This is a genomic window from Bradyrhizobium sp. 191 (genome assembly GCF_023100985.1).
Taxonomy (GTDB): Bacteria; Pseudomonadota; Alphaproteobacteria; order Rhizobiales; family Xanthobacteraceae; genus Bradyrhizobium; species Bradyrhizobium diversitatis.
This window is the reverse complement of sequence record NZ_CP064692.1, coordinates 5,624,242-5,735,571: the sequence shown is the minus strand read 5'-3', so window position 1 is coordinate 5,735,571 and position 111,330 is coordinate 5,624,242. Positions and strand designations below refer to the sequence as shown.

The window sequence follows — 111,330 nt, the reverse complement described above, 5'->3', positions numbered from 1 at the left end:
CGCCCGCATGGAGGAGTGTCCGTCGATTGGGAGTCATGGCGCAGTCCTTCTCGCGGGGCGAAAGTGCCCTTGCGCTTCAAGCTGCGATGGCCCCTGCGCCGGGACAACGGGCGTGGCGCGAGATAGACATTCCCGCCAGCCGGTAGAATGAGTTCTCGAAACGTCGCTCAAAGCCGCTCGAGCTTCAGCCTCTCCGCCAGGAGATCGACGAAGAGGTGCGTCTTGGCCGGCGGTATCGCGCTGGGTGGAAACACTGCACGCACGGGCGTTCGCGGTGCCTCGAAATGCTCGAGCACGATCTCGAGAGCCTGCTGGTCGACGAGATCGCGGATCTGCCAGAACGGACCATATCCGACGCCGATGCCATGACGAGCGGCAGCATGCGCCGCCGTCGTGCTGTCGGTGCGAAAACGGCCATTCACCTGCACGGTGGTCAAGCGGCCGTCGATCCGAAACCGCCATGCATCGGCTTCGCCGTGGGCCGTCCTGCGCAGGATGCATTGGTGATCGGCGAGATCACTGGGCTGACGCGGGCGGCCGTGGCGCTTGAAATAATCGGGCGCACCGTAGACGACGGTGCGCAGCTCTCCCAGCCGCCGAGTCTTGAGTGAAGAGTCCGGCAATTCCCTGATCCGGACTGCGAGATCGAAGCCGTCTCCGACGACGTCGACGGGCCGGTCGGACATGTTGACGTCGGCCTCGATCTGCGGAAAGCGCGCCATGAACTCGGCAATGGCCGGCACGACATGGGTGGCCCCGAACAGGATTGGCGCGGCGACCCTGAGCAGCCCGGAGGGCTCGACGCGCCGGTTTGCCGCCTCGAGGCGCGCTTCACTGATTTCGGCAAAGGCTGGCTTGACGCGACGATAGAACGCAAGCCCCGCCTCCGTCGCCACCGACTGCCGCGTGGTCCGCCGCACCAACTCGACCCCGACGCTACGTTCCAGCGCAGACAGCGCCCGGTTGACCGACTGGAGCGAGCGCCCCAACCGCCGCGCAGCCGCGGTCTGGCTGCCGGCTTCGACGACAGCCAGAAAGACTTCGATCTCCTCCATCGAGCCTCCTCCTCTCTCGCAAATTTGCGGCAATGCCCGTTCGCGACGGCCCATCCGGCGGGGCGTTCCTAGCGCCGCCCACGTTCCGAGCCTGTTTCGGCGGAAGTGGGACGTCGCGCCGGGCCAAGGGTCAGACGGACTCGATCTTCAATTGCTTGATCTTCCGATACAGCGTCGCGCGGCTGAGCTTCAGGGCGCGAGCCGCTTCGGCGACGCGGCCGCCATGCGCGCGCAGGGCGCCGACGATCGTCCCGCGTTCGGCGGCCGCGAGATCGGCCTCCGCCTCCCGTCCACCGAACGGCGGCAGATCGAGATCGGCATCCGTGATGACACCGTCTTCCGCGGTGCAGCCGGCGAGCCGCAGCGCGTGGCGGAGCTGGCGCATGTTGCCGGGGAACGGATAGGCCGCGAGCTGCGACCAGGCCTCGTCCGACAGACGACAATTCGGCGCCTCCTCGCGCGCGATCTGGCGAATGACATCGTCGCGGTCGGCGCGCTCGCGCAGCGCCGGCAGCCGCACCTCGATGCCGCGCAGGCGGAAATAGAGATCGGCGCGGAAGGCGCCCTGCTCCGCCATGCGGCCGAGGTCGCGATGTGTGGCGCTGATCAGGCGGATGTCGACGGCGACGGGCTTGAGCGCGCCGAGCGGCCAGACCTCGCGGTTTTCCAACACACGGAGCAGGCGGGTCTGCAAGCCGATGGGCATGTCGCCGATCTCGTCGAGGAACAGCGTGCCGCCGTCCGCCTGCACGATCAGGCCCTTCGAGCCGTCGCGGCGCGCACCGGTGAAGGCGCCGGCCTCGTAGCCGAACAGTTCGGCGTCGATCAGGCTCTCCGGCATCGCCGCGCAATTGAGCGCGACATAGTTGTGACGCGCCCGGTTGCTGGCGGCGTGAATGGCGCGCGCGAACACGTCCTTGCCGACACCGGTCTCGCCATGCAGCAGCACCGGCAGATTGTGATCCCCGATGCGCCTGAGCCGGTTCACGCTCTTGATCAGGCCGGGATCGCGGCCGGCGAGCCGATGCAGCGCATCGAAGCGATCGACTGGCGCATCGCGGCGCGGCGCGAGCGGACGCACCCTCCTGCGCAGTGGCGGCGCGACATGGCCCTGACCCAGGGCGCTGCCGTCGGCACGGCGCAGCCGAACGACATCCTCCGCGCCACCCTCGGCCTGATGGTCGAACTCGATGTAGCGCGACAGATCAATGCCGGAGGCGATCATGCCGTCGGTGAGGCCCAGCAGTGCACGCGCGGAACGGCAGGCGCCGATGATGCGACGGTCGTCATCATAGGCGATGAGGCCACTGCCGCCGTCGCCGGGCACGGTGGCGATCCAGGCGTTGTGGAAATGGCCACGGAAGATCGCGCCCTCCATCCGCCGCGTCGCCTCCATGGTCACAGCCAGCGCAAGCTGGTGCGCGGCACGTTCGAGATCCTCCCGGCAGGAAGTGATGTTCACCGCACCTGCGAGACGTCCGGCCTGGTCGAACAGCGGCGCCACGGCACAGGAGAACATGTGCCACTGCGCGCGAAAATGCTCGTCGCGATGCACCAGGATCGGCTTCTCCTCCGCGAGCGCGGTCCCCAGCCCATTGGTGCCCTCGAAGGTCTCGGCGAAGTTCGAGCCGGTGTAGATCTTCCAGTCCAGAAACATCTTGGCATCGGCTTCGCCCGGCAGGCGGCTGAACAGCATGGTCGCGTTCGCATCCGCGAGATTGACGCAGTAACCGGCATCGCGCAGCACACGGGCGAGATCGTCGAGCTCGGGCATTGCGAGCCTGATCATCTGCTCCATCGGCTCGGCGGCGTGCCGGATCTCGGCTTCGGTCAGCGTCTGTGGCGGCCCTTGGCGGGCCGGATCGAGCTTGTGATTGACCAGGCAGCGCCGCCAGGAACTGGCGATCCGCGAAGAGGCATCGACGTCGGCCAAGCGGTCCGTGACCTGATTGGCGACGGACAAGACACGGGCGACATGGTTCGAGGCCGAAAGGCTGGCCATCGCGGACGTCTCCACCCTGTATTATTGTGCAAAGTTTGGCACCACGGGGCGGGATGTCAATTGGGAACCGGGAACGGGGACTCGGTGTGCTGTCTCTTCTCGTCATTCCGGGGCGATGCGAAGCATCGAACCCGGAATCTCGAGATTCCGGGTTCGGCTCTTCGAGCCGCCCCGGAATGACGGGGAGTGAATCATCAAAATTGCTGCACCGCCCTCACCACGTGTCGATGCACGGCCGCTTCTTCGCCGTCCTCGGCTCGGGCTTCGGCACCGATCGCAGGCCCGCCATGATCCATCGCCGGGTCTCGGCGGGGTCGATGACGTTGTCGATCTCGAACACGGAGGCGATCGAGACCGCCTTGCCGTTGGCGTAGAGCTCGGTGACCTTGTTGCGGTAGTAAGTCTCGCGCTCCGCGGGATCGGCGATCGCCTCCATCTCCTTGCGGAAGCCGAGGCGGACATAGCCTTCCAGACCCATGCCACCGAACTCGCCGGTCGGCCAGGCCGCGGTGAAGAACGAGGCGTGGAAGCCACCGCCGATCATGGACTGCGCCCCGAGCCCATAGCCCTTGCGCAGCACGATGCCGAACAGCGGCACGGTGAGGCTCGCGCCCGTGACGAACATGCGCGAGACGTGGCGCACGATCGCGGTCTTCTCGGCCTCCGGGCCGACCATGAAGCCCGGCGTGTCGCATAGCGAGACGATCGGCAGATCGAAGGCATCGCAGAGCTGGAGGAAGCGCGCGGCCTTATCGCCGGCATCGGCATCGATCGCGCCGCCGAGATGCCGCGGATTGTTGGCGATCAGGCCGAACGGCTTGCCCTCGATGCGGATCAGCGCGGTGATCATGCCGACGCCGTAGTCGCGGCGCAGCTCCAGCACGGAGTCCTTGTCGGCGACGAGGTCGATCACGCTGCGGATATCGTAGACGCGCAGCCGGTTCTCCGGGATGGCGCGGCGGAGCAGGCGCTGGTCGGCGGCTTCCCAAGCCGTAACCGCGCCCTGGAAATAGGACAGGTATTTCTGCGCGACGAACGTCGCTTCCTCCTCGTCCTCGACCAGGATGTCGATGACGCCGTTCGGCGCCTGGAACGAGACGGGGCCGACCTCGGCCGGGTGATAGACGCCGAGCCCGCCGCCCTCGATCATGGCCGGACCGCCCATGCCGATCGAGGCGTTCTTGGTGGCGATGATGACGTCGCAGCAGCCGAGCATCGCGGCGTTGCCGGCGAAGCAATAGCCGGAGACCACGCCAACCACCGGCACGAGGCCCGAGAGCCTCGCGAACTGCACGAAGGACGGACCGTCGAGCCCGGTCATGCCGAGCCGGTCGGTGTCTCCGGGCCGGCCGCCGCCGCCCTCGGCGTAGAACACCAGCGGCACGCGCCAATCCTCCGCGAGCGTCAGCATGCGGTCGATCTTCTTGTGGTTCATGTGGCCCTGCGTGCCCGCGAGCACGGTGTAATCATAGGCCACGACGATGCAGCGCGCGCCCTCGGGGCCGAATTTCCCGGCATTCACGGTGGCGACACCCATGACGAGGCCGTCGGCCGGCGTGTTCTTGATGAGATCGTCGAGCTTGCGCCGGCGGCGCTGCGCGGCGATCGCGAGACTGCCGTACTCCATGAACGAGCCGTCGTCGACGAGCTGGGCAACGTTCTCGCGCGCGGTGCGCTGGTTGGTGTTGCGGCGGCGCTCGACCGAGGCCGGACGGTTCTCGTCGAGCCTATTGGCCTGGCGCGCGATCAGCTCGGCGAGCTCGGGGCGGATGTGATCGAGATCGATGTCGGCTTCCGCCGCCGTGCTGTCAGCCGCAACATCAAGCGGTTCGAGATAGAGGATCGGCTCGCCATGCATCAGCGTGGCCCCGTCACCGGCAAGGAGCTTCATGACCCGGCCGCCCTGCTCGGCCATGACCAGATGCTCCATCTTCATGGACTCGATCACGGCAAGCTGCTGGCCGGGGCGCACGATCTCACCTTCCTTCACCTGGATGGTGACGATGGTTCCTTGCAGGGGCGCGGCCACCATCACCGCCCCTTCGGGCACGGCCTGTGCGACGTGCGACTCCACGCCGTGAACGCCGCTTCGCTCGCTCGCCGCGAAGTAGAGCGGCTTTGCCGCGCCTTCGGCCGCCCCGACGAGCTTGCCGATATTGCGGTCGATGAAATCGGTCGCGATGCGGTTAATCCTGAAATCGGGATGCGCGAGCACCCCCTGGAGGAAAGTGATGTTGGTGACGACGCCGTCGATCCGGAATTCGCGCAGGGCCCGCGAGGCCTTCGCGACCACGTCATGCCAGGCCTCGCCCGGCGTATGCACGATGACCTTTGCCAGCAGCGAGTCGAAGGCCGCACTGGTCTTGTAGCCGGCATAGCCAAAGCTATCGACGCGCACGCCCGGCCCCGACGGCGGCTCGAACACGGCAAGCACGCCGCCGGTCGGATGGGTCGCGCCCGTCTCGTCTAGCGTTTCCATGTTGACGCGAAGCTGCATGGCATGGCCGCGCGGCTTCGGGATCGATCCCTGCGCAAGGCCAAGCGCGGCCAGCGTGCTGCCCGCAGCGACCGCGAGCTGGGCGCGGACGAGGTCGAGCCCGAGCACCTCTTCGGTCACGGTGTGCTCGACCTGGAGCCGCGGGTTGGCCTCGATGAAGGCAAAGCTGTCCTCTGCCATGCCGTCGACCAGAAACTCGAAGGTGCCGAGATTGTCGTAAGAGGCCGCCGCCGCAAGCTGCTTCGCCGCCTCGATGATGCGGCCGCGCAAGGCATCGCTCAGCGAGGGGCTCGGCGCCACCTCGATCAGCTTCTGGTGACGGCGCTGGATGGTGCATTCGCGCTCCCAAAGATGGGAAATCGCGCCATGGCGGTCGCCGATGATCTGCACCTCGATGTGGCGCGCCTGCCGGATCAGCTGCTCGGCATAGACGCCGTCGAAACCAAACGCCGCCCTGGCCTCGGACTGGCAGCGCGCATAGGCTTCCGCGAGATCGGGCGCGTTCTCCACCACGCGCATGCCGCGCCCGCCGCCGCCGGCCATCGCCTTGATGACGATCGCCGCGTTGCTGCCCAGCGACGCGAAGAAGGCCGTGATCTCCTCGAGGCTCGACGGGCCGCTGGTGCCGGCGATGATCGGCACGCCGCAGCGCTTGGCCAGTTGCCGCGCCGCGACCTTGTCGCCGAACAGTTCGAGCGCGGTCGCCTTGGGGCCGACGAAAGTGATCCCTGCGTCGGAGCAGGCCTTTGCGAAGGCCGCGTTCTCGCTGAGAAAGCCATAGCCGGGATGCACGGCGTCACAGCCCACCGCCTTGGCCGCCTTCACCACGGCGTCGATGTCGAGATAGGCCCGCGCGCCGCGGCCGGGGATCTCGACCGCCTCGTCCGCAACGCGCACATGCAGCGACAGCGCATCGTCCGCAGGATGGATCGCGACCGTCGCGATGCCGGCATCGGCTGCCGCGCGCGCGATGCGAATGGCGATCTCGCCGCGATTGGCGATCAGGAGCTTCTTGAACGACATGATCTCTCTCACTCAGACAGCAGCAGGCAGGCTTGGATTAAGGTCCTGCTTTTTCACTTTGCCCGTGGCCGTCAGCGGCAGGGCTTCGATGATGCGGATCTCCGGGATCTTGTAGACGGCCATGCGCTCGGCGCACCAGCTGCGCAGGTCTTCCGCAGAGACGGTGCCGGCCGCGTCCGGCTTGAGCTGGACAAAGGCAACCGGCACCTGCCCCTTGTCGGGATCGTCGCGCCCGACCACGCCCGAGCCCAGCACCTTCGGATGCTGCCCGAGCAGCGCCTCGATCTCCGGCGGAAAGACGCTCATGCCCTTGACCTTCAGCATTTCCTTGCGGCGGCCGAGGAAGTGCAGGAAACCATCCTTGTCGATGGTGCCGATGTCGCCGGTGCGCAGCCAACCATCGATCAGAGACTCCGCGGTCGCCTCCGGCTTGTTCCAGTAGCTCTTGAGCAGCGACGGCGTGCGTACGCGGATCTCACCTTCCGCACCCAGAGGCAACAGCGCACCGGTCTCGAAATCGGTGATCTCGAACTCGGCACCGGGGACCGGCAGCCCGACGAAGATCGGCTGGTTGTTGAGATCGAAATCATCGTCTTGGAAGCCGGCCGTGAAGGTGTTGGAGGTATGGGTCTCCGTCATGCCCCAAGCCGCCTCCATCAGGATCGTGCCGGTCAGATCCTTCCAGCGCTTGCGATAGTCGGCATTGAGCTTCTTGACGAAGGAGACCACGCGCACCTGCTTCAAGGACGACAGGTCGAACTCACTCCAGCGCGGATGATCCATCAACTCGACCGCGCCGTCGACCGGCATCGCGATAATCGAGACCTTGTATTTGTCGATCGCGGCCATCGCGCCGACGGCATCCCACCGGGCGAGCAGGACCAGCGTCGCGCCGGAGAACAGCGGAAAGATCAGGCCGAAATTCTCGCCCGCGATCCAGAATTCCGGAAAGAACGACAGGAACACGCTGCTCTCGTCCGACAGGACCGAGATGCCGTAATTGGCGGCGGCCGTGTAGACCATGTCGCGATGGGTGTGGACGCAGCCCTTGGGCATGCCGGTCGTGCCGCCCGTGTAGTTGAGAGCTGCGACATCATCGAGCCCGGGCGGCGGCAGCGGCACAGGTGTCTGCAGCGCAGCGAGCGCCGGCAACAGATCGGTCGCGCCCGGGACGGCGACGCGCGGCGCACGGATCGAGTCTGGCGCTGGAAATGCCGGCCGTGCAGGCACGACATCGGCGAAGCTGGTGACGATGATCTCGCGCAGCCGTACCTCGCCCCTGACCTGCCCGACGACCGGCATGAGCTGGTCCAGCGCGACGATCACCTCGGCCTGGGTATCGTTCAGCTCGTAGGACAGCTCGAACGCGCGCGAGAGCGGGCTGACGGGAACGTGGATCGCGCCGAGCTTCAGGATACCGAAAAACACGATGTGGAATTGCGGGCAGTTCGGCAGGAAGACGGCGACGCGGTCGCCCTTGCGCACACCCTTGGCCAGCAACAACGCCGCAAAGCGGTCGCTCTGCCGGTCGAGCTCCGCGTAGGTGGTGACGTGACCGTAGAAGATCACCGCTGGACGCTCCGGACTCCGCTTCGCCCAGGCGCGCAGATATTCCGTCAGGGGAACTTCACCGTGCAGATAGTTCGGCGAGCGCGGCATGCCCTTCGGCCAGGCCTTGTCCCACAACCCGTGCAAGGCGGCGAGGTAGTCCTTTTCGTCGAGGCCTGCACTCATGGCGTCTTTCCCGTGCTGCTTTTTCTTGTCGCGAGAGACGCAACGTGCCGTCACGCGACCGCGTTACACGTCGAGCACGGCAGAGTTCATGTCAAGGAAAACAGTTTTCCGCAGCACGGCCGATGCCGCGGCGCGGAAAAACCAGACGTTACGCCCCGACGAGGCGAATGATCCGCCGCACGGCGGACGGGATCGGCGCGATGACGGGCACGGTGAAGATCGGCTGAAGCGCGCCTGCCGCTTCACCCAGCGGACCGCCGCCGATGATCACCGCCTCCGCGCCGTCCTGCGCAATGCAAGCCTCGACTGCGCCGGCCAGAGCGATGCGCAACAGCGATGGATCACGCATCAACTCATGCGGATCGCCTTCGGCAAAGCGTGTGCCGGTGTAGTACGACCGTAATCCCAGCGCGTCCGGCAGTGCATCGATCTTCGCTTTCAGCAGCGGCGTCGTGGTCGCCACGCCGAAGCGTCGGCCGTTCTCCGCGGCCTCCAGCATCGAGGACTCGCCGATGCCGACGGCGGGCAATTTCGTCGTGACCTTGATCCCGGCGAGACCGGGATCGCCGAATGCCGCGACGATCATGCCGTCGCACTCGCCGCTGCGGGCGCGCGCGATCTCCTCGACCTCCGGCGCTGCTGCCTCCAGTTCATCCGCCGAGACGATCATCGTGGGCGCACGCGTTGCCGTGGCACCGGCAATGTCGAAGCCGTCCGCGGCTGCAGACCTGGCAATCGCCACCATCATCGCGGTGGTCGCCTCATTGCTGTTCGGATTGATCAGGAGGATGCGGCGGCCGGCCATGCTATCCGCCCGCCCGCGCCCGCGCGCCGATCTCCTGGAAGATCGCGGTGAGTTCGTCGACCTCGTCCTCGCCTTCCTTCGGCCGGATCCGCTGCTCCATCTCCTCGATGTGGTGACGCATGGCATGGACCGCGCCGGCCTTCTCGCGCGCGAGGATCAACGCGCCGATGTCGGGGTGAGCGTCGGGCGAGCAATCCGGCTCGCCCGGCTGCTCGAAGGTCGCGATCGCCAGCGATGTCCGCAGCATCAGCTCGCGCGACATTTCCAGCAACACGCGGTTGCCGGCGAGCTTGGCGACCAGGATGTGGAACTCGGCCGTCAGCGACAACGAGGCCCAGCGGTCATTGCGATCGTGACGCGCCTCCCGCTCCATATGCGCCTTCAGCTCCGCCTTGCCGGCTTTGTCCAGCCGGTCCACCGCGGCGCTGACAGCTGCGGTCTCGATGATCCGGCGCGCGGCAAAGATGTCCTGCGCCTCCGCCCAGCTCGGCCGGTACACGAAGGCGCCGCGGTTGGGGATCTGCATCACCACCTTGCGCGAGGCGAGATGGGACAACGCCTGGCGGATGTGAATCCGCGTTGTACCGAAGGCCGCGGCGAGCTTGTCCTCGCCGAGCTTGGCACCCGGCTTGAGCCGCTTCTGGCTGATCGCGGTCAGGATGCCCTGGACCACCGGATCGTCGTCGATGCTGCGCGGATCCGCGGCCTCCGGCTCCCTGAGCTTCGGCTCGGTGCGCTTCGGCCTGCGCTTGAGGGGACGGGTTCGCTTCATGCGTCGCTTTTACAGGATTCTGGAGTGCCGCCAGAGCCCATTTTTTATACAAACTGACGGCCATACTGTTTACAATATAGCCAATAAATTGGCGCCAATATTTGGCGCCGAAAAACTATCGCAACGCTGGCAAGGCCTTAGCGAACGAGGCGCGCTGGCACGGCGATTGCTAACTCCCCTCGCGCAGGACAACGCGAAGGATGGAGTTGGCGTTGAGCGATGTACGCGGACTCTCGCTGGATCTGAAGGGCATCGGCCACGCCTTCGGTGCGACCGTTGCGCTGGACGAGATCGATCTCACCGTTGCAGCCGGTGAGTTGATCGCCCTCCTCGGTCCGTCCGGCTGCGGCAAGACCACGATGCTCCAGATCATCGCGGGCTTCCTGCGTCCGTCCCGGGGCGAGGTGCGCTTCGACGGCGCGCGGGTCGAGCATATTCCGGCCAATCGACGCCGCATCGGGATGGTGTTTCAGAACTATGCGCTGTTTCCGCATCTGACCGTGTTCGAAAACGTCGCCTACGGCCTGCGGGCGCGCAAGACGGCGAAGGACGTGGTGGCGGCGAAGGTCGAACAGATGCTCGGCCTCGCCCAGATGGCGTCGTTCGCGCGAAGGCTGCCCGGAGAGCTCTCCGGCGGACAGCAGCAGCGCGTCGCGCTGGCGCGGGCGCTTGCGATCGATCCGGGCCTCGTCCTGCTCGACGAACCGTTCTCGGCCCTCGACAAGAATCTGCGCCTCGACATGCAGATCGAGATCAAGTGCCTGCTGAAGACTTTTGGCGTCACCTCCATCATCGTCACGCACGATCAGGAGGAGGCGCTGTCGATGGCCGACCGCATCGTCGTGCTGAACAAGGGGCGCATCGAGCAGATCGACAGCCCAGACGCGCTCTACGACCGCCCGGCGAGCCTGTTCATCTCGAGCTTCATCGGCCATACCAATCTCCTGCGCGGCACCGTCACCGACGCCGACCGCGTGCAGCTGGACGCCGGGCCCGAGATCGATCTCGGCCGTTCGGCTCAGCGCAGGCGCGGCACGCCGGTGACGATCTCGGTCCGGCCTGAAAACATCACGTTCGACGCCGAGCGGCCCGGCGCCATCCCCGTCACGATCCGCGCCACCGTGCCGCTCGGCGCCGTCAGCGTCACGGAGGGCGTCACCGCGAGCGGCGAAGCCGTGAAGGTCAGCCAGGCCCGCGCCGCCGGCCTCGCGAAAGCGCAGACCGGGGAGACGGCCTGGCTCGCGATCTCAGATGTCTCGCGCGTCAGCATCTTCAGCACGCCAGTCGACGACGTTTCCAAGCATCAGCAAAGGAGTGTTTGACATGAGCCTATCCCGGAGATCGCTGCTCACCACAGGTTCGGCCGCGCTTGCGGCAGCCAGTCTCGGATGGCCGACATCATCACGCGCTGCGCCCTCGATCGTGGCAACGACCTATCCCGGCAGTTTCGACGAAGCCTTCCGCGCGGTGGTCGGGCCGGCCTTCAAGAAGTCCAGCGACGGCGGTGTCACCTTTACGCCCCTGCTCGGCGTCGACCAGATCGGCAAGATCCAGGCATCGCGCAACACGCCCCCCTTCGACGTCGTGCTGTTCGACGAGGGGCCGCTGATCCCGGCGATCGCGAGCGGCGTGCTGGAGAAATTTCCGGTCGAGCAGTCGAAGTCATATGCCGACATCCCCAGCGCATTCCGCCATCCCGACGGCTACGCTCCTGTCATCACCGCGCAATTGATCGGCATCGCCTACAATCCGAAGAAGATCACGACGCCGCCGACCTCGTGGGAGGATCTGTGGAGACCGGAATACAAGGGCCGCGTCGGCATCACCGGTCTGGGGTCGAGCCTCGGCACCGCCTTCATGGTCGAGATCGCGAAGCTCAACGGCGGTTCCGAGACCAATATCGAGCCGGCCTTCGAGGCCATGAAGAAGCTGCTGCCCAACGTCGGTGCGATCGCGGCGTCGCCCGGCGCGCTGGCTGCGCTGTTCCAGCAGGGCGAGATCGATATCGCCTTCAATTTCTGGAACAACGTGGCGCTGCTCGCCGCCAAGGGCGTCGACATCGCCTTCGCCAAGCCGAAATCCGGAGCCGTCGTGATCCGCACCAGCGCCCAGATCGTCAAGAACAACCAGGATCCGAAGGCGGTGCTGGACTATCTCGACACGGTGATGTCGGCCGAAACCCAGAAAGGCCTCGAGGCGGCGCCCTGGATGATGATGCCGACCAACGGCAAGGTGGCGCTGACCGGCGCCAATCTCACCGTCGCCAAGAGCCTCGACGACCTCATTGCCAACAATGTGCTGCTCGACTGGACCAAGTTCCAGCCGCTGCGCGGCGAATGGATCACCCGCTTCAGCAAGGAGGTGAAGATCTAAATGACGCCGGCAAGCACGACTACATCACGACAAATGCTGCCGGTGATCCCACTAGCGGCGTTGTTCCTGGCCGCCTTCGTTCTGCCACTCATTGCGCTTGTCGCGATCAGTCTGTTCCGCACACCGCAATTCGCAGAACTGTCGCTGGCGCAATATCTGCGCTTCTTCTCGGACCCGTTCAGCATCAAGGTTCTGACGGACACGCTTTGGCTGGGGGCGGAGGTCGCACTGGCGACACTGATCCTCGCGTACCCTCTCGCACTTGTTTACGCCGCGAGCGGCCAGCTCATGCGTACCTTGATCACGTTCCTGATCATGCTGCCGCTCCTGACCAGCACGGTGGTGCGCACCTTCGCCTGGATCGTCCTCCTCGGCCGCGACGGCATCGTCAACACGGCGATGCTGTCGCTCGGGCTCTGGCAGGCCCCGGCTCGCTTGCTCTACACCTGGGAGGGCATGGTTCTGGCGCTGACCCAGATCCAGCTCCCTCTGATGGCGTTGCCTGTGATCAACAGCCTGCTGCGGCTCGACGGCAATCTGACGCGTGCGGCTGAAGGTTTGGGCGCAAGCCGCGCCCGCAGCTTCATCACCATCATCCTGCCGCTGACGCTGCCGGGCGCCATCGCCGGCTGGCTGCTCGTCTTCGCTGCCGCTGCGACCGCCTTCATCACCCAGACGCTGGTCGGCGGCGGGCGCATTATCCTGATGCCATCCTATATTTACCAACAGGCGGTCGGCGTGCAGGACTGGCCGTTCTCGGCGGCACTGTCGCTGATTTTCACGCTGGCCGTGACCGGCATCGTCTTTGCCGTCGGCGCGCTGTCGCGCCGCTATGTGCGAGGCGTCGATGCAGCTTAGCCTCATTGATCGCGTCTATTCCGGCATCATTGGTGCCATCACCGGCTTCGGGATGCTGCTGCTGCTGGCACCGACGCTGGTCGTGCTGATCATTTCCTTCACCGGCGGCATCACGCTGAAATTCCCGCCGCCGAGCTGGTCACTGCGCTGGTATGCCGAGCTGATGCAATCGCAGGAAATCGTCGAGCCCGCGTTGACGAGTCTCAAGGTCGCAGCGGCGGCGACAGTCCTCTCCGCAGTGCTGGGCGGCGCGGCGGCACTCGGACTGGCACGAAGCCGGTTGAAGATCGCGCGCGTCCTTGACGCCTTGTTCATGTCACCGATGGTGCTGCCGGCGATGGCCCTCGGCCTGTCGCTGCTGCTGGTCTTCAACCTGCTCGGCATCCGCCTGTCGGCGGCGACGCTGGTGCTCGGCCACACGATCATCTGCGTGCCTTTCGTCATCCGGATGGTCGGCGCCTCGATGCAGCAGCTCAATCCGGTGCTGATCACCTGCTCGCTCAGCCTGGGTGCCAGCCGCTGGTACACCTTCCGGCGCGTCACGCTGCCGCTGATCCGTCGCGGCATCGTCGCGAGCTGCTTCGTCGCGTTCCTCACCTCCTTCGACAATGTTCCGGTGTCGCTGTTCCTCGCCGATGCCCGCACCGAAGTCCTTCCGATCAAGCTGTGGGCGATCCTCGAAGGCAGCCTGGACGTGCGCGTCGCCGCCGTCTCCGGGGTGATCGTGCTGCTGACCCTTGCCGGCCTCGTCTGCGCCGAGATCTTCGGCGGCGTCAGCCGCCAGATCGGGAGCCGCTGATCATGCCGATCGAACGCGATCTTCGCGGGTATGGAAGGGCCCGTCCCGATATCGTCTGGCCGAACGGCGCCCGCGTCGCGGTGTCGCTGGTGGTGAATTTCGAGGAGGGCGCCGAGCTCGCTGTCGAGCAAGGCGATGCGGAGACGGAGCACTATGGCGAGGTCGCCTCGACATCGCCGCCGGGCGTGCGCGATCTCGTGCAGGAACAGGTGTTCGACTATGGCATGCGCGCCGGCCTGTGGCGATTCCTCGACGCCTTTACCGAGGCCGGAATCCGTTCCACCTTCATGATGTGCGGCCGCGCCGTCGAGCGTGTGCCGGACCTTGCCCGCGCCGTGGTCGAGGCCGGCCACGAACCGGCGGTGCATGGCTGGCGCTGGCTGCCGCACGCGCTTTATCGGCATGCCGAGACGGAACGCCGTGACATTGAGAAGACGCGCGACGTCATCGCCCGCGCGACCGGTCTCACGCCGGTCGGCTTCATGTCGCGCGGCGGCCAGAGCGCATGGACGCGCGATATCCTGATCGGGCTCGGCTTCGCATACGATTCCAACGCACTCGACGACGATTTGCCCTATTGGAGCCCGTCGCCACAGGGAGCGATGCTGATCCTGCCCTATGGCTTCGACACCAACGACATGAAGTTCTTCCATCCGAACGGCTTTGTGCAGCCGGAGGATTTTTCAAACTATGTCAGCGCCGCACTCGCCACATTGGTCGAGGAGGCGGAGCGTGGCCGCTCCGCGATGCTGTCGATCGGATTTCATCTGCGCATTTGCGGTCGGCCCGCGCGCTTCCGCGCGGTGAAGGCCATTCTGGCCGAGCTGGCGCGGCTGGAGGGCCGGGTCTGGGTCGCAACACGCGCCGACATCGCGGCGCATTTTCGCAAAGTCGCGCGCTAGGCCGCCCGCACGCCCGCAGCGAGGGTGCTGACCTCGTCCTGCAGCGATCGCTCCTTCCGAGATACGAGTGCTTCCAATCTAGAACACCTCGACATCGCCTCTCCGAGCGTTGACTTGGAAGGGTCTCTGGCGGAACCATCGGCGCAGATCATCCGCGCCAGCTCTGCCGCGCGCGCAGTCAAAGGCCAGAGGCTCAATGCATCAATCGACACATACCAGGCCGCTCGATCTTCCTGCGCTGAGCGCAGCGGAGCGGCTCTTCATCTGGGGTTTCAGGGCGAAGGCACGCCGCGGAGGTGCCGTTCCGACCGCGGCCGACATCAAGGAGGTGTACGACCATTTCCGCGTGGGCGACGCCGTGCCCTCGCTGGAGTCCATCATCGAGATCTTCGCCTGCACGGCCCACACGGCCATCGAAGTGCATTGCCCGACGTGTCCGCGCATGTCGGACAGCGAGCACGGACTTCTGCGTGCCATCGCCGCTGCGCAGCAGGAACGTATCGAGGTCGCCCGCGAGCAGTTCGAGTGCTGGCTGCCGCCCGTCGGCGCCGATTGGGCGCTTGCGCCGGTTCAGGGGCTTGCAACGATCTTCCGCATGGCCGGTCTCATCCTGCCCGACCGGCAGGTGCGGTCTTTCGACCAAGACCGGATGATGGCGATGAAGACCTGGCTGGTCGGTAGCCCGACGCTGCACTGACGGGAACATTCATGATGCAGGATGCGTGCGAGTCCCTTGCAGTACCGGACGCCGGCCGGTCGCAGCTCTGTCCGCTTCAGGCTGCGCTTGCGGCGCCACGAAGCGTCGAAGGCTACGATGACTTCTGCCGTATCGCGCTGTCGCTGTGCCGGTTCATCGGAGCGGCCTACACCACCGGCGCTTCCGATTGCTGGGAAGCAGCCTATCGCTTCGCGGACGAGACCCCCGGCGTTGCCGACAGCCCGCTGCTGGTCGCACGGGCTGCCGCACTCGTCAGGATCCTCCGCAGCGGCCGGCCGTGCGAGCTGTGCTTCATGCCGCCGTCCTGCCGGCGCCTGTCGAAGGACGAAACCGAGTTGATGCGGCTGCTGGCGGCGGCCCGCCGCAAGCAGCCGGGCGAACTCGAATCCGTCGTCTGCCAGTTCGTCGGCAATGAGAACGAGATTGCGACCACGCGGGCGGTCAACGCGCTGGCGTTCTGCTGACGTTTGGACGGGTTCCAGTCGCATCTGGAGCGGCCTTGCGCTATCATGTCGCGATGGAGGCGCAGTGCTCGATGCCCTCCATGAAACCTCCAGACGATCCCAGCGCAACCACCGCTGGGATCGTCGTTCTGGATGGCACCGCACGATCGGGGCGGTCCCCTCTTGAGAATTGACCGCCGGAAAGGTCTGATGGGGTGGTGCGGGAGAGGACTCCCGCCAATGCAACCCAGGACCTGAGCGGCATGACTATGTCGGTCGAGCAATTGTGGAGCCTGCCGGAGACCGCGCTGATCGGCGCCTATGCCGAGGCGCGGCGCCGCTACGCCGAGAAGAAGTTCGAGCGCGACACCCAGCGGGCGCGGCTGGAATGGATGCGTGCCAATGTTCGTCAACACGCAGGGAAACGTGACCGAGCGCAAGATGGCGGTCGACGTGTCGGAAGAACTGGCGCGCAAGGGGCAGGAGGTACGCGAGATGACGCGCGATCTCGACATGCTGAAGATCGACGTCGACGTGATCGACACCATGATCCGGCTGCGCGGCGCGCACGGTGCTCCGCCGGTCCACGAAGAGGCCGCCGAGAAGCCGGTCGAGCCGGAGGGGGAGTGACATGGCCGCATTCCGCGGGAGCCGGTATGCGCATGGGGATGCGCTGCCGGTCGAGGATTGAGGCGGCGCCCGATTTGAGCTGATGCGCGTGCGATCGGTGCGGATCGCGCTACCCGCCCGCAACGCACGCCTCCATGATGCCGTCGAGCTCCCCCTTCGAGAGCACCCCAAGCTCGGCGATGAAGACGATCCGCGTCCGTGCCGCGCCCGCTGCCGGCGCATCGCCCGGTGCGAGCGTGGCGCGACCGCCGGCGAACTGGAAGACCATCGGGCGTCCGGGCTGCTCGATCGTCTCGAACAAGCCTTTTGCGCGCGCGAGCTTCGGCGCCAAGCGGTTGATGGCCTGCTGCAGGCGGGGCAGCGAGATCGGCTTGTCCGAGGTCCAGCTCAACGTCTCGAAGCGCTCCTCTGCCGGTCGCCGCGAGCCCACGTCACGCGGCGCGGCCGGGCGATCGATTTCCGCGGGAAACAGCAGCGTGGCAGGAATCTCGCCATGCTGCGCATCGACTACGACGGCGGGAACACGCAGCGCGCGGATCGCCGCGCGCATGCGTGTTCCCGCGCCCGCGTCGGCCAGATCCAGCTTGCTGAGCGCCACGATATCGGCGACGCGCAGCTGTGATCGATGCAGCGCATCTTCAAGTGCGGCGGGCGGCGCCGTCGCGTCCATCACGCAGAGCACCGTCTCCAGCCGCGCCTCGCGCAGGATCACCGGATCCATCAGATTGCGGACGATGTCGGCGGGATCGGCGACGCCGCTGGTCTCGATGACGATATACTCAGGTTTGGGATCACGCCGCAGCAGCGTCGAGAGCGTGCGCAACAGATCGCCTTCGAGCGAGCAACAGATGCAGCCATTGGCAAGGCTGACCACGCCGTCGCTAGCGCCCGCGATCAGCTCAGCATCGATGTTGATCGCGCCGAAATCGTTGACCACGGCGGCGATGCGCCGCCCCTCCGCATGCGCCAGCAGATGGTTGACGACCGTGGTCTTACCCGCCCCCAAAAAGCCCGTCACCAGGAGAATGGGGACCGGCATGGGTCAGCCCTCGACGACGGGGCGGCGCACCGGCTTACCGGGCCGCGCCGCCACGTCCAGCACGCCGTCGGAGATCAGCGGTTGGCCGCTAACGACCAAGTGCCGCACGCCCTCCGAGGGACGGTTCATCGCAGTGAAGGTCGCCCGATCCGAGAGCTTCTCATAGTCGAACACGACGATGTCGGCATCCGCATCTTTCGCGAGCCGGCCCTTGGCGCGCATCGCGGGCGTGCTCCGCGACAGGATCTCCGCCGGGATCAGCGCGCATTTGCGCACGCCTTCCAGCAGCGACACGGTCTTGCGCTCGCGCACCCATTCGCGGATGAATTTCGTGAAGCAGCCGGCCGAGCGCGGATGCGAGGTGGCATCATCCGGCAGCGGCCAGGCTTCGCCGGTATAGGTGCTGCCGTCGGACAGTGTCCACGGCATCGCGTCGGAGGCGATGGCGCCGCCGGGATACAGCACCGACATGTCGAGCAGGTCGCGGTGATGCGCATTGTTCTCGGTGTCGAGGATGTGCCAGAGCACCAGCGACGACGGCTCCTCGGCCTGCGCCTTGAGCAGCTCCTCGCGGTCGTGGAAGCGATAGCCGTCGGTGACGCGCTGCACGGAATCATAACCGGTGCCGTTGCGCTCGACAAACTCGGGATCGCTGAAGAAGGCGGCGGCCAGCACGGTGGAGCCGGTGCCGTAGGGATAGGCCTCGACCGTGATCGGCAGACCCTGCGCCTGCGCCTTCTCGATCAGCACGCGGCAGCGCTCGACATCGGTCTTGCTCGACGAGTTGAAATGGCAGATGTGCATGTGCGCACCGGTGGCGCCGGCATAGCCGATCAGGCGGATATAGGCTTCCGCCGCGCTCTCGGGGTCGATACGCGACATGAAGGCGACGTGGGTGAAGGTCGGCACGTCCTTGGCCGCAGCCAGCTGGCAGACCGCCGTCAGCTCCTGAACGCCAGCGCCCGGCGCATAGGCGTTCAGGATGCCGATACCGATGCCGCCCTCGTTCAGGCCGCGGGTGAGGCGATCGAGAATGCCTGATACCTCCGCATCGGTCGCGACGTTGTCCATCCAGCGCCGATCGCGCATGGCATTGCCGAACGCTTCCAGCGAGCTCTCCGCGTTGGATCCCGTCATCGCGCCGATGCGGGCGAAGGCCCAGTTGGTGGCCGCGCCATAGTTCAGCACGCGGCCTTTTTGCGCCTGGCGCTCGTACCAGGATGCGACCGGCAGCACGCCGGCCTCGAGATCCAGCGTCGTCGTGATGCCGTCGAACGCCTGCATCCGGTCGGCCGGGATTGACTGGCCATGCGCGTGCAGGTCGATGAAACCTGGCGCCACCACAAGCCCGGTCGCGTCGATCACCCGCTCGGCGCCGCCGAGACCCGTGCCGACAGCGGCGATCTTGCCATCCACCACCGCCACATCACCAACGGCATCCATCCCGCTCGCGGGATCCACCACCCGGCCGCCGCTGATCACCAAACCGCTCATATCACCACTCCGAAAAGCTATTGCCAGAACCTCCAAAGGCCCGGCGGCCGCTTCGGAGGCGAAAGACCGGCCGCGTCGCGCACCGTGCCGGCGCGCATAGATGCAGATTTTTGCGGAGACGACCACCGCCGCGGATGCCGATCCTGCATGCTTTCATGTGAGGCCGATCAATGTCGAGAATTATTGGGACCGGAGCGCGACAACGCCGTTGCGTCAATTCGTCGGTCCAATCGACACGCGCTCGCGTCCTCGCGGCATGATCTGCCCGAGTTGTGCTTCGCTTCGCTCCCTTTCAAGGAAAGGGCGCAGGGAAGGCCGGGCGCCGGCTGGCACCCATAAGACCCCTGCGCTGAACGAATGCACACGCAATTGCACAGGGGAGACACAGGGCAGCCGAAACCCGGCCTTCCCTGCGCGATGGTCTGACGGCCTATGCCGCGCTCTCCCCGGAGCCGAATTCCTTCTGGCCTCCGTCACCTCCGCGAAATTCACGCGACCCACGCCGGTTGACGCGAGTGACGCCTTCGCCGAGGCTTGACCGTAGCAACGACGGCCAGGACCACACGGTTTCGCCGTACGCAGGCGATCCTGCGTCGCCAAGAGGCTTCGCAAGACATTGAGCGCCGTTCGTCTTCGCAGGAAGCGACATGCTCACGAGGTTCATCTCGCCCTGCACGCGCAATCTCCGCCTTAACGCCGCCCGCGTCCACCGCAACTCCCAGCCCGCGCTCGAAACGACGTACGACCGCCCCTTAGGTGGGCTGGGATGCCCGACACATACGTCAAATCCGAATTTCGGTAAAGCGAAATATTTTTACAGGAAGGGGTTGACAGCGGATTGGGGTGTTTCGCTGAAATGGGCAATGAACCTGTTTGCGTGGAGGTGTTCATCATGTCGCGAGCAGAACGCAAGGAGCATCCGCTTTCGATGCGGATGCCGGAAACCGACATTGCCATCATCGACCGGGCCGCGGCGCTGCGCGGGCGCTCGCGTACGGACTTCGTGCGGGACGCAGCCGTGCGCGCCGCCGAGGACGTGCTGATGGAGACGGCTCCCATTCGCATGAGTCCGGCCGGCTTCAAGACGTTCATGGCGACACTATCAGGACCGGCCGCCCCGGTGCCGGAAATGGTCGCGCTCTTCAAGCGCGCTGCGCCATGGGAGAGCAATGCATCTCTGGGTGAGGTTGACGCCGGTCCGCCTGCAGGAGCTGCGTCCAAACGAAAGACCCGTGCAGGCAAGAGGCGCTGAAGCTTGGCGATTTCAGCCCCAGAACCCGCTGACGCCGGTTCACGATCTCGACGAGTTCTCCTGCGGCAAGCCATCGCTCGACCGCTGGCTGAAAACGCGGGCGCTGTCCAAGCAGGAGAAGGGTTTTACCGCCGTCATGGTGGTGCACGAGATGAACCGTGTCGTCGGCTATTACGGTCTTGCGCCGACGGCGATCATCCCCTCCTCCCTGCCGCGTTCCATCCAGACCGGCCAGCCGCCTGATCCTGTGCCCTGTCTGCTGCTGGGGCAGCTTGCGACCGACCAGAGTTGGATTGGCAAAGGTATCGGCACTGGCTTGGTCAAGCATGCGCTCCAGCGCTGCGTCACGGCAGCGGGCCTGATTGGAGGCCGCGCGCTGATCGTCAATGCGGTCGATGCCGAGGCTGCTGCCTTCTGGACGCGGCGAGGGTTCATTGCCTCGAAGGATGATCCTCTTGTACTCTTCAGGTCGATCGCAGACATTGCGGCGTCGTTTCGCTAGCGGGGTATCCAATGCCCGTAAAATTCGGAGACATTCTCCAGGCTTTCGAGTTCGCCGACGTCAGCGGCGGCATGGGGGAGTGCCACACCTTCGTCTGCAGGCAGAAAGATCTACTACTAGTTCGACGATGACACCCTGCAGGAGCTCGAGGACGACCAACTGCCTGACGATATCGACGACGAGACCAAATACCTGCGGATCCCGAATACACGAGACCTCGACCTCGGCAAGCCTCTTGTGATCGCCTTTGTCCGCGAGTTCCTGCCTGATGATTTGGACGAGGTTCGCTATTTCTTCAGCAAGCGAGGCGCCTATCAGAAGTTCAAGGCCCTGCTCTCCCGACGGGGAGCGATCGATGCTTGGCATGACTACCGGAACCAGGCGACAGAGCGGGCATCGCGCGATTGGTGCGAGGTCCATACCATCGAGATCGTCGACTGACCTTGGCATTCACTGAATGCCACGAGGTCCGCGACGCGGCTCCGCCGCTATCTCGCCCCCATTGTCATTCAGAGAGCAGATGGGGCGGCGCCGTCGGGGGCAAAGTTCCCATGGGTTCCTTGTGATACGTCGTCGTCCTCTACAAACAAATCATTCCATTTCGCGCCGCGCTTTCCTCGGCGGATTCATGTCGGCAGGCAGTGCCCTCGCGCTCGGGGGATGCGCCGGCCTGGGCGCGACCGGCGCGCGCTTCGATGCCTCGTCGCTCTCGGTCGACTCCACATTGCTTGTCGCCACCACGCGCAAGCCCGTGAATGGGGTTCGCGCCAAGCCGTGGTTCGGTCCGGAGCGCGCGACGAGCATGACGGTCGCGCGGGCCAAGCTGGTGGCGCCCGACGAGAGCCGCCTGTCGCTCGCCTCGGTCGGGCTTGGCGGTTGGCGCCTTGATCGGATCGAACCGGTGCCGGCCGACGCCGGCGACCTCGCCGCGCAGGCCGGCGGAGGCGACGTGCTGATCTATGTGCACGGCTTCAAGCAGACGTTCGAGACGGCGGTGCTGGATGGCGCCTATCTCTCCGATGCGATCAAGTTCCGCGGCCGCACCATGGTATTCGCCTGGCCCTCCAAGGCCGGGCTGTTCGACTACGCCTATGACCGCGACAGCGCGATGTGGTCGCGCGACGATTTCGAGCGCGTGCTCTCTGCGCTGGTGTCGGCGCCGGGGACGGGCCGCGTGCACATCGTTGCGCACAGCATGGGAACCATGCTGACGCTCGAAAGCCTGCGCCAGCTCCATGCGCGATACGGCGAGACGGTCACGAGCAAAATCGGCGCGGTGGTGTTTGCCGCGCCCGACATCGACATGGACGTGTTCTCGTCGGCGATCCAGCGCATCGGCCCGCTGGCCGGCAAGATCACCGTCATTGCCTCGACGAACGATCGCGCGCTGGCGCTGTCCGGACAGATCGCAGGTGGAATGACCAGGGTCGGCGCCGCCGAGAAAGCCGCCATCGCGCGGCTCGGCGTGCGCGTGATCGATGCGTCAGCGGAAGGCTGGGGCATCGTCAACCACGATCTGTTCCTGTCGAATGGGGAGGTGCAGCAGGTGATCCGCCGCTCGATCGACGGCACGACGGCGTGAGTAGCGCACGATACTGATCTTCGCCATCACGGCGTTCGTGTCGTTCGGTCCCCAGAAGTACGAAATTGTGCACACACATCTTTTCGGACCGAGAGAAAGACTTCCTTGGTCTCTCCGCCTACGGACCTGAGATATCGCTCGGGCGTCAAACGGTCGCTATCCGCGACGAGACGCGAAATGGCCATGCGGCTCGTGCCCTGCGTCAAATCAACGAGCGCGGCCGATGACGACGTATTTCGCAGTACGAGAACGAGCAGGCAGGTGATCCGAAATGCGGCCCTGCGAAGAAGCCGTCCCCTCGTGGCGTCGCCATCATCGTTCCCGACCGTTGAGCCTCTCGGGATTGCCCGAACTGCTCCGTGAGAAACGGCGTCCATCGCGCACATGCAGCGCTCCTGCTCGGTTGAACATGCGCACGATGGAATCCGGTTGTCGCAGAACTTTGCCGACGGCTACCGGGAATTGTCGCGATCTGTCTCAGGCATGTTGCATTGCATAGTTCGCGACAATTTGGCCCTCTTGACCTCCCGGCTCCCCTCATCTGTCCTTCGTCGATCACGTTGCTTTCAGTGCGGCTTTTCGAGATCGCATCGGAACCTGATGGACATGCGAGCTTGCGACAATTTGCGACAGAAACGGGCTGCCGGGACAAAGTTTTGCGACAGCTTGTGGCCAAGATGCTTCGGCCAACGCTTGGAAATCGTTGCAGATGAGGGCAGTTCCCCGGAACAAGCCGGCCCCTCGCGATCGCGATTTGACGCCACGTTCCTTTCAGGGATGCCATCCCGCAAGGATGTGATTTCAGCCGATCGTACCCGGCCGGTACATTCTTTTGTGCTCTTCCGATGGGCTGGCTACTGGAATTCATTTTGATGCGGAACGGAGCAATCGGATGGACTCGGCACCGCACATCGCCGTCGTGGACGACCACCGTGACATCCGCGATCTGGTCGGCAAATACTTGATGCAGCATGGCTACCGGATCAGCCTCGCGGAGAGCGCTATCGCACTGCGCCGCTTGCTCGAACGAAGTGCTCCGGACCTGATCGTTCTCGACATCATGATGCCGGGCGAGGACGGATTGTCCCTCTGTCGCCATCTGCGCAGCACCACCGAGCTTCCCGTTATCCTGTTGACCGCCATGGCGGAGGAGACCGACCGCATCGTCGGCCTGGAAGTGGGCGCCGACGACTATCTGTCCAAGCCATTCAATCCCCGCGAGCTGCTCGCCCGCATCAAGGCGGTGCTTCGGCGAGTGCAAAGCCTGCCGCCGCAAAGAGGCCGTCTAGCGAGCAAGATCGTACGCTTCGACCGGTGGACCTTCGACGTCAACCGGCGCGAATTGCTGGGAAACGACGGTGTTGCCGTGCCGCTCAGCACGGCCGAGTTTCGTCTCCTGTGCGCATTTCTCGATCATCCGGGCCTGGTGCTCAGCCGCAACCAGCTCCTCGACCTGACAGTCGGCCGAGATGCTGATCCGTTCGACCGGAGCATCGACAATCAGGTCAGCCGCTTGCGGAAGAAGATCGAGGCCGACCCGAAAGTACCAGCCTTGATCAAGACTCACTGGGGTGGCGGATACAGCCTCGTCGCGGAGATCGGGCAACCATGACGAGCTTGTGGACGCGCAGCCTTGCGGCCCGTTTCATCTGCTTCACGCTGCTGTCTCTCGTGCTGTCGCAGGCAATCGTATTCTTCATTTCCTGGGACGAGCACGGACAATCGATCCGGAAGGCCGCCAAGGGCGAGATACTCAGCAGGTGTGCCTCGCTGGCCCGGGTCCTGGAAGCGACGCCTCAATCGCTGCAGACCGACATCCTCAATGCCAGCAACACGAGCTCGGCGAGATATTGGATATCGACCAACGGCCTGAAGGATGCTTCGGAGTGGCGAGAGGAGGCATGGGAGCGCCTGGCGCAGCCATTGCCGCGCGTCTCCTTTCCCGGTCACAACGTGCCCGCCGAGGTGAGACCGGACTTCACCCGAAACACAGCCGAGAGCAGCGGCGCCACTTCCTCCCAGTGGGTCGACCTGAGACCGGAAGCCTGGCCGCTCTCGCGGCCGGCGAAATTCCTTTATCTCGATGACACCACCGGCATGGGGCTGGCCGTTCAGTTGGCGAATGGGACATGGCTGAACACTGCCTTTGCCAAGCCCGCACAAGACGGCTTCTGGACCTCCAAATCCACCCTGGCGCTCGGCCTTTCGGCGTTGTCGTTGTCCATTATCGCTGTGTTTGCCGCACGCGGCATTGCACAACCCTTGCGCCGCCTCGCCGTAGCGGCCGAGGCGCTCGGCCGTGGCCAAGAGGTCGTGCCGCTGCCGGAAACCGGCCCCGACGACATCCGACGCACCGCCGAGGCATTCAATCGCATGCAGGCGCGCCTGCATCGTTTCGTCGACGACCGCACCAAAATGCTGGCCGCCATCGGTCATGACCTGCGCACACCTCTGACCTCGCTCCGTTTGCGTGCGGAATTCGTCCGCGACGAGGAGGTCCGCGAGAAGATGCTGTCCACCATCGCCGAAATACAGACGATGACAGAGGCGACCCTCGCATTCGCCCGCGAAGACGCAACCGCGGAGAATACGCGAACCCTGGATCTCTCGGCTCTCGTGGAAAGTCTCTGCGACGATCTCGCAGAACTCGGTCATGACGTTTCCTTCTCGAACGGACAGAAGTTCGGCTACAGCTGCCGGCCAGACGCACTCCGCCGCGCGTGCCGTAACCTCATTGAGAATGCCATCCGTTATGGCGAGCGGGCGCGCGTTACCATGGAGCGAGGCGCAGACAATATCGAAATCATCGTCTCGGATGATGGACCCGGCATTCCCGACAGCGCCCGCGAGCAGGTTTTTGCACCGTTCTTCCGGATCGAGAATTCGCGAAATCGCGAAACAGGAGGCGTGGGCCTCGGTCTTTCCATTGCCCGGACCATTGTCCGCCACCACGGCGGAGACATCGTCCTGACCAACGGGCCGAAGGGACTGCACGCGGTCATCAGCCTGCCGGCGCAGGAGGGCGCGCCGCCTCTCGACAGCCGCCCGATCACGGCCGCTGCAGCGAAGGACGTCATCAACGATCTCGAACCGGCATCGCGCGGCATGTCTGTTTGAAACCCGGCCCGCGCCGCTCTCGCCACCGGTAACGCGCCATGCTTTTGCCGGAGCGCGCGACATCGGAGAACTCACCCTCGAAGGTCGCGGCGAGCGAGAGGCGCATGGCAAAAACCAGGCGGAATCGCTGGCGACCGCGATGGATCAAGCTGCAACAAAGGCGAGCCAAGTGCACAAGCCTCGATCCTATCCCCGGAAATTACATCAGGGCTTCAACCGCATGCGCGGTCGCCGGCGTAAGAATGGTGCGCCACTCAGCACAAAACTGCGAACTCGTATGTGATTGACGTTCCAGTGGTATTCGACAAAGCGCATCGATCGAGATTCGATCACCGCGCGTCCGCAAGGGCCCGCGGCTCGACGAGCAGGCCCTGTCGTTCGTAACGGCGGCGCGTTCTCCTGAAGCGTACGACGACGGCATATCGGGTGTTGTTCGCCTTCACGCGCCGCGTGAGCAGGGCATCGCCTGCCGGCAGAAATTCGAGATCATCGAGGCCAACGCATTGCAGACACGCCGGGCCGGGAGGCTCCATCATCAGGAGACCGCCGGTGCCGCCACAGCGATGGCATGTCCACTCCATGTTCAACGGCTGGCGAACAACGCCTTCACCGAAACGATGCGGCCATCGAGCGGGCCGCGGGGCGTTCCAGCTGCGGCGCGCCGATCCGCGGCCTCGGCCTCCCACCGGGCGCTGTCTGCGAACACCACCGTGAAGACGTTCTTCGCTTCGTCTGAATGGATCTGCGCAAGTGCCGCTTCCAGCCGATTAGCGGCGGAAGGGCGCGAACGATCACGTGTTGCTGTCATGAGCAGACCTGTAAGGAGGATCAGGCCACGACAGGCAGGACTTCGACGTCGTAACTATGGGTCAAGGACCGGTTGAGGACCGGATCCTTCAGCTCCATTTCGAAGCGTGTCCCGGGCCGAATACCGCCGATCGCGCCCGGCGTTCCACAGAACATCAGTGTGCCCGCCGGCAGCATGTCCGTCCCGGTGTAACGACGAATGAGATCGCGCGGCGTCCTGAGCGAGGAGACGGGGCTCTCCTGGTACAGAACCCGCTTCCCGTCGATCGTCGCCCACGAGCGAAGGACCAGCTCGTCCCAATGTCCCTCGACATCAGCATATGACCAGAACTGGGCGCCGACCGGCTTGCCGCACAGCTGCTTCGAAAGAGCGATGCCCGACGCTTCCGCCTTGCGGTCGGTATGGTCGGATCCGATCCCGACCCAGAGCCCGTCCGCCATGGCGACGACGACAGGCTCGACCTCGCCGGAACTGTCGGGCCCAAGGACGGTCAGGCGGCTGTCCTGCGTCAATGTTTGTGCCGCGACGCGGTAGTAGAGCGGCGTCGTCGAGGGACGCGGAATGCCGAGCGCGGCGAGCTCCTCGATATGGTGCTCGATCGCTGCCGCGTCCCTGCCCGCCCAGCCCGCAATGACAAGGGACCCGATCTCGACAGCAATGCGGTCGGTCCGATCATTGGCGAGGCGTTCAAACTGCAGGAACATGAGTTTCCCTATCCTTGGTCGATGTGGTCAGGATTTCGCCGCGCTCGATCTGCAGCGTCCTGTCGGCGATCCGGTCGAGCAGCGCGGGCGAGGATTCGGTGATCAGCATGGCCAGCTCCGGCCGATGCTTGCGTAGCTCGCCGAGTGTCCGCGCATAGTCGAGCGCGAGGGCAGGCGCCAGACCCTGGAAGGGCTCGTCGAGCAGCAGGACCTTACGTGCGACCATCAGCGCGCGCCCCAGCGCGACCATCTTCCCCTGCCCTCCGGAAACGCCGCCTGCGAGCCTGGAGCGCATCACGTGCAATTCGGGCAGCAGCTGATAGATTTCGTCGAGCCTGCGTGCGATCTCGGCACGGTCGAGCTTCAGCGCCAGCGCCGGAAGGCGGATGTTCTCCTCCACGCTCAACTCCGGAATCAGGCGACGGTCCTCCGGTGCGTAACCGATGCCGGCACGGGCGCGCGTGTGGGCAGGCCTGCGGCCGAGATCGTCGGCATCAAGCCGGATCGAACCCTCGTCGTGCGCGATGAGTCCCATGATCGCGCGCAGCGTTGTGGTCTTGCCGGCACCGTTGCGGCCGATCAACACGGTCGTCTTGCGCGCGACGATCTCGCAACTGACCGCGCGCAGCACGCGGACGCCCTCGATTGAGACGCTGACCTTGTCGAGACTGAGCATCAGGCGACTCCCAGGACACGTTGGCGGACTTGCGCGTTGCTGAACACTTCGTCCGGCCGCCCCTCGGCCATGATGTTGCCGGCGCTCCACACCAGGACCCGGCTCGCGTAACGCGCGACGACGTCCATGTCGTGCTCGACAAACAGTGCGGTGATGCGGCGCTGGCGCAGGGCCCCCATCAGGGCCTCCATCAGCGGGAAGCGTTCGAGAGCGCTTACGCCACTGGTCGGCTCGTCGAGTAGCAGGAGGCGCGGCCTCAGCGCCAGCGCAACGGCAATGTCCAGCAGCTTGCGGTGCCCTTCGGGAAGCGTACTGCTGATCCGGTCGGCATCGCCAGCGAGACCGACGAGGTCGAGCAACGCCGTGGCCTCGTCGCGTCGCTTCGCGGTCTCGAGCGGGCGGACCGCGCCCCACAGGCCGTCCGTTGCCGCCAGCGCCAGCATCATGTTGTCGATCACGCGCTGCGCCGAGAAGAGCTGCGGGATCTGGAATGCGCGGGCGACACCACGGCGCGCGATAGCGCGTGGCGACAGACGGGTGATGTCGTGACCGTCAAGCACCACGCTGCCCGAACTCGGACGGATATAGCCCGTGCAGATGTTGAGCAGCGTCGTCTTGCCCGACCCGTTCGGGCCGATGATCGCGAGGAACTCGCCGTCATGAACCGCGATGCTGACGTCGTCGGCGGCCCTGACGCCGTTGAATGAGACGTGGAGACCCTTGGCTTCCAGGATGGGACGCGTCATAAACTCGCCGCCTCCTTGCGCGCGAACAGTCCATAGACTCCTTGCGGCATGAACATGATCACGATGATCAGCGTCACACCGACGATCAAGTTCCAGGAATCGGTGACGGTGACCGCCGCGCTGTGCAGCAATTCCAGGAACAAGGCACCGATGAACGCGCCAGGAACGCCACCGATGCCGCCGAGCACGGCGATCAGCACGAGATGACCCGATGCGGTCCAGAACGCGAAATCCGGGACCACGCGACCGATCGCAAAACCGGCGATGGCGCCGCCAAGGCCGGCGAGCGCCGCCGAGATGACATAGGCGATCAGCAGCACCGCCCAGACCGGAATGCCCAGATATTCGAGCCGGATCTCGTTGGTATGGACGGCCGCGAGCGCATGACCGAGCGGGCTGTTCAGGTAGCGCTGCACGGCGAGGCCAATGAGCACCATCAGGCCCAGACTGAGATAGAACAGCACGCTCTTGAAGGCCGGTTCGCCAAGCACGACGCCGAACACAGCCGGGACCGGCACAGGCATGCCGTCAGTCCCGCCGGTGACGCCGTACAGTTTTGCGCACAGCGCGTAAAACACCATGGAAACCGCAAGATTCAACATCGCGAAAAAGATGGCGCGATAGCGGACGAGAAACGATCCGGCGACGGCGCCCACGAGCGCACCGCCCAGCACCGACAGAATCAGCAGCAGCCCAAGATCGTTGACGCCGGCGCGCGTCAGGAACGCAACTCCGTAGGCACTCGCGGCAAAGAACATCGCATGACCGATCGAGATCAGCCCGGCGCGGAGCAGCACGGCGACGCCGAGGGCCGCAAACCCCTTGGCGATCGCCAGAGTCAGGACGAATTGAAGCCAGGGCGCGGCCACAGGCAACAGCGCGAGGACGAGGACCGCCGCGGCGGCAGTGACCGTTCGCATCATATCCTCCGCGCCGCCACCGACCCGAACAGCCCGTAGGGACGGATCAGGAGAACGACAAGCATCGCTGCATAGGGTGCGACGGCATCCAGCGACGGCGCCAGATATATCGCGAGCACGCGCGCCAGGCCGACGATCAGCGAGGCCAAGGCCGCCCCCTCGATTTGCCCAAGACCTCCGATCGCAGCCACGGCAAAGGCAAGCACCATCGTATCCGCCCCGAGCCCCGGGGCGATGCCCGACGTCGGTGTCGCCAGCGCGCCGCCCAATGCGGCCAGGAACACGCCGAGTGAGAACGCCAGAATGAAGATACGGTTGGTGTCGATGCCGATCGACTGCGCCATCTCGCGATCAGTAACCACGGCCGTGATCAGGCGCCCCAGCCGGGTGTGATTGATCAGAAGCCGCAGGCCGATGACGATGAGGAACGCCATCCCGATCAGGAGGATCTGGTAGTTGAGATAGACGACGCCACCGATAGAGGTGGTCCCGAGCAATCGCATCGGCGCGTCTTCGTAGAAGGACTGCACGCCAAAGATCATGCGCTGGAGATCCTCCAGGATGAGGAACAGCCCGAACGTGATCAGGATCTGCACGGCCTCCGATTTGCCATAGGTCCAGCGGATGAGGCCCCGTTCGATCAACGGACCGAATATCGCCGCGACGCACACGGCACTGAACAGGAGCGCCAGGAACGACCAATACGGGTTGAGCTGCCGGCTGGCGATGAACAGGCAGATCGAGGCCGCGACATAGCCGCCGATCGAATAGAGGCTGCCATGGGCAACATTGAGGACTCTCAGCACGCTGAAGACGAGCGTCAGGCCGACCGCCGCGAAGAAGATCAACGCGGCGGTCGCCAGGCTGTCCAGCAGCAAGGGAATGACTGCATTCAACATCGGCCCATCCTTCCGTCATCGAAATCAGGTGAACCTCATCCCGGTCTATTTGTAGCTTCCCGGCTTCGGCAGGCCTTTGGCGAACTCGGGCTTGAGCGTCGCGATCCAGGCCAAAGGATCTTGCCCCGCCTGCGGCATCAGGCTGTCGCCCTTGTAGCGGACCATGTCGCCAATGACGGGAAACTGCTGCGCCGACGTCCTTACGGTCACGCCGACGATCTGGTCGACCAGCCCGTCATTGTCGGTGCGCGTCTGCGCGATGCCGGTCAGGGTCTCGACCTTGCTGCCGTTCATGGCGTCGGCGAGCTCGACACGCGTTGGCCATTTGCCGCCGTTCTTCCGCATCGCGGCATCGTAGGCGGCTTTAACGTAGATCAGCGCGTTGGCCATCTTGATCGATGGGAACACCGGATACTCTCCGAAGCGCGCCTTATAGGCTTCGGCAAACTTCACGGTCTCCGGCTTGGCCCTGGCGTCCGGTGACATCCACCAGCCGTCGCCGAGAACACCGACGATCACGCCGTCGGGCAGCGGTACGCGCTGCAGCACCGTCTCGCCGAGCGCCAGGATCACCTGACTGGAGGTGAAGATCCCACGCGGCGCGGCCTGGCGAACGAAGTTCTCGAGATCGGCGCCCCAAAGGTTGGAGAAGACGACATCGGGACGCGCGGTGGTGAGACGCGAGATTTCGGTCTGGTAATTCGGCGAACCCAGCTTCGGATAGAGTTCGGCGACGATCTCTACGTCCGGCTTCAGGGCTTTCAGCGCCGCGGTGAATATCTTCGCAGCGTCGTGGCCGAACGCATAGTCCGGGTTGATGATCGCAACCGTCTTCACGTCAGGCTTGCGATCCAGCAGGTAGATCGCGTAGGCGATGAATTCGGGTACGGTGTTTCCGTTGGGGCGGAACACATACTTGCTCTTGCCGTCCATGAGCAACTGATGGGTATCGCAGTTCCAGCCCACGGTGGGAACCTCGAGCTGCTCCGCGAGTGGCGCAAGCGCCAGGCAATTGGCGCTCGACAAGGCGGCGACCATGACTTGGTTCTTCGCATCCCCAGCGAGCCGCCGATACTCCGCGATCACACCCTGCGCGCCCTGCGCCTCGTCGACATAGGTCGCGCTGACCGGCACGCCTCCGATGCCGCCCTTTGCATTGATCTCGCCGATCATGAGGTCAGCCGCGTTCTTACCCGGCATGCCGTAGGCCGCGGCAGGACCAGATGTGAACGTGAAGATGCCCAGCCCCAATGCGCTCGGCTTCTCCTGCGCAGCGGCCGGCGTCGCCGCGACCACACCGAGCGCGAGCGCCCCGGCAAGCCCATCCACCACCCATCGGACTTTGCCCTGCGGCACGCCCCGATCAAGCCTGAAGAGCCATTCAAGTGACGACAGGCAACGCGCAACTACGATAGAGATACCTCTAGACGTCATGACTTCTCTTCCCCCTGGTCGGTCGAATGATGTTGGGCAGCAGCGATCCGGATCACACCGGATCGAAATAGTGCATTTCCAAAAGCAGGCAGCCGTTCACGGACTTGAACGGGCCATGTGGCGCGTGCGGTGGCCGGCAGGCATAGGTGTTCGGGGGGAAGCTCTTGCCGCCCTCGCCGTTCGCATCGTTGCCGACGATCAAATCGCCCGAGACCAGATAAACCTCTTCCCAATATTCGTGGGAGAACGGCGCGGTCGTGTAGACGCCGGGCGCAAAGCGCAGCAGCCGAGTCCGCGTCCCGCGCCGGTTCTCCTCGTCCAATCCGCCAGAGATGATCTTCTGCTGGATGCCGGCCGGATATCCCGCCGGCACTTCCCAGCCGGTGGTCATGTCGAGCGTATGGAATTCGTCGTGCTTCTTGTTGACGGGCATGCATTGTCTCCTTCGGATCAGGCGGCTTTGCTGGCGGTCGAGACGCCGTTGAGGTCGTAGGAATCGAGCATGGTCTGGACCAGCCGGTCGGCGCCGGCCCAGTCGTACGTGCGGTACGAGTGGCCCTTGGTGACGAAGGTCGCGCCGGCGTAGAACATCTCGTATTGCTGATGGCGAGAGCCGAACTCCGAGCCGACGGCATCCCAGGCGAGCTTGTAGAACTTCACACGATCATGAGAATTGGCCTTCGGCGACTGCTGGGTCTTGCCGATCAAGGCCGCGATCTCGGGGTTGTCGAAGTCCGCGACTGACGAAGGCAACATGATCATGCCGCCGCCGGCGAGCTCGCGAAGCGTATTGATGACGTGCGCGTAGAGCTGCTGTGTCAGCACCTGCGCCGAATAGAGCGTATGCCGGTCCGGGATGAAATAGGGACCGACCTGCCTGCCCTTGGCCTCCATCGCAGCCACCAGAGCGTCGACCATGCCGGTCTCGGCCGCAAGCTGGCCGAGCATTTCGCGTACCTGCGGGAATTGGGTGACTCCGTTCATGTCGGCGACCCGATGCGCAAGGCCGGTCAGGAACTTGAGCTTGACGCTCAAACGCACCATCGCCTGGTAGTTCTGATAGACGTGGCAAGGCGTAGCGTGAAACTGCTTCTGGCACATTTCGACGTTGCCTTCGATGAAGACGCGCTCCCACGGCACCTTCACGTCGTCGAAATAGAGGACCGAGTCGTTCTCGTCGAAGCGGCTCGACAACGGATTGTCGAACACGGCGCCGGCGGCGTCCTCGTAAGATTTGCGCGACAGCATCTTGAGGCCCTTCGTATTCATCGGGATCGCAAAGGACATCGCGTAGCGCTCTTCGCCCGGCCGCATCGGCTGGATAGTCGTGACGAAGACCTCGTCGGCAACCACGCCGCCGGTGGCGAGCATCTTGGCGCCGCGGATCGTGATCCCTTCGGCGTCGCGATCGACGACACCGGCGGTGAGGAACGGATCGGCCTGCTCGACCGCACCCTTCGAACGATCGGCCTGCGGATTGATGATGACGTAGGTGAGGTAGAGATCCTTGTCGCGGGCGTAGCGGTAGTAGCTCTCGAGCGCGCCGGCGCGCGCGGGATCATGGGCCCGGAAGACGTCAAGCCCCATGTAGAGCCCCGAGATGCAGGAGGCGACATGGTCCGGAGCCCGGCCCATGAAGCCGGCATGCAGCGAGGCCCACGCCTCGAGCGCCTTTCGCCGCGTCACGAGCTCGGCGTAGGAGGCCGGAAGCTGCCAGATGCGGTTGGCAAGACCTTCGCCCGTATCGAAGGTCATCAGCTCCGCATTCTCGGGCGCGCTCGCGAAGTCGAACAGGCCGGCCATGGAGCCGGCGAGATTGCGAAAGGCGCGGTGCGTCGTGACATCGCCAACCGAGGCGCCGTTGATGTAGATGGTGCGGCCATCCTTCAGGCCCGACAGATATTCCTTTGCGCTGCGCATGGCAGTTTCTCCGGTTCGAAACTAGTAGTGAATGGGAAGCGGCCAGCTCGGCTCGCGCTCGGTTTCATCGACGAGATCGCGGTATCGACCACGAAAGAAGATCAAGGGAGCAGCAGACTCGGAGCGGCTTGCGTGGCGGACGACCTGGACGACGAAGATGACATGGTCGCCGCCGTCATAATTGGCGTAGGGTGCACACTCGAAATGCGCCATCGCGCCCGAGATCAGCGGCGCCTCGGCATGGCCGACCGACGTCTTCACCTGGTCCCATTTGCTCGAGAGAGCCCGCGCGAACTGGTTGGAGATGGCTTCCTGGTCGCGCGCCAGGATGTTCACGGCAAAGCCCTTGGCTTCCAGCATCGCGGGCAGGCTGCGCGCCCTGCGATCGACACTGAAGAGAACGAGCGGCGGATCGAGCGAGACCGAGTTGAACGAGCTCATGGTCATGCCGATCAGCTCTTCGCCCTTGCCGCGCGCGGTCACCACCGCCACGCCAGTGGCAAATTCGCCGAGAGCACGTCTGAATGCACGATCCTCCATGGACACCCGTCCCGTCGCCTGGCACCTGATTTATAATTCTCAGATAGCTTCCTGACAAAGCTATTTGGAGATGTCAAGCCTACTTGCTGGGCGGGCGCATGCGTGCTTTTTAAGCAAGCTCGCAATGCCATGATTTGGCCAGGAGATTGACCGCGTGACCGATGCACTCTTGACGGCGTCGAAACCCGAGTTGCTCGACAAGGAGGGAGACCGCACGCTTCGCGGCCTGCTCCACGACTATTTCGCGTTTGGACGCAGTCTGGAAGCCTGCCGTGAAATATTCGCAGGCTTCGTCGACCTGTCGCCTACCCAGTATCTGATCCTGATCGCGATCAAGAATTCGACTGCGGAAGAACCGATGGGCGTGAACCAGGTCGCCGAACGGCTGTATCTGAGCGGCGCCTTCGTCACCAACGAGATCAACAAACTTGTTTCCGACGGCCTGCTCGAGAAAACCCCCCATCCCGAAGACGGACGGCGGGTGCAACTTGCCCTCACCCAGCGCGGAATGAGTCTATTGATCCGCCTTGCCGCCTTACAGCGACCGGTCAACGACGCGCTGTTTGGAATGCTGACGCGCGAGGAGTTCAAGATAATGGCCCAGCTGCTGTCCCGGCTTGCGTCAAACGCTGATAGCGCGCTGAAGCTGGCTGTACATGTGCAGGCTACGCTCAAGTCGCAGGAGGGGCAGCGGGCCTCCGCAGCGAGCCCGCCGCACTCCCGCAAAAAGCGGCGCGCACCGCGCCGCAACGGTCGATAACGCCAGGGCAGGCAGACGTCTGATCTATGTCCACTCCTGACTGATAAGGTTTCGTATGAGAGCTTATCAGGCCGAACTGCCGTCGTTTGCCACCAGCCTTATCGGTCGCCGGCGACTGTTGACCGGCAATGTCAGCTTGAACAGCAAGGTCCGACGTCTGGGCCTGGCATGGGATTCATTTGAAATGTGGTGCGTTTTGGATTGACGCTCTCACCGCGAGACGTCAGTCGGTCTAGTCCATCATTGGGGCGCAAGAGAATTTCCAGCGCAAAGGATCCATTTGATTGATCTATTCTGCCTCCACCAGCGGCGTTCATTCGGTCGCCTCAGAAAATTGGCCGCTTTGTCGCCGGGGCCATTTCTTTCTCCATTCTCATTGCAACGTGAGCGACACAAAGAAAACGCCAAGAACGACGCACGTTTCAACCGAAACCAAGAATCGGCTTCGGCAAGGAAGTCAACGTTCATTCAACGCAGCGAGCGTCACATGCACCCCAACGTGCACGCAATTCAGGGAAAGCCTCAAACAAAGCGTGAGGGACATGATGAACTTGGATCACACATCCGGCCAATCCGACGGCGTCACATAATGGGCTCGTTGGACCCCGCGCCTGGGATGGACAGGGAAAGAGCTGTCTACCGCCCCAAAAAGAAGCCGTGTCCAAGGGACACGGCAAGTTTCAGGGAGGGTGAACCGGGAAAATTCCCGATGCATACGTGAGGCGTGGCCCCGGCCGGTCATCCGCCGGAGCGCGATCGAAAGAATCAGCAGCCGTTCGCAGCCGCCGTCACCATTTCAACGCGGCCGTTCGCACGGGATGGTCCCACAGCGCCCGGGTCTCGGTATCGAGCAGGCTCACGGTGAGCGAGCACCCCGCCATGTCCAGCGAGGTGACATAGCTGCCGACCAGCGAGCGGGCGATACGCAAGCCGCGCTTTTCGAGCATTCGCCGCGCCGCGTTGTACATCAGATAGAGCTCGATCGCGGGCGTTCCGCCAAATCCATTGACGAGCAGCAGGGCTTCATTGCCTTCGCGGGCGTCGAGATCCTCGGCAATGGCAGTGGTCATCTCAAAAGCGATCGCATCGGCGCGCTCCAGCTTGACGCGGCGGCGTCCCGGTTCGCCATGGATGCCGACACCCACTTCCATCTCGTCCTCGGCGAGCACAAAGGTCGGCGTTCCTGCAGCCGGAACCGTGCAACTCGTCAGTGCCACCCCCATCGACCGCATCCGAGCGTTGACGCGCTCGCCGAGTGCAACGCAAGCTTGGAGGTCGGCCCCCTTCTCGGCCGCCGCGCCGACGATCTTCTCGACGATCAGAGTGCCGGCCACACCCCGGCGGCCGATGCTGTGGGTGGAATTCTCGACCGCGACGTCGTCGTCGGTGACGATGGTGGCCGTGCGACCCTCGGAAATCTCGGCCGCCATCTCGAAATTCATGCGATCGCCCGCATAGTTCTTCACGATGAAGAGCACGCCGGCGTCGCCCGAAACGGCCTGCGCCGCCTCGACGATCTGGTCTGGTGTCGGCGAGGTGAAGACCTGTCCCGGACAAGCCGCATCGAGCATGCCATAGCCGACGAAGCCCGCATGCAGCGGCTCGTGCCCGCTACCGCCGCCGGATACGAGCGCGACCTTCCGCGAATTGAGCTCGCGGCGCCGCACGAATTTCCGCTCGGGCCCGAGCGTCACGAGATCGGCATGCGCCGCAGCCAACCCGTCGAGGCTCTCCGCGAGCACGCCATCAACCGAATTGATGAACTTTTTCATGTTCTCCTCCCCTCTTCGTCCCGCTGAGCTTGGCGCTCATTTTTCGCGTATGATCGCACTCAAACGCCGCGCGAATTCCTGCAGCAGCCCATCGAGCTCGGCATTGCGCTTCGAGCTGCCGAGGTCCGGCAGGTGCAGCGTCAGCGTCCGTTCATGCGCCCCCTCCGTCAGGCGGCCGATCCGGCGCGGGTGCGCACGGGTGTAGGCACGAAGGAACGCCGCCTTCGCTTGCGGCGGGAAGTGGCAGACGTCGAAGATCGTGTTCAGGTGCTGCACGGGAATCGGCACCGGATAGGCCGGGTTGCTGATCTGGCTGACGAAGCTGCGGTTCTTGCCCATGGCATGGGCCAGGCGCAGCCGCATGCCTGACGGGCGGCTCTCAAGCACCTCCTTGAAGATGCGCTTGTAAACCGCAACGGCGCCGGCCTCGGCCGGTTCATCGATCGCCATATCAGCCAAGCCCGCCTCCGCTGCTCAAGCGGTCGATGGTCTGCTTGATCTGCGCGAGCGCCGACGCATTTACCGACAATTCGCGCAGGCCGCAATTCAGGAGCGCGGGCAGACAGCGCGGGTCGCCCGCCATGTCGCCGCACAGGCTGACGCTGGTTCCGGCGCGACGTCCATGCTCCGCGGTTCGCGCGATCAGTTCGAGGAGGGCCGGATTCAAGGGATCCATCAAGGGGGCGAGAGCTCCATTGGAACGGTCGCACGCAAGGACATATTGCGCGAGATCGTTCGAGCCGATCGAGAAGAAGGAGGCCTTGAAGGTCGCGATCGCCAGGGCCGCCGCCGGGACCTCGACCATGATTCCCAGCTCCGGGAGCATCGCGGCAATGCCCTCGGCCTGCAAGCGCTGCACGACTTCGGCGAACAGCTTCCGTCCGGACTCGAACTCGTGCGGCGCCGTGACCATCGGAAACATGACCCTGAGATTTCCTTGCACGGCCGCGCGCGCCAGCGCGCGGAGCTGCACGCTGAATATCTCGGGGCGGGCGAGGCAAAGCCGCAGGCCACGCACGCCCAGGAAGGGATTGGCCTCACCGTCGATGGTGAATCCAGGTACCGGCTTGTCGCCGCCGGCATCAAAGGTGCGAATGGTAACCTGGCGTCGATCGGCCCAGTGCATAACGGCGTCGTAGGCGCGATACTGCGTCTCCTCGTCGGGCAGGCCGCCGCGCTCGGCGAGCAGAAACTCGGTGCGCATCAACCCGATGCCGTCGGCATATTGTGCGTCGGCATGATCGAGGTCCTCAACGCGCTGGATGTTGATGAGCAGCTTGATCCGCTCCCCGCGCCATGATGCGGTCGGCCGTCTCAGGATCGCCCGCGCGGACGCCCGGCTCTTGCGATGAATTTCGCGTCTCTTCTCGAACAGCCGGAGCTGCTCGGCACTGGGATCGAGCTCGAGCGTAGCGCCCTCGCCATCGAGCAGCGCCGTCGCGCCGATTTCCGGAATGGCGCCGAGCTGCACGACCATCGGGATGCCCCGCGCGCGCGCCAGCATCGCGACATGACTCGTTGGGCTACCGCGCAGGAGCGCAAGACCACCGCCCGCCGACCAGTCGATTTCAAGGAAACGCGAGGGCGGCAAATCATCGGCGCAAACAACGGCACCGCTCGGTATCTTGGGGGCCTCGCCCCCGCCTCCGCGCAAGATGCTGATGATGCGGTCGCGCAGATCCGCAAGATCGGAGCAGCGCGCCTTCAGATACTCGTCCTCGGCCGAATTATAGTCCGCAATCTGCTCGTCGAGGGCGGAACGCCACGCGACGTCGGCGGCATCCCCCTCGCTTATCGCCGTGAAGATCGCTTCGATGAAATCCTCATCCTCCAGCAGCGCGACCTGGAACTCGAGAATCTGCGCGGCCTCACCTCCCGCGATCGCGGCGAGCTCGGCGATCTGCCCACTCGCCGCGTCGATCGCCTTGCGAAGATCGAGCGCCTCCTCGACCAGCGAGCCTGCGATCCGCTCGCCATTCGTGCCCGCATCGACACGGACGAGCGGGCCGTAGGCAAAGCCGATCGAGGCGGTCCTGCCGCGATAAGCCAGTCCGGCAGCGTCCCCCTGCATGCTACGACGCCTCGTCCGGAAAGTCGGTTGCGATCAGGTTGACCAGGGCGGCGACGGCAGCCTCTGCGTCGCTGCCCGACGCCTTGATCTCGATCGTGCTGCCGTGAGCCGCGCGCATGGCCATGATCTTGGCCACGCTCTTGGCATTGATCCACTCGGCCGCGCCCGCGACCCGGACGGAAATCTGGGCTTGGAACTTCTTGGCCAGCTTGGTCAGCTTGACCGCCGGGCGTGCATGCATGCCCACCGCGTGCACCAGCCGCACATTCTCGGTGATAATCTGGCCATCCGCTTTATCCAGCATCGTCTTATTCCATCATCATTTCGCCGACGCATCAGTCGGCAGAGAGTTCCTCGGCCACGGCCTTGACCTGGGCCAGCGAGCTGCCGCCCGCCGCCTCGGTCGCCGCCATCACGGCGCCCTCGACGATCGGCGCATTGCATACGACAACGAGAGCGCGGCGTGCCGGCTCCAGCATTTCGACCGCCATCTCGCTGTTTGTTTCGGCGCCGCCGAGATCGACGAGGATCGCGACGCCTTTCGTCGACCAGGCATCGTTGATGGCGTCGACGATCAGCGACACGCTGGTGCCGAGCCCGCCATCGGGATTGCCGCCGCAGAAGGCCACCTTGACCTCGCTGCCGACCATCTGCCGCACCATGTCGGCGGTGCCTTTGGCGATGTCCTTCGAATGCGAGACGATCACGATCCCCACGGCATCAGTCATTGCTCTCCCTCCAGGCTCGCGCATACCGCCTGCACGAGAACACAGCTCGAGCGCGCGCCGGGGTCGATGTGACCGACGCTGCGCGGCCCGAGAAACGACGCTCGCCCCTTGGTGGCCCGCATCGGCGCGGTCCGCACGACCGCCTCTGCGGCCGCTGTGCTGACTCGCGCGATCAGGTCCGGTTGGCCGGCCGCATTCTTCAGCGTCTCCAGCACGGGAACGAGCACGTCGAGCATGGTCTTTTCACCGGCGTGCGAACGGCCGCGGGCGCTGACGGCATTCACACCGCTGCCGAAGACATCAGCGATATCCTCAGGCAGATGCTTGTCGTGCGAGAGGGCCTCGCCTGCGGCCAGGAAGAAGCTGCCGTAAAGCGGGCCGGAAGCACCGCCGACCGTCATCACGAGCGTCTTGCCGATCGTCTTCAAAGCCTCGTCGAACGGCTGTTCGGAGATCGCATCAAGCTTGCCGAGCACGGCTTCGAACCCGCGCTTCATGTTGAATCCATGGTCGCCGTCGCCAATCGCCTGATCCAGGCTCGTGAGCTCCGGCGCGCTGGCAATGACCCGCTCTGCGGCCACCTTGACCAGCGATTTGAACGTCTCGGGTTGCAGCGACATTGCGTTTGATCCTCTAATGAACCGCCGGGAGGCGCTGCCCGGCGCCGTCGAAGCAGAGCGGTTGCACCAGATCCAGCTCGACCTCCTGACCGGCATGCAGCGGTTGATGCGGATCCGCAAGCGTGACCAGCATCTCTCCCTTATAGTCCAAGTGAACGTGATTCTGCTCGCCGAGGTGCTCGACCCGGTGCACGCGGCCGACCATCGGCCCGCCATTGCGCGCCGCGAGGCGAAGGTGCTCGGTACGGATGCCGACTGTCTCCGTTCCCCGCGGCAGCGGTACGTCCGACAACAGCCGCGCGGGGAGGAAATTGATCTGGGGCGTGCCGAGGCGCGAGGCGACATAGCTCGACGACGGTCTCTCGTAGATTTCCCGGGGCGTGCCGAGTTGGAGCAACTCGCCGTCCTTGATCACGCCGATCCGGGACGCCATCGTCATGGCCTCGACCTGATCGTGGGTTACGTAGAGGATGGTCGCACCAAGCTCGAGCTGAATCCGCTTGAGCTCCAGCCGAAGCTCGGCACGGAGCTTGGCGTCCAGCGACGACAGCGGCTCGTCCATCAGATAGATCGAGGGATCGCGGACCAGCGCACGACCGATTGCCACCCGCTGCATCTCGCCGCCCGAAAGTCGGGTTGCGCGATTGTTCAGCTTGCTTGCGATATGCAGCAACTCCGCCGTCTGCTCGACCCGCTTCTTGATGATCGGCTCCGATACCCGTCGCGCGGGCGAGCGCAACGGGAACGCAAGGTTGTCATAGACGGTGAGATGCGGATAGAGCGAATATTGCTGGAAGACGAAGGCAATATCGCGCGCTCCCGGAGGAGCCAGCGTCACGTCGCGTCCGTCGATCATGACCGAGCCGGAATCGGGAGTCTCGAGCCCGGTGATCAGCCGCAAGGTCGTGGTCTTGCCGGCACCGCTCGGTCCGAGCAAGACCATGAATTCTCCGTCGTTCACCGAGAGCGAGAGCTCGCGCACCGCCGCCACCGCGCCGAAGCGCTTGCTGATGTTGCGTAGGGCGACGTCAGCCATGGTCTGCGCTCCCCTCGTTGGCAGTTCGTATCGCAAGGCCGCTGGCGACGTCGAACAACGCGAGTCGTTCCGAACGGAATTCAAGGCCGACCCGCTCGCCGATCCGCACGGGCGCGCTGGAGGGCAACCGCGCCGCAATGCGCCCATGCGCGGTGTCGACGGTGACGATCTGGGTGGTCCCAAGATACTCGGCGCCAAACACCTCGCCGCGGACGGGTGCCGCGTCGGTGAAGCGGATATGCTCCGGACGAACGCCGAGTGCCATACCGGCGCTGGCGCGATCCTCTCGGATCTCCGGCACCGCGATGCTCGTGTCGTGGAAACTGATCGTCCGATCGCCGGAGCGCAGACCTGCCTCGAAGCGCAGAAAATTCATGGGCGGCGAGCCGATGAAATCGGCCACGAACATGCTCGCGGGCCGATCATAGATCTCCTGCGGGAAGCCGATCTGCTCAACGCGTCCCTCGTTCATGACGGCGATCCGATCTGCCATCGACATCGCCTCGAGCTGATCATGCGTCACGTAGACCGTGGTCGCCCCGATGCGATCGTGCAGGTCGCGGAGCTCGCTGCACATCAGATGACGAAACTCGGAATCGAGTGCGCCCAGCGGCTCGTCCATCAGAAAGGCCTTTGGCCGCCGCACCATGGCGCGCCCGAGCGCAACGCGCTGCCGATCGCCGCCAGACAGCTTCGACGTCTTGCTCGACAGCAGATGCTCGATTCGCAGTAGTTTGGCCGTCTCCTGCACCCGCTGGTGAATATCGCGCCGAGCCATGCCCTGGCACTTGAGGGGAAAGCCGATATTCTCGGCGACGTTCATGTGCGGATACAGCGCGAAAAGCTGAAACACGAAGGCGATATCGCGCGCGGATGCGCGCTGGAAGGTCACGTCCTCATTGTCGAGCAGGATCTTGCCCTCGGTCGGCAGCTCCAGGCCCGCAATCATGCGCAAGGTGGTGGTCTTGCCGCAGCCGGAGGGGCCGAGCATCGCAAAGAAAGCGCCATCGTCGATCGTGAAATTGGAGCCTTGCACGGCCGCAAACTGATCGAACGACTTGCGCAGGTTTTCGACGCGGATTTGTGCCATGTCTGCCGCCCTATTCCGGAAAATGGCTCACGACGACGTAGCCGAGCGTGCCGGTGAGGATCGTCACGAAGGAATAGCTGTAGAGATCGATCGACCAGGGTTGCACCAGCATGACGATGCCTCCCCCGATCAGGGTCATAGCAGCCGTCTCCCAGGGTCCGCGTCGGAACCAGCGAGAGATCACGCCTTTGGCGATTGCAGCAGACCCGCTCATTTGCGCACAGCTCCGAAGGTGATGCCCCGCAACAGGTGCTTGCGCAACAACACGGTGAACAGGACGATCGGCACGACGAAGAGGGTGGTGGCCGCGGCAACGGCCGGCCAATCCTGCCCGCCCTCCCCGATGATGAAGGGGATGAAGGGCGGCATGGTCTGCGCCTCGCCGCTGGTCAGGAGAACCGCAAAGGCATATTCGTTCCAGGAGAAGATCAGGCAGAAGATTGCGGTGGCTGCGATACCCGTGACGGCTTGCGGCAACACAACCTTGCGCAGCGCCTGCAGCCGCGTGTAGCCGTCGACAAGAGCGGCCTCCTCATATTCGCGCGGGATCTCGTCGATGAATCCCTTGAGCAGCCAGACCGCGAGCGAGACGTTCACGGCAGTGTAGAGCAGGATCATTCCGAGCCTGGTGTCGGTCAGATTGAGCTCCCGGTACATCAGATAGATCGGGATTGCGACCGCAACGGGCGGCATCATGCGCGTCGAGAGAATGAAGAACAGAAGGTCGTCAGCCAGGGGAATGCGGAAGCGCGAGAAAGCGTAGGCCGCGAGCGTGCCGAGAAAGACGGCCAGGAAGGTCGAGCCGAACCCGATGATCAGCGAGTTGACGAAGCGCGGCACGACCTTCGACGGTCCGGCAATGACCATGTCGCGCTGGCGCACGAGCTTGTCGTACCACGTCTCCGGCGGCGGCAGCTTGGCGATGAAGTCCGGCGTCTGCCGGGTGCGCACAGTGAACAGGTTCACATAGCCTTCGAGAGTCGGCTCGAAGATCACCTTGGGCGGATATGCGATCGCGTCACTCTGCGACTTGAATGCGGTGGCGACGATCCAGAGCAGCGGCAGGATCGTGATCACGGCGTAGAGGATCACGAGGCCACCGGCCACGGCCTTCGCGCGCGGCGAGGCTTCGACGATGGAGTGAGCGGTGGACTTGGTGAGGACAGCGGTCATCGTTGCTTCACCTTGTTGAGCACTTTGACGTAGATGTTGGCCGCACCGAACACGGTCACGAACAGGATGATGGCGAGCGCGGAGGAATAGCCGGTGCGCCATTTCTCGAACGCCGCGCGCTTCAGCGTGATCGACACGAGCTCGGTGGTCGAGCCCGGGCCTCCGGACGTCAACAGATTGACCATGTCGAACATCTTGAAGTTCTCGATCGCGCGGAACAGCACGGCGAGCATCAGGAATGGAACCGTCATCGGCAGCGTGATCGACCAGAACTGCCGCCAGGCCGAGGCGCGATCGACTTCGGCCGCTTCATAGATGTAGTCGGGAATGGAGCGAAGCCCGGCGAGGCAGATCAGCATGACGTAGGGAGCCCACATCCAGGTGTCGACGAGCACGATGGTCCAGGGTGCGAGCGAGACCTGCCCGGTCATGCTGAACGAGCTCGGCGGCACACCCGTGAACAGGCTGATCAGGTAGTTGAATGGACCGATCTGCGGCTGCAACAGCAACGTCCAAAAGTTGCCCACCACCGCCGGCGACAGCATCATCGGCAGCAGGATGATCGTGGTCCAGAAGCTGTGACCGCGGAACTGACGGTTGATCAGGAGCGCCAGGGCGAACCCGATGACCACCTGCAATACCACCGACCAGATCACGAATTGCGCCGTGGTCTGGAGCCGGATCCAGATGTCCTCGTCGGTGAGGATGTCGGTGAAATTGTCCAGTCCGACGACCCGCAGCGGGAGATAGGACATACTGAGGTTGAGGCTCGTGAAGGACAGCCGGATCATCCAGATCAGCGGAAAGATATTGATCGCCAACAACAGCGCGATCGTCGGCGCAACGAACAGCCAGGCGATGGTCCGGTCCGACAGGCCGCGGACACGCCGCGTAGCGCGCGATTTGGCGGGCTCGCTCACGCCAGCGATCGTAGCATGATCAGGTTGAAAGATCGTCGTCATCTTGTCCATCGGTTGGCTGGTTCGGCTTCCCCGAGGCGCTTCCCCGGGGAAACCAGTTCAGTTGATGCGAGAACCCGAGTCTATTGCGACGCGACCTGCTTGCCCTGTTCCTTGAAGACCTTGGCCCAGTCCTTGACCAGGAGATCGAGCGCTTGCTGCGCCGTGCCCTTGTCGGCAACGACGTAGTCATGCACCCGCTTCTGCATGTCGAGCAGCAGTTGCGCGTAGGATGGCTCGGCCCAGAAGTCCTTGACGATGCCCATCGACTCCAGGAATTGCGGTGCGAACGCCGCGCTCTTCGGGAAGTCGGGCGCGTCGACCACCGCCTTGAGGGCCGAGTAGCCGCCGAGCTGCCACCATTTCTGCTGCACGGCGGGCTGCGCGAACCATTTGATGTAGGCGAGTGCGTCGTCCTTGCGGTCGGACGTCGCGACGACCGAGATGCCCTGTCCGCCGAGCTGGGTGAAGTGTCCGTTCGCGCCGGCCGGATTGACGAAGAAGCCGATCTTGTCGCCGCCGACATTCGGATCCTTGTAGAGGCCGGGGAAGAAGGCGAACCAGTTCATCTGCATCGCCACCTGGCCGGACTTGAAGGCGTCGAGCCCCTCCTGCATGTAGGCGTTAGTCATGCCCGGCGCCGTGCAGCACTTGTAGAGCTCCTTATAGAACTCGAGCCCCTTGGCCGCGTCGGCCGAATTGACGACGCCCTGCATCTGGTACGGCTTCTTGGGATTGTCGTAGCCGAAGCCGTAATTGTAGAGCACGTTGGTCACGCCCATGGTGATGCCTTCGGAGCCGCGCTCGGTGAAGATGTAGGCGCCATAGACCTTTTTGCCATCGATCTCGCGGCCCTGGAAGAACTCGGCGATCTGCTTCAGTTCGTCATAGGTCTTCGGTGGCGCTAGGTCGCGGCCGTACTTGACCTTGAACGCGGATCGAATTTCGGGCCGCGAGAACCAGTCCTTGCGATAAGTCCAGCCCACCGCATCGGCCATGGCCGGTAGCGCCCAATAGTTCGGCGAGTTCTTCGGCCACTGCGAATAGCCGACGACCGTCGCCGGGACGAAGTCGTCCATCGATATCTTTTCCTTGTCGAAGAAATCATTGAGCTTGACGTACCACTTGTTCTCGGCGGCTCCGCCGATCCACTGGCTATCGCCGATGATCAGGTCGCAGAGCTTGCCGTGGGAGTTGAGCTCATTGAGGAAGCGATCGGCATAGCTCGTCCATGGGACGAACTCGTATTTCATCTCGATGCCGGATTGCTTGGTGAAGTCCTTGCCGAGCTCGACCAGCGCGTTGGCCGGATCCCATGCCGCCCAACACAGCGTGAGCTGCCTGCCCTGAGCTGCGGCTTCGCCTCCGCCAAATATCCCCAGCAGCGCCGCGCCGAGGACAGTGGTTGCCGCCGAGCTTCTAAACCAATTGAATGTCCGCATATCCGTTTCCTCTCTCGTTGAAGCAGCTAACCCGCTCGGCGCTCCCTGCCGGGACGACGCCAAGACCCTGAAACCGAGTTTGAGGAGCGATGAGTGAAGGACGAGACGAACCGCTTCCGGAGACGGCTCCGGAATGACTTGGGCTCCTCCCACACATCGGCCCGATGCGTGATGTTTAGTTTTTTGTGGTACTAAACGTATTACTAAATTTTGGAGATCGTCAAGCCCCGCTTGTCACGAGTCTGGCAAAAGACTTACGGCGTTCGCGCGCAAGCGGAATGTTCGCAGTCGCAGCGAAAATGTCGGAGAATCTTGCCGAATGCGACCGCCGATGTCGCCCGGCCAGGAGAATCCAGCCCATCCGAACAACACGAGAGCAGGAAGGCCGGCCATAGCCGCGTGTTTAGCAAACTGCTTTACTGAATGTTCAATGAAGCAGGCGCGAGGAGCCCCCTCGTCGTCCGAGAGCTGACGATGGCCGCTTCCGTTCGGAGCCGTCGCGTCTGTGCGGTCAGTGCTGCCACTCGCTACCTACCTCGCAGACATTTCACGGGCGGCAGGCTGCGAGCATGTAGCGTATCGTCGAAACCTTCTGCAAGGCGGGCCGCTAGCTCTGTCCGGGCTTGGGCGACGTCGAGGCGTGTCACGGAAGCGCTACCAACCCACACCGCAACAGATGCGTTTCTTCGTTGGACTAGCAGACCTACGCGAATGCGAGGTGAAGGCATGACGCCTTCTACCTCCCGCAAGTGACACTGATGTCAGCACTCACCTATCTCTCCAGCCCTCGGAAAAGGTGATTGTGCTCACAGGGTCTGCTCACATTAGTTGTGATGAGATCTTTCTTGAGCTCCCGGTGCACACGTCGCGCACACGCCAACTTCTAACTGGCTGAAAAATTTGAACTCTCGTTCCAATCCATCACTGGACCGACTGATAAATCTGATCTGCCAGGCCTCCGCGGTCTCTCGAAGCAGAGTCGACAGCCATTCGACCTACTACTCAACAATTATGTTCTCGAGCGACTTCTCTATCGCCTGAGTCAAACCCGGCATAATGACCGCTTCATTCTGAAAGGAGCAATGCTGCTTAGAAAGGGGTTCGAAGATCCGCCAACGTCTCGACAAGAGATCTGCGCTTTCTGGCCTGGTTGAACAAGAAAATAGCGCAGAGGATCGACGATGCAATCACGAGGCATCTGAAGCCAGAATTCCCCAACCATGCGGCGGCAATGCAATCTCGGTCGTTATGGGTTTCCGCTGCGTTGTGAGGTTGCCAGCAAGCCTGACGACACTTGTGGTGATAACGTACACCACCGGCGCATCAGCCACATTCAAGGCGACCAACAGCCGATTTTCCTCGTGAAATGCCTCAAGCAGAAGATCGGCGTTGCGCAGTTCGATCACACGGCCACGTGCCCGGTGAAGCCAGGGATATCTCCGCCGCAGGCCGATCAGTTCCTGGTGCAGGCGATAGGTTGGCCAGCCGAACGGCGCAAGATCGCCCGGCGTTGCCGGAAATACCGGACGAATAGCATCGTCTCCGCCGACGCGGTGCTCCTTGATCCCACGGAATGCCTGCTCGTCTCGCGCGTAGATCGAGGGCGTTCCACCGCAAGTCATGAGAATGACAAGCGCATGGGCGAGATGTCGCTCATCGCGCAACTGGCTTGCGATGCGCGTGACGTCATGATTGCCGATGAATGTCTGCGGCACGAACGTATTGATCATCTCGTTGTGGCGCTTGAGGGCCCAGGCGAGCTCGAACATGTTGCGATCGTTCAATGAACTCCAGATCGCCTTCCACAATTCGTACTGGGTGACGGCATCGACGCCCGTTTCGCGCACAAAGCCGCTGTAGTCGCCATGAATCAACTCGCCGAAAATGTAGGCCTGCGGATGACGGGCACGAACCGCGGGCAGGACAGCGCTCCAGAACTGTCTTGGGACCGAATAGGCGGCATCGAGCCGCCATCCATCGACGCCACGGTCGAGCCAATGCGTCATCACGCGCGCCACATACTCGGCGACGGCGGGCTCCCGATGGTTCAGGGCAACCAACTGACGATGCCCTTCGAACGTCGCATAGTCGGGCTCCTCCTCCGACGAGCCTTCCGGCGGCCAGCGCAAATGAAACCATGAGGCTTCCCTGCAAGCCGGACCGCCTGCAAGCGCACGCCGAAAGATCGGGCATTCGCGACCGACATGATTGAATACACCATCAAGAACGATCCGCAGGCCGCGGCGGTGAGCCGCGTCGATGAATGCGTCGAAGTCGCCATCATCCCCCAACCGCGGGTCAATTTGAAAATGATCGATCGTATCGTATCCATGAGTGGACGAGGCAAAGACAGGCCCCAGCAAGATGCCCGAGACGCCAAGATTCACGGCATAATCGAGCCATGCGGTGAGCTGGCCAAAGCGGCGGACGACGCCATCGCATGCACGAGCGTCCCGCTCCGCCCCGACGAAGCCGAGCGGGTACACGTGCCACCAGACAGCATGTTCGATCCAGTTTCTCACGTTCCCTCGCTTGCGGCGTTGCAGGTCCTCAATCACGGAACCACGAAGCTTGCGCCGAATCTGACCGAGGAGGCGTCGCCCGGCGTCAATTCAATCTGCTTATCCGGACCGATCTGAACGCTCCCCCTTGGTCTTGTGCACTCCGTACTGCCTGACTCGGAGTGCCCGCTGCTCGCCAAGCGCATGCGTGATCCGGCTCGCTCCCCTGCCCTGGAATTTCAACAGCTCGTCGCGCTCGATTCCAAAGGTAACGAGGTCGTCGCCGCGGCGGAAGTGGAAGAAGACCGTTCGATTTGCCTGCTGTGCAGTATCGAGCCAGAAGACAAATGAGGCAGGCAGCACGAGGTCCTGGCTACGAGGTAGGACGGATCGTAGCTTTGGTAGCGGGAGAGGGACTCGGACCCCCGACCCCAGGACTATGATTCCTGTGCATTCTCGGCTTAACCCTCAAAACGGGGATCACCCGCGAACCAATGCGGACAACATGGACGCGTCCAAGGTACTTGACCAATGAGTTCAGGATGCTTTGGCGCATGTACGGCTTCCGTCAAGCAGCGCAGCTCGTTGCGGAGGGGTTCGTGAACTCAACCCTTCCCGCAGGCAATCCGCACGCCAGAAGCTCAAGGATTCGACTGCCACAAAGGGCCAGGTGAGCGGCAATTGTCCTCGCTGTCAACGAGACACCAACTGGACACGCGTCGTCCCTACCCACCTATTTCGTTGAAATCTGGCGCTCCCTAGGGGAATCGAACCCCTGTTTCAGCCTTGAGAGGGCAACGTCATAGTTGTTACCTCTGCTTACCCCAAATTTCTTGAATTTGCCTATCGCCCAAAGTACCGTGTTTTCAGACTGATTTGAGGGCTACGACAATTTCTCTTCGTTACCCCCGTTTTCGGCCGCCTGCTTACCCGCTGCTTACCCGAAGGTTTACATGCCGAAGCTTACGAAAAGGGCCGTAGATGCCGCTAGGGCGGCCAAGGGTGAGCTATTTCTATGGGACGACGAACTCCCAGGGTTCGGCCTGAGGGTCAAGGCGACCGGCGCCAAGTCCTTCCTAGTGCAATACCGGAATGCCAATGGCCGGAGCCGCCGACTGACCGTTGGGCGCTACGGCGTCCTGACCGTCGAGGAGGCCCGCCGACAGGCGAAACTAGCCTTGGCGGAGGTCGTGAAAGGTGCAGATCCGGCGGAAAGCAAGAAACTGGCCCGCGGCGCCATGACGATTGAGGAACTTTGCCGGGAATATCTGGCGAAGGCCGAAAAGGGCTTAGTCCTGACCAAGCGCGGCGGCACCAAGCGCTCTTCCACCCTTTACACCGACAAAGGACGCATAAACCGCCACATCGTCCCCCTGATCGGGAAACGCACCGTCAAGGACCTTACCTCCGCGGACGTCCGGAAGTTCATCCAGGACGTCATTGCCGGCAAGACGGCGGGCGAGTTCAAGACAGCGAAGCGCAAGCGCGCCATTGCGCGAGGTGGGCCCGGAGCTGCGGCCCGTACCAAGGGGTTGCTGGGCGGGATCCTCACATATGCAGTGCACGAGGGTTACCGCTCAGACAACCCGGCGACTGGTGTGCTGCGTCCTAAGGATAAGACTCGGCAGTGGCGGTTGGATGATGCTGGCTATCGGGAACTCGGAAAATGCTTGAAGCGCGCCGATCACGATGGCGGAAACTGGCAGCCAATCTTGGCCGTGCGTGCCGCCGCGCTTACCGGTGCCCGCTTGCGAGAGATCGAAGGTCTTTTGAAAACCGACGTCGATGCGGCGCGAATGGTTCTCCGACTACAAGAGACTAAGACTGGAAAGAGCGTCCGGCCGATCGGCTCGGCCGCGCTGGCCGTCATCCAGGACGCCACGGTCCGCTCCAAATCTAAGTACGTATTCCCCTCCGTCACCAATGCGCAAAAACACCATGCTGGCCTTACACGGTGGCTGAAGGATATTGCTGGAAAGACCGTACCCGGAATCACCTCCCATGGGCTTCGCCACTCATTCGCATCAACGGCCGAAGACCTCGGCTATTCCCTTCCCACGATCAAGGCCCTCCTTGGGCAGGCCGGATTGAGTGTGACGGAGGGGTACATTCACAAGGTGGACAGCGCGCTTGTCGCCGCCGCGACACGCATAGCTCAGCACATCGACGAAGCCATGCATGGAAGAACATCGAAGGTCGTCCCATTGAGAACGGCCTGACCTATCGGCGCGGCTAGGGTAGCTCCCGAAAAGCTGGTCCGCACCAGCCTGCCGCGTCGTCATCATGCGGAGCACAAGCGGAAGTGCAATGAGCCTCGAATTAATGCAACAGCAGATGACCTCTCAGATGGAGTTCTGGAGGAAATCAATTGGCTGGCCGAACGATAACTCTTCGTACGTATTCCTCGCCCGCGCGGTGCATGCGGTGGGCAAGTCAATGTTTGGATCTGATTGGACGGGCGATGAGCCTTGTCGCGATTTTCTAAAAGCACTCCCAGTCTTTCCTGAGAGGTCTGGGTGGCGGGCCAAACTCGCGCACGATCTGCTCGTGAAGCACCATCCTGAATCTAATCGCCAGCCACGTAAGCCGTACCAGCACTCCTTCGAATTTACGGGCAACGAGTGGATGGCTGCCGTGATGATCGTCAAGAAGCACAACGAGGAGCAGATGCCGGGCTTCAGGCGCTTTGCTGAAGTGCGGGATAGGATCATTAAACTCGCAGAGGCAGGCCTTCTTATTACAGCCATTCGCGACAAAGCCGGCGGAGATCCCACCCCCATCTCACGGGTCTGGTGGAACTCGGAACGCATTCGCGACCGCTTTGATTATTGTCATTTGAGGCCTGATGATCCGTATGGGTTGGGGATTGGAAGCGATCCCTATCAATGGATTTTCGTCACCCGCGAAAGCTTAACGAGTTGCGCGCCTGATGCTTCCGCCGAGAGCGAGCAGGCCTCCAAATCTGTCGCTACTGCACCGGTCGCCATTTCCTCGCCAGAGGACCCAACGAAACCTCCGCGCCGCCTCGCCGAAGCAAAGATAGAGCCTGAGTTCAGGCGGTGGCGGGAGCAACAGCCTGAAGGCTATATCCCGACCGAGGACGAAGACATCGCCCACATGAAGCAGTTGGGGGTCGGCCGCGACAAGGTGCGCAAACTCCGCAAGAACTTCCCCACCCGGGGACGCGGCGAAAAAAGGTCCGGCTAACACGCGGCCAAATCCGCGGCTAATACGCCGGCCAAATCCGCAGCGATTTCAACCGCGTATCTTTACCGCGGATTTCTTGGTGCTCCATTTACCTCGCACCCACGGAGATTGATCCGTGATGATGCGAGACCACAATGGACACCGAAGAAACACCTGCCCATGAGCGCCACCTTCGACGGAAGGAGGCCGCTAAGTACGTGACAGATACATACAGCGTTCCCTGCTCTCCCAAGACGCTGGCAAAACTTGCTTGCGTAAGTTCGGAGGGGCCGCCCTTTCGGCTCGCGGGGCGCTTCCCTCTTTACCCCGTCTCGGGGCTCGACGCCTGGGCACAGAAAAAGATCGGCCCGCTGGTCAGATCGACGTCTGAAGTTCGTCGCGTCGCCTAACCCACATCCCTCAAACGAAAACCCGGCGGCACGATCCATCTTACCAGGATCAGTTCGTGCGCACCGGGCTTCCAAGGAGTCTTGAACTTGAAAACCTGTATCAAACGCAGTCGCAAAACTCAATCCGTTTCTGGCCTGCCACTCTTCTCATGGCGAGTTACGGCCATCCGGCCGAGCAGCCGCGCCGGTCTGTTCGTTGCCCGTCGGTACCGAGTGCATCCGGCCGTGGCCGACCTCGTTGCAAACCTAGCCGGTATCGGGTCGGAGGTGCAGCAGTGAGCAACATCACCATCCGATTGTCAAGCGATTCGTGCCTGACGTTCACTGGCCGGGAAGCCTGGACGTTGCGTCGTCTCATCGAGGCTGGAGCCGCCGGAGTGACCACGATCGACCATCCGGCGCCCCGGTGGTCGCACTACATCTTCAAGCTTCGCAAAGCTGGGTTGGTCATCACGACCGACTACGAGCCGCACACTGGTCCGTTTCCCGGCACCCACGGCCGCTATCGGCTCAAAACGCCCGTGACGGTGGTAATGACCGAGGTGGCCGCATGAGCGCAACGCCCCGCAAGAATCTGATCGATAAACCGATCCGGAAGCTCACGGTCTCGGCCGGCCGGGAAACGATCGGCTTTGTGATCGAATACAGCAAGCGCCGGTTCGCAGCAGAACTCGCGTCGGGTGAGTGGGTTGGCGAGTTCTTCCCGTCGTCGGCTGCTGCCGCACAGGCGTTATCGAATGCAAATCGTGTTGAGGCATCTTCTGACAAGGGAGGCGCCAAGTAATGGGTGCAATCAGCCAAAGCTTTGCAAAAGCGGACCGCGTTGATTTCAGAGCGGTGAGTTCGGCCGCACTCGGTGCGCTCGATATCATCGTGCCGCGTCTCCTGCCGGACGGCCATTCGGAAGGTAACGAGTGGGTAGCCCGCAACCCGACGCGCAACGACGGTCGTCCCGGCAGTTTCAAAGTGAACCTGACGACCGGCGTATGGTCAGACTTCGCCACCGGCGACAAGGGCGGCGATGTCATCGATCTGGTGGCCTACCTGGAACGGAAGTCCAAGGTGGAAGCGGCTCGAGAGATCGGCGCGATGCTGAACGTCAAAACCAACTCCGGATCCACGTCGCTGACCGGCAATGTCCGCGACTTCAAACCGAAGAAGGCAACCGCCGTCGCGGCAACGCCCGATGAGGCTGGCACCGCGCCGCAAAACCTCCCGGGCCGAACCGCACCCGACAAGGATGGAAAGCCGCGTTTCATCCCCGCAGGGGACGAGGGACCGCGGATCCGCGACGGTGAGCGGCGTCGCCACGTCTATCGGCAGGGCGGCGTACCAGTTCGGATCAAGATCATGACCCGGGATGACGCCTTCAACGTCTTCAGAGTGGTCAGCTCTGATGGCGTGACCGGCTGGCAGTACCGTAAGCCGGAGGGCTTTCGGTCCGTTCCATATTTCGTCGGTAACGATCCGTTCGCCTCCGATGATCTGCTGTTCTGGCCAGAGGGTGAAAAGGACGTCGACTCGGTGGCGAAGCGTGGCGGCGCTGCATTCACGTTCGGCGGTACGGGCGATGGTCTGCCGCCGGGCTCCGAGCAGTATGTGGTCGGGAAAAAGGTTGTGATCTTGGCAGACAACGACGCCGAAGGGCGCCGGCACGCCGAGGAGAAGGCAGCGCTGGCAGCGACGGTGGCCGCCAACGTCAGGGTAATCCACTTCCCCGAATTGGGTAACAAGCAGGATGTCACAGACTGGTTCGCGCTGGGCAACTCGTTCGATGAGTTGGTCCGCCGAGTCGAAGCCGTTGAGACGTGGCAAACCGTAGCTCCGACCGCCCCTGACCAGCCGGAGGATGCGGAACGCCATCTGCTTGCGCGTGCTGAACAGAAGCTCCCGACCGGGTACAGCTTCTCGGACCGCGGCTTGATGTGGAGCAATCCGGATGACCTGGACAAGCCAGCCATCCTGATCGCAGGCCACTTCAACGTCTTGGCAGAGACCCGAGATGCCGATGGCGCCAGCTGGGGCGTCCTCTTGCACTGGAAAGATCATGACGGCCGCGACCACCAGTTTGCGCTGCCGCGTTCGACCTTGGCCGGCGACGGGTCCGAGGCTCGCCGGATCCTGATGGATGGCGGCTTCTTTATCGCGCCCAGCCAAACGGCTCGCGGGCTGTTCAACTCGTTCCTGCTCCAGGTGCGGTCACCAAATCGGGCGAGAGCAACGCAGCGGGTCGGCTGGCACGGCAATTCGTTCGTCATGCCCGATGATTGCTTCGGTATTGATGACCGGGACACGCTGTTACTGCAGAGCGCGACCGCACACGAGCACTCATTCCGTCAATCCGGCACGCTCCAGAGCTGGCAGGATAACGTAGCGCGATACGCCAGGGGTAACAGCCGGTTGATCCTGGCCCTCTCGGCTGCCTTTGCTGGCCCGCTGATCGGCCCCTGCGCTGCTGAGGGCGGCGGCATCCACTTCAAGGGCGCTTCGTCTACCGGGAAGAGCACGGCACTGCACATTGCAGGTAGCGTTTGGGGCGGTGGTGACGCGAACGGCTACGTTCGGTCGTGGCGCGCAACAGCGAATGGCTTGGAGGGTGTGTGCCTTGGTCATTCCGATACGTTGCTGTGTCTCGACGAACTGTCCCAATTGGCAGCCAAGGACGCCGGTGAGGCGGCGTACATGCTCGCCAATGGCTCCGGGAAATCCCGCAGCTCACGTGACGGAACAGCACGCAAGGCCGCGAGATGGCGGGTGCTGTTCTTGTCATCCGGTGAGATCGGGTTGGCTGACAAAGTTGCAGAAGACGGCCGTGGTCGTCGGCTGGCCGCCGGCCAACAAATCCGGATCGTGGATGTCTCAGCCGATGCTGGCGCCGATATGGGGATGTTCGAAGAGCTTCACGGATTTCCCTCGGCTGAAGTCCTGGCGCGCCATCTCCGGTCTGCGACGCAACAGCACTATGGTGTTGCGTCTCGCCAATACCTCGCGGCTATCGTCCCGGAGATCGATCAAATTCGGAAGACGGTCGCTGACGTTGTGAAGGGCTTTTGCGACCAGTACGTCCCCTCTGGCGCAGACGGCCAAGTAGGCCGCGTGGCCCAGCGGTTCGGGCTGATTGCGGCTGGTGGCGAAATTGCCTGCCTGTACGGGATCGTGCCCTGGGAGCGCGGAGACGCCGTTCGGGCCGCAGCACTTTGCTTCGAGCAGTGGCTTGCCGCTCGTGGTGGTCACGAGGCTGCGGAGAACGCCACCGGCATCGAGCAGGTCAGAACGTTTTTGATGGCAAACGGGATGGCCCGCTTCATCCCTGCTTGGGAGGAAACGCAGTCACGAATCCCAGTCCGCGACGTGGCGGGCTATCGCGAACAGATGGGCGACGGTTGGGACTATTACGTTACGACGACCGCCTGGAAGGAGATCTGCACCGGCCTCGATCCGAGGCGCACCGCGGCCATGTTGAGGCAGAAGGGCTATCTCGACGCCGAGGGCAAGCACAACGCGAAATCGGTCCGCGTCCCCGACCACGGAAAGATGCGGCTCTATCACATCCGCTCGACGTTCTTGGAGGATGCAAATGAAGCATGACTTGCAAGCCTTCTCCCAAGACATCGTGACCCTGATCAAAACGAGTGGGGACAGTGGTGGCAGTGGGGACAAATTGAAGAAGCCGCTGCAGCACAAGGACTTTTTTGTCCCCACTCGCGAAACGCACGTGTCCCCACTCGAAATTGAGTGGGGACAGGCCGCGGGATCGAGTGGGGACAGAAAAACCGAGCAATTCAAGTCACTTGCACAAAGTGTCCCCACCGTCCCCACTGCCACCACTCGTTTTGAAGAAGGTCGAGCGGGCGAAATTGGGGAGGGTGCGCCTGCCAAGTGGCATGCAATTCTGGCAGAGCTAAAGCGGCGCGATCCGGTCGAGTGGCTTCCTGCGGATCGATGGCAAGGCATCCTTTCCGATGCTGAGAGTTTCCTGTCCGGCTGGGGCAGCGCAGCGCATTCGCTCGGTTGGACGGCGCTCGACCTGTTTGGAGTCCACCCGATCGCGCCGGCCGCTCGGTTCGATGCGATGGGGCTGATCCTGATCCAGAATGGGGGCCCAATTCTCACCTTGACCGCTAGCACAACAACAATGCGCCGGGCATCCGGCGCGGTCCTGACCTATCGCCGCCCCGATCAGATCGGTGCGATTTTGCTTTCGGAGTCGCTCCCATGACGGACAGTCTCGACCGCTGCTTCGTCCTGACACCCTATAATCCCAGCGAGGTGCTGACATTGCAGCAGGCGGCGGACCGCGCCAAAAAATCGCCAGGCACGATCCGTAACTGGTGTGAAAGCGAAGGCCTTGGTCGTCGTATCGGAGGCAAGTGGTGCGTCAGCAAGGTCGCGCTTGAGATGTACCTTGACGGTGAGACGGGTGCGCTGGCGCGCTACCTGGACGGCGACCGTCAGGCCGCCGATGTCGTCTCTTACTTCAAACGGTTTGGGTTGCCTGCGCAAAGGCCGGTAACGCTCGGTTAGGGTATGCAAAATGCGAGATTTGACCTGCATTTAGCGGCGTCTCGGATCATCCACAACTCCTGCAGAATCCTCAACGTTCGAAAAGCCAGCAAAACCTGCGCACGCTGCTTGGTCAATCCACGTAATTTCAACCGCATGCAAATTGCATGTTGTTGGGAAATACCATGGACGACGCGACCAAATTTCAAAGGCTAGTGCAGTTTCGGGTGCCGGACTCCCTTTCCGGCACACTCGACGCTGCTGCCGACAAGCATCTTCAATCAAAGTCTGAATACGTGCGTCAGGCCGTTTTGACGGCGCTCAGAGCGGATGGCTTCGATCCGGCCACCATCCCCGCCCGTGACGCGAACGACGTTCAGCGACTTGCTAATGGCGAGGCTGCCTTATGACTACGTGGACCCCAAAGCCAAAGCAATCCGAGACGTGGACACAGAGGTCTCGCCAGTCCGTGACATGGACGGCGAAAACCCATCAATCCGAGGCGTGGACATCGCTCAGTCGGGCGCCGCGAGTGTTCGATCCGCTCGTATTCGACAACACCCCGATTTTCGACACGGGCGCCGCGGCCGGTGTTTGGTCGGCGCGAACCAAGCAACCCGAAACCTGGGCTGAAGCCTGATGGCAACGGTCACTGTTACCCATGCCAGTCTGACGGGCGCAGCGGCAAACCCCAATGTGCTTGTGGATGGTCCGAAGTGGGATGCCCAGCATGCCGTCTCAGGCCTCGAAAACGTCGATAACACCAGCGACGCCAACAAGCCGGTATCGACTGCGACGCAGACCGCGCTGGATGCGAAGGTAACCGGCCCGGCCAGTGTCACGGATGATCTGCCGGCCATCTTCGACGGCACAACCGGGAAGCTGATCAAGTCCAAGACCTACGCGGCCTTCAAGACCTTGCTGGCCTTGGTCAAGGGCGACGTGGGTCTCGGCAACGTCGATAATACCAGCGATGCCACTAAGAATAGCGCGTCAGCGACGCTAACGAACAAGACGATCGACACGGCTGGCCCCAATACGCTCAAGGTCAACGGCAACACGCTTGCCGCTTCCTCCGGCACGGCAACGGTCACGTTCCCAAATTCGACGGATACCCTCGTTGGCAAGGCCACCACGGATACTTTCTCCAACAAGACATTCAACGCGGCCGACTCGGGCAACACGCTGCAAATCAACAGCGTCACGGTTTCCCGCGGGCAATACCCGGGAACGTCCACAAACGATAGCGCCACCGCAGGCAATGTCGGCGAGCATGTCCAGACGACGCTCTCAGGCACCTTGTCTTCCAGCGGAACGGCGGTGGCGTGCGGCAACATCACGTTGCCGGCCGGTGACTGGGACATAGCAGCGAACGTCTATTTCAATGCGTCCAACGGTGCGACCACGGCAACCGACTGGAACTCGATCATCTCGACGTCCTCCACGCCAAGTGTGGCGTCGGGCAACTCGATCACCGGCTTGGTGAATCACGAGCGTAGACCGTCTGGTGCTGACGTTTCACTGACGCAGTCGCACGTTTCCCATCGGGTGTCGATTACGTCGAGCACGACCTACTACCTGCATGCCAACGCGACATTCAGCGCCGGCCTCGGCTTTGGCGTGAATGGGTGGCTACAGGCGAGGAGGCCGCGATAATGTCCCACTCAATCCTGAGGATCCACTGATGGGCCATTTTGACGGTTACCAATTCGATCAGCGGCCCTATGCGGATAATGGCGGCGGCATGATCGCGCGCCTGCCCGCGCAGTTGCAGACGCAAGGGCAATCCCAGCAGGCAACTGCCGTTATTGCTCCCGCTGGCTTTCACGTAATGGTGCAAACCGCCCATAAGGAATGCGTGGTGCTGGAAGCGGTGCGTCGATGAAAAAGGCCAAAATAAAGCCGAAGACCAAGACGGCAAAGAAAGCCCTTACGGCGGTGGCGTCGGTTGAGCCAAACCCTTCTGCCGCCGCGTATCCGGCAAAATCGTCCGCCGCAGTCATGGCCTTTGGCAAGGATGCAAAGGGAAATGTGGCTTACTGCCCGCCGCCGGAAGAGTTCGACTCCAGTAAGCCGATGCTGAAGCACCTTGGCGGATCGCGTTCCGACCATTGGAACCAGACGCTCTGCAATCAGGTCATCAACTCCGGATGGTTTCGCGAACATATGCCGGTCGATGAAAGGGGTGACCGACAGACCGCAATTCTTGCATTCTTGGCGAGCGTGAATCCCGGGGACGCTGTAGAAGGCATGATGGCGGCTCAGCTGTACGCCTCGCATGCGGCATCGATGGAGTGCTATCGCCGGGCAATGCTTCCGGGCCAATCGGTCGAAGCGAAGCAGATCAATCTCACGCTTGCCGCGAAGCTCACCAAAGCAAACGCCGCTCAGGTAGAGGCGCTAAAGAAGTATCGCAGCAAAGGCCAACAGAAAGTCATTGTTGAGCATGTGCACGTCTATCAGGGCGGCCAGGCGATTGTCGGTCAAGTGACCCCCGGGGGGGCTGGGAAAAATATGGAGGCACAACCCCATGCTGTTGGATATGCAGAAGGCGCCCCGGTGCGGTGCGCGAACCCGAAGCGGCAGGCCCTGCCAGTCGCCGGGCATGGCTAATGGAAGGTGCCGGATGCATGGCGGACCGTCTCCTGGAGCACCGAAGGGCAACCAGAACGCTTTCAAGCACGGGCGCTATTCGGCCAGCTCGATCCGGCAACGGCGCCACATGGCCGCGCTGATCAAGGAAATGCGGCAGACGTGGGATGTGCTAGCCTAAAGGGTGCTTCCGCGTCTAAGCCGCCGGCTTCTTAGTTGCCGCGGCGAGCGGCAGCCCGGTTAGAAGTACTTAAGGTATGCGTACATAAGCGCGGCTCCGGCGATCAGATAGAAAACCTTGAGCCTGCTCGCCTCTTGTCTTTTTTCGTAAGCGACCAGTTTTTGTGTTTGCAGCCTCTCGCTGTCATTTCGACTGTCGATACCCGCAGGCTCCTCAAAATCCAGCTCTAGATGGCCGTCCGGATGTTCGTAGCTCCCGCCTAACAGACTTACTCGACGGTGGATGCGCTGGCGCCAAGACAGGTGGGAAAGATCCGTCATGAAAGGCCCTTAATTGCATTGTGTTTTCTGAGTGGTCCGGTCAGCAGATTATTGAACGTGTCGGCTACCTTAGAACGATGATCTCATTGCGGTCCCCATCCAGCCAGCAATACCGTAGAAGATACCGTAGCTGATCCACAGCCAAAGGAAGCTCCAAATCCCTGCAAGAGTTTGTTTGAAACCGCCCCATTCTGACCAGACGGTCGTATCCTTCAAGAACAGCTTTACATCCGCCGCAGAAGATTTTCTGGCTTCTTTAAACAGGGCGTCTACATCCACATACTCGCGCACACGAATCTTCTCGAAAAGCTTTTCATAGAATAGTCGATTGGTGAGTGTGTCAGCCCAAACACGCGCGTAAACACTCTCGTTCGAAATGGTGACGACCTGCACAATCTGGTACGACGCTACGTCGAGCAAGAACACGATCATCAAGAGGATCGTGCCGGTGCGGTCCTCACGCTGAGAGAAGGCAACCACCGCACAAATGAAGAAGACTGACGACCTGAATAGCCCTAAGGCAAACGCCCTATAGATCGGCGTAGCGGTCATGATTCTCTCCTCAGTGCCACGCTGGAAGCTCCTCTTTTCTGCATTCTATCTACGGCTTCGGTAATGGCCGCGGACGTACGTGCCGTTGCGCCTATAGTATCCGCTAACCGCAATCGTCTTCGGCAGCCCGGTTATTGTGCTTACGTCCCCATAACAGGAGCCGTTTTCTGCGCATCCCGGTCCGCTTGGGACGTACGTTGGGACCGAAGTACCCACTGACGGCGATGCCGTTCTTGCCGCGGCTTCTTCCCGTCCCTTCCGAACTTTCTCTAGGTCGGTCGCCGCAAGTTCTTCTAGTTTGCATGTGGGTGAGCCACTCAGGCATCTGGAGAGATTTCGCTCATAGTTGCTTGCCGCAACCTTGCTTCTCTGCTCCGGCGACAGGTCCTCTAACTTACAAGACGAGTATCCCGACAGGCACGACGAAAAGTTTCTCTCGGCCCTTCGCGCGCTAACCGACAGCTTTTCGTCTGGCGAAAGACCTTCCTCACTGCAAGTGGAATAACCTTGAAGACAGGCGGCCAGATTGCGCTCACGGGCGCGGGCATCAGTTGCTACACGCTGTTCGGCTGTAAGGCTTGAAGGCTGACAATTCGAATACCCTGCTAAGCAGGCGCGCAGGTTACGCTCACTATTCGATGCAGTGACGCGAAGTTGTTGGTCTGGTGTAAGACTTGAAGGCGAACAGTTGGAATACCCAGCCATACAGGCGTTGTAATTTCGCTCCTGTTCGATCACCGAGACCTTTGCAAGGTCCTCTCCCGCGAGCGCTTCTCGCCTGCAGCCGTAGAACCCGGCAAGGCATGCTCGGAGATTGCTCACGTATTCCGAGCTGTACGTGGTGGACGGTGGTCCTACGGCCTGAGCAGGCGGTCCAGGACTTGGCTGGATTGGAACCGCCGTGACCTGGCCCCGATCGGGGGGTTGTTCAGTCTTGGCGGCTTGAGGAGCGATTGGTATGGCGGCTTGCGGCGCTATACCAACCTCTTCCCGAGCGAGCGGCGGTTTAGTCGCGCAGCCGCTGAGCACTGCCGCCAATAACGACAGAGACAACGAGAATGTTCGCCAGTCGTGCATCCCCCACCTTCCCCCTCCGCATTACAGCATCGGTTGTTCCTAGGTGCCAGCACAATCCCTCCCCGACCGGGGTTCCCCGGTATCTCCACACCCTAGTGCTGACCGGAAGGGTTGGACCGCAATCCTTAGAGGTTTGCGCTACCACCGGCCCCTGAGGTGCGGCGGCGGAGCGGGTACGCAGTGGCGGAGGCCGGAATAATTGCTGAGCCACCTCGCGCACATCTTCGACCGGTTTCCAGTCTTCGAAGCCATGACGCCAAATCATTACGCGCCGAGGGTCGCCAATGCGCGCCAGGAGCGGCACGAGCTTCTGCGTCGGCGAGGCTGCAACCTCGCCTGTCTTCACCTTCCTAACACCATCCCCACCCGGACGGCTCGAAGAGCTGGACGCGCCGCCCGGCGAATTAATCGAATTTTCTTGGATTTTCGGACGTATTTTTTGTCCTTTGAAATCGGGCACAAGTGCCACTTCTGACGCTAAATAAATGCCCCTTTATGGGATGGGTAAGTGGCGGGGATTTAGGGCTGAGGGTTGCCGAAAATTGCCCTTTTGCTGCTCGCTAGTCGGAGCATGGGGCCCCAGGAAGGGCGGGTACCTTTGAATAAAAAAATCCCGTGCGCTTCGGCGGGGACCGTGCTGTTGCTCCCAGTGCCGTGATGGGGAATCATGGGTGGGCTGCTGGGGACACCGTCATGGCGCTAAGAGTCGTAAGCGAGCAATCCGAAAAGGATATCCTCAAGAAGCGGGCTCATGATCAATTGACCCGAGACCTTCGAAAGTTCGCAGCAAATTTCCTTCGGATAACCAGTGGGTCAGGCAAGCCGCTCGATCTCTTGCGCCAAACGGAAAAACTGACGGCGTCGCTTCAGGCGTATGCTATTGCTCACGATGGTGCTCTTCCTACTCCAAGGACTGTCCACCAAATCCTCGATAGTCGTGCGGCGCTGATCGAATACCGGCCGTGGATCAAGGAGGTTGACGAGGCATCCAGGCGACGCTGGGAGGAGGATGGCACCTATGCCCGGAACGACGCTGTAGCCGGGATTATCAAAGCCGGACTAAGGATGATGGCCTCCGAACTTGTCGATCAGCTGACCCAGCACAGTACTGCCGAGAGCGAGTTTTATGAGCAAATTCGGCGCTTAGAGGACGTCAAAGAGAAAAGTAGGCGTCGGCACAATCCCAAGAAGTAGCGTACTCTGCGCGAGGCCCAATGACAGTTTCAATCCGCTTTTACATCTTTGCCGATGACGGCCTTCAGCGCATCTCGCAGCGGGTAATGGAGGGCTTAGTTCACGGCTCCGACGCGATGCCTCAATTCGCCGGCACTAAGCAAAAAGTCGCAAACGTGATTGTAGAGCTGGAGGAAGGCAAGCCAGCTCGGATTACCAGGGCCGATGGCAATTTCCTGCATTTTGACGCCGCCGGCAAAGTTCACGAATCTCTCATCAACAGTGGCTTCGAGGCAATGGATACCTTCGATGCCCTGGAGCGGTCGAAGCGGATCAAGTCGAAGTCGAAGGTGGTCGATCTCTCTCCAAAGCTGAACCGTGAAAAATGGGAACGCGACAATCGCTGGACGTTATCTAAGCAAGATTTGGATTTGATTTCCGACGACATTTGGAAGGGCAATCGCGCTGCCACGCCCATAGTCCAACAGGCCAAGGGCGTTGCTCCAAAGCCACCCCCGGTAACGTTCGAGGCGAAGGAAGCTATTCGCGAAATCCAAACACATATCTTCGGCATTGCCGGAAAGATGGACTATTTGACCGAGCCCGCGCTGAAGGGATTTGCTTTCGAAGCTCGCAGGCTTGCAAAAGATGATTTCGACAATGCTGTTTGGCTAGGCATAGCGGAGGCCGCGGATCGTCGTCGAGAAATTCTGGCTCGCTATCGTACAGGGTCTGGCGTCTGGTACGCCTCGGTCGATGTGATCCGCTGGGATACTTCCCGGCGCACTGGCAGGACCGACAGCTTTGTGCATGAACGGTGCAATTCAAAGAAGGAAGCCGAAGAAACAGCCCGCCGGCTCCTAGCCGAGAACGCCAAGTACTTTAGCGCCGAAAGCTCGGTGGAAGCACGGGTGGTGTGCGACCTTGAATGGGCCGACGCGGCCTCTGGCGACGGTGATGAGTAGCCATCGAACTATAAGGGCCGCCCGTCGTCGTTTGGGGCGGCCCCTAAAGTAAGGCTTTTGCACGAAGCTATTTTGCCGCTCGCGAGGGCCACGACTCAGAGGTGGCCCAGGTGACGCCGTGGCGTCCCAATATGTCGAATTGTTTGGTGTCGATCTTCAGGCTCTTGAGAACACTTCGCGCGCGATCTGCAAGTCTGCTCTCGTCAAAGAACGGATACTTGGGACGGCCGCTGCAACGCAGGTTTACCGCGTCATCCTCGGCAATATATTCCAGCGCACAGTCCCGATCGCCGTACAGGTTCAAGCTGAGGGTTTGGAGTTCTTTCATGAGGAAAGACTGGTAGCGATAGAGCAACCCGGTCCGGGTAAGCTTCCGGCCGCGACGGAGCGCGCCAACCCTTTTTACTGGGGCTGAAGGTTTGATAGCGTCAGACAGTTCCGCCGCTAGGCGCCGAATGTCGTCAACGTCCAGCGCTTCCTCGATACTGTTGCTCTTCTCTGAATCCAGCTTCGTCAGGACCGCTTGCAGCTTCAAGGCAACATGGCTCGCGCCATGTGTCTTTGCCGTAAGGATGGCAACGTAAAGGCGCCTTACGATATCGCAGGCCGCGCCTAGCTCATAATCAGTCACATCTTCAGGGAGGTGTTCAACCGCCGCAATGGCCTTGCGATGCCAATGCACAAGCACGTGGATCGATTGATCCTGAAGGCGGAAGCCGTCCGGCAGTTGGCCGAAAATCTCCGCCGGGTAACATTCAGATACATCCTCTGAGAACGATGTTACCGCTGCGGTGTCGGGCATGACGCTGATTGCCATATCCATCTCACTACTCCTTCATTGCTAGTTGGTTGGAATTATTTTCGGCCGATCGTCACGGGCTAGACCGCGCCGGTGGCGGCAAGGCGGGCGAAGTCACGGGCGATCGACATCGCGATATCTTCGGAGACTTCCGCCATATCCGGGTCGAGTTCGCAGATGCGGGCTTTCGCCAGCATGTCGTACCTGTCCCGGGATGGCGTATCCGTAATGCGGGCTGCCAGCGGGCCAAGCCTGCGTGACGGTACTTGCGCCGCGGCGTCCAGTTCTTTCACCCTAAACCGCTTCTCAATCGCGGCCACTTCGGCCTCATAAGCCAGCGCTATCGGCAACCGCGCCTCGACGCGCGCAAGTCGCGCCTTCTGCTTGGCAGTCAGAGGGAATCCCTTTTCGCAAACGGTGATGGTGCGGGTTTTGCCGCTTCCCTCTTCCTTGACGGTGTTGTTCTTGATGCTCTTGATTTCTCGCCTGATCTCGCCGGACGTGATCGGTATGCGCTGGCTCGGTAGGTATTTCCTGCTTGTGAGTTTGGCGGTGTAGTCCGGCACGTCGGCGAAGTTTCGCTTCGTGGGCCGGATCAGGCTGTCAGGCTTTGGCCGGGCATCAAGGGCCGCATTCTCAGCCTCGATGGAAAGATCGAGGGCTGTCTTGAAGGCGGCCAGCGTGCGCTCGTATTCGGCACAGAGCTTCTGGACGGCCGACATTGCGGCGGGGCGTCGGGATTGGGGAATGGCGGTAGCGAAGTTGATGACGGGTGCGACTGTCGAAGTTCGGAGCGGTTCTACAAGCATGGGAGACATCCTGTTGATTTGATGGGTTGCCCCGCCCGAGTGAATTGCCAAACCGGCGCGGGGTTCTGTCTGGGCATGGACAGCCTGACATGCATTAGACGGGCTGGTTTGGATCAGCGAAGGTGAAGAGAATTGAACGGCGCCGGGGGCGCCAGAGCCGGTGATGTTCCGGGCCGAGGTGGTGTGGTTTGGCTTAGTCATCTGAAAGTTCCCTGGTCGCGTCTTTTAGGTGGGTGGAGAGGCCGCGTGTTCACAGCACGCTGGCCCCGCTTCGTTCATGCGTCTTGCTTCACCTCCGATCGGCTGCCGCCAGCATTTGAGGGAGTGAAGGCTGACTGGGTGTGAGCGATCAGGCAGCGCAGAGCGGCGGCCTGAGATGGGTTCAAGATTCCGGAGGCGGCGAGTGCTTGGCATTCGCCCACAAGCGCGGATATTGCGAAGAGCTGCCGGGGAGTCGCACTCATTGCGCAGCCCTCCGAACGCTGATGACAGTTGAGGCGCCCCAGACCGACGTGCGGCGTTTGCCGGCCCTTTCCAAGGTCACTTCGATCTTACCGCGTCGCGTACGGACCCCAGCGCTTACACAAACAACCCGCTCACCCGAGCCGGTCACGTCGCCGGCAACGAGGTAGCGTGAGGGGACCCTGATTGACGGAACCGCCGTGGCGATTGGCGTGGTTGCCGCAGCTTCTAAAAACTTCGCCCGCAGCATGCCCGCCATGCCGGTCAACATTTCCACGTAATAGGTAACGTCGCTTTCGGTGCAATCGACGCCGTAGCGGGAGCTTGCTCGGGCTCGGGCCGATACCTGAATGAAGGCGATATCAACCGCGCCGTTGGCGTCGATCAGGCGAGAATTGTCGAACATTGGGTTGGTAGCCATGCGTTCGGTCCTCAGGCAAAGCTCCGCCGCCCACCGAGAAGGTGACGTTGAAGCTTGGGTTGTTTTGAAGTCAGTGTTGTGATACTAAATGGATCATCGCTCATGATCCAAAAAGTGTCAAGAGGTTTCGCAGTGATTTCGATCGAACAGATTCGAGCCGCCAGAGGCCTGCTAGGCTGGTCGCAGACGCAGCTGGCGGAAGCGGCGGGGCGGTCCCTCCCGACGATCAAGAGGCTAGAGCGGGAAGATGGAGAAGGTCCTGCCGTTTCCGAAGACGTCAGAGAAGCTGTTCAAAGGGCCCTAGAGAAGGCCGGCGTCGAGTTCATCGCAGAGAACGGAGGCGGTGCCGGCGTCAGAATGAAGAAGCGCAAGCGCTGATTTTTTTATTCAGAAGTACCCCCACCCATTTGGGGCCCCACACGTCCGACTATCGAGTAACAAAAGGCGGGCTTAAAGTGCGGGGAAGGCGGAAGGGGCGACGTGATGGCACGAAATAGCAAGCTTGTGCTGTGTGTGGCGCTGATTTGCCTGCTGGGGCCCGCAAGCGCGTCTTTTGCGCGGTCGCGCTGATATCCAGTAACTTCATCAACAATGGCGATGATGTTTGCACGGTCCGCAACCGGCAATTGGATTTTGGTGAGCGCCTTGGCGTCGCGGGCTCGCAACCACACTTCGCAAACCTGGGGAAGCAAGCTGGCGTCTAAACCAATTCTCACGGGGCCGCCACGACGCTAGCGAAGGCGCTGGGCGTGGCGGATCGGGCTTGGAGCGTTGGGCAACTTGTGGACGCTGCGCTCTCTATGCCCCCTGCATTGCCGACCGAGACGCCCCCGGATCGGCGGCGGAAATTCGTAGTAATCGACGGCGGGAAGGCCTGATTCCGCCGGGGTCAAGATGAGACAAAAGCGCAACATTACTTCGATTTCATGTTGAAACCTTAAGCGGATATTGACGTTTATGCAGGAACGTATAGATAGATTTCATTCTTCCCCCCGGTAGGTACGTCCTGCCGGACAGGCCAGTTCCGCAAGGGCTGGCCTTTCTGCTGTCTAGGGGCTCGCATGAGGGTCGCCTGCTATATCGACGGGTTTAATTTCTACCACTCCCTTGACGACTTGAATAAGCCCCACCTGAAATGGGTGGATCTTTGGTCGCTCTCAAAGTCACTTTGCCGCCCCGGCGAAACCCTCGAAAAGGTGGCGTACTTTTCCGCATTTGCGACATGGCGTCCTGACGCATATGCACGCCACAGGCAATACGTCGCCGCGCTGAAGAATAGCGGCGTTGAATGCCACATGGCTCGATTCAGTGAACAGACCGCCCGGTGCAACAAGTGCGGCTCGACATGGAAGCGCCATGAGGAAAAAGAGACCGACGTCCATTTTTCTCTGACGTTTTTAGAGGATGCGATTGACGACGTTTTTGACAGGGCCATAGTCATCAGCGCCGACGGCGACCACATCCCGGCCATTCGCAAGATCAAAACTCGGCTTCCTCGTAAGCAGCTATTCGCGGCCACGCCGCCCGGGCGGCATAAATCCGCGCGTGGAATCCTCGCCGTGTGTCATTCGGGGATGGAGATCACGGCAGGCCGTGTTGCCCGCCACTTATTCCCTCAGACCATATTGGACGCCGCTGGCCAAACGGTGACAACCAGACCAGCCGGCTATGATCCACCTCCGGGATGGACGACCCCGCCTTAAAGGCAAGTGGCCTACTTTGGATTTACGAGTGGCCTATTTCGCCAGTACCCGGCCCCGATATCGGCCAATGGCTCGTGTCCAACGGCCGCGCGCTCGATTGGCCGCAGTACTCGAAAGGCAAATATGAGCTGGCGCAGCAAGGCGCTGAGAAGGCGGCTCGCGGGATCTGGAGCGGCAGTTTCGTTGAGCCGCGGAGGTATTGCGCCTGCAGGCGCCTGGGGACTACCATCAATCAGTGCAGTGATGGGGATTGAAACATCGCGAACAATTTCAGAGCTTCAGTAAATGCGCCGCGACTTACCCTCTCCATAAAAGAGGAATTAGAATTACGGGCTGGAATCGCGAGTTGCGCCTGATTTCAAAGGACAACTAATTCGTCGGAAAATACCCGGAAAATCGAATTATCGCGCTGAAGCCCATCCGGCTGCTTACCCGGTGCTTACCCGCCGTCGGGTGACAATTTCAGATATCTCAGAAGTGCTTGATTTCATTGGCGCTCCCTAGGGGAATCGAACCCCTGTTTCAGCCTTGAGAGGGCCGCGTCCTAACCGCTAGACGAAGGGAGCGTGAGGGTTAGCCAATAACCTCGAAATTTGTCCGCCGCAAGGACCCCGACGGGCCTTTTACGGCTCATTGGCGAATTTCAGCTTTCCGGCGGGCTTCAGGGTGTGGGCGTCGAAGGTGCGGATCTCGGTGATGCCGCCGACGTCCAGCGTGACCACGAGCCGGTCCCCGGCGACGCCGGTCGAGACGATCCTGGCGCCCTTCGGCAGGGTGGCGATGACGTCGCCCACCGGTTCGGGCGCCCTTCCCTCCGACTTGAAAAGGCGGTAGCCCACCGCGATCAGCACGGCGCAGATCGCCAGCGCCGTGGTCAACCCCGCGATCAGCATCATCCGCCGCACCCGCGCGAACAGCGCGGCCTGCTCGGGGGTCGGTTCGGGAACAGCGGTATCAGACGTCGTCATGGAAAGCTCTGGGTCTGCGCAAAGGTTGGAGGTCGTGGTCGCCGGCGACGAGGGCTCGGCCCGGCTCGACCGCGTGCTGGCGGCGCGCCGGCCGGAGCTGTCGCGATCGAGGCTGAAGGCCCTGATCCTGGCGGGCGCAGTGCACCTGAAGGCCTCCGCGGTCCGCGACCCCGCTTATCACGTCAGTCCCGGCGATACGATCATAATCGACGTGCCGGAGGCGGCGCCCGCCGAGCCCAAGGGGGAGGAGATCGCCCTCGATATCGTGTTCGAGGACGACGACATCATCGTCATCAACAAGCCGAAAGGGCTAGTGGTGCACCCCGCGGCCGGGCACGAGACCGGCACCCTGGTCAACGCGCTGATCGCCCATTGCGGCGCCTCGCTGTCGGGCATCGGCGGGGTGCGCCGGCCCGGCATCGTGCACCGGCTCGACAAGGACACGACGGGGCTGATGGTAGTCGCCAAGAACGACCTCGCGCATGCCTCGCTATCGGCCCAATTCGCCGACCACGGCCGCACCGGCGCGATGCGCCGCGGCTACATGGCCTTTGCCTGGGGGGTACCGAACCGGCATCGCGGCACGGTGGACGCGCCGATCGATCGCCACCCGCATGCGCGCGAGAAGATGGCGGTGCGCCAGGGCGGCCGCGAGGCGGTGACGCATTGGGAGATCCTGGACAGCTTTGCCGGGCGCGACGGCAAGCCCGTCGCCGCCCTGCTCGCCTGCGAGCTCGAGACCGGCCGCACCCATCAGATCCGCGTGCACCTCGCTCATATCGGCCACCCCCTGATGGGCGATGCCGTCTATGGCCCGCATTTCAAGACCAAGGCCAACCAGCTCGGCCCTGAGGCGCAGGCTGCTTTGGCGGCGCTGGGACGGCAGGCCCTACATGCTTACCTGCTGGTATTGGAGCACCCGAGGACAGGAGAATTACTCCACTGGGAGGCGGCTCTGCCGGAGGATTTGCTTCTCCTCGAACGCGCCCTCAAAGCGGCGCTATGACGCAGGCCGCTTCAGAAAGCCTTTACATTACAAAAAGTTATAGCTGCCACACGGGGACGTGACGTCAGCAATCCTTCCCTTTTCGACCCCCGATAGGGTATATTGCGTGTGCGTTGAAATGACCAACGCGGAACATCGCAGCTACGGCCGGCTTTAACACAGCGGTCGTCTGCCTGGCCCGCCGCTATCGGGGGCCTGAACCTTTTTGGAGGGCGCACTATGGCCCGCACCGCTGCTTTGCCGGTCCTCAATGGAGAATCCGGCCTTTCTCGCTACCTCGCCGAGATCCGCAAGTTTCCGATGCTGGAACCCCAGCAGGAATACATGCTCGCCAAGCGTTGGCGCGAGCATGACGATCGCGACGCGGCGCACCAACTCGTTACCAGCCACCTCCGCCTCGTGGCCAAGATCGCCATGGGCTATCGCGGCTACGGCCTGCCGATCTCCGAGGTCGTCTCGGAAGGCAATGTCGGCCTGATGCAGGCGGTGAAGCGTTTCGAACCCGAGAAGGGGTTCCGTCTCGCCACCTACGCCATGTGGTGGATCAAGGCGTCGATTCAAGAGTACATCCTGCGTTCCTGGTCGCTCGTGAAGATGGGCACCACCGCGAACCAGAAGAAGCTGTTCTTCAACCTGCGCAAGGCGAAGAGCAAGATCAACGCGCTGGACGAAGGCGATCTCCGCCCCGACCAGGTGAAGATGATTGCCAAGCGCCTCGGCGTCACCGATCAGGACGTGATCGACATGAACCGCCGCCTCGGTGGCGACGCGTCGCTCAACGCTCCGATCCGCGACGACGGCGAAGCCGGCGAATGGCAGGACTGGCTGGTCGACAACACGCCCAACCAGGAAGCCATGATGGCGGAGCACGAAGAGTATGATCACCGCCGTGACGCGCTGAACGGCGCCATGGGCGTGCTCAACCCGCGCGAACGCCGCATCTTCGAGGCGCGCCGCCTCGCCGATGAGCCGATGACGCTGGAAGACCTTGCCGCCGAGTTCGGCGTGTCGCGCGAGCGCGTCCGCCAGATCGAGGTCCGCGCCTTCGAGAAGGTGCAGTCCGCGGTCAAGGGCACGATCGCAAGGCAGGAACAGGCCGCGCTGGAAGCCGCGCATTAAGCGGGCTTTCGCCGCGGAGAGAGATTGGCGGATCGATCGAGACGAAAAGCCGGCGGCAACGCCGGCTTTTTTTTCGACCTTGTGAGCCTCACTTCACGATCGATGCCATGCCTCCGCGAATGTTAGGCATCCACTCCGCGACGCTCATAGAGAGATCTCGCGCTCCAGGCCGTGAACCCATAAATCGGCCGAGCTGACGGGTCGCGAGGGTCCGGTAGTCCCCCTATCACCGCGACCGATCGCGGCGAAGAAGTCCTTCACGGTTGCATGTTCTTCTCGCGTGCATCATGTCCCGGCCGGTGGGGACGTCGCGTGTTCATCAGTCGAACTTGACCAGGTCCTTGAAGATCAGCTGGCCCCAGCTATTTCCGCGCGCCTGGACCAGCAGCCCACCTTCCGAAAGCCCGCCAAGCTTGATCGGCGCGAAGCCGAGAACTTCCGCAAGCGCGCCAATCTCCGCTGCGGCGTCGTCATCGTCGCTCGCCAGGAACACGACTCTTCTGCCACCATGTACGGCCGGATCTTGATCAAGGACGGCAGCGGCCAAATGATTGAAGCCCTTGACCAGTCGACCGCCAGCGAAGGCCTGCGCGACGGCCTTGGAGGAGGGTTGTCCCCCCAGTTTCTCAGGGGACACGCCGTAGGCATTGGTCACATCGACGATCGTCTTCCCCTGCCAGCTGGGCAGCGCCTTTGCAACATCCTGGTGCGACTCGAAACGGACGGCCAAAAGGACGATGTCCGCCTTTACCGCTTCCGCCAGTTTTCTGGGAATGATCGTGGGTCCGATCGCGGCCGCGGCGGATGCAAAGCTCTCCGGGTCGCGCGTGGTTGCAACCGATACTTCGATGCCTTTGCGGGCAAACGCTTTCGCCAGAGCCCGGCCGATATTGCCGAAGCCGATAATTGCGTGGCTCATGATGTCTCTCCGATGTCGTGTTAATGTCGGCGTCAGACCTGCGCCATGCCCCCATCGACGGCGAGATCCACGCCGGTGATGAACGAACTTTCATCGGAGGCGAGGAACATGACGGCAGCCGCGATTTCCTCTGGCTTGCCCCTGCGACCCATTGGGATCTGTGAAGCAAATTGGCCGGCCGCTTGCTCGGCTTGCTCAGGGGTAAGGCCCGTCGTTGTCTCCAAGGCCGGGGTCTCGGTTGGTCCGGGGCTCATCGTATTCACGCGGATTTTGCGGTCTTTCAGCTCCAGCGTCCAAGCGCGCGAGAAGTTGCGCACAGCCGCCTTGCTCGCGGCGTAGGCGCTAAACCCTGGCAGCCCCAACACGTTCGAGACGGAAGAGTTCAGGATAATCGAACCGCCGTCTTTGAAGAGGGGAAGGGCCTTCTGCACCGTAAAAAACAGTCCCTTCACGTTCACATCGAAGGTCTGGTCAAAATGGGCCTCGGTAGCTGCCGCGAGCGGTGCGATCGTCCCCGCGCCCGCGTTTGCGAAGAGAATGTCGATGTGACCATGTTTCTCCTTCACGACGGCATAGAGCCGGTCCAGATCTTCCAGGTGCGACACGTCGCCCACCACCGTCGTAACGTTTCTCTCGATGAAGGCCGCGGCCTCCTTCAGGTCTTTCTCTCGTCGCCCGGTGATCACGACGTGCGCACCTTCTTCCACGAAGCGCTTGGCTGTGGCCAACCCAATCCCGCTGCTTCCGCCCGTGATGACTGCGACCTTGTCTTCCAGTTTTTTCATGATCTCTTATCTTTCGTTATGTGGGCCAGGCACGGGACCGCGCCGGGGGTCAGAGTTGCGCTAAGCCGCCATCGACGGCGACTTCGCTGGCGGTCATGAAGCTGCTGTCCGACGACGCGAGAAAGGCGGCCACGGCCCCGATCTCCGCCGGATCGGCCATGCGCTGGAGCGGAGTCATCGAGGCGAAGACCTTTTGCCCCTCCTCGCCGAGCGCTTCCTTCGCGAGTTCGGTCGCTGTCGCCCCGGGCGACAGCACGTTTACCCGGATGCCGCTGCCCTTCAGGTCCTCGGCCCAGGTCCGTGCGAGATTGCGTACGGCCGCCTTGCTCGCGCTGTAGGCGCTCATTGCCGGCGCGCCCGTGGTGCCGGCACTCGATCCGGTCAGGATGATCGAACCGCCCTCGCCCATCAGCGGCAGCGCCTTCTGGACGGTGAAGATCGTACCCTTCACATTGGTGTCGAAAGTTTCGTCAACGTGTTCGGCGGTGATCTCGCCGAGCCGAAGCTGGCTTCCCGCCCCGGCATTGGCGAAGACGATGTCGAGGGATCCGCGCTCGGCCTTCACCGCCCCGTAGAGCCGGTCGAGGTCGGCCAGATCGGAGACCGAGCCCTTCACCGCGCGGGCATTGGGCCCGAGGTCGGCCACAGCCGCGTCGAGCGCTTCCTGTCTGCGGCCGAAGATGAAGACGAAGGCGCCTTCATCGATGAAGCGCTTTGCTGCGGCGCGGCCGATACCGGTGGCGCCGCCCGTGATGACTGCAACCTTACCCTCCAGCTTTCCCATGACTTCTCCTTTCGTGGTGTCGGAGCAGCATCTGCCCCCGAGAACCTCGACATAGGTCCCCCGGCGTCGGGCGTTGAGTGCGGAAGCGCGCACATCGGTGGTGCGAAATCGATCCGGCCGGGCGACTGACGCCAGCCGCGACGATCGCCGTTCGCCGTTTCGGAATTGGGCCTTGCGTGGTCGGCACAGGCTATGATGACCGCCCATACTGCTGTAGGAGGCGCAGATATGGACTTTGGAAGGCGCACCGCGCGGTGCGGGATCGCACCATGATCGACTGGGATGACGTTCGCTTCTTTCTTGCCGTCGCGCGCGGAGGCTCGGTCCGGGCTGCCGCCGAGCGCCTCGGTGTGAACCACGCGACAGTGCTGCGACGCATCGCCCAGCTCGAGGAACGCCTCGGGGTGCACATGTTCGAAAAGCTGCCTTCGGGCTACCGCCTGACGGCTGCAGGCGAGGAGGTCCTCGAGTTCGCTGACCAGATGGAAGCGTCGTCGCACCAGTTGGAGACGCGCGTCTTCGGGCGCGACCAGAGCGTGCGCGGGCGTCTGCGGGTGACGTTGTCGCCGCCGCTCGCGACACACCTGCTCATGCCGGACTTCGCGGATTTCGCGCGTCTGCATCCGGACATCGAGATGGAAATCCTCTCGTTCGGCGAGCTGGCAAATCTGACCAACCGGGAGGCCGACGTGGCGATCCGCGTCGTCTACGACCGCAAAACCCTGCCGCTCAATCTTCACGGCCTGAAGGGACCGGAGCTGTTCGGCGGCGTCTACATGTCCCGCGATCGACTCGCCGCGTGGCGTGCGGGCGCGCTTGATCCCATCCGCTGGATCGTCATCAGCATTCATGGAATTCCGGATTGGGCCAGCGAGGGTGAGGTTCGCACCACGGGGGTTCCATTCAGAACCAGTGACGCCGGGGCGCAGATCGTTGCTGTACGGCAAGGGCTCGGGATCACGACACTGCCTTGCTTCGTCGGCGATGCCGACCCCCTGCTGGTGAGGGTGCCGGGCACCGACCTGCACATGTACGGAACGGTCTGGCTTCTCACACAGGGAGAGACACGCAAGACGAAGCGCGTGCGGCTGTTCAGGGAATTCGTATCCCGCAGGCTCGCCGCGTACGCTCCGCTTCTCGCGGGGCTCTCCACATCGCCCGACTGACGCCCGGCAGCTCACCCGCGGCGCTTTGCGGTGGACAAGGCCTGCAAGCGCACATCCCAACGCCGACATGTGGCCGACATCAACGGTCTGCAGGTCCATCTCGCGCTAACGCCCGTTGAAGCGCATCGCGCTCGATGGCCGTCCGGCATTGGTGGTTTCGGCCTCCGATTGCCGGACGTGCCTGTTCGACTACTCCCCCCACTCCCTCGCCATCGTCGCGAGCGTGCACCCTTCGCAATAGCGCGCGTCCTTGTAGTCGATCCAGTTGTGCGCATAGACGCGATCAAGCGGGATGCCATAGCGCGCGCGCAGCACCTGCACGAGGATCTTCCACGCCGCGACCTGCGCTTCGGTCGGGCCCGCCGTCACGTCGGGATAGTTGCCGGCAAACTCGACGCCGATCGAGTTGTCGCGCACCACCTGGCGGTAGGTCGAGCGGTTGTCGATGTATTTGTTGTCGTTGCGATTGGCGCCGTCGCCATGGGTCGGCACCAGATTCTCCGCGACCGCCCAATAGACCGTGCCGTCGGTCTCGACCCAGACCGTGACGCCGCGACGTGTCGGGTTCTTCGCCTGTGCTTGCGCGCCGCCGCGCGCCGAGCCCGCCGGTCCCTCGGTCTGGTGCACGATGATGTTGCGCCAGGGTCTTGCGTTGCGGACATCGCCCCATGGCGCCAGCCAGACGATCCTCAAGCCGGGAATGTCGGGCGTGCCGGAGGCGCGCGCGAGCTTTGCGAGCTCGGCGTCGGTGGCGGCGGCAGGAGCGATCAGAAGGAGAGCGGCGAAAACGGCCGCGAGCAGGCGAAGCATCATCATGCGAGGTCCAGTGCGACCCGAGGCTAGCCGACTTTACGCGAATTGCCTCAGCGTCTCGACCATCTCCGGCGAAAGCGGCGGGGCGGGATCATGGATCGCGAAATCGTTCTTGCCGTTCTTCTTGGCGGCATAGAGGGCATGGTCGGCATTGGCCATCAGGCGATCCGGGAATTTCCCGATGTCGCGGTCCCACTGCGCGACCCCGATCGAGATCGCGATCGGAATGTCACTGCCGGTGCAGGTGGCGGCATCCTGACGGCAGACCTCGATCACGCGGCGGGCGATCGCGGCCGCCTCGCGCAGGGACGAGGACGGCAGCACGACACAGAACTCGTCGCCGCCGGTGCGGGCGAGCATGTCGCCGGGCCGGAGGCGCGTCTGCGCCATCAGGGTGAAGTGCTTCAGGCAGGCATCGCCGGCGGCATGGCCATGGGTGTCGTTGATGGTCTTGAAGCCGTCGAGATCGATCAGCAATAGCGCAAACGGCGCGCCAGAGCGCTCCGAGCGGGCACATTCCTCGGTCAGACGCTGCAGCAGGTGCCGCCGGTTCGCGACGCCGGTGAGATCGTCGAGCAGCGCGAGGTCGGCGACTTCGTTGCGCAAGCGATCGATCGCCATCAGCAGGAAGCCGAAATTGAGCGTCATCGACAGGAACAGCAGCACCAGAACCAGGAAGCCATGGACCTGACCGGCGCCCTGCGCCGAGAAGTCGTAGCCGAACAGGTTGCCCGCCGTTCGCACCGCGAACATTCCGATGACGGCCATAATGACGATAGCGGACAGCCGCGCCCCGGGGCTGGCGCGACCTTCAGGCGGCGACAGCAACAAAGGTAACGCCAGCACCAGCGGCACGGCCTGGCCGAGCGTGTAGCTCGCCATGCGCAGCAGCATGTGATCGACGACGAACAGGAACACCACGATGCCGGCGAGGCTCAGCATCGTCGTTGCCGCCATCAGACGCCACGACACCGGCCGGTCGTAGAAGCGCTGGATGCCCATGGCGGCGAGGCAGCAGGCCATGATGATGCCGACGGCGCCGGCCACGGTTGGCACGGCAGAGTCGATGAACAGGCGCAGCAGCGCGGTCATCGCGCCGGCCGAGCCGACGAAAGCGGATCCCATCCAGAACCGCGCCGCCATGAATTTCGGATAGGAACGCGCTACATAGGCCCAGATCAGCCCGAGCGCGAGAAAGTTGACGATGAACACCGTCCAAAGTGTCGGCACGCTCAGCATGACGGCCGCAGGACGCGCGGCAGCCCGCCCTCTCCGTTTGGCAAAACTCCGTCCATCACCGCCCCCGTGTTCTTGCGGGCGATCATGTGCGCGGTGCGCTTAATGGAGTCTCACCGCAATCGCGTAAACTCGGGCATTGGTTTTGGATTGATGAATCAGCGAAACGGATTGCGGCATCGTTAATCAAGCCTTGCTACGGACGGGCGGGCCACGCCGCTGGAGCGCTGCGAGGCGGATTCGCGGCCAAAGATCACCCGAAAATGCATCTGAGCTGTGGATAACGCAATGACGGAGATATGACAGCGCGGGGCAGCCGGCTCCGAATCTGCTGAGTTTGTCATCGAGGATATTGCGAGGCTGGCCCTCCGCCGAGCATCCCTCGTGTCGCGTTCCACCATTAAACCCTTGAGAGGATACTATGGCTAAGAAAGCGAAGAAGGCGGCGAAGAAGAAGGCGAAAAAGGCCAAGAAGGCGAAGAAGAAGTAACGAGGCTTCTGTTTCTTTGCCCGGGTGGAGTCTCGCTCCGCCCGGGCGTCAGGTCGGATCGGGCGGGTTTGATGGTGGCGGGCGCAAGGCCCGCTTTTTTATTGCGTGAATGTTCGAGGCGCACCCGCTCTGCAGCGTCATGGCCGGGCTTGTCCCGGCCATCCACGCCTTGCCGCACAGCCCGAAGCACGTGGATGCCCGGGACAAGCCCGGGCATGACGAGACCTTTCGAGAGGTGACGAAGAAGCTACCTCTCCGAAAACGCGAGCCTGGCGCCGAGCGCAGCAAATCCTGCGGCAAAACTCCGCCGCAGCCAGGCCATGACGCGGGGGCGGGAGATGACGCGCTCGCGCACCGAGGCGGCGCAGAGGCCGTAGAGGACGAACACCACGAACGTCATCGCCATGAAGGCGCCGCTCAATTCCAGCATGCGCGCCAGCACATGGGCCTCGTCCGCCGCAATGAACTGCGGCAGGAAGGCGAGGAAGAAGATCGACAGTTTCGGATTGAGGATGTTGATCAGGAAGCCGGTGACGATGACGCGGCCGCTCGACCGCTCCTTGATCTCGCCGTCAACCGCAAGCGTCCCCGTCTCGCGCAGCGCCTGCCAGGACATATAGAGCAGATAGGCGACGCCGCACCATTTCAGCATGGCGAAGGCGAGCGCGCTGGTGTGGAGCACGGCGGCAAGGCCGAGCATCGCCGCCACCATGTGCGGCACGATGCCGAGCGTGCAGCCGAAGGCGGCCGCTATACTCGCGCGCGAGCCGCGGGTCAGCGCCGCGGCGAGCGTGTAGAGCACGCCGGTGCCCGGGGAAGCGACGACGATGAGCGAGGTGAGCAGGAAGGACAAGGTCATGAGCGGACCTTACCACCGCGGCTCGCGGCGAGAAAGCGAGCCCGCGGGGGGAGCATCAGGACAGCTGAGCGATCTCCGCCTCGCGCAGCACGTCGAGCGGCGCCCAGGGTTTGGCCCAGAACTTGGCGCCATCGGGCAAGCGCTGCTTCAAGGGGCGGCCGGAGGTGACGACGACGTCGAGGTTCGGATTGCGGTGCTTGGCGACATGCGCGAGTTCGACGCCGTTCATGCGGCCGGCAAGCTGGACGTCGGTCAGCATCAGACACAGCACGCCGGCACTCTTGTCGAGGACGCGCTCGGCGGCCTCCGCGCTGTCGCACTGGATGACCTGGTAGCCGCTCTCTTCCAGGAGAACGCAAAGCATCTCCCGCTGCATGACATCGTCTTCAACGATCAGCGCTGTCGCGCGAAACGGCTCTGCTTGTCCCATCGGCGGCTCCCAATGCATGCCTCCATGACGCATGTTAAAAACCGAGGCCGGCAACGGTTCGGTTTCATTTCAAAAAAAAGTAACTCATAGTTCCATGAACGGGGACTTGACGGGGGAATTCATGACGACGATTCGGGGAGCTGCCGCCATCACGGGAGCGGCGAGCGGCATCGGCAGGGCGCTGGCCCTCGAGCTGGCGCAGCGCGGCTGCGATCTCGCGCTGGCCGATCGCGACGAGGCCAGATTGAAGGCGCTCGCCGCGGAGATCGGAACAACACGCAAGGTCAGCATGCATCGCGTCGACGTCGGCGAACCCGCCGACATCGCGCGGTTCGCGAGCGAGGCGACCACCGCGCATCCCGCGCTCGGCATCGTCGTCAACAATGCCGGCGTGGCGCTCATGGGCTCGTTCGAGGAGATCGACCAGGCGCAGATGGACTGGTTGTTCGACATCAATTTCTGGGGCGTGGTGCACGGCACGCGCGCCTTCCTGCCGCATCTGAAGACGCTGGCAGAGGCGCACATCGTCAATCTCTCCTCGATCTTCGGCATCATCGCGCCGCCGGGGCAAGCGGCCTATGCGGCGGCGAAGTTCGCGGTGCGCGGCTTCTCCGAGAGCCTGCGGCATGAGCTTTCGGCGGCAGGAAGCCCGGTGAAGCTGTCGGTGGTCCATGCCGGCGGCGTCGCCACCGCGATCGCGCGCAACGCGCGCACCGGGGTCGGCGTCACCGACAATGCCCGCCGCGCGCAATCGATCGAGCGGTTCGAGAACGCAGCGAAGACCACGCCGAAGGATGCCGCGCTGCGCATCATCAGGGGCATCGAGAACAACGAGCCGCGCATCCTGATCGGCAACGACGCCCGTTTCATGGACCTGTTGCAGCGCTTCCGCCCGGGAACGTACTGGGCGCCGCTGCAGAGGCGACTGGAAAAGATGGCGAAGGGACGTGAGTGAGGGACGCGACTGTCTCTCTCCGCCGTCATTGCGAGGAGCTCTTGCGACGAAGCAATCCAGACTACCTCCGCGGATACATTCCTGGATTGCTTCGCTACGCTCGCAATGACGAGTGGATAGCTCTCGTAGGGTGAGCAAAGCGACTTGTCCGCCGTAGCTCGACGAGCGAAGGCGGAAGCGTGCCCACGATTTCACACGACAAGGCCAAGGTGGTGGGCACGGCGCAAGTGCGCCTTTGCCCACCCTACGAGTTCAGCGGTCACCTCACTGCCCCGCTAGCCGATCGGCGAAATACCCGATCGTCTTGCGATAGACCACCGCCCTGTTCCACTCGCGCATCGCCTCGAAATTCGGCGTGCCTTCGCCATAGGGCTGGCCCATCTTGAAGCCGTTGGTGTGCAGGAGGTTCGCGGTCGAGGCGAGCACATCGGGGACGCTGTGGCGGAGATCGACGTGGCCGTCGCCGTCGAAATCGACGCCGTACTTGATGTAGGACGACGGCAGGAACTGGGTCTGGCCGATCTCGCCGGCATAGGCGCCGATGAGGTCGCGCAGCGGCAGGTCGCCACGCTGCACGATCTTGAGCGCAGCGAGCAGCTCGCCCTGGAACAGGTCGGTGCGGCGGCAATCATGCGCGAGCGTCGCCAGCGTGCGGACCACCGGCAGCTTGCCGGTGTCGCCCTTGCCGAAATCGCTCTCCAGCCCCCAGATCGCGACCAGGATATGGCGGGGCACGCCGAACTGCTGCTCGATGCGGGAGAGCAGCGCAGCGTGACGCTGGAGCATCGCGCGGCCGCCATTGATGCGGCCGGGGCCGACACGTGTCGAGACGTACTGCTCGAAGCTCTTCTTGAAGGTGTAGCGCTGACGCCGGTCGAAGGCGAGCACGGCAGCGTCCTGGGTCACGCCGCCGAGCGCCGCATTGGTCACGCCCGCCGAGACGCCGGCGGCCTGGGCTTCCTGCGCCATGCTGGCGACGAAACTGTCGAAATCGCCGCCGCAACGGGCGGCCTGCGCCGACCCGCCGGTCAGACAAACGACGACGGCGGCGGCGAGAAGCGGTCTCAGCATGTGCAGCAGTTCCCCAAATTCCTTGCGCGAAGCAGGCGGCCGATCATGCCCGGGAACACAGCGAGCGTCAAAGCGCAGGACCTTGAAGCGCAAGGCTTGATCAGCATCAAACCATCTCACGCCGTGCTTTCTAGATTGAGGCAAACAGGAGAACCGCACATGACCGGAATCACCTTGACCGCCGAGCAGATCCGCAATGCCCCCGCCCCGGTGCGGCAATGGATCGAGCAGGAGGTGATCGCCACACTCGGCTTGGCGCCACGGACACCGGAGGCCGCGCCGCCACCCCAGGCGGCCCATCTCGTCGCCTGCAGCGTGGAAGACATGGCCGGCGTGCTCGAGCACATCCGCGGCGTGCTTCCTGCGGTGAACGTGCTGTTCGAGCTCGGCCGGCCCGGCATAAGCTTCGGCCGTCCCGCGGTGATGACGTTCCGCCTGATGGACATCCTGCATCACACGCGCCTGCAGGACATCGGCCAGGTGATGACGTGCCTTGAGATGATCAACCAGGCGCTGACCGAAGTGAAGAAGGACCCATCGGTTCGGTTCTGCGGCTTCGACAATGAGGGGCACTGCCTGATCGCGCCGCAGACGCAGGTGAGCATCGCAACGCTGTGGCAGACCATGATGGAGCGGCAGCAAGCGGCGCGCACCGTGCCGGCGGCGTGAGGTGGATGGTTTCGCCGCACCCACCGCTCGTCATTCCGGGGCGCGCAACGCGCGAACCCGGAATCCATTGGGCCGCAGGGTGGGTGGACGAATGGATTCCGGGCTCGCGACTTCGTCGCGCCCCGGAATGACGAAGGGAGAGTTGGCCCTAGAGTGTCGATCTCCAAGTAGCCATCAATCACTGCACTGATCCAGCATGAAACGATCAGCCATGTCCAGCCATCAGCCCGCTCAAACCCCTCGCCCCTCCCTCCTCCGCATTCCGCTGTTCCGCCTGCTCGCCATCAACCTCGCGGTCGGCGCCTGCGCCGCCGCGCTGCTGGTCGGCGGCCTGCTCTGGCTCAATCCCGGACATCTGCGCGAGTTGATCCTCGCCGACCGCGCGCCCGGCGTGGCGCTTTTCCTGCTGCTCGCCTCCTTTCTCATCACCTTCGGCTCGGCCGCGATGGGCAGCGCGATCATGGCGCAGGGGCACAAGGAAGACACCGACAAGGGAGACGGCCACGGGTCGCGACTCGCCCTGCAGGAATTGACGCAGCGCACACACACGCATTGAGATGCGCGCCGGGAGGATGGCACCGGCCTTGCTTTGCGATCACAGGGCACGCTGACGGGAATACGTGCAGGCCAACGCACGTTCCTACAGAGCGCGTCGCTCTCGCAGGGTCGCAACAGCAAGCGAGATGAACAAAATGATTTGGCAGCCCAAAGCATGTCTCGATGTATGGCCACGTCGCACATCGGAACAAACGCATATCTGATGCGCTCGCTGCGACATCGACACCACCACGATTTGCCTTGCCATCGCAGCGCGCCTTCTATAGTCTTCTATTTTAGGTTGTCGCCCTGCCAGCCCCGGGCGACGCTGAAGACCAAGATAAACGGCGGGCTTCAGGCCCGCCGTTTATTGGAGGCGAAAGCCTCCTCGAAGGGTCGCAGATCTCTGGCTCCTCCCCGCATCAGGTACCTTCATAGCCACGTCAAGCCTGCCGCATTCGGTTACGGCGGTGGCGAAGTTATTTGACTGTAGCGCGATGATCGACGACAAGCCGCCATGGCCAAGAAACCCGGAACCAATCCCAAAGGCGAATTCGCCTTCTTCAACGTCGTCTATGAAGACGACTCCCAACGCTCCAACCGCCGCGTGCCCACTGAGCTGCTCGGCGGCCTCGACGGCGACGAACCCGCCCGCGGCTTCATCCTGGAGCAGGACCGCGAGATCGCCGAAAAGAGCGGCCGCCCGCCACTGGAGATCAAGCGGCTCGAAAGGGTGGGGGCGAAGAAGAAGTAGGGCACGGCTGCTCCACGTCATTGCGAGCGCAGCGAAGCAATCTAGAAATGCCTCCGCGGAAAGACTCTGGCTTGCTTCGCTACGCTCGCAATGACAGCAAAGCAAAAACGGCGGGCCAAGGCCCGCCGTTTTGCTTTGGATCGCTGCCTGCGATCAATTATCCAAGAAGCTCCGCAGCTTCCTCGACCGCGACGGATGCTTCAACTTCCGTAGCGCCTTGGCCTCGATCTGGCGGATACGCTCGCGCGTCACGCTGAACTGCTGGCCGACTTCTTCCAGCGTGTGGTCGGTGTTCATGCCGATACCGAAGCGCATGCGCAGGACGCGTTCTTCGCGCGGCGTCAGGGACGCCAGCACGCGCGTGGTGGTCTCGCGCAAATTGGACTGGATCGCGGCGTCGATGGGGAGGATCGCGTTCTTGTCCTCGATGAAATCGCCGAGATGCGAATCCTCCTCGTCACCGACCGGCGTCTCCAGCGACAGCGGCTCCTTGGCGATCTTGAGGACTTTTCGCACTTTCTCCAGCGGCATGCCGAGCTTTTCGGCGAGCTCTTCCGGGGTCGGCTCGCGGCCGATCTCGTTGAGCATCTGGCGGGACGTGCGCACGATCTTGTTGATCGTCTCGATCATGTGCACGGGGATGCGGATGGTGCGTGCCTGGTCCGCAATGCTGCGCGTGATCGCCTGCCGGATCCACCACGTGGCGTAGGTCGAGAACTTGTAGCCGCGGCGGTACTCGAACTTGTCGACCGCCTTCATCAGGCCGATGTTGCCTTCCTGGATCAGGTCGAGGAACTGCAGGCCGCGGTTGGTGTATTTCTTGGCGATCGAGATCACGAGACGGAGGTTGGCTTCCACCATCTCCTTCTTGGCCTGGCGGGCCTCGCGCTCGCCCTTCTGCACGGAGTGCACGATCTTGCGGAACTCGACGATCTCGAGGCCGGTGAGGGCGGCGAGCTGATGCACCTCGTGGCGAAGGTCCTTGATGCGGTCCTTCTCGTGATGGACGAAATTCTTCCAGCCTTTTGCGGAAAGTTTCGAGACGCGGTTGAGCCAGCGCGGATCGAGCTCCGAGCCGGTGTAGTTGCGCAAGAAGTCCTCGCGCGCGACGCCGTGGCTGTCGGCAAGGCGCATCAGGCGGCCCTCATGCGAGACGAGGCGCTTGTTGATGTCGTAGAGCTGCTCGACGAGCGAGTCGATGCGGGCCTGGTTGAGGCGCAGCGACTTCACCTCGACGATGATCTCGTCCTTGAGCTTCTTGTACTTGCGCTCCTGGTGCGGCGAGAGCGACTCGTTCTGGAGCTGGTTCTGGATGTCCTGCTCCTGAAGCTTGCGCAGCTTCTTGTAGCTGTCGGCGATCTTGTCGAAGATCTCGACCACCTTCGGCTTGAGCTCGGCCTCGATCGCGGCGAGCGACATCTGGTTCTCGAACTCGTCGTCGTCCATGTCGGCTTCGGCGGCGGCCTCGCCCGGATCCTTCTCCTCGCCGGCCTCGGCGCCAGCAGCGGCAGGCGCAGCACGGAACGGGGTCGGCGCCGGCGGCGCCGCAGGCGGCGCCACATGCGCGGGCGCAGCGGTGGAGACGGCGGCGGCCTCGCCGCCCTCGGCCGAGGCTTCACCGGCCTCGCCGCTCGGACCTGCGATCATCGCGGTGTTCATGCCGCCCTTGGCGTCCGGGCCGGCATAGGTCGCTTCGAGATCGATGATGTCGCGCAGGAAGATCTTGCCTTCGTTGAGCTCGTCGCGCCAGATGATGATGGCCTGGAAGGTCAGCGGGCTTTCGCACAGCCCTGCGATCATCGCCTCGCGGCCGGCCTCGATGCGCTTGGCGATCGCGATTTCGCCTTCGCGGGAGAGCAGCTCGACCGTGCCCATCTCGCGCAGATACATGCGCACCGGATCGTCGGTGCGCTCGCCCGGCTCGCTCTTCTTGACCTCGGTGACGGCCTTCTGGGTGACCTCGACGAGCTCGTTATCGGTCTCGTCGTCGGCCTCGTCCTTCTCCTCCTCGCCTTCGGTGTCGTCGGCTTCGGTGACGTTGATGCCCATGTCCGAGAGCATCGACATGATGTCCTCGATCTGTTCGGGCGAGGTCTGGTCGGACGGCAAGACTTCGTTGAGCTGATCGAAGGTCACGAAGCCGCGCTTCTTGGCCTGCTTGATCATCTTCTTCACGGCGGCGTCGGACAGGTCGAGCAAGGGCGAGGGCGCGTCCTGGGAGTCCTTCTCCGGCGCGTCCGCTGCCTTGTCGTCCTTTTCCTTGTCCTTCGCCTGCAGCGTCTTTGCCTTGGTGGCCATCCATTGCTCCTAAACGCGCTTCATGCGAGACGCCCGCCGCGCCTGCCTGAATTCACTTGAACCTGTTGCTCGACGCTCTCGCTTCGGCAGCTCTCGACACGGAAAGGGCGGCGCACAAACCTCTCGCCACCCCCAACTTTCTCTCGCCGGAATTGCCTAACGCTTCGTCAGCCTCTTTGTCGCGGCGGATGCAGGTGTAGTGCCAACAGCGATTGCGCGGATTCATTCCTGACGCGTCTGTTCTGCCTGCGGCCGCCTCTGGGCCAAAGTGCTACAAGACCGTTAAGCCTCGATTAACCCTGTTTCTGCCGCCAAACCTTGGATTTGGCGAGTCTTTTAGCGGTTCCGGCCCCGTCCGTCCGCATGATTCTTTCATCACACGCTCTTCTGAAGCCGGCCCGACAATTCGCCAAAACCCTCGATCAGGGCCTCGGTGCCGTCGACCTCGGCCATCCGGGCCTTGACGTCACGCAGCCACGCCAAATTGGCCTCGCTGGGGTCCTCCCCCAAGGCCAGCTCAGCGTCCTTCAGCTCCCTAAGTAGTGAATGCCATTGCCGATGCAAGACAACGAGCTGGTGCCAGGTCGCAAGAACGTCATCCCGCGCCGCGCCTTCGCGGGCACCCCACACCGCCTGGGTCGTGATGCCGTTCTCAACTCTTTGAAGAGCCTGGGAAAATCCGCCCCGATCGAGATCGCTACGCATCTTTTCGGCCAGCTCCCCGGGTTCCGGCAAATGGTGGTGGTCGTTGGCGAAGGCGGCGATGATGCCGGCCCGGAGCTTGTGGGCCTCGGGATGGGCCAGTTCCAGGGCGGCGACCTCCTCAAGGTGGTCGTGCAGCAGCCAGGGGTGGTTGATCAGGCATTGCAGGATCAGGGCTTCCCGGCGGGACATGGCGCTGCGCTGGCCCTTCATGATCGGGCTTGCCGCCAGCTGGGGGCTCGCCGCCTGGTAGGGGCCGGACGGGAGCGGGATCGGGCCGGGGGCGCCGCGGCGGCCGCCGCCGAATCCCTGGCCGCCAAACCCCTGGCCGCCGAATCGATTCGCATTTCCCCCTGCCCGCGGCTGGAACGGCCGGCCGCCGCCGCCGGAGCGGAAATTGCCCCGGCCGCCAAAGCCGCGCCCACCTTCGGGCGCAAAGGCGCGCTGCAGCCGCTCGACGAACTCGTCGCGATAATAGCGCCGCACCACCTCGTCACGGATGCCGTTCGTGAGCTCCTTGATGCGCGCTTCCAGCGCGGCGCGGCGCTCGGGCGTGGCGAAATTGCCGCCTTCGAGCTCGCGCGACCAGATCATGTCGGCAAGCGGCCGCGCCGCCCCGATCACCTCCTCGATCGCTCCGCGCCCGCCGGAACGCACGAGATCGTCGGGGTCCTGCCCCTCAGGCAGCAGCGCAAAGCGCAGGCTCTTGCCGGGGCTGAGGAACGGCAGCGCGAGGTCCGCGGCACGATAGGCCGCCTTCTGTCCGGCGCGGTCGCCATCGAAGCAGAGGATCGGCTCGTCCGCCATCTTCCAGAGCAGCACGAGCTGGCTTTCGGTGAGGGCGGTGCCGAGCGGCGCGACCGCACCCGCAAAGCCCGCGGTGACCATGGCGATGACGTCGACATAGCCTTCGACCACGATCAGAGCGCTGCCGTCATACGTGGCTTTGCGCGCGGTCTGGTGATTGTAGAGATTGTCGCCCTTGTGGAAGAGCGGCGTCTCCGGCGAGTTCAGGTATTTTGCCTGAACGTCCTTCTCCAGCGCGCGTCCGCCGAAGGCGATGACGCGGCCGCGCAGATCCGTGATGGGAAACATCACCCGATCGCGGAAGCGGTCATACGGCACGGGGATGTCGTCACCGCCGATCAACAGGCCGGTCTCGACCATGTCGTCGACGGAGACGCCGAGCTTGCCGAGATGCTCCTTCAGCGCGAAGCGATCGGGCGGGGCATAGCCGAGGCGGAACTGCAATTGCGTCGCCGGCGAGATGGCGCGGTCGGCAAGATAGCCGCGCGCCTTGGCGCCGAGCCGCGAGGCCAGCGTCTCCGCGAAAAACTTCGCCGCGAGGTCCATGACGTCGTGCAGCGACTTGCGCCGCTGCTCGTGCCGCGCCGCATCAGGAGTCACCGCCGGCAGCGGCAGGCCCGCCATGTTGGCGAGCCGCTCGACGGCCTCGGCGAACGGCAGCCCGTCGGTCTCCATCACGAAGGTGATGATGTCGCCGTGCTTGCCCGAGGAGAAGTCGTGATAAAAACCCTTCTGGTCGTTGACGTAGAAGGACGGCGTCTTCTCCTGCTGGAACGGCGACAGCCCCTTCCACTCACGCCCCGCCTTCTTCAGCTTGACTCGCTTGCCCACGACTTCGGAGACCGAAAGCCGGGCACGAAGCTCGTCGAGGAACTGGGGCGTGAAGCGCATGGGTTGTGTCTAGCGCGAAACCGGGTGAGTCGGGCGAAAGATCAGGGATATAGGTGCGGGCTGGCTAAAGGCTAGGTTTGTCGGGCTTATCCGGCTTATTCGACCTATACACAGACCTTTCTCGCCCTCCAAAAAGCGGCCGCACCTTGACGTTTATATACAATCGTATATACATTTAGCGTGCGATTGTGCGCAATTGAAAAGGACCAACTGATGAAACTGACACCGACTAGGGAAATGAGAAAATGGCCGATGAGGAGTCTGACCTTGAGTTCCTTTCACCAGGGTCATTCGAGTGGGACGACCAGAAACGCGCGCTGAATTTTGCCAAGCACGGTATCGATTTCGATAGCGCTACAGAGGTTTTTTATGGACCGATCATTCTTCGCCGATCGGATCGCAACAACGAGGAGCGCTGGACAGCTTTAGGTTACTCGGAGAGTCGATTGATTGTCGTGGTGTTCGCAGTGCGAGCAAGCGTTTTCCGAATAATCTCGGCACGTCGCGCAAGGAAAAATGAAGAAAGAGAATATCGTAACGCGAAAATGGGGCGATCGCCGGAAGGGTAAGACTGACTGGGCTCGCGTCGACGCATTGACCGACAAGGACATCGCCAAAGCGGTCGCCGACGATCCTGATGCTGCGCCTATCGATATCGATTGGTCGGATGCAGTTCTGGTGATCCCCACGAAGAAAAAAGCCATCTCGATCCGAGTCGACGAGGATGTCCTCGACTTCTTCAAGCGCGAGGGCGAGGGCTACCAGCGGCGCATCAATGCGGTGCTGCGCTCCTACATGCAGCAGAAGTCCAAGCCAAAGAAGCGGGCCTGAGCCGGAGCCGCGGCCCCGCACCAAATTGTTCATTCCGGCCCACGAGAAAGCTTGAACCGCGCCCGGTTCCACGCTTCCATAGCCTCATGTTCAGGATCTTTCGAGGCGGCCAGAGCGGGGGCTGGCGGGTGACCTCGATTTCGCCTGTGACGGGCGAGCCCCTGCCCTTCGTGCCGGCGCTGTCGGTCACCGACAGCGAGGCCATCTCGTTGCCGCTGGTACCCTCGCGCACGGCCTGGCGGCTGGTCGGCGTTGCGAGCAGCCTGCGCTACACCGAGCGGTCCGAGAAGCAGCAGCTCGTCGCCGTGCAGGCCGGCCTCGGCCGCATCGAGGCGACCAGCGCTGCGCTGATTCCGATCCGCAAGTCGCAGGCCTGGTGGGAGCTGACGCAGGAAGAGCGCCGCAGGATCTTCGAGGACGAGTCGCACCACATTGCCAGCAGCCTGCGCTTCCTGCCTGCGATTGCGCGACAGCTCTATCACTGCCGCGACCTCGGCGGGCCTTTCGACTTTCTCACCTGGTTCGAATTCGCGCCTGCGGACGCCGCACTGTTCGAAGAGTTGGTGGCAATGCTCAGGCAGACCGAGGAGTGGGCCTATGTCGAGCGCGAGGTCGACGTGCGCATGGTGAAGGAAGTGCTGTCGGCCTAACGCTCGAGGAAGCGGCCCGACTCGATGCGCGGCAGACCGGTGACGGGCCAGTTGTAGACGTAGGTCCAGGCCTTCTCGGGGGCGCCGTCGGCGCGCGCCACATCGACCAACTGGCGCAGATATTCGGTCGGCTCCGGAAACCCCTCGCCGCAGGCCTCGTACATGTCGAGCTCGCGCAGGAGCTCGCCCGCCACGCGCAGGCGGAAGAGCTCACCATGGACGATGTCCGTCGGCGCGTCGGAGAGCAGCAATCCCGGATAGTGCTTCACCAGGACGAGCCGGCCATGGCAGGTCGCTTCACACAGGAATTCCGCATGGCCCGCGAGCAGCCGCGCCATCGGATGGTCGAAGCCGCGCATCAGGGTGCCATAGACGAAGAGGCGATCGGAGCTCATGGTGTTCCAACGTTGCGACGACGGCGCGATACCGTTAATCCGTTTACACACGTTGTTCTTCCATAGGCAAATCAGGATGGCTTTCGACACAGCCGAGGCGACCGACCAGCTGCTCGGCAAGGGCGACATTCCGCCCGTGCATGAGGTGAATGCGGCAGGCGCATCGCCTTTCCTGCTCACCGCGGATCATTACGGACGGGAGCTGCCGCGCGCGCTCGGCGATCTCGACCTCGCGGAAAGCGAGCTTGTCAGGCACATCGCCTGGGACGTCGGCATCGCCGGTGTCGCCGAGCGGCTCGCGCGCATGCTTGATGCGCATCTGATCGCGCAGCGCTATTCGCGCCTCGTGATCGACTGCAATCGCCCGCCGGGCGGCGCGAGCTCGATTCCCGTGATCTCCGAGGCGACCGTGATCCCCGGCAATGAAAATCTATCGGCTGCCGCCAAGGAGATGCGCCGGCGCGAGATCTTCGATCCCTACCACGGCCGGATCGGCGCGGCGATCGATGCGCGCGGGCGGGCGGGCAAGCCGACGGTGCTGGTGGCGTTGCACAGCTTCACGCCCGTCTATCACGGCGATCCGCGACCCTGGCACATCGGCACGCTCTATCACCGCGACACTGTGCTGCCGCGGCTGATGCTGCAGCACCTGCGGGGCGAGAGCGGCCTCGTCGTCGGCGACAACCAGCCTTATGCGGTGAGCGACGTCACCGACTACACCATCCCGGTCCACGGCGAGGCGCGCGGTCTGATCAACACCGGCCTCGAAATTCGCCAGGACCTGATCACCAACGAGACCGGCCAGCAGCAATGGGCCGAGCGGCTGGCGCGGATCCTGCGCGAGATCGCAGCAACGCTGCGCAGGGACGGAATGGCGTGATGCTCACTTCGCCCGTGTCAGCGCCAGCCAGATGCCGCCGCCGATCATGAAGCCGCCGGAGATGCGCGACATCATCCGCGTGCGGCGTGCCGAGAAGAATTTTCGGGCGCGGCCGGCGGCGATGGCGTAGAGCGCATCTGTCATGACCGCCGTCACCATGAAGGTGGCGCCCAGCAGCGCGACTTGCGGAAAGTGCGGCTGGTTCATGTCCATGAACTGCGGAATGAAGGCGCCGAAGAACACCAGCACCTTGGGGTTCGACAGCAGCACCAGGAATCCTTGCAGGAAGAAGCCGCCGCGCGGCGGCGGTGGCGGCGCGTCGATGTCAACGCCTTCGACCGGCGCCCAGATCAGCTTGATGCCGAGCCAGACGAGATAAGCGGCGCCGGCAAAGCGCACCCAGTCGAACCAATAGCCCATGGTTGCCATCAGCGAGGTCAGGCCGACCGCAACGATGCCGATCACGATGGCAAGGCCCGCTTGCGCGCCGACCACGTTGATGAGCGCCGCACGCGTGCCATGGCGCAAGCCATTGGCGATGACGAGGGTGACGATCGGCCCCGGCAGCAGCGCCAGCGCAATGCAGGCGGCGACGAAGGCGAGGTAGGCTTGCATGGACATCATGGAAGGGACTCGCTGAAGGCGGTTTTGCCGCATTAATGCATGGCGAGCGCTGGAACGGAAGACGTTCCCTCCCTCCTCGCTTTCCCGGCTTGACATGCAACCATTTGGTTGCCTATGGTTGCGACCATGGATGAAGTCTTCAAAGCGCTCGCCGATGCGTCACGACGGTCGCTGCTCGACAGGCTTCACGCCAGGAACGGCCAGACATTGAACGAGCTTTGCGAGGGCCTCGCCATGACGCGGCAGGCCGTCACGAAACACCTTGTCATTCTCGAAGAGGCCAACCTGGTGACCACCATCAGGCAAGGCCGCGAGAAGCTGCATTATCTCAACCCGGTGCCGATCCATCAGATCGGCGAACGCTGGATCAAGAAGTTCGAGCGCGGCAAGTTAGCTGCGCTCAGCGAATTGAAACGTCAGTTGGAGAAACGCGATGAGTAAGCCGGAGTTCGTCTACGTGACCTACATCGAGACCACGCCCGAGAGGCTGTGGCAGGCGCTGACGTCAAGCGAGTTCACCAGGCAATATTGGTTCGGCGCCGAGGTCAGGTCCGACTGGAAGGTCGGCTCTCCCTTCGCGCTCACGCTCGACGGCGAGGTCACAGATTCCGGCGAGATCCTTGAATCCGATCCGCCGCGGCGCCTGTCCTACAGCTTCAAGCACCAAAAATTCGAAGAGCTGCGCGGCGAGCCGATCTCGCGCGTCGTCTTCACGCTCGAACCGTTCGGCTCGCTCGTGCGTTTGACCGTGCTGCACGATGGCTTCGTTGAAGGCGGCAAATATCTCGGCGCCATCTCCAACGGCTGGCCAGCGATCCTGTCCGGACTGAAGAGCCTGCTCGAGAGAGGCCAGGTCCTTTCCATCCCGCGCACGGCACTCAACAAAGGATTCGACGCAAAATGAACCTCGATCAATTCAAGCCGCTGACCGTCTACACCATCTACATCGCCTCGACGCCGGAGAAGGTGTGGGAGGCGCTCACGTCCGCCGAGTTCAGCCGGAAATATTTCTCCGGCTTTGCGGTGGAGATGGAGCCGAAGCTCGGCGGCAGTTTCATCGTGCACGCGCCCGACGGCTCCGAGCACATCCGCGGCGAAGTGTTCGAATACGATCCGCCGAGGAGGCTCACGGTGAGCTGGAACGTCAATTGGCCCGACCTCGTCGAAAAGCTCGGCACCACCATTGTCACCTACGAGATCGAGCAGGCCGGCGAAGCCGTCCGCCTCACCTTGAGCCAACGCCACGACCGCGAGCTCAGCGACGACATCCTTTCCGGCGGCCGCACCGGCTGGCCCGCGATCCTCTCCGGATTGAAGAGCCTGCTGGAGACCGGCAAGGCGCCGCAGATCGAGATGTCCCCGCCGGTGCGGTTGCTGGAGGCGCTGAAGGCGATGGGGATCAAGACGCCGTAGGCGCGGCAATCTCCGCTGTCGTCCCGGACAAACGCGCCTCAAGCGCGTGCCGATCCGGGACTCATAGCCACAGAACGAAGTTTGGCGACGGCTCGTGGTTACGACTTCGCGCCAACAACTTCGCTCGGGATTATGGGTCCCGGACCAGCGCTCCGCTTCGCTCGCTTGTCCGGGACAACACCTAAACAACCGGCGCCACCAGCCGCCGATACAAATGCCAGGTCGCATGCCCCAGCACCGGCAGCGTGACCACCAGCCCGAGAAAGTAGGGCAGCGCCGAGACGATCAGCAGCATCACGATCAGCGCGGCCCACGAGATCATCGGCAGCGGGCTCACGACGACGGCACGTACGCTCGTCACCATGGCCGTGACGAAATCGACGTCGCGATCGAGCAGCAGCGGAAACGACACCACGGTCAGCGAGAACAGGATCAGCGACAGCACGGCACCGACCGCGTTGCCGATGGCCAGGAACAGCAGGCCCTCGTTGGTCGTCAGCACCACCGTCATGAACTCCTGCAAGCTCGAGAACGAGGCATTGAGGCCGAGCAGCAGCGCGATCAGGAGCCGCACCTGGTACATCCAGACCACGAACACGAACAGCGTCACGAAGGCCATCCAGCCGATCTCGCTGCGCGAGCGTATCGCGGACCAGATAGCACCGAACGAGACCGGCTCGCCGCGCTCGCGGCGCCGGCTGACTTCGTAGAGGCCGATCGCCACGAACGGCCCGATCAGCGCAAAACCGGCGGCAAGGGGATAGACCAGATAGACCATGCCGAAGGCGGTGAGGCAGAGCATGATGGCGATGCCGCCGGCGGCGTAGAGCGCGCCGAAGCAGACACCGTAAAGAGGCAGCGCCTGGAAGTCGCGCAGGCCTTCAACCAGCGCCTCGGCGATGTCGGTCGCCGCCACGGGACGCACCACCGGATCGACCTTGCCCGAGATGGACATCAGCTTCCTCCGCAGATCGGCGCGATCTCTCGTCGCGCTTGGAATGAACACGATATTAGCGCCGCCACGCGGAGGCGCAACTTGATGCCGGCCGGCGCGAGGAGAGCGGCGACGAGACGATAGTCCCAATGCGAAATCTTGGCCTTTGGTGCGATATTCGCGCCTACCACTGTGGACGGGGCAGCTGATCGTGCCTCAAATTGTACCTCCGAGCACCCTCGCCTGAGAGCCGATCGCCCACCGATGAGCCTGCGTACCCGGTTACTGATCCTCGTCATCGCGGCCATGCTCGTGCCGGCGATACTGGTCGGGCTCCGTTTCGTGCAGAACCGGGCCAGTGAGATCGACGCGGCGCTGGCCAATCTGGTCGCATCCGCCGACGACATCGCGGGAGATCTGGACGAGAAGATCAAGGGCACCGCCCAGCTTCATTATGGGCTCGCCCGTGCCCGCGATCTCGACACGCGCGACGGGGCGGCATGCTCGGCATTTCTGTCCGACGTCCGCGAAGAATATCCGCAGTTCACGGGCATCCTGACCATCGATCCCGACGGAAGTCTGTTTTGCGACTCACTGCGGACCAACCGCACGCTCGACCTGAATGACCGCGGCTATTTCAAGCAGGTGAAAGGTCTTCATGGCGTCGTCGCAGTGGAGCCGGTGTTCGGCCGGCTCACCGGGCTATCGGTACTGCAGATCGCCTATCCCGTGCGATCGGATGCGGGTGCGCTGAAATTCGTGCTGCTCGCGTCATTCAACCTCAACAAGTTCGCAGAATTTCACGACAAACGGCTGCTCGCCGAGAAGGACATCCTGCTGATCGACGCCAAGGGTACGGTGCTGGTCGCCCCCAAGGGTGGCGGCTGGAGCGTGCCCGTCGGCGGTCCATTGCAGGTTCCAACCTGTTCCGCTTTGCGGCAGCGCCCGATCGCGAGCCGTTTCGCGAGGTGAGCGACGGCGTGGGCCATACACAGATCTGGGCCGTTGCCCGCTCACCTTCGATCCGCAAGGCCGGCCTCACCATCCTGGTCGGCCGATCCAAGGACGGGCTGCTGGCGGCGGCCAATCGCCGGCTGTTGGAAGACACGGCAATCCTTGCGGTGGCTTCGCTTCTGTTGCTCGCCGGTGTCTGGATCCTTGCGACCGTGAGCGTCGGGCGCCAAGTCGGACGGCTCGCCGCCATGGCCAAGAGTCTCGGGCGCGGCGATCTCAGCGTGCGCATTCCGGAGCCCCACCCGGGCGGCGAACTCGGCGGATTGATGACCCTGCTCAACAGCACGGCAGAATCGCTCGAGCAGCAGCGCGCCGCCATCGCAGATCTCAGCCACAAGCTCAGCCAGTCCCAGAAGATGGAAGCCATGGGCCAGCTCACCGGCGGCGTGGCGCACGATTTCAACAATCTCCTGACTGTCATTCTCGGCAACTCGGAGCACCTCGCCGACAGGCTTGCGGGCAACAAGGAATTGCAGCGGATCGCTGACGACATTGCGACCGCCGCTGAGCGCGGTTCCGACCTGACGCGGAGCCTGCTCGCCTTCGCGCGCAAGCAGCCGCTGCAACCGCGAGAGATCGACATCGCCGAGCAGGTGACCGGCATGAAGCAGCTTCTGCGGCGGACCCTGGGCGAACACATCGACTGCAGCTTCACGCTCGCGCCGGATCTATGGTCCGCCAGCGTCGATCCCAGCCAATTGGCGACGGCCGCGCTCAACCTCGTGCTCAACGCGCGCGATTCGATGCCCGACGGCGGCAAGCTGATGGTCGAGGTACGAAACATCTCGCTCAGCGAATCCGACCTCGACGTCAACGGCGAGCCGCGGCCGGGCGACTACGTGATGCTGGCCGTGAAGGATACGGGGACCGGCATGCGCCGCGAGGTGTTGGGGCGCGCGTTCGAACCATTCTTCACCACCAAGGAGGTCGGCAAGGGGACCGGCCTCGGCCTCAGCATGGTCTACGGGTTTGCGCGACAATCCGGCGGACTGGTGCAAATGCAATCCGAACCGGGTCAAGGCAGCGTCGTCAGGCTGTTCTTTCCCCGCCTCGCGACGCCGCCGAATGAGGAACCGCTGCCGGCAGAGCAGGTCGCCGCACCCGATGGACACGAGACGATCCTCGTCGTTGAAGACGACGACATGGTGCGCGCCTACGTCGAGAGCGAGCTGAAGGCGCTCGGCTACCGCATCATCGCGACATCGAACGGGCCGGCGGCGCTGGATGTGCTGCGCCGGCCCGGAGACATCCAGTTGCTGTTCACCGATGTCGTGATGCCCGGCGGCATGTTCGGGCCGGAGCTGGCGAAGCAGGCAACCGGCCTGCGGCCTGGTCTCAAGGTTCTCTTCACCTCCGGCTACAGCCAGAGCCCTGTCAGGACGCCCGACCAGATCGGCGACGCCCGCATTTTGACCAAGCCGTTCCGGCGCAAGGATCTTGCTGCGATGCTGCGGGCCGCCCTCTCGGAGCCGTCGCGGTAGATCAGGAGCCGATCGCGAGCTGGAGCGCCACGCCGAGATTCGCCGCGAACAGGACCGCGTCGATGACGAAGATCCGGAGCATCGGGCCCTTCAACACGGGCCAGTAGGCCACCCCGACGCGGCCGCCGCGCATCAGCACCGGAACGTTATAGGCGAACTGGCTGAAATGGCAGGCGGCGAAGAACAGGAACAGAGCGAGCTGCGCTTCGCTCGGCTGGAAGAAGGATGGACGGGCGGCCAGAAGATAGAGCGACAGGAGCCCGATCGGCAGATTCATTCCGCCCAGGAACGCCACGCTGGCCGCCAGGGTCGGCGCGATCGGATTGCTGCGCTCTTCCCGCGGCAGCAGAATCTTCAACGTGTTGGCTTGCGCGATGCTGAACTGGATGAAGGCGCCGACGAACCAGAGCGTGTTGAGAAGCAGGACGAAATCAGAAACGTGCATCGTCATTTTCCATAGAAGGCTTCGCTGCGCACGACGCGCCCCGTTTCGTCGAAATCCATGAATTCGCTGGCGCGCGTGTCGCCCAGTTGCCACCACACCGTCAGGCGCGCGATGGTGTCGTCCCAGCTCCAGCTCAGGATCTTCAGGTCGGCGCTTTCGACGTGGCCATAGGCCTTCCGCCAGTACGCACGGATGTTCTCGGCGCCGGTGACGACAGGAGAACCCGTCAGTGTGAGAGCGAGAGGGCTGCGCATCCGCGCATCGTCGGCGAAATGCGCGACGACCGCGTCGATGTCGACCCTGCACCAATTCGCGCACCACGCCGCGACAAAGCCTTCGGCAGTCGCGCGGCTCATTGCCTGTCCGCTCATGACACGGATCCTCCCTGGCCGGGAAAGTGGCAAAGCCCGCGTCTCATGTCAACCATGTTGACTTTAGGATTCCGTCAGTTGTTGTCGGCGATCGCCTCCATCACGCCGATCCAGCCGGCCGCACCCGACGCCCCGACGCGATCGAACGCCTCGCGCAGCACCTTACGCTCGTGGTCGGAGGCCCGCTGCTCGATGCGCCGCCCCGCTTCCGTCAGGCGCAGTAATTTCGAGCGGTGCTGCTCGGGCGAACGCTTCGACGTCACGAGCTTGCGCTCCACCAGCAGATTGAGCGGCCGGTTGAGGGCTTGCTTGGAAATACCGAGAATCTCGATCAGCGCGCCGATCGCGATGTCGGGCCGGCGCGCCACCACGTAGAGGATACGATGGTGCGGACGCGACAGGCCCTGCTTCGCAAGATATGCGTCGGCCTCCAGCGTCATCCCGCGCCAGCCGTAATACATGAGCTCGAGCGCCGCATCCAGATCGTGCAGCTTCGTCAGTGAGGCGCGGTGGAGTCCCGCGGCTTGAGGCGCCTTTGCCATTGCAGGAAGCTAGCCTCTCGCCCGCAGCTCGCGCCGCAGCACCTTGCCCGTCGCCGTCATCGGCAGCGTCTCGGCAAACTCGACGAAGCGCGGATATTCGTGGGCGGCGAGCTGCACCTTGACGAACTCCTGGATCTCGCGCGCGAGCGCATCGCTGCCGGCAAAGCCGGGCCGCAGCACGATCCAGGCCTTGATGGACTCTGTTCGGATCGGATCGGGGATGCCGACCACGGCTGCCATCGCCACCGACGGATGCTTCATCAGCGTGTGCTCGATCTCGGACGGCCCGACGCGATAGCCGGCGGTGGTGATGACGTCGTCCTCGCGGCTGACGTACCAAAAATAGCCGTCCTCGTCCTGCACGCCGAGATCGCCGGTCAGCAGAAACTCGCCGGCATATTTCTTCGCCGTCGCCTCCGGATTGCGCCAATATTCGAGCATGGTGACGGGGCATGGCTGGCGCACGCCGATGATGCCGCGCTGCCCGCGTGGCAATTCCTCGCCCTTGTCGTCGACGATGCGGACGTCGAAGCCCGGCGTCGCCTTGCCCATCGAACCGGGGCGGATCGGAAACAGGTTCGAGTTGCTGCCGATCACGAGATTGCACTCGGTCTGGCCGAACACTTCATGCGCGTCGATGCCGAAAGTCTCGCGCACCCAGCCGAGCAATTCGCCACCCAGCGACTCGCCGCCCGTAAAAATGCTACGCAGCTTGACGCCGGAGTGCTTCACGCCGGCCTGCCGCATCAGCTTCAGCGCGGTCGGCGGCAGGAAGACGTTGCGCACGGAAAGATCGGCCATCATCTGCATCGCCGCCTGCGGCTCGAATTTGCGTGCGCGGTGACCGACGAGGGGAATGCCGTGATACCAGAACGCGAACAGGCCATTGATGAGCCCGCCGATCCAGGCCCAGTCCGCCGGCGTCCACATGAGATCGCCGGGGCGCGGCAGGAAGTTGTGACACATCTCGACATTCGGCAGATGACCGAGCACGACGCGGTGCGCATGCAGCGCTCCCTTCGGATTGCCCGTCGTGCCCGAGGTGTAGATGATCAGCGCGGGATCATCGCACGAGGTGTCGATCCGCGCGAAGTCGGCCGATGCCGCCTTGACCGCATCCCAGAACGACGTCGTTCCCGCCGGCGCGCGCTCGCCGACCACATAGATCGTCTTCAGGTCGGGCAGACGATCGCGAATTTTTGCGAGCTTCTCCCAGCCACCCTCGTCGGTGACGATGGCCTTCGCCTCCGAATTCGACAGGCGGAATTCCAACGCGTCCTCGCCGAACAGCGCGAACAGCGGGATCGAGATCATGCCGGAGCGGAACGCCGCCATATGCGCGATCGGCAATTCTCGGGACTGCGACAGGAACACCGCGACGCGGTCGCCACGGGAAAGCCCGTCTGCCTTCAGCACATTGGCGAAGCGGCGCGACATCTCGGCGATCTCGTCGAAGGAGGTGCGGCTGGTAGCGCCGTTCTCGTCGACATAGATCAGCGCAAGTCGCCCCGTGCCGTCGGCATGGCGATCGCAGCACGCTTCCGCAATGTTGAAGCGCGCGGGGATGTCCCAGCGAAAATTGCGGTAGAGCTCGTCGTAGGTTGCGGCTTCGGTGAGCATGGGCCTGGTCGTTTCCACCGTCTCGGCGTCATAGCCGGACTTGTTCCGGCCATCCACGCTCTTCTTGGCAATCAGTTTAAGGCCGTGGATGCCCGGGACAAGCCCGGGCATGACGATTGGGGACGCAGCTCACCGCACCGTCGCGAAGAACTTCCTGACATCGCGCACGAACCGCTCCGGCTGCTCGAAGGCGGCGAAATGACCGCCCTTCTCCATCTCGCTCCAGTGGGTGATGTCCGGGAAGTTCGGCTCCATCCAGCGCCGCACCGGCGTGACGATCTCCTTGGGAAACACCGCGACGCCCGTCGGCACCTTCACCACGGGCGTGGTGCGGCGCTTGCCAAAGCTCTCCCAGTAGAGCCGCGCCGAGGAGGTCGCCGTCTGCGTCGCCCAATACAGCATGACGTTGTCGAGCAGTTCGTCCTTGCTGAAGATGTTCTCAGGGTGCCCGTTGCAGTCGGTCCAGGCCCAGAACTTTTCCAGGATCCAGGCCGCCTGCCCGCTCGGTGAATCCGTGAGGCCATAGCCGAGCGTCTGCGGGCGCGTGGACTGCTGCTTGGAGTAGCCGGAGTCGAGATCGACATAGTGCTTGAGGCCGGCGAGCGCGCGCTTCTCCTCAGCCGTCGGCTCGCCCTCGACCTTGGGCGCCGCATTGAAGGCGAGCGTGATGTGGATGCCGGCGCAATGCGTGGGGTCCTGCGCGCCGAGCGAGGTCGTCACCGCCGAACCCCAATCGCCGCCTTGCGCTCCGTAGCGCGCATAGCCGAGCCGGTCCATCAGCTTCGCCCAGGCCGCGGCGATGCGGTCGACGCCCCAGCCGGTGGTCTTCGGCTTGGCGGAGAAGCCGAAGCCCGGCAGCGACGGACAGATCACGTGGAAGGCATCGGCAGGATTGCCGCCATGCGCGGCGGGATCGGTGAGCGGCGCGATCACCTTCTGGAACTCGACGATCGAGCCCGGCCAGCCATGGGTGATGATCAGCGGCAGCGCCGAGGGCTCCTTCGAGCGCGCATGGAGGAAGTGGATGTCGAGCCCGTCGATCTCGGTGGTGAACTGCTCGAAGCGATTGAGTTTTGCCTCGCGCGAGCGCCAGTCATAACCGTCGGCCCAATAGGTGCAGATCTCCCGGATCCATCGCAGCGGCGCGCCCTGGCTCCAGTCGTCGACCAGCTCGGCATCCGGCCAGCGCGTGCGGGCGAGGCGTGACTTGAGATCGGAGAGGATATCGTCGCTGATGTCGATGCGGAACGGTTTGATGGCGGTCATCGGTTGCCTCCCTTGTTCTTCTTGTCATTCCGGGGCGCGCGTAGCGCGAGCCCGGAATCCATTGATCAACAGAGTTGGCGGCCCGATGGATTCCGGGCTCGTGCTTCGCACGCCCCGGAATGACGGCTAGCCCGACAGCGCCGCCTTCACCAAACCGCTGGCCTTGCCGAAGTCCATCTGTCCCGCGTATTTCGCGCGCAGCACGGCGATCACCTTGCCCATGTCTTTCATGCCGCTAGCGCCGGTCTCTGCGATCGCATCCGCGATCGCCTTCTTCACGTCATCCTCCGACATCTGCTTCGGCAGGTAGGCCGAGATCACCGCGATCTCCTCGCGCTCCTGCGCGGCAAGCTCGGCGCGGCCACCCTTGTCGTAGAGCTCGACCGCCTCCTGACGCTGCTTGATCATCTTCTGAAGCACGGCGAGGATGTCGGCATCCGACAGCGGCGGCTTGCCGTTGCCGCGGGCATCGATGTCGGCATTCTTGATGGTCGAGTTGACCATGCGCAGCGTGGACAGCTTGCGCTCGTCCTTGGCCTTCATGGCCTGCTTGACCGCATTGTTGATGTCGTCGCGCAGCATGATCGTGATCCCTTCGAATATCCGACGCCTGATCTAGGCCGTTCGTGGCCTTCAGACAACCTCGGTTCCGAGCCATTCGGTAAGAGCCCGCACTGTCGCTTCCGGCTGTTCGGCTTGCGGCAGGTGCCCGCAGCGATCGAGGATCACGAGCCTGGCGCCGGCGATGCCCTCGACCATCTCCTTGGAGAGCGCATTCGGAATGGTGTTGTCGGTATCGCCAGTCAACACCAGCGTCGGACATTTGATGGCTACAAGCGTCGGGCGCGAATCCACCCGTGCGATGATCGCGGTCTGCTGCCGCAGATAGCCTTCGACGCCGACGTCCTCGTCCTGTGCATGCACAAGCGCGAGAATATCGGCATCATCGCGCCGCGACGGATGCACGAGCTCCGGAAAACTCTCCTCGCGGACGGCGCGGAGCTCGCCGCGCCGGGCGCGCTCCATCTGGAGGTGCCGGCGCGCGGTCGCCTCCGGCGTGTCGGGCCGCGCCTGCGTGTTGATCAGGGCGAGCCTGGTCACGCGCTCACCCGCCTGGCGCATGATCTCGAAGGCGATGTAGCCGCCCATGGAATGGCCGGCGAGGGCGAAGCGCGGCGGCGCCTCGGCGAGGATGCGGCGGGCGATCGCCGCGATGCTGTCGTCGCGGATGTGGTTGGCGATCATCACGGGGCCAAACCGCCATAGCGGCGGGATCACCGGGGCGTAGATCCGGGCCGAGGAGGCCAGCCCCGGAACCAGCAGAATCGGGGTGGTCTGGTCCATTATTGCCTCGCAAGCCCAGGAAATTGCCGGAAATTGTGCGGCCGAGCTTAAGTGCCCGAGACGAGCTGTCAAATATGCAAAAACGCATGTGAATCGGCGCTTCTCCGCTTTGACGGCGGCGCCTGCGGGGACTATGAAGCGGGCTCATGACACAACATGACAACGATACCGCTTGGCCGGACCACAAACCGACCGCGCTCCTCGTGCTTGCCGACGGCACGGTGCTCGAGGGCTTCGGTCTCGGCGCCGAAGGCCACGCCGTCGGTGAAGTCTGCTTCAACACCGCGATGACCGGCTATGAAGAGATCCTCACCGATCCTTCCTATGCCGGACAGCTCATCACCTTCACCTTCCCGCATATCGGCAATGTCGGCACCAACGAGGACGACATCGAGACGGTGAACATGGCGGCGACGCCGGGCGCGCGCGGCGTGATCCTGCGCACCGCGATCACCGATCCCTCGAACTACCGCGCCACCAAGCATCTCGACGGCTGGCTGAAGGCGCGCGGCATCATCGGTCTCTCCGGCATCGACACCCGCGCGCTGACCGCGCTGATCCGCTCCAAGGGCATGCCCAACGCCGTGATCGCGCATTCCAGGACCGGCGAGTTCGACCTGCATGGCCTCAAGGAAGAAGCGCGCGAATGGCCGGGCCTCGAGGGCATGGATCTCGTGCCGCTGGTCACCTCCGGCCAGCGCTTCAGCTGGGACGAGACGCCCTGGCTGTGGGACAAAGGCTTCGGCCGGCAGGAGAATCCGGAATTCAACGTCGTCGCGATCGACTACGGCATCAAGCGCAACATCCTGCGCCTGCTCGCCGGGGTCGGCTGCAAGGTGACGGTGGTGCCGGCGACGACCTCAGCCGAGGACATTCTGGCGATGAAGCCGGACGGCGTGTTCCTGTCCAACGGCCCGGGCGATCCGGCTGCGACCGGCAAATATGCCGTGCCTGTGATCCGGGACGTGATCAAGTCGGGCACGCCGACCTTCGGGATCTGCCTTGGCCACCAGATGCTGGGCCTTGCCGTCGGCGCCAAGACGAAGAAGATGCACCAGGGCCATCACGGCGCCAATCATCCCGTCAAGGACGAGACCACCGGCAAGGTCGAGATCACCTCGATGAACCACGGTTTTGCCGTCGACGAGACGACGCTGCCGAAGGGCGCGACGCAGACCCACATCTCGCTGTTCGACGGCTCCAATTGCGGCATCCAGCTCGACGGCAAGCCGGTGTTCTCGGTGCAGTACCACCCCGAGGCCTCGCCCGGCCCGCGCGACTCGCACTATCTGTTCCAGCGTTTCGCCGACCTGATGCGGCAAAGAAAGAGCGCGTAAGGCCACAAGACCGCCCGGCGGACGAGTCCGCCGGGGCAGGCCCTCACGGACGCATGAACATGAAGTCCGTGTCGGGATCGCAGTTCTCGGCGATGAAGCGCAGCTCCGCCTGGATGTCGGCGACCGACCTCGTCTCCAGATATTTCGAAATCACCAAACCGAGCAACGCCCGGCAGACGGCTTCGTGCCCGAGGCCGGCCGTCTCCGCCTCGTCGACGGCCGCCGAAAAATGACGCTGCGCAACGTCGGATGCGTACATGGCGTTCCCCCTCCTTCGCTTCGATCTGCGTGCCCGCCATTGGCCGCCAGCGCCTTGATCTCGGTCAAGCCGGCATATGGAGTGTCGTGAGGAACAAGAGGGCCTGCGCTCTCTTGATTCCGGTCCGTTGCCAGTTAGGGGCCCCATGTCCGTCGTTCGCGACAATGCCGAGCCGCTCGCCATCGTGTTCGAAGACGATGGCCTCGTGCCGAACAACATCCTTCCGTTCCTGGTCTACCAGGGCGCGGTGAAGCTCGATCCGAAGCATCCGGAAGAGACCATCGAAGACCTGTTCGAACGCAATGGCTGGGGCGGGACGTGGCGCAACGGCGTCTACGGCTATCTGCATTATCACGCGACGGTGCACGAAGTGCTCGGCGTCGCGCGCGGCAGTGCAAGCGTCCGTTTCGGCGGCGATCATGGCCAGGAGCTTCAGATCAAGGCCGGCGACGTCGCGATCCTGCCGGCCGGCACCGGGCATCAGCGCATCCAGGCGAGCGATGATTTCTGCGTGATCGGCGCCTATCCGCCGGGAAGCCGGATGGAGATCACGAGGGCGACGCCGGACAACCACGCCAAGGCGCTGAAGACGATTCCGCAAGTCGCGCTGCCGCCGGCCGATCCGGTGACGGGCAAGGATGGCGCGCTGATGCGGCTGTGGCGGTAGCCGCAAATGCGGTGCCGCAGGTGGATTAGCAAAGCGCAATCCACCTCTTCCGTTCCGCCGAGACAGACGTGGTGGGCTATGCCTTTGGCTAACCCACCCAAGGATCCCTGCTACGCCTCGTTCGCACCTTCCTGCCGCGTCGCCTCGAACAGGAACCAGGTGCGGCGCTCGGTCTCGTCGATGAAGTTTTCGAGGATGCTGGCGCTGGCAACGTCACCGGCCTCGTCGCAGACCTCGTGCGCCTTGCGCATCGCGGCGGCGACGTGCTTGTTGTCCTGCATCAGCTCGCGCAGCATCTCGCGCGGCGGGACGTAGTCCTCGTTGTTGTCCTTGATGGTCTGGAGCTTTGCGACCTGGCCGATCGACTTCAGCGTGGTGCCGCCGATCTTGCGGACGCGCTCGGCGAGCTGGTCAGTGGTGGCGAAGATCTGGTCGGACTGCTCGTCGAGCAGCAGATGATAATCCCGGAAGTGGCGCCCGCTGATGTGCCAGTGGAAATTCTTGGTTTTGAGGTAAAGCGCGAACGCGTCGGCCAGAAGCACGTTGAGCGCCTCCGAGACCTTCTTGACCCCATCGGACGACAGGTCAGTGGGGGTATCGAGATCGGGCGAGACCTTGCTGGTTTTGCTCACGGGAGACCTTCCTGTTAGGACGCGGACATTGACGGCACGCCGTCGCACCCCTAACGCAAGGCGGGCAGCGCCGGTTCCTCCATCGGAACCGTTTGGCCGGGACCTTTGAATAGCATGGACGATTGGATCGATTATTACGACTCGACGCATACGATCTATGTCAGCAAGCTGCATCGCGACCTGCACTTCCAGATCATTGCGCGGGACATCATCGGCTACATCCCCTCGCCCGATGCGACGGTGCTGGACTATGCCTGTGGGGAAGCGCTGTCGGCGAGCGAGGTGGCGGCCGCCTGCGGCAAGCTGATCCTGGCCGAGCCTGCGCCGGGCGTGCGTGGGCGGCTGATCGCGCGGTTTGCCCCGAACACCAAGATCCGCGTCCGCTCGCTCGACGACATCCGCAAGATGCAGGACCAGTCGATCGACCTCGTGGTGATGAACTCGGTCGCGCAATACATGACGCCGGAGGAGCTCGACGCCGCCCTCCTCAACATCCGCCGTATCCTGAAGTCTTCCGGCAAGCTGGTGCTCGGCGACATTCTCCAGCCCAATGTCGGCATGGGCAGGGACGTGATGGCGCTGCTCGGCTTCGGCCTGCGCCATGGCTTCCTGAAGGACGCGCTGATCGGGCTGATCAGCACCGCGCTGTCGGATTACCGGCAGTTGCGTTCGAAAATCGGGCTGCAGCGCTACAGCGAGGACGAGATCACCGCCAAGCTGAAGGCGGCCGGATTCGCGGTCCAGCGCGCCCAAGGCAATATCGGCCACAATCGCTGGCGCATGACCTTCATCGCCCGGCCACCTCTGGTTCGTTAAGCATAACAATTAGCCGTTGTAGCTTGTCGCACTGCAATCGGACATAATCGCCGCGGCCCGGTGGCGGAAGTGTCTACGCGGGGGCGGTGCATCGCTCTTCATCCTGGTTCAAATCCAGGCCGGGTCTCCAGCCTTCGCTGGCTCCGCCAGCTTCGGCTCGGCAAGCCCTATCGTGGCGAAGGCTGCCGCGGCGAAGCCCGAAGCTGGGCGCGCTCGGCGGACTGCCCCCAAACCCCTGAAAATTGCCGGTTGATGGGCATTTTTCGGGGTTTCGCCGCCCCTAAAACTGGTCTAAGACCCACCCGCGCGCGAGGGAGACCCCGCGCTCTCGCCAAATGGGGACGCGCGGCAAGCGCGCCCTTTTTTTGTGCCCAGATTCCAGCCCGTGAGCGGTGATGCCCAAACGAACCGACATCTCGACCATCCTGATCATCGGCGCCGGTCCCATCGTGATCGGCCAGGCCTGCGAGTTCGACTATTCGGGCACGCAGGCGGTGAAGACGCTGAAGGAAGAGGGCTATCGCATCGTCCTCGTCAATTCCAACCCGGCCACCATCATGACCGACCCGGAATTGGCCGATGCGACCTATATCGAGCCGATCACGCCCGAGATCGTCGCCAAGATCATCGAGAAGGAACGTCACGTCATTCCCGGCGGCTTCGCGCTGCTGCCGACCATGGGCGGACAGACCGCGCTGAACTGCGCGCTGTCGCTGCGCCGTCAGGGCACTCTGGAGAAGTTCGACGTCGAGATGATCGGCGCCACCGCCGACGCGATCGACAAGGCCGAAGACCGCCAGCTGTTCCGCAATGCCATGGAGAAGATCGGGCTGCAGACGCCGAAGTCGCGGCTCGCCAACGCGTCCGAGCTGAAGAAGTCGTTCCGCGACAAACACCAAGCCGAACGCGAGAAGCTGTCGGGCGCGGCGCTCGAAGAGCACGACCGGCAATGGACACTCGGCGAAGGCGACCGGCGCAAGCGCTATCAGGAATATGCGCTCGGACAGGCGATGATGGCACTGTCCGAGATCGGCCTGCCCGCGATCATCCGCCCCTCCTTCACCATGGGCGGCACCGGCGGCGGCATCGCCTACAACAAGGAAGAGTTCCTCGACATCATCGAACGCGGCCTCGATGCGTCTCCCACCAACGAAGTGCTGATCGAAGAATCCGTGCTCGGCTGGAAAGAGTACGAGATGGAGGTCGTGCGCGACAAGAACGACAATTGCATCATCGTCTGCTCGATCGAGAACCTCGATCCGATGGGCGTGCACACCGGCGATTCCATCACGGTGGCGCCGGCGTTGACTCTGACCGACAAGGAATACCAGATCATGCGCGACGCCTCGCTGGCGGTGCTGCGCGAGATCGGCGTCGAGACCGGCGGCTCCAACGTGCAGTTCGGCGTCAATCCCGAAGACGGCCGCATGGTCGTCATCGAGATGAATCCGCGCGTGTCGCGCTCCTCCGCGCTGGCCTCTAAGGCCACCGGTTTTCCGATCGCCAAGGTCGCCGCCAAGCTCGCCGTCGGCTACACCCTGGACGAGATCGCCAACGACATCACCGGCGGCGCCACGCCCGCCTCGTTCGAGCCGACCATCGACTACGTCGTCACCAAGGTGCCGCGCTTCGCCTTCGAGAAATTCCCGGGCGCCTCGACCACGCTGACCACGTCGATGAAGTCGGTCGGCGAAGTCATGGCGATCGGGCGCACCTTCCAGGAAAGCCTGCAAAAGGCGCTGCGCGGGCTCGAGACCGGGTTGACCGGCCTCGACGAGATCGAGATCGAGGGCCTCGGCCGCGACGACGACAAGAACGCCATCCGCGCCGCGCTCGGCACGCCGACGCCGAACCGTCTGCTCCAGGTCGCCCAGGCCATGCGGCTCGGCTGGTCGAACGAGGACATCTTCAAGTCCTGCAAGATCGATCCCTGGTTCCTCGGCGAGATGCGCGGCATCGTCGACATGGAGGAGAAGGTCAGGAAGAACGGCCTGCCGGGCAACGCCTTCGGCATGCGCACGCTCAAGGCCATGGGCTTCTCCGATGCACGCCTCGCCGTGCTCGCCGAGACGACGGAAGCGGAGGTGACGGCGAAGCGCCACGAGCTCGGCATTCGCCCCGTCTACAAGCGCATCGACACCTGCGCGGCCGAGTTCGCCTCCCCCACCGCCTACATGTATTCGACCTATGAGGCGCCGTTTGCGGGCGCCCCGGCCGACGAGAGCACGCCGTCCGACAAGAAGAAGGTCATCATTCTCGGCGGCGGTCCAAACCGCATCGGCCAGGGCATCGAGTTCGACTATTGCTGCTGTCACGCCTGCTTCGCGCTGCATGACGCCGGCTACGAATCCATCATGGTCAACTGCAATCCGGAGACGGTGTCGACCGACTACGACACCGCCGACCGGCTCTATTTCGAGCCGCTCACCGCCGAGGACGTGCTGGAGATCATCGCGAAGGAGCGCAGCAAGGGCACGCTGCACGGCGTGATCGTGCAGTTCGGCGGCCAGACGCCGCTGAAGCTGGCGCGCGCGCTGGAGGCCGCCGAAGTGCCGATCCTCGGCACCTCCCCGGACGCCATCGACCTCGCGGAGGACCGCGACCGCTTCAAGCGCGTGCTCGACAAGCTTCGTCTCAAGCAGCCGAAGAACGGCATCGCCTATTCGGTCGAACAGGCGCGGCTCGTCTCCGCCGACCTCGGCCTGCCGCTGGTGGTCCGCCCGTCCTACGTGCTCGGCGGCCGCGCCATGCAGATCATCCGCGAGGAGAACCAGCTCAACGACTATCTGCTCGGCACGCTGCCGGAGCTGGTGCCGGCCGACGTCAAGGCGCGCTATCCGAACGACAAGACCGGGCAGATCAACACGGTGCTCGGCAAGAACCCGCTGCTGTTCGACCGCTATCTGTCGGACGCGACCGAGATCGACGTCGACTGCCTCTCCGACGGCAAGGACACGTTCATCGTCGGTATCATGGAACACATCGAGGAAGCCGGCATCCATTCCGGCGACAGCGCCTGCTCGCTGCCGCCGCACTCGCTCGAGCCTGAGATGATCGAGGAGCTGGAGCGCCAGACCCGCGAGCTCGCGCTCGGCCTCGACGTCGTCGGCCTGATGAACGTGCAATATGCCATCAAGGACGGCGAGATCTACGTGCTCGAGGTCAATCCGCGCGCTTCGCGCACGGTGCCGTTCGTCGCCAAGGTCGTCGGCACGCCGGTCGCCAAGATCGCCGCGCGCATCATGGCGGGCGAGAAGCTCGCCGATTTCAAGCTGAAGAAGGCCAGGCTCAAGCACGTCGGCGTCAAGGAATCGGTCTTCCCGTTCGCGCGCTTCCCCGGCGTCGACACCGTGCTCGGCCCCGAGATGCGCTCGACCGGCGAGGTTATGGGCATCGACCGTTCGTTTGCGGTGGCCTTCGCCAAGAGCCAGCTCGGCGGCGGCACGCGGGTGCCGCGCAAGGGCACGGTGTTCGTCTCGGTGCGCGAAAGCGACAAGACGCGCATCGCCGAGGCCGTTCGCGAATTGCACTCGCTCGGCTTCAAGGTGCTGGCGACCTCGGGCACCCAGCGCTTCCTGACCGACCAGGGCATCCCGACCGAAAAGGTGAACAAGGTGCTGGAGGGGCGGCCGCACATCGTCGATGCCATCACCAACGGGGACGTCCAGCTCGTCTTCAACACCACCGAAGGCCCGCAGGCGCTGGCCGACAGCCGTTCGCTGCGGCGCGCGGCCCTCTTGCATAAAGTGCCGTATTACACCACTCTTTCCGGGGCCGTGGCGGCCGCGCAGGGCATCCGCGCCTATTTGGGCGGGGACCTTGAGGTTCGTACCCTGCAGAGCTACTTTTCGGAAACCTGATCGCTAGCTCCGGCGAAGCCGCTGCTAAGTGATTGGCGATGAAGCCACAATGGCCGGAGGAACTGTCCGGCCAGGTGGTGGTTCTGTTCCGGCGCTAAAAGCCCATATCTGTCAACGTCCGGCAGTCCCTGCGTTGGGCTCCGGAAACACTGACGAATCAAGGTTGCGGCGCCCATCCGCGTTTGGGGCGCACGATCGAAGGACGAGAGAGACGATGGAAAAGGTTCCGATGACCCAGGCCGGCTTTGTCGCGCTCGGGGAAGAATTGAAGCAGCGCCAGTCCGTGGACCGTCCGCGGATCATCGAGCATATCGCGGAGGCGCGCTCGCACGGAGACCTGTCGGAAAACGCGGAATATCATGCCGCGAAGGAAGAGCAGTCCCACAATGAAGGCCGCATCGCCGAGCTCGAGGACAAGCTCGCGCGCGCCGACATCATCGACATTTCCAAGCTCTCCGGCGACACCATCAAGTTCGGCGCCACCGTGACGCTGGTCGACGAGGATACCGAGAAGAAGACGGTGTGGCAGATCGTCGGCGAGGTCGAGGCCGACGCCAAGAAGGGCCGCATCTCGATCACCTCGCCGCTCGCGCGCGCGTTGATCGGCAAGAAGAAGGGATCGACCGTCGAAGTCAACGCACCCGGCGGCGCCAAGGCGTATGAGATCACCAAGGTGGAGTGGCGGTAAGGATTTGCCGCCTGCGTACGACGATGTCTTCAAAAGGCCGCGCGACGCGCGGCCTTTTTCGTATCTGCGTGTCGCTCTCTATGACGGAGCGTGGAGCAGCAGCATCTCTTCCTGTCCCGGAGCGCTGCGTCCGGGGCACGAGAACGGAAAATCTACCTTCGTCCCTTCACGTCCAGCGGCACGGCGGCTTCATACTTCGAATTGTGCAGCACCAATGATGTCCGCACGTTGCGGACATGTGGCGCGGCCGTCAGGTGCGTGACGAAATCCTGGAAGGTCGCCATGTCGGGCGCAACGCATTTGAGGATGAAATCGACCTCGCCCGACAGCATCCAGCATTCCCGCACCAGGGGCTCGGCGCGGACGAAATCCTCGAAAGCGCGCAAATCCGCCTCGGCCTGGCTGGACAGGTGCACGGCCGCGAACACGGTGACGTCGAAGCCGAGTTTGCGGGCGTCGAGCAGGCCCCGATAGCCGTGGATGTAGCCCTCCTCCTCCAGCGCCCGGACACGGCGCAGGCAGGGGGGCGGCGAGATGCCAACGCGCTTGGCCAGCTCGACATTCGTGATTCGACCGTCGGCCTGAATCTCGGTGAGAATCTTCAGGTCGATCTCGTCTAGGTTCCGCGACACGTGATTGGAACTCCTGCCCTTTGCAGCGGTATTGGATGGTTTGTCGAAATCTCATAGCCCAGTCGGCACGGGCAGCGCAATTTTATTGCGCGTGCAACGCAATCGACTTTTGTTCCCTGTTGGAAAAATCCGCCGAGAGGGAATGCAATTCTTGCATAGCTCACCAGAAGGCTTAGATTAGCTCTGATATTTCAGCGCCTCCGCGAGGCTTCCCGGCACCTTCCGCGCCCGCGCTGCAAATCCCCCGTGAAAGGCGTCCATCGAAATGTCCGCTCCTGTTCATGCAAAGGTCGTCATTATCGGCTCCGGCCCTGCCGGCTACACGGCGGCGATCTATGCCGCGCGGGCGATGCTCGAGCCGATTCTGATCCAGGGCATCCAGCCCGGCGGCCAGCTCACCATCACCACCGACGTCGAGAATTATCCGGGCTTCGCCGACGTGATCCAGGGCCCCTGGCTGATGGAGCAGATGGAGAAGCAGGCGGTCCATGTCGGCACCAGGATCGTCACCGATCTGGTCACCAGGCTGGAGACGGCGCAGCGGCCGTTCCGCCTCACCTGCGACAGCGGCGACGTCTATCTCGCCGACACCGTGATCCTCGCCACCGGCGCGCAAGCGCGCTGGCTCGGGCTGCCGTCCGAAGCGAAGTTCCAGGGTGGCGGCGTGTCGGCCTGCGCCACCTGCGACGGCTTCTTCTACAGGGGCAAGGACGTGATCGTGGTCGGCGGCGGCAACACCGCGGTCGAGGAAGCCCTGTACCTCACCAACCACGCCTCGCAGGTCACCATCGTGCATCGTCGCGATCACTTCCGCGCCGAGCGCATCCTGCAGGAACGCCTGTTCAAGCACCCGAAGATCAAGGTGATCTGGGACTCGGCCGTCGACGAGATCTGCGGCACCGAGAACCCGAACAAGGTCACCCATGTCCGGCTCAAGAACGTCAGGACCGGTGCCCTCACGGACGTGAAGGCGGACGGCGTCTTCATCGCCATCGGCCACGCGCCGGCGACGGAGCTCGTCAAGGACCAGGTCAAGCTGAAACCGTCGGGCTATGTCGAGGTCGCCCCGAACTCGACCGCCACCTCGGTGCCCGGCCTGTTCGCCGCCGGCGACGTCGCCGACGAAACCTATCGCCAGGCCGTGACGGCCGCCGGCCTCGGCTGCATGGCCGCACTCGAAGCCGAACGTTTCTTGGCCCTTCGCGCCAGCGAGCGCGCGGCAGCGGAATAACATCATGCCTCGAACACGCGACGGATTTACGGATATGGATTGGGACAAGCTGAAGGTGTTTCACGCGGCGGCGGAAGCGGGCAGCTTCACGCATGCGGGCGAGCAGCTCGGCCTGTCGCAATCGGCGGTCTCGCGCCAGGTCTCGGCGCTGGAGCAGGAGCTCTCGGTCTCGCTGTTCCACCGCCACGCCCGCGGCCTGATCCTCACCGAGCAGGGCGACCTGCTCTTCCGCACCGCGCATGACGTGTTCATGCAGCTGCAGGCGGCGCGCGCCAAGCTGACCGACAGCCGCGAGCGGCCGAGCGGCGACCTCAAGATCACCACCACGCCCGGCGTCGGCATCAACTGGCTGATCCCGCGGCTCGGCGAGTTCACCGCGCTCTATCCGGAGATCCGCATCTCGCTGATCGTCACCGACGAGGAGCTCGATCTGTCGATGCGGGAGGCCGATGTCGCGATCCGCACCCGCAAGCCGACGCAGCCGGACCTGATCCAGCGCAAGCTGTTCGCGATGGGCTTCCACGCCTATTGCTCGCCGGAATACATCAAGCGCTTCGGCACGCCGCGCACGCTGGAGGAGCTCGACTCCC

114 protein-coding genes, 1 tRNA gene and 1 pseudogene (1 of these 116 only partly in view) are annotated in these 111,330 nt (G+C 63.3%); 54 read left to right on the top strand and 62 right to left on the bottom strand.

Going from position 1 to position 111,330, the window contains the following annotated elements; genetic code table 11:
* Positions 1-167 precede the first annotated feature (167 nt).
* From IVB23_RS26760 to IVB23_RS26735, 6 genes are all read right to left on the bottom strand, one after another.
* A complete protein-coding gene (locus IVB23_RS26760) occupies positions 168-1,055 on the bottom strand; it encodes a LysR family transcriptional regulator (RefSeq protein ID WP_247800594.1) in 888 nt (295 codons plus the stop codon).
* Between the two features lie 130 nt (positions 1,056-1,185).
* Complete coding sequence (locus IVB23_RS26755; RefSeq protein WP_247800593.1) at positions 1,186-3,057, bottom strand: sigma-54-dependent Fis family transcriptional regulator; 1,872 nt, start codon at positions 3,055-3,057, stop codon at positions 1,186-1,188.
* Positions 3,058-3,271: 214 nt separating this feature from the next.
* Positions 3,272-6,577 carry a carboxyl transferase domain-containing protein gene (locus IVB23_RS26750; protein ID WP_247800592.1) on the bottom strand — a complete coding sequence of 1,102 codons (3,306 nt, stop codon included), beginning with the start codon at positions 6,575-6,577 and terminating at the stop codon, positions 3,272-3,274.
* Positions 6,578-6,589: 12 nt separating this feature from the next.
* Complete coding sequence (locus IVB23_RS26745; RefSeq protein WP_247800591.1) at positions 6,590-8,311, bottom strand: AMP-binding protein; 1,722 nt, start codon at positions 8,309-8,311, stop codon at positions 6,590-6,592.
* 148 nt (positions 8,312-8,459) lie between these two features.
* Complete coding sequence (locus IVB23_RS26740; protein ID WP_247800590.1) at positions 8,460-9,116, bottom strand: aspartate/glutamate racemase family protein; 657 nt, start codon at positions 9,114-9,116, stop codon at positions 8,460-8,462.
* 1 nt (position 9,117) lies between these two features.
* Positions 9,118-9,888 (bottom strand): GntR family transcriptional regulator, encoded by a 771-nt coding sequence (locus IVB23_RS26735; RefSeq protein ID WP_247800589.1) that lies wholly within the window; start codon positions 9,886-9,888, stop codon positions 9,118-9,120.
* Positions 9,889-10,100: 212 nt separating this feature from the next.
* Between IVB23_RS26735 and IVB23_RS26730 the strand changes: the two genes are divergently transcribed.
* The 8 genes from IVB23_RS26730 to IVB23_RS26695 all read left to right on the top strand — a co-directional run bounded on the left by IVB23_RS26730 (position 10,101) and on the right by IVB23_RS26695 (position 16,611).
* The gene (locus IVB23_RS26730; protein WP_247800588.1) at positions 10,101-11,210 is read left to right on the top strand and encodes an ABC transporter ATP-binding protein; all 1,110 of its coding nucleotides are present in this window, start codon (positions 10,101-10,103) and stop codon (positions 11,208-11,210) included.
* A gap of 1 nt (position 11,211) precedes the next feature.
* On the top strand, positions 11,212-12,261 hold the full coding sequence (locus tag IVB23_RS26725; protein WP_247800587.1) for an ABC transporter substrate-binding protein: 1,050 nt from the start codon (positions 11,212-11,214) through the stop codon (positions 12,259-12,261).
* A complete protein-coding gene (locus tag IVB23_RS26720; RefSeq protein ID WP_247800586.1) occupies positions 12,262-13,119 on the top strand; it encodes an ABC transporter permease in 858 nt (285 codons plus the stop codon).
* The gene (locus tag IVB23_RS26715) at positions 13,109-13,918 is read left to right on the top strand and encodes an ABC transporter permease (RefSeq protein ID WP_247800585.1); all 810 of its coding nucleotides are present in this window, start codon (positions 13,109-13,111) and stop codon (positions 13,916-13,918) included. Before IVB23_RS26720 ends, IVB23_RS26715 begins: the two co-directional genes overlap by 11 nt.
* Positions 13,919-13,920: 2 nt before the next feature.
* Positions 13,921-14,820, top strand: a complete 900-nt coding sequence (locus tag IVB23_RS26710; RefSeq protein WP_082822091.1) for a polysaccharide deacetylase family protein — start codon at positions 13,921-13,923, stop codon at positions 14,818-14,820.
* A 196-nt stretch (positions 14,821-15,016) separates the two neighbouring features.
* Positions 15,017-15,517, top strand: coding sequence for a hypothetical protein (locus IVB23_RS26705; protein ID WP_197967153.1), 501 nt, complete (start codon positions 15,017-15,019; stop codon positions 15,515-15,517).
* An 11-nt stretch (positions 15,518-15,528) separates the two neighbouring features.
* On the top strand, positions 15,529-16,002 hold the full coding sequence (locus IVB23_RS26700) for a hypothetical protein (RefSeq protein ID WP_061880639.1): 474 nt from the start codon (positions 15,529-15,531) through the stop codon (positions 16,000-16,002).
* Between the two features lie 381 nt (positions 16,003-16,383).
* Positions 16,384-16,611: a hypothetical protein gene (locus IVB23_RS26695; protein ID WP_061880638.1), complete on the top strand. Its 228-nt coding sequence runs from the start codon at positions 16,384-16,386 to the stop codon at positions 16,609-16,611.
* Positions 16,612-16,720: 109 nt separating this feature from the next.
* Here the strand turns inward: IVB23_RS26695 and IVB23_RS26690 are convergent, their stop codons facing one another.
* Positions 16,721-17,650 (bottom strand): GTP-binding protein, encoded by a 930-nt coding sequence (locus IVB23_RS26690; RefSeq protein WP_247800584.1) that lies wholly within the window; start codon positions 17,648-17,650, stop codon positions 16,721-16,723.
* Between the two features lie 3 nt (positions 17,651-17,653).
* Positions 17,654-19,144 carry an amidohydrolase family protein gene (locus tag IVB23_RS26685; protein ID WP_247800583.1) on the bottom strand — a complete coding sequence of 497 codons (1,491 nt, stop codon included), beginning with the start codon at positions 19,142-19,144 and terminating at the stop codon, positions 17,654-17,656.
* 889 nt (positions 19,145-20,033) lie between these two features.
* Here IVB23_RS26685 and IVB23_RS26680 point away from each other — a divergent pair.
* The 6 genes from IVB23_RS26680 to IVB23_RS26655 all read left to right on the top strand — a co-directional run bounded on the left by IVB23_RS26680 (position 20,034) and on the right by IVB23_RS26655 (position 25,597).
* Positions 20,034-20,396, top strand: coding sequence for a DUF1778 domain-containing protein (locus IVB23_RS26680; protein WP_247804967.1), 363 nt, complete (start codon positions 20,034-20,036; stop codon positions 20,394-20,396).
* Positions 20,377-20,898, top strand: a complete 522-nt coding sequence (locus IVB23_RS26675; protein WP_247800582.1) for a GNAT family N-acetyltransferase — start codon at positions 20,377-20,379, stop codon at positions 20,896-20,898. The genes IVB23_RS26680 and IVB23_RS26675 overlap by 20 nt, the downstream gene beginning before the upstream one ends.
* Positions 20,899-21,135: 237 nt before the next feature.
* A complete protein-coding gene (locus IVB23_RS26670) occupies positions 21,136-21,339 on the top strand; it encodes a hypothetical protein (RefSeq protein ID WP_247800581.1) in 204 nt (67 codons plus the stop codon).
* A 187-nt stretch (positions 21,340-21,526) separates the two neighbouring features.
* Positions 21,527-22,480, top strand: coding sequence for an alpha/beta fold hydrolase (locus tag IVB23_RS26665; protein ID WP_247800580.1), 954 nt, complete (start codon positions 21,527-21,529; stop codon positions 22,478-22,480).
* A gap of 892 nt (positions 22,481-23,372) precedes the next feature.
* Entirely contained in the window at positions 23,373-24,092 is a 720-nt protein-coding gene (locus IVB23_RS26660; RefSeq protein WP_131869289.1) for a response regulator, read from the top strand.
* Positions 24,089-25,597 (top strand): HAMP domain-containing sensor histidine kinase, encoded by a 1,509-nt coding sequence (locus IVB23_RS26655; protein WP_247800579.1) that lies wholly within the window; start codon positions 24,089-24,091, stop codon positions 25,595-25,597. The genes IVB23_RS26660 and IVB23_RS26655 overlap by 4 nt, the downstream gene beginning before the upstream one ends.
* Positions 25,598-25,926: 329 nt before the next feature.
* On the opposite strand, the gene IVB23_RS26650 is transcribed toward IVB23_RS26655, so the two are convergent.
* From IVB23_RS26650 to IVB23_RS26600, 11 genes are all read right to left on the bottom strand, one after another.
* Entirely contained in the window at positions 25,927-26,133 is a 207-nt protein-coding gene (locus IVB23_RS26650; RefSeq protein ID WP_247800578.1) for a hypothetical protein, read from the bottom strand.
* A gap of 47 nt (positions 26,134-26,180) precedes the next feature.
* On the bottom strand, positions 26,181-26,405 hold the full coding sequence (locus IVB23_RS26645) for an amidase family protein (RefSeq protein WP_247800577.1): 225 nt from the start codon (positions 26,403-26,405) through the stop codon (positions 26,181-26,183).
* A 20-nt stretch (positions 26,406-26,425) separates the two neighbouring features.
* On the bottom strand, positions 26,426-27,109 hold the full coding sequence (locus IVB23_RS26640) for a DUF2848 domain-containing protein (RefSeq protein ID WP_247800576.1): 684 nt from the start codon (positions 27,107-27,109) through the stop codon (positions 26,426-26,428).
* A complete protein-coding gene (locus IVB23_RS26635) occupies positions 27,093-27,785 on the bottom strand; it encodes an ATP-binding cassette domain-containing protein (RefSeq protein WP_247800575.1) in 693 nt (230 codons plus the stop codon). The genes IVB23_RS26640 and IVB23_RS26635 overlap by 17 nt, the downstream gene beginning before the upstream one ends.
* Positions 27,785-28,531, bottom strand: coding sequence for an ATP-binding cassette domain-containing protein (locus IVB23_RS26630; RefSeq protein WP_247800574.1), 747 nt, complete (start codon positions 28,529-28,531; stop codon positions 27,785-27,787). Before IVB23_RS26630 ends, IVB23_RS26635 begins: the two co-directional genes overlap by 1 nt.
* The gene (locus IVB23_RS26625) at positions 28,528-29,451 is read right to left on the bottom strand and encodes a branched-chain amino acid ABC transporter permease (RefSeq protein WP_061880646.1); all 924 of its coding nucleotides are present in this window, start codon (positions 29,449-29,451) and stop codon (positions 28,528-28,530) included. The genes IVB23_RS26630 and IVB23_RS26625 overlap by 4 nt, the downstream gene beginning before the upstream one ends.
* Entirely contained in the window at positions 29,451-30,350 is a 900-nt protein-coding gene (locus IVB23_RS26620; RefSeq protein WP_247800573.1) for a branched-chain amino acid ABC transporter permease, read from the bottom strand. Before IVB23_RS26620 ends, IVB23_RS26625 begins: the two co-directional genes overlap by 1 nt.
* A gap of 45 nt (positions 30,351-30,395) precedes the next feature.
* The gene (locus IVB23_RS26615) at positions 30,396-31,706 is read right to left on the bottom strand and encodes an ABC transporter substrate-binding protein (protein WP_245312082.1); all 1,311 of its coding nucleotides are present in this window, start codon (positions 31,704-31,706) and stop codon (positions 30,396-30,398) included.
* Between the two features lie 130 nt (positions 31,707-31,836).
* The gene (locus tag IVB23_RS26610; RefSeq protein WP_247800572.1) at positions 31,837-32,217 is read right to left on the bottom strand and encodes a cupin; all 381 of its coding nucleotides are present in this window, start codon (positions 32,215-32,217) and stop codon (positions 31,837-31,839) included.
* A 17-nt stretch (positions 32,218-32,234) separates the two neighbouring features.
* Positions 32,235-33,704, bottom strand: a complete 1,470-nt coding sequence (locus tag IVB23_RS26605) for a 4-hydroxyphenylacetate 3-hydroxylase N-terminal domain-containing protein (protein WP_247800571.1) — start codon at positions 33,702-33,704, stop codon at positions 32,235-32,237.
* 21 nt (positions 33,705-33,725) lie between these two features.
* Positions 33,726-34,244 carry a flavin reductase family protein gene (locus IVB23_RS26600; RefSeq protein ID WP_061880623.1) on the bottom strand — a complete coding sequence of 173 codons (519 nt, stop codon included), beginning with the start codon at positions 34,242-34,244 and terminating at the stop codon, positions 33,726-33,728.
* Between the two features lie 154 nt (positions 34,245-34,398).
* Between IVB23_RS26600 and IVB23_RS26595 the strand changes: the two genes are divergently transcribed.
* A complete protein-coding gene (locus IVB23_RS26595; protein WP_061880622.1) occupies positions 34,399-35,004 on the top strand; it encodes a MarR family transcriptional regulator in 606 nt (201 codons plus the stop codon).
* A gap of 788 nt (positions 35,005-35,792) precedes the next feature.
* On the opposite strand, the gene dhaK is transcribed toward IVB23_RS26595, so the two are convergent.
* From dhaK to IVB23_RS26525, 13 genes are all read right to left on the bottom strand, one after another.
* On the bottom strand, positions 35,793-36,776 hold the full coding sequence (gene dhaK / locus IVB23_RS26590) for a dihydroxyacetone kinase subunit DhaK (RefSeq protein WP_247800570.1): 984 nt from the start codon (positions 36,774-36,776) through the stop codon (positions 35,793-35,795).
* A gap of 36 nt (positions 36,777-36,812) precedes the next feature.
* Positions 36,813-37,226 carry a hypothetical protein gene (locus IVB23_RS26585; RefSeq protein WP_061880620.1) on the bottom strand — a complete coding sequence of 138 codons (414 nt, stop codon included), beginning with the start codon at positions 37,224-37,226 and terminating at the stop codon, positions 36,813-36,815.
* A gap of 1 nt (position 37,227) precedes the next feature.
* Positions 37,228-38,847 (bottom strand): phosphoenolpyruvate--protein phosphotransferase, encoded by a 1,620-nt coding sequence (gene ptsP / locus IVB23_RS26580; RefSeq protein WP_247800569.1) that lies wholly within the window; start codon positions 38,845-38,847, stop codon positions 37,228-37,230.
* A gap of 1 nt (position 38,848) precedes the next feature.
* The gene (locus tag IVB23_RS26575; RefSeq protein ID WP_061880618.1) at positions 38,849-39,151 is read right to left on the bottom strand and encodes an HPr family phosphocarrier protein; all 303 of its coding nucleotides are present in this window, start codon (positions 39,149-39,151) and stop codon (positions 38,849-38,851) included.
* A gap of 31 nt (positions 39,152-39,182) precedes the next feature.
* Entirely contained in the window at positions 39,183-39,575 is a 393-nt protein-coding gene (gene dhaM, locus IVB23_RS26570) for a dihydroxyacetone kinase phosphoryl donor subunit DhaM (RefSeq protein ID WP_061880617.1), read from the bottom strand.
* Positions 39,572-40,195, bottom strand: coding sequence for a dihydroxyacetone kinase subunit DhaL (gene dhaL / locus IVB23_RS26565; protein WP_247800568.1), 624 nt, complete (start codon positions 40,193-40,195; stop codon positions 39,572-39,574). Before dhaL ends, dhaM begins: the two co-directional genes overlap by 4 nt.
* 13 nt (positions 40,196-40,208) lie before the next feature.
* Positions 40,209-41,231: an ABC transporter ATP-binding protein gene (locus IVB23_RS26560; protein ID WP_247800567.1), complete on the bottom strand. Its 1,023-nt coding sequence runs from the start codon at positions 41,229-41,231 to the stop codon at positions 40,209-40,211.
* Positions 41,224-42,321, bottom strand: a complete 1,098-nt coding sequence (locus tag IVB23_RS26555; protein WP_247800566.1) for an ABC transporter ATP-binding protein — start codon at positions 42,319-42,321, stop codon at positions 41,224-41,226. Before IVB23_RS26555 ends, IVB23_RS26560 begins: the two co-directional genes overlap by 8 nt.
* 10 nt (positions 42,322-42,331) lie before the next feature.
* Positions 42,332-42,535, bottom strand: coding sequence for a hypothetical protein (locus IVB23_RS26550; protein ID WP_061880613.1), 204 nt, complete (start codon positions 42,533-42,535; stop codon positions 42,332-42,334).
* Positions 42,532-43,494 (bottom strand): carbohydrate ABC transporter permease, encoded by a 963-nt coding sequence (locus tag IVB23_RS26545; RefSeq protein ID WP_061880612.1) that lies wholly within the window; start codon positions 43,492-43,494, stop codon positions 42,532-42,534. The genes IVB23_RS26550 and IVB23_RS26545 overlap by 4 nt, the downstream gene beginning before the upstream one ends.
* Positions 43,491-44,465, bottom strand: a complete 975-nt coding sequence (locus IVB23_RS26540; protein ID WP_156505156.1) for a sugar ABC transporter permease — start codon at positions 44,463-44,465, stop codon at positions 43,491-43,493. The genes IVB23_RS26545 and IVB23_RS26540 overlap by 4 nt, the downstream gene beginning before the upstream one ends.
* Before the next feature lie 71 nt (positions 44,466-44,536).
* On the bottom strand, positions 44,537-45,895 hold the full coding sequence (locus IVB23_RS26535) for an extracellular solute-binding protein (protein WP_247800565.1): 1,359 nt from the start codon (positions 45,893-45,895) through the stop codon (positions 44,537-44,539).
* A gap of 1,187 nt (positions 45,896-47,082) precedes the next feature.
* Positions 47,083-48,417: an alpha-amylase family protein gene (locus tag IVB23_RS26525; RefSeq protein ID WP_247800564.1), complete on the bottom strand. Its 1,335-nt coding sequence runs from the start codon at positions 48,415-48,417 to the stop codon at positions 47,083-47,085.
* A gap of 183 nt (positions 48,418-48,600) precedes the next feature.
* Here IVB23_RS26525 and IVB23_RS26520 point away from each other — a divergent pair, with 183 nt between their 5' ends.
* From IVB23_RS26520 to IVB23_RS39400, 13 genes are all read left to right on the top strand, one after another.
* A complete protein-coding gene (locus IVB23_RS26520) occupies positions 48,601-48,747 on the top strand; it encodes a hypothetical protein (RefSeq protein ID WP_197967594.1) in 147 nt (48 codons plus the stop codon).
* Positions 48,748-49,349: 602 nt separating this feature from the next.
* Complete coding sequence (locus tag IVB23_RS26515; protein ID WP_247800563.1) at positions 49,350-50,615, top strand: integrase arm-type DNA-binding domain-containing protein; 1,266 nt, start codon at positions 49,350-49,352, stop codon at positions 50,613-50,615.
* Positions 50,616-50,703: 88 nt separating this feature from the next.
* The gene (locus tag IVB23_RS26510) at positions 50,704-51,603 is read left to right on the top strand and encodes a hypothetical protein (protein ID WP_247800562.1); all 900 of its coding nucleotides are present in this window, start codon (positions 50,704-50,706) and stop codon (positions 51,601-51,603) included.
* A gap of 664 nt (positions 51,604-52,267) precedes the next feature.
* Positions 52,268-52,546, top strand: a complete 279-nt coding sequence (locus IVB23_RS26505; protein ID WP_247800561.1) for a hypothetical protein — start codon at positions 52,268-52,270, stop codon at positions 52,544-52,546.
* Positions 52,543-52,776: a hypothetical protein gene (locus IVB23_RS26500; RefSeq protein ID WP_247800560.1), complete on the top strand. Its 234-nt coding sequence runs from the start codon at positions 52,543-52,545 to the stop codon at positions 52,774-52,776. The genes IVB23_RS26505 and IVB23_RS26500 overlap by 4 nt, the downstream gene beginning before the upstream one ends.
* Positions 52,776-55,580 carry a DUF927 domain-containing protein gene (locus IVB23_RS39475; protein ID WP_346659113.1) on the top strand — a complete coding sequence of 935 codons (2,805 nt, stop codon included), beginning with the start codon at positions 52,776-52,778 and terminating at the stop codon, positions 55,578-55,580. The genes IVB23_RS26500 and IVB23_RS39475 overlap by 1 nt, the downstream gene beginning before the upstream one ends.
* Complete coding sequence (locus tag IVB23_RS26485) at positions 55,570-56,211, top strand: hypothetical protein (protein ID WP_247800559.1); 642 nt, start codon at positions 55,570-55,572, stop codon at positions 56,209-56,211. The genes IVB23_RS39475 and IVB23_RS26485 overlap by 11 nt, the downstream gene beginning before the upstream one ends.
* Positions 56,208-56,516: a helix-turn-helix domain-containing protein gene (locus IVB23_RS26480; RefSeq protein WP_247800558.1), complete on the top strand. Its 309-nt coding sequence runs from the start codon at positions 56,208-56,210 to the stop codon at positions 56,514-56,516. The genes IVB23_RS26485 and IVB23_RS26480 overlap by 4 nt, the downstream gene beginning before the upstream one ends.
* Before the next feature lie 164 nt (positions 56,517-56,680).
* The gene (locus IVB23_RS26475; protein WP_247800557.1) at positions 56,681-56,905 is read left to right on the top strand and encodes a hypothetical protein; all 225 of its coding nucleotides are present in this window, start codon (positions 56,681-56,683) and stop codon (positions 56,903-56,905) included.
* A 229-nt stretch (positions 56,906-57,134) separates the two neighbouring features.
* Positions 57,135-58,151 (top strand): hypothetical protein, encoded by a 1,017-nt coding sequence (locus tag IVB23_RS26470; RefSeq protein ID WP_247800556.1) that lies wholly within the window; start codon positions 57,135-57,137, stop codon positions 58,149-58,151.
* Positions 58,152-58,179: 28 nt separating this feature from the next.
* Positions 58,180-58,380 carry a hypothetical protein gene (locus IVB23_RS26465; protein WP_247800555.1) on the top strand — a complete coding sequence of 67 codons (201 nt, stop codon included), beginning with the start codon at positions 58,180-58,182 and terminating at the stop codon, positions 58,378-58,380.
* A complete protein-coding gene (locus tag IVB23_RS26460; protein WP_247800554.1) occupies positions 58,377-59,108 on the top strand; it encodes a hypothetical protein in 732 nt (243 codons plus the stop codon). Before IVB23_RS26465 ends, IVB23_RS26460 begins: the two co-directional genes overlap by 4 nt.
* Positions 59,026-59,268 carry an HGGxSTG domain-containing protein gene (locus tag IVB23_RS39400; RefSeq protein ID WP_346659112.1) on the top strand — a complete coding sequence of 81 codons (243 nt, stop codon included), beginning with the start codon at positions 59,026-59,028 and terminating at the stop codon, positions 59,266-59,268. Before IVB23_RS26460 ends, IVB23_RS39400 begins: the two co-directional genes overlap by 83 nt.
* A gap of 59 nt (positions 59,269-59,327) precedes the next feature.
* Here IVB23_RS39400 and IVB23_RS26455 read toward each other — a convergent pair whose 3' ends face one another.
* The gene (locus tag IVB23_RS26455; RefSeq protein ID WP_247800553.1) at positions 59,328-59,588 is read right to left on the bottom strand and encodes a hypothetical protein; all 261 of its coding nucleotides are present in this window, start codon (positions 59,586-59,588) and stop codon (positions 59,328-59,330) included.
* A 69-nt stretch (positions 59,589-59,657) separates the two neighbouring features.
* Positions 59,658-60,140, bottom strand: coding sequence for a hypothetical protein (locus IVB23_RS26450; protein WP_247800552.1), 483 nt, complete (start codon positions 60,138-60,140; stop codon positions 59,658-59,660).
* A gap of 1,770 nt (positions 60,141-61,910) precedes the next feature.
* On the opposite strand from IVB23_RS26450, the gene IVB23_RS26445 reads away from it, so the two are divergent.
* Both IVB23_RS26445 and IVB23_RS26440 read left to right on the top strand, forming a co-directional pair.
* Entirely contained in the window at positions 61,911-62,411 is a 501-nt protein-coding gene (locus IVB23_RS26445) for a hypothetical protein (RefSeq protein WP_247800551.1), read from the top strand.
* Positions 62,412-62,431: 20 nt separating this feature from the next.
* Positions 62,432-63,355 (top strand): hypothetical protein, encoded by a 924-nt coding sequence (locus IVB23_RS26440; RefSeq protein ID WP_247800550.1) that lies wholly within the window; start codon positions 62,432-62,434, stop codon positions 63,353-63,355.
* Positions 63,356-63,422: 67 nt separating this feature from the next.
* Here the strand turns inward: IVB23_RS26440 and IVB23_RS26435 are convergent, their stop codons facing one another.
* The 3 genes from IVB23_RS26435 to IVB23_RS26425 all read right to left on the bottom strand — a co-directional run bounded on the left by IVB23_RS26435 (position 63,423) and on the right by IVB23_RS26425 (position 65,846).
* Positions 63,423-64,178, bottom strand: coding sequence for a hypothetical protein (locus tag IVB23_RS26435; protein ID WP_247800549.1), 756 nt, complete (start codon positions 64,176-64,178; stop codon positions 63,423-63,425).
* A gap of 56 nt (positions 64,179-64,234) precedes the next feature.
* Positions 64,235-64,963, bottom strand: coding sequence for a hypothetical protein (locus IVB23_RS26430; protein WP_247800548.1), 729 nt, complete (start codon positions 64,961-64,963; stop codon positions 64,235-64,237).
* Between the two features lie 460 nt (positions 64,964-65,423).
* Complete coding sequence (locus tag IVB23_RS26425) at positions 65,424-65,846, bottom strand: hypothetical protein (protein ID WP_247800547.1); 423 nt, start codon at positions 65,844-65,846, stop codon at positions 65,424-65,426.
* Between the two features lie 132 nt (positions 65,847-65,978).
* On the opposite strand from IVB23_RS26425, the gene IVB23_RS26420 reads away from it, so the two are divergent.
* Both IVB23_RS26420 and IVB23_RS26415 read left to right on the top strand, forming a co-directional pair.
* Positions 65,979-66,224, top strand: a complete 246-nt coding sequence (locus tag IVB23_RS26420; protein WP_247804965.1) for a helix-turn-helix transcriptional regulator — start codon at positions 65,979-65,981, stop codon at positions 66,222-66,224.
* 683 nt (positions 66,225-66,907) lie between these two features.
* Entirely contained in the window at positions 66,908-67,549 is a 642-nt protein-coding gene (locus IVB23_RS26415; protein ID WP_247800546.1) for an NYN domain-containing protein, read from the top strand.
* Positions 67,550-68,040: 491 nt separating this feature from the next.
* Here IVB23_RS26415 and IVB23_RS26410 read toward each other — a convergent pair.
* Positions 68,041-68,115: transfer RNA gene (locus IVB23_RS26410), tRNA-Glu, on the bottom strand.
* 57 nt (positions 68,116-68,172) lie between these two features.
* On the bottom strand, positions 68,173-68,517 hold the full coding sequence (locus IVB23_RS26405; protein WP_061880466.1) for a hypothetical protein: 345 nt from the start codon (positions 68,515-68,517) through the stop codon (positions 68,173-68,175).
* On the opposite strand from IVB23_RS26405, the gene IVB23_RS26400 reads away from it, so the two are divergent.
* Together IVB23_RS26400 and rpoH are read left to right on the top strand one after the other, a co-directional pair.
* Positions 68,516-69,523, top strand: coding sequence for an RluA family pseudouridine synthase (locus IVB23_RS26400; protein WP_247800545.1), 1,008 nt, complete (start codon positions 68,516-68,518; stop codon positions 69,521-69,523). The two genes, IVB23_RS26405 and IVB23_RS26400, sit on opposite strands and share 2 nt — an antisense overlap.
* Positions 69,524-69,742: 219 nt before the next feature.
* On the top strand, positions 69,743-70,642 hold the full coding sequence (gene rpoH, locus IVB23_RS26395; protein WP_061880464.1) for an RNA polymerase sigma factor RpoH: 900 nt from the start codon (positions 69,743-69,745) through the stop codon (positions 70,640-70,642).
* Between the two features lie 319 nt (positions 70,643-70,961).
* Here the strand turns inward: rpoH and IVB23_RS26390 are convergent, their stop codons facing one another.
* From IVB23_RS26390 to IVB23_RS26380, 3 genes are read right to left on the bottom strand one after another with little or no spacing between them, the layout of a single operon-like run.
* Complete coding sequence (locus IVB23_RS26390; protein WP_247800544.1) at positions 70,962-71,561, bottom strand: NAD(P)-binding domain-containing protein; 600 nt, start codon at positions 71,559-71,561, stop codon at positions 70,962-70,964.
* A 32-nt stretch (positions 71,562-71,593) separates the two neighbouring features.
* The gene (locus IVB23_RS26385) at positions 71,594-72,346 is read right to left on the bottom strand and encodes a glucose 1-dehydrogenase (protein WP_197967592.1); all 753 of its coding nucleotides are present in this window, start codon (positions 72,344-72,346) and stop codon (positions 71,594-71,596) included.
* 49 nt (positions 72,347-72,395) lie between these two features.
* On the bottom strand, positions 72,396-73,130 hold the full coding sequence (locus tag IVB23_RS26380) for an SDR family oxidoreductase (RefSeq protein WP_247800543.1): 735 nt from the start codon (positions 73,128-73,130) through the stop codon (positions 72,396-72,398).
* Positions 73,131-73,399: 269 nt separating this feature from the next.
* Here IVB23_RS26380 and IVB23_RS26375 point away from each other — a divergent pair, with 269 nt between their 5' ends.
* Positions 73,400-74,296 carry a LysR family transcriptional regulator gene (locus tag IVB23_RS26375; RefSeq protein WP_061880460.1) on the top strand — a complete coding sequence of 299 codons (897 nt, stop codon included), beginning with the start codon at positions 73,400-73,402 and terminating at the stop codon, positions 74,294-74,296.
* 189 nt (positions 74,297-74,485) lie between these two features.
* Here IVB23_RS26375 and IVB23_RS26370 read toward each other — a convergent pair whose 3' ends face one another.
* From IVB23_RS26370 to IVB23_RS26355, 4 genes are all read right to left on the bottom strand, one after another.
* Positions 74,486-75,112 carry an N-acetylmuramoyl-L-alanine amidase gene (locus IVB23_RS26370; protein WP_197967589.1) on the bottom strand — a complete coding sequence of 209 codons (627 nt, stop codon included), beginning with the start codon at positions 75,110-75,112 and terminating at the stop codon, positions 74,486-74,488.
* 33 nt (positions 75,113-75,145) lie between these two features.
* Positions 75,146-76,348: a GGDEF domain-containing protein gene (locus IVB23_RS26365; RefSeq protein WP_197967588.1), complete on the bottom strand. Its 1,203-nt coding sequence runs from the start codon at positions 76,346-76,348 to the stop codon at positions 75,146-75,148.
* 734 nt (positions 76,349-77,082) lie between these two features.
* Complete coding sequence (locus tag IVB23_RS26360; RefSeq protein WP_247800542.1) at positions 77,083-77,694, bottom strand: LysE family translocator; 612 nt, start codon at positions 77,692-77,694, stop codon at positions 77,083-77,085.
* 55 nt (positions 77,695-77,749) lie between these two features.
* Positions 77,750-78,124 (bottom strand): response regulator, encoded by a 375-nt coding sequence (locus tag IVB23_RS26355; protein WP_247800541.1) that lies wholly within the window; start codon positions 78,122-78,124, stop codon positions 77,750-77,752.
* 121 nt (positions 78,125-78,245) lie between these two features.
* Here IVB23_RS26355 and IVB23_RS26350 point away from each other — a divergent pair, with 121 nt between their 5' ends.
* Positions 78,246-79,079, top strand: coding sequence for an SDR family NAD(P)-dependent oxidoreductase (locus tag IVB23_RS26350; protein ID WP_247800540.1), 834 nt, complete (start codon positions 78,246-78,248; stop codon positions 79,077-79,079).
* A gap of 264 nt (positions 79,080-79,343) precedes the next feature.
* Here the strand turns inward: IVB23_RS26350 and IVB23_RS26345 are convergent, their stop codons facing one another.
* A complete protein-coding gene (locus IVB23_RS26345) occupies positions 79,344-80,150 on the bottom strand; it encodes a lytic murein transglycosylase (protein ID WP_247800539.1) in 807 nt (268 codons plus the stop codon).
* A 159-nt stretch (positions 80,151-80,309) separates the two neighbouring features.
* Here IVB23_RS26345 and IVB23_RS26340 point away from each other — a divergent pair, with 159 nt between their 5' ends.
* From IVB23_RS26340 to IVB23_RS26330, 3 genes are all read left to right on the top strand, one after another.
* Positions 80,310-80,819 (top strand): hypothetical protein, encoded by a 510-nt coding sequence (locus IVB23_RS26340; protein ID WP_247800538.1) that lies wholly within the window; start codon positions 80,310-80,312, stop codon positions 80,817-80,819.
* 211 nt (positions 80,820-81,030) lie between these two features.
* On the top strand, positions 81,031-81,375 hold the full coding sequence (locus IVB23_RS26335) for a hypothetical protein (RefSeq protein ID WP_247800537.1): 345 nt from the start codon (positions 81,031-81,033) through the stop codon (positions 81,373-81,375).
* A gap of 498 nt (positions 81,376-81,873) precedes the next feature.
* Complete coding sequence (locus IVB23_RS26330; RefSeq protein WP_247800536.1) at positions 81,874-82,110, top strand: hypothetical protein; 237 nt, start codon at positions 81,874-81,876, stop codon at positions 82,108-82,110.
* Between the two features lie 153 nt (positions 82,111-82,263).
* Here IVB23_RS26330 and rpoD read toward each other — a convergent pair whose 3' ends face one another.
* The gene (gene rpoD / locus IVB23_RS26325; RefSeq protein WP_028178715.1) at positions 82,264-84,408 is read right to left on the bottom strand and encodes an RNA polymerase sigma factor RpoD; all 2,145 of its coding nucleotides are present in this window, start codon (positions 84,406-84,408) and stop codon (positions 82,264-82,266) included.
* 375 nt (positions 84,409-84,783) lie between these two features.
* A complete protein-coding gene (gene dnaG, locus IVB23_RS26320) occupies positions 84,784-86,808 on the bottom strand; it encodes a DNA primase (RefSeq protein WP_247800535.1) in 2,025 nt (674 codons plus the stop codon).
* A 245-nt stretch (positions 86,809-87,053) separates the two neighbouring features.
* On the opposite strand from dnaG, the gene IVB23_RS26315 reads away from it, so the two are divergent.
* From IVB23_RS26315 to IVB23_RS26305, 3 genes are all read left to right on the top strand, one after another.
* Positions 87,054-87,377 (top strand): BrnT family toxin, encoded by a 324-nt coding sequence (locus IVB23_RS26315; RefSeq protein WP_247800534.1) that lies wholly within the window; start codon positions 87,054-87,056, stop codon positions 87,375-87,377.
* A 25-nt stretch (positions 87,378-87,402) separates the two neighbouring features.
* A complete protein-coding gene (locus tag IVB23_RS26310; RefSeq protein WP_346659111.1) occupies positions 87,403-87,639 on the top strand; it encodes a BrnA antitoxin family protein in 237 nt (78 codons plus the stop codon).
* Positions 87,640-87,725: 86 nt separating this feature from the next.
* On the top strand, positions 87,726-88,289 hold the full coding sequence (locus IVB23_RS26305) for a chlorite dismutase family protein (protein WP_247800532.1): 564 nt from the start codon (positions 87,726-87,728) through the stop codon (positions 88,287-88,289).
* Here IVB23_RS26305 and IVB23_RS26300 read toward each other — a convergent pair.
* Positions 88,286-88,684, bottom strand: a complete 399-nt coding sequence (locus IVB23_RS26300; protein ID WP_247800531.1) for a gamma-glutamylcyclotransferase family protein — start codon at positions 88,682-88,684, stop codon at positions 88,286-88,288. The genes IVB23_RS26305 and IVB23_RS26300 overlap by 4 nt on opposite strands.
* A 76-nt stretch (positions 88,685-88,760) precedes the next feature.
* Between IVB23_RS26300 and IVB23_RS26295 the strand changes: the two genes are divergently transcribed.
* Complete coding sequence (locus IVB23_RS26295; RefSeq protein ID WP_247800530.1) at positions 88,761-89,564, top strand: N-formylglutamate amidohydrolase; 804 nt, start codon at positions 88,761-88,763, stop codon at positions 89,562-89,564.
* Positions 89,565-89,567: 3 nt separating this feature from the next.
* Here IVB23_RS26295 and IVB23_RS26290 read toward each other — a convergent pair whose 3' ends face one another.
* Positions 89,568-90,188, bottom strand: a complete 621-nt coding sequence (locus IVB23_RS26290; protein WP_082822079.1) for a LysE family translocator — start codon at positions 90,186-90,188, stop codon at positions 89,568-89,570.
* A gap of 126 nt (positions 90,189-90,314) precedes the next feature.
* On the opposite strand from IVB23_RS26290, the gene IVB23_RS26285 reads away from it, so the two are divergent.
* The 3 genes from IVB23_RS26285 to IVB23_RS26275 are packed head-to-tail and all read left to right on the top strand — an operon-like array spanning position 90,315 to position 91,601.
* Complete coding sequence (locus IVB23_RS26285; RefSeq protein WP_061880471.1) at positions 90,315-90,629, top strand: metalloregulator ArsR/SmtB family transcription factor; 315 nt, start codon at positions 90,315-90,317, stop codon at positions 90,627-90,629.
* On the top strand, positions 90,622-91,092 hold the full coding sequence (locus IVB23_RS26280) for an SRPBCC family protein (RefSeq protein ID WP_061880444.1): 471 nt from the start codon (positions 90,622-90,624) through the stop codon (positions 91,090-91,092). The genes IVB23_RS26285 and IVB23_RS26280 overlap by 8 nt, the downstream gene beginning before the upstream one ends.
* Entirely contained in the window at positions 91,089-91,601 is a 513-nt protein-coding gene (locus tag IVB23_RS26275) for an SRPBCC family protein (RefSeq protein ID WP_061880443.1), read from the top strand. The genes IVB23_RS26280 and IVB23_RS26275 overlap by 4 nt, the downstream gene beginning before the upstream one ends.
* Before the next feature lie 181 nt (positions 91,602-91,782).
* On the opposite strand, the gene IVB23_RS26270 is transcribed toward IVB23_RS26275, so the two are convergent.
* Positions 91,783-92,556 carry a DUF2189 domain-containing protein gene (locus IVB23_RS26270; RefSeq protein ID WP_247800529.1) on the bottom strand — a complete coding sequence of 258 codons (774 nt, stop codon included), beginning with the start codon at positions 92,554-92,556 and terminating at the stop codon, positions 91,783-91,785.
* Between the two features lie 243 nt (positions 92,557-92,799).
* Between IVB23_RS26270 and IVB23_RS26260 the strand changes: the two are divergent.
* A pseudogene (locus IVB23_RS26260) lies at positions 92,800-95,030 on the top strand (ATP-binding protein).
* Position 95,031: 1 nt separating this feature from the next.
* Here IVB23_RS26260 and IVB23_RS26255 read toward each other — a convergent pair.
* The 7 genes from IVB23_RS26255 to IVB23_RS26225 form a co-directional block, all read right to left on the bottom strand.
* The gene (locus IVB23_RS26255) at positions 95,032-95,475 is read right to left on the bottom strand and encodes a hypothetical protein (RefSeq protein ID WP_028178727.1); all 444 of its coding nucleotides are present in this window, start codon (positions 95,473-95,475) and stop codon (positions 95,032-95,034) included.
* A 2-nt stretch (positions 95,476-95,477) separates the two neighbouring features.
* A complete protein-coding gene (locus tag IVB23_RS26250; protein WP_061880440.1) occupies positions 95,478-95,846 on the bottom strand; it encodes a nuclear transport factor 2 family protein in 369 nt (122 codons plus the stop codon).
* A gap of 74 nt (positions 95,847-95,920) precedes the next feature.
* Complete coding sequence (locus tag IVB23_RS26245; RefSeq protein ID WP_197967572.1) at positions 95,921-96,388, bottom strand: MarR family transcriptional regulator; 468 nt, start codon at positions 96,386-96,388, stop codon at positions 95,921-95,923.
* Positions 96,389-96,397: 9 nt separating this feature from the next.
* A complete protein-coding gene (locus IVB23_RS26240; protein ID WP_247804964.1) occupies positions 96,398-98,008 on the bottom strand; it encodes an acyl-CoA synthetase in 1,611 nt (536 codons plus the stop codon).
* Positions 98,009-98,137: 129 nt separating this feature from the next.
* A complete protein-coding gene (locus IVB23_RS26235; RefSeq protein ID WP_247800526.1) occupies positions 98,138-99,274 on the bottom strand; it encodes an epoxide hydrolase family protein in 1,137 nt (378 codons plus the stop codon).
* A 126-nt stretch (positions 99,275-99,400) separates the two neighbouring features.
* On the bottom strand, positions 99,401-99,856 hold the full coding sequence (locus IVB23_RS26230) for a GatB/YqeY domain-containing protein (RefSeq protein ID WP_247800525.1): 456 nt from the start codon (positions 99,854-99,856) through the stop codon (positions 99,401-99,403).
* A gap of 51 nt (positions 99,857-99,907) precedes the next feature.
* A complete protein-coding gene (locus tag IVB23_RS26225) occupies positions 99,908-100,618 on the bottom strand; it encodes an alpha/beta fold hydrolase (protein ID WP_247800524.1) in 711 nt (236 codons plus the stop codon).
* A gap of 146 nt (positions 100,619-100,764) precedes the next feature.
* On the opposite strand from IVB23_RS26225, the gene carA reads away from it, so the two are divergent.
* Positions 100,765-101,955, top strand: a complete 1,191-nt coding sequence (carA, locus tag IVB23_RS26220; RefSeq protein WP_131869261.1) for a glutamine-hydrolyzing carbamoyl-phosphate synthase small subunit — start codon at positions 100,765-100,767, stop codon at positions 101,953-101,955.
* Positions 101,956-101,998: 43 nt separating this feature from the next.
* Here the strand turns inward: carA and IVB23_RS26215 are convergent, their stop codons facing one another.
* Entirely contained in the window at positions 101,999-102,214 is a 216-nt protein-coding gene (locus IVB23_RS26215) for a hypothetical protein (RefSeq protein ID WP_061880434.1), read from the bottom strand.
* A 145-nt stretch (positions 102,215-102,359) separates the two neighbouring features.
* Here IVB23_RS26215 and IVB23_RS26210 point away from each other — a divergent pair, with 145 nt between their 5' ends.
* Complete coding sequence (locus IVB23_RS26210; RefSeq protein WP_247800523.1) at positions 102,360-102,881, top strand: hypothetical protein; 522 nt, start codon at positions 102,360-102,362, stop codon at positions 102,879-102,881.
* Positions 102,882-102,991: 110 nt separating this feature from the next.
* Here IVB23_RS26210 and IVB23_RS26205 read toward each other — a convergent pair whose 3' ends face one another.
* Positions 102,992-103,513 (bottom strand): DNA starvation/stationary phase protection protein, encoded by a 522-nt coding sequence (locus tag IVB23_RS26205; protein WP_028178735.1) that lies wholly within the window; start codon positions 103,511-103,513, stop codon positions 102,992-102,994.
* A 114-nt stretch (positions 103,514-103,627) separates the two neighbouring features.
* On the opposite strand from IVB23_RS26205, the gene IVB23_RS26200 reads away from it, so the two are divergent.
* The 3 genes from IVB23_RS26200 to greA all read left to right on the top strand — a co-directional run bounded on the left by IVB23_RS26200 (position 103,628) and on the right by greA (position 108,877).
* Positions 103,628-104,329, top strand: a complete 702-nt coding sequence (locus IVB23_RS26200) for a class I SAM-dependent methyltransferase (RefSeq protein ID WP_247800522.1) — start codon at positions 103,628-103,630, stop codon at positions 104,327-104,329.
* Positions 104,330-104,724: 395 nt separating this feature from the next.
* Positions 104,725-108,189, top strand: coding sequence for a carbamoyl-phosphate synthase large subunit (gene carB / locus IVB23_RS26195; protein ID WP_247800521.1), 3,465 nt, complete (start codon positions 104,725-104,727; stop codon positions 108,187-108,189).
* A 214-nt stretch (positions 108,190-108,403) separates the two neighbouring features.
* Positions 108,404-108,877, top strand: coding sequence for a transcription elongation factor GreA (gene greA / locus IVB23_RS26190; protein ID WP_035710309.1), 474 nt, complete (start codon positions 108,404-108,406; stop codon positions 108,875-108,877).
* Positions 108,878-109,029: 152 nt separating this feature from the next.
* On the opposite strand, the gene IVB23_RS26185 is transcribed toward greA, so the two are convergent.
* Positions 109,030-109,509 (bottom strand): Lrp/AsnC family transcriptional regulator, encoded by a 480-nt coding sequence (locus IVB23_RS26185; RefSeq protein ID WP_028178740.1) that lies wholly within the window; start codon positions 109,507-109,509, stop codon positions 109,030-109,032.
* Between the two features lie 265 nt (positions 109,510-109,774).
* Here IVB23_RS26185 and trxB point away from each other — a divergent pair, with 265 nt between their 5' ends.
* Positions 109,775-110,740, top strand: coding sequence for a thioredoxin-disulfide reductase (gene trxB, locus IVB23_RS26180; RefSeq protein ID WP_247800520.1), 966 nt, complete (start codon positions 109,775-109,777; stop codon positions 110,738-110,740).
* Positions 110,741-110,744: 4 nt separating this feature from the next.
* Positions 110,745-111,330: the 5' portion of a LysR family transcriptional regulator gene (locus IVB23_RS26175; protein WP_028178742.1), read on the top strand. 338 nt of this gene lie beyond the right edge of the window; 586 of the gene's 924 nt are visible here — the first part of the coding sequence; the start codon lies at positions 110,745-110,747; its stop codon lies beyond the right edge, outside the window.

What these genes read in the sequence shown, in the direction of transcription:
- IVB23_RS26760 (WP_247800594.1), bottom strand. Translation starts at nt 1,055, where the DNA reads ATGGAGGAGATCGAAGTCTTTCTGGCTGTCGTCGAAGCCGGCAGCCAG.
- IVB23_RS26755 (WP_247800593.1), bottom strand. Translation starts at nt 3,057, where the DNA reads ATGGCCAGCCTTTCGGCCTCGAACCATGTCGCCCGTGTCTTGTCCGTC.
- IVB23_RS26750 (WP_247800592.1), bottom strand. Translation starts at nt 6,577, where the DNA reads ATGTCGTTCAAGAAGCTCCTGATCGCCAATCGCGGCGAGATCGCCATT.
- IVB23_RS26745 (WP_247800591.1), bottom strand. Translation starts at nt 8,311, where the DNA reads ATGAGTGCAGGCCTCGACGAAAAGGACTACCTCGCCGCCTTGCACGGG.
- IVB23_RS26740 (WP_247800590.1), bottom strand. Translation starts at nt 9,116, where the DNA reads ATGGCCGGCCGCCGCATCCTCCTGATCAATCCGAACAGCAATGAGGCG.
- IVB23_RS26735 (WP_247800589.1), bottom strand. Translation starts at nt 9,888, where the DNA reads ATGAAGCGAACCCGTCCCCTCAAGCGCAGGCCGAAGCGCACCGAGCCG.
- IVB23_RS26725 (WP_247800587.1), top strand. Translation starts at nt 11,212, where the DNA reads ATGAGCCTATCCCGGAGATCGCTGCTCACCACAGGTTCGGCCGCGCTT.
- IVB23_RS26720 (WP_247800586.1), top strand. Translation starts at nt 12,262, where the DNA reads ATGACGCCGGCAAGCACGACTACATCACGACAAATGCTGCCGGTGATC.
- IVB23_RS26715 (WP_247800585.1), top strand. Translation starts at nt 13,109, where the DNA reads ATGCAGCTTAGCCTCATTGATCGCGTCTATTCCGGCATCATTGGTGCC.
- IVB23_RS26710 (WP_082822091.1), top strand. Translation starts at nt 13,921, where the DNA reads ATGCCGATCGAACGCGATCTTCGCGGGTATGGAAGGGCCCGTCCCGAT.
- IVB23_RS26705 (WP_197967153.1), top strand. Translation starts at nt 15,017, where the DNA reads ATGCATCAATCGACACATACCAGGCCGCTCGATCTTCCTGCGCTGAGC.
- IVB23_RS26700 (WP_061880639.1), top strand. Translation starts at nt 15,529, where the DNA reads ATGATGCAGGATGCGTGCGAGTCCCTTGCAGTACCGGACGCCGGCCGG.
- IVB23_RS26695 (WP_061880638.1), top strand. Translation starts at nt 16,384, where the DNA reads ATGTTCGTCAACACGCAGGGAAACGTGACCGAGCGCAAGATGGCGGTC.
- IVB23_RS26690 (WP_247800584.1), bottom strand. Translation starts at nt 17,650, where the DNA reads ATGCCGGTCCCCATTCTCCTGGTGACGGGCTTTTTGGGGGCGGGTAAG.
- IVB23_RS26685 (WP_247800583.1), bottom strand. Translation starts at nt 19,144, where the DNA reads ATGAGCGGTTTGGTGATCAGCGGCGGCCGGGTGGTGGATCCCGCGAGC.
- IVB23_RS26665 (WP_247800580.1), top strand. Translation starts at nt 21,527, where the DNA reads ATGTCGGCAGGCAGTGCCCTCGCGCTCGGGGGATGCGCCGGCCTGGGC.
- IVB23_RS26660 (WP_131869289.1), top strand. Translation starts at nt 23,373, where the DNA reads ATGGACTCGGCACCGCACATCGCCGTCGTGGACGACCACCGTGACATC.
- IVB23_RS26655 (WP_247800579.1), top strand. Translation starts at nt 24,089, where the DNA reads ATGACGAGCTTGTGGACGCGCAGCCTTGCGGCCCGTTTCATCTGCTTC.
- IVB23_RS26650 (WP_247800578.1), bottom strand. Translation starts at nt 26,133, where the DNA reads ATGATGGAGCCTCCCGGCCCGGCGTGTCTGCAATGCGTTGGCCTCGAT.
- IVB23_RS26645 (WP_247800577.1), bottom strand. Translation starts at nt 26,405, where the DNA reads ATGACAGCAACACGTGATCGTTCGCGCCCTTCCGCCGCTAATCGGCTG.
- IVB23_RS26640 (WP_247800576.1), bottom strand. Translation starts at nt 27,109, where the DNA reads ATGTTCCTGCAGTTTGAACGCCTCGCCAATGATCGGACCGACCGCATT.
- IVB23_RS26635 (WP_247800575.1), bottom strand. Translation starts at nt 27,785, where the DNA reads ATGCTCAGTCTCGACAAGGTCAGCGTCTCAATCGAGGGCGTCCGCGTG.
- IVB23_RS26630 (WP_247800574.1), bottom strand. Translation starts at nt 28,531, where the DNA reads ATGACGCGTCCCATCCTGGAAGCCAAGGGTCTCCACGTCTCATTCAAC.
- IVB23_RS26625 (WP_061880646.1), bottom strand. Translation starts at nt 29,451, where the DNA reads ATGCGAACGGTCACTGCCGCCGCGGCGGTCCTCGTCCTCGCGCTGTTG.
- IVB23_RS26620 (WP_247800573.1), bottom strand. Translation starts at nt 30,350, where the DNA reads ATGTTGAATGCAGTCATTCCCTTGCTGCTGGACAGCCTGGCGACCGCC.
- IVB23_RS26610 (WP_247800572.1), bottom strand. Translation starts at nt 32,217, where the DNA reads ATGCCCGTCAACAAGAAGCACGACGAATTCCATACGCTCGACATGACC.
- IVB23_RS26605 (WP_247800571.1), bottom strand. Translation starts at nt 33,704, where the DNA reads ATGCGCAGCGCAAAGGAATATCTGTCGGGCCTGAAGGATGGCCGCACC.
- IVB23_RS26600 (WP_061880623.1), bottom strand. Translation starts at nt 34,244, where the DNA reads ATGGAGGATCGTGCATTCAGACGTGCTCTCGGCGAATTTGCCACTGGC.
- dhaK (WP_247800570.1), bottom strand. Translation starts at nt 36,776, where the DNA reads ATGAAAAAGTTCATCAATTCGGTTGATGGCGTGCTCGCGGAGAGCCTC.
- IVB23_RS26585 (WP_061880620.1), bottom strand. Translation starts at nt 37,226, where the DNA reads ATGGCGATCGATGAACCGGCCGAGGCCGGCGCCGTTGCGGTTTACAAG.
- ptsP (WP_247800569.1), bottom strand. Translation starts at nt 38,847, where the DNA reads ATGCAGGGGGACGCTGCCGGACTGGCTTATCGCGGCAGGACCGCCTCG.
- IVB23_RS26575 (WP_061880618.1), bottom strand. Translation starts at nt 39,151, where the DNA reads ATGCTGGATAAAGCGGATGGCCAGATTATCACCGAGAATGTGCGGCTG.
- dhaM (WP_061880617.1), bottom strand. Translation starts at nt 39,575, where the DNA reads ATGACTGATGCCGTGGGGATCGTGATCGTCTCGCATTCGAAGGACATC.
- dhaL (WP_247800568.1), bottom strand. Translation starts at nt 40,195, where the DNA reads ATGTCGCTGCAACCCGAGACGTTCAAATCGCTGGTCAAGGTGGCCGCA.
- IVB23_RS26560 (WP_247800567.1), bottom strand. Translation starts at nt 41,231, where the DNA reads ATGGCTGACGTCGCCCTACGCAACATCAGCAAGCGCTTCGGCGCGGTG.
- IVB23_RS26555 (WP_247800566.1), bottom strand. Translation starts at nt 42,321, where the DNA reads ATGGCACAAATCCGCGTCGAAAACCTGCGCAAGTCGTTCGATCAGTTT.
- IVB23_RS26550 (WP_061880613.1), bottom strand. Translation starts at nt 42,535, where the DNA reads ATGAGCGGGTCTGCTGCAATCGCCAAAGGCGTGATCTCTCGCTGGTTC.
- IVB23_RS26545 (WP_061880612.1), bottom strand. Translation starts at nt 43,494, where the DNA reads ATGACCGCTGTCCTCACCAAGTCCACCGCTCACTCCATCGTCGAAGCC.
- IVB23_RS26540 (WP_156505156.1), bottom strand. Translation starts at nt 44,465, where the DNA reads ATGGACAAGATGACGACGATCTTTCAACCTGATCATGCTACGATCGCT.
- IVB23_RS26535 (WP_247800565.1), bottom strand. Translation starts at nt 45,895, where the DNA reads ATGCGGACATTCAATTGGTTTAGAAGCTCGGCGGCAACCACTGTCCTC.
- IVB23_RS26520 (WP_197967594.1), top strand. Translation starts at nt 48,601, where the DNA reads ATGCGTGATCCGGCTCGCTCCCCTGCCCTGGAATTTCAACAGCTCGTC.
- IVB23_RS26515 (WP_247800563.1), top strand. Translation starts at nt 49,350, where the DNA reads ATGCCGAAGCTTACGAAAAGGGCCGTAGATGCCGCTAGGGCGGCCAAG.
- IVB23_RS26510 (WP_247800562.1), top strand. Translation starts at nt 50,704, where the DNA reads ATGAGCCTCGAATTAATGCAACAGCAGATGACCTCTCAGATGGAGTTC.
- IVB23_RS26500 (WP_247800560.1), top strand. Translation starts at nt 52,543, where the DNA reads ATGAGCGCAACGCCCCGCAAGAATCTGATCGATAAACCGATCCGGAAG.
- IVB23_RS39475 (WP_346659113.1), top strand. Translation starts at nt 52,776, where the DNA reads ATGGGTGCAATCAGCCAAAGCTTTGCAAAAGCGGACCGCGTTGATTTC.
- IVB23_RS26485 (WP_247800559.1), top strand. Translation starts at nt 55,570, where the DNA reads ATGAAGCATGACTTGCAAGCCTTCTCCCAAGACATCGTGACCCTGATC.
- IVB23_RS26480 (WP_247800558.1), top strand. Translation starts at nt 56,208, where the DNA reads ATGACGGACAGTCTCGACCGCTGCTTCGTCCTGACACCCTATAATCCC.
- IVB23_RS26475 (WP_247800557.1), top strand. Translation starts at nt 56,681, where the DNA reads ATGGACGACGCGACCAAATTTCAAAGGCTAGTGCAGTTTCGGGTGCCG.
- IVB23_RS26470 (WP_247800556.1), top strand. Translation starts at nt 57,135, where the DNA reads ATGGCAACGGTCACTGTTACCCATGCCAGTCTGACGGGCGCAGCGGCA.
- IVB23_RS26465 (WP_247800555.1), top strand. Translation starts at nt 58,180, where the DNA reads ATGGGCCATTTTGACGGTTACCAATTCGATCAGCGGCCCTATGCGGAT.
- IVB23_RS26460 (WP_247800554.1), top strand. Translation starts at nt 58,377, where the DNA reads ATGAAAAAGGCCAAAATAAAGCCGAAGACCAAGACGGCAAAGAAAGCC.
- IVB23_RS39400 (WP_346659112.1), top strand. Translation starts at nt 59,026, where the DNA reads ATGCTGTTGGATATGCAGAAGGCGCCCCGGTGCGGTGCGCGAACCCGA.
- IVB23_RS26455 (WP_247800553.1), bottom strand. Translation starts at nt 59,588, where the DNA reads ATGACGGATCTTTCCCACCTGTCTTGGCGCCAGCGCATCCACCGTCGA.
- IVB23_RS26450 (WP_247800552.1), bottom strand. Translation starts at nt 60,140, where the DNA reads ATGACCGCTACGCCGATCTATAGGGCGTTTGCCTTAGGGCTATTCAGG.
- IVB23_RS26445 (WP_247800551.1), top strand. Translation starts at nt 61,911, where the DNA reads ATGGCGCTAAGAGTCGTAAGCGAGCAATCCGAAAAGGATATCCTCAAG.
- IVB23_RS26440 (WP_247800550.1), top strand. Translation starts at nt 62,432, where the DNA reads ATGACAGTTTCAATCCGCTTTTACATCTTTGCCGATGACGGCCTTCAG.
- IVB23_RS26435 (WP_247800549.1), bottom strand. Translation starts at nt 64,178, where the DNA reads ATGGATATGGCAATCAGCGTCATGCCCGACACCGCAGCGGTAACATCG.
- IVB23_RS26430 (WP_247800548.1), bottom strand. Translation starts at nt 64,963, where the DNA reads ATGCTTGTAGAACCGCTCCGAACTTCGACAGTCGCACCCGTCATCAAC.
- IVB23_RS26425 (WP_247800547.1), bottom strand. Translation starts at nt 65,846, where the DNA reads ATGGCTACCAACCCAATGTTCGACAATTCTCGCCTGATCGACGCCAAC.
- IVB23_RS26415 (WP_247800546.1), top strand. Translation starts at nt 66,908, where the DNA reads ATGAGGGTCGCCTGCTATATCGACGGGTTTAATTTCTACCACTCCCTT.
- IVB23_RS26400 (WP_247800545.1), top strand. Translation starts at nt 68,516, where the DNA reads ATGGAAAGCTCTGGGTCTGCGCAAAGGTTGGAGGTCGTGGTCGCCGGC.
- IVB23_RS26405 (WP_061880466.1), bottom strand. Translation starts at nt 68,517, where the DNA reads ATGACGACGTCTGATACCGCTGTTCCCGAACCGACCCCCGAGCAGGCC.
- rpoH (WP_061880464.1), top strand. Translation starts at nt 69,743, where the DNA reads ATGGCCCGCACCGCTGCTTTGCCGGTCCTCAATGGAGAATCCGGCCTT.
- IVB23_RS26390 (WP_247800544.1), bottom strand. Translation starts at nt 71,561, where the DNA reads ATGAGCCACGCAATTATCGGCTTCGGCAATATCGGCCGGGCTCTGGCG.
- IVB23_RS26385 (WP_197967592.1), bottom strand. Translation starts at nt 72,346, where the DNA reads ATGAAAAAACTGGAAGACAAGGTCGCAGTCATCACGGGCGGAAGCAGC.
- IVB23_RS26380 (WP_247800543.1), bottom strand. Translation starts at nt 73,130, where the DNA reads ATGGGAAAGCTGGAGGGTAAGGTTGCAGTCATCACGGGCGGCGCCACC.
- IVB23_RS26375 (WP_061880460.1), top strand. Translation starts at nt 73,400, where the DNA reads ATGATCGACTGGGATGACGTTCGCTTCTTTCTTGCCGTCGCGCGCGGA.
- IVB23_RS26370 (WP_197967589.1), bottom strand. Translation starts at nt 75,112, where the DNA reads ATGATGATGCTTCGCCTGCTCGCGGCCGTTTTCGCCGCTCTCCTTCTG.
- IVB23_RS26365 (WP_197967588.1), bottom strand. Translation starts at nt 76,348, where the DNA reads ATGCTGAGCGTGCCGACACTTTGGACGGTGTTCATCGTCAACTTTCTC.
- IVB23_RS26360 (WP_247800542.1), bottom strand. Translation starts at nt 77,694, where the DNA reads ATGACCTTGTCCTTCCTGCTCACCTCGCTCATCGTCGTCGCTTCCCCG.
- IVB23_RS26355 (WP_247800541.1), bottom strand. Translation starts at nt 78,124, where the DNA reads ATGGGACAAGCAGAGCCGTTTCGCGCGACAGCGCTGATCGTTGAAGAC.
- IVB23_RS26350 (WP_247800540.1), top strand. Translation starts at nt 78,246, where the DNA reads ATGACGACGATTCGGGGAGCTGCCGCCATCACGGGAGCGGCGAGCGGC.
- IVB23_RS26345 (WP_247800539.1), bottom strand. Translation starts at nt 80,150, where the DNA reads ATGCTGAGACCGCTTCTCGCCGCCGCCGTCGTCGTTTGTCTGACCGGC.
- IVB23_RS26340 (WP_247800538.1), top strand. Translation starts at nt 80,310, where the DNA reads ATGACCGGAATCACCTTGACCGCCGAGCAGATCCGCAATGCCCCCGCC.
- IVB23_RS26335 (WP_247800537.1), top strand. Translation starts at nt 81,031, where the DNA reads ATGTCCAGCCATCAGCCCGCTCAAACCCCTCGCCCCTCCCTCCTCCGC.
- IVB23_RS26330 (WP_247800536.1), top strand. Translation starts at nt 81,874, where the DNA reads ATGGCCAAGAAACCCGGAACCAATCCCAAAGGCGAATTCGCCTTCTTC.
- rpoD (WP_028178715.1), bottom strand. Translation starts at nt 84,408, where the DNA reads ATGGCCACCAAGGCAAAGACGCTGCAGGCGAAGGACAAGGAAAAGGAC.
- dnaG (WP_247800535.1), bottom strand. Translation starts at nt 86,808, where the DNA reads ATGCGCTTCACGCCCCAGTTCCTCGACGAGCTTCGTGCCCGGCTTTCG.
- IVB23_RS26315 (WP_247800534.1), top strand. Translation starts at nt 87,054, where the DNA reads ATGGCCGATGAGGAGTCTGACCTTGAGTTCCTTTCACCAGGGTCATTC.
- IVB23_RS26305 (WP_247800532.1), top strand. Translation starts at nt 87,726, where the DNA reads ATGTTCAGGATCTTTCGAGGCGGCCAGAGCGGGGGCTGGCGGGTGACC.
- IVB23_RS26300 (WP_247800531.1), bottom strand. Translation starts at nt 88,684, where the DNA reads ATGAGCTCCGATCGCCTCTTCGTCTATGGCACCCTGATGCGCGGCTTC.
- IVB23_RS26295 (WP_247800530.1), top strand. Translation starts at nt 88,761, where the DNA reads ATGGCTTTCGACACAGCCGAGGCGACCGACCAGCTGCTCGGCAAGGGC.
- IVB23_RS26290 (WP_082822079.1), bottom strand. Translation starts at nt 90,188, where the DNA reads ATGATGTCCATGCAAGCCTACCTCGCCTTCGTCGCCGCCTGCATTGCG.
- IVB23_RS26285 (WP_061880471.1), top strand. Translation starts at nt 90,315, where the DNA reads ATGGATGAAGTCTTCAAAGCGCTCGCCGATGCGTCACGACGGTCGCTG.
- IVB23_RS26280 (WP_061880444.1), top strand. Translation starts at nt 90,622, where the DNA reads ATGAGTAAGCCGGAGTTCGTCTACGTGACCTACATCGAGACCACGCCC.
- IVB23_RS26275 (WP_061880443.1), top strand. Translation starts at nt 91,089, where the DNA reads ATGAACCTCGATCAATTCAAGCCGCTGACCGTCTACACCATCTACATC.
- IVB23_RS26270 (WP_247800529.1), bottom strand. Translation starts at nt 92,556, where the DNA reads ATGTCCATCTCGGGCAAGGTCGATCCGGTGGTGCGTCCCGTGGCGGCG.
- IVB23_RS26255 (WP_028178727.1), bottom strand. Translation starts at nt 95,475, where the DNA reads ATGCACGTTTCTGATTTCGTCCTGCTTCTCAACACGCTCTGGTTCGTC.
- IVB23_RS26250 (WP_061880440.1), bottom strand. Translation starts at nt 95,846, where the DNA reads ATGAGCGGACAGGCAATGAGCCGCGCGACTGCCGAAGGCTTTGTCGCG.
- IVB23_RS26245 (WP_197967572.1), bottom strand. Translation starts at nt 96,388, where the DNA reads ATGGCAAAGGCGCCTCAAGCCGCGGGACTCCACCGCGCCTCACTGACG.
- IVB23_RS26240 (WP_247804964.1), bottom strand. Translation starts at nt 98,008, where the DNA reads ATGCTCACCGAAGCCGCAACCTACGACGAGCTCTACCGCAATTTTCGC.
- IVB23_RS26235 (WP_247800526.1), bottom strand. Translation starts at nt 99,274, where the DNA reads ATGACCGCCATCAAACCGTTCCGCATCGACATCAGCGACGATATCCTC.
- IVB23_RS26230 (WP_247800525.1), bottom strand. Translation starts at nt 99,856, where the DNA reads ATGCTGCGCGACGACATCAACAATGCGGTCAAGCAGGCCATGAAGGCC.
- IVB23_RS26225 (WP_247800524.1), bottom strand. Translation starts at nt 100,618, where the DNA reads ATGGACCAGACCACCCCGATTCTGCTGGTTCCGGGGCTGGCCTCCTCG.
- carA (WP_131869261.1), top strand. Translation starts at nt 100,765, where the DNA reads ATGACACAACATGACAACGATACCGCTTGGCCGGACCACAAACCGACC.
- IVB23_RS26215 (WP_061880434.1), bottom strand. Translation starts at nt 102,214, where the DNA reads ATGTACGCATCCGACGTTGCGCAGCGTCATTTTTCGGCGGCCGTCGAC.
- IVB23_RS26210 (WP_247800523.1), top strand. Translation starts at nt 102,360, where the DNA reads ATGTCCGTCGTTCGCGACAATGCCGAGCCGCTCGCCATCGTGTTCGAA.
- IVB23_RS26200 (WP_247800522.1), top strand. Translation starts at nt 103,628, where the DNA reads ATGGACGATTGGATCGATTATTACGACTCGACGCATACGATCTATGTC.
- carB (WP_247800521.1), top strand. Translation starts at nt 104,725, where the DNA reads ATGCCCAAACGAACCGACATCTCGACCATCCTGATCATCGGCGCCGGT.
- greA (WP_035710309.1), top strand. Translation starts at nt 108,404, where the DNA reads ATGGAAAAGGTTCCGATGACCCAGGCCGGCTTTGTCGCGCTCGGGGAA.
- trxB (WP_247800520.1), top strand. Translation starts at nt 109,775, where the DNA reads ATGTCCGCTCCTGTTCATGCAAAGGTCGTCATTATCGGCTCCGGCCCT.